The 111332-nt window shown below is 58.9% G+C and carries 117 protein-coding genes, 1 pseudogene and 2 riboswitches (1 of these 120 running past the window's edge); of the genes and pseudogenes, 34 read left to right on the plus strand and 84 right to left on the minus strand.

Annotation, left to right across the window (positions count from 1 at the left end; all coding sequences use genetic code 11):
* Positions 1-308: 308 nt before the first annotated feature.
* From FOI68_RS09400 to FOI68_RS09455, 17 genes are all read right to left on the minus strand, one after another.
* On the minus strand, positions 309-1268 hold the full coding sequence (locus tag FOI68_RS09400; RefSeq protein WP_255433420.1) for a helix-turn-helix domain-containing protein: 960 nt from the start codon (positions 1266-1268) through the stop codon (positions 309-311).
* Positions 1269-1287: 19 nt separating this feature from the next.
* Positions 1288-1722: a RusA family crossover junction endodeoxyribonuclease gene (locus tag FOI68_RS09405; RefSeq protein ID WP_143862953.1), complete on the minus strand. Its 435-nt coding sequence runs from the start codon at positions 1720-1722 to the stop codon at positions 1288-1290.
* A gap of 3 nt (positions 1723-1725) precedes the next feature.
* Entirely contained in the window at positions 1726-1884 is a 159-nt protein-coding gene (locus FOI68_RS23385; protein ID WP_162836755.1) for a DUF6906 family protein, read from the minus strand.
* A gap of 14 nt (positions 1885-1898) precedes the next feature.
* Complete coding sequence (locus FOI68_RS09410) at positions 1899-2603, minus strand: BRO family protein (protein WP_143862954.1); 705 nt, start codon at positions 2601-2603, stop codon at positions 1899-1901.
* A 57-nt stretch (positions 2604-2660) separates the two neighbouring features.
* Positions 2661-3551, minus strand: a complete 891-nt coding sequence (locus FOI68_RS09415) for a DnaD domain protein (protein ID WP_143862955.1) — start codon at positions 3549-3551, stop codon at positions 2661-2663.
* Between the two features lie 18 nt (positions 3552-3569).
* Positions 3570-4277 carry an MBL fold metallo-hydrolase gene (locus tag FOI68_RS09420; RefSeq protein WP_143862956.1) on the minus strand — a complete coding sequence of 236 codons (708 nt, stop codon included), beginning with the start codon at positions 4275-4277 and terminating at the stop codon, positions 3570-3572.
* Entirely contained in the window at positions 4277-5389 is a 1113-nt protein-coding gene (locus FOI68_RS09425) for a hypothetical protein (protein WP_143862957.1), read from the minus strand. The genes FOI68_RS09420 and FOI68_RS09425 overlap by 1 nt, the downstream gene beginning before the upstream one ends.
* Positions 5390-7378 carry an AAA family ATPase gene (locus FOI68_RS09430; RefSeq protein WP_143862958.1) on the minus strand — a complete coding sequence of 663 codons (1989 nt, stop codon included), beginning with the start codon at positions 7376-7378 and terminating at the stop codon, positions 5390-5392.
* A 480-nt stretch (positions 7379-7858) separates the two neighbouring features.
* The gene (locus FOI68_RS09435) at positions 7859-8083 is read right to left on the minus strand and encodes a hypothetical protein (protein ID WP_143862959.1); all 225 of its coding nucleotides are present in this window, start codon (positions 8081-8083) and stop codon (positions 7859-7861) included.
* Positions 8064-8300: a hypothetical protein gene (locus FOI68_RS09440; RefSeq protein WP_143862960.1), complete on the minus strand. Its 237-nt coding sequence runs from the start codon at positions 8298-8300 to the stop codon at positions 8064-8066. The genes FOI68_RS09435 and FOI68_RS09440 overlap by 20 nt, the downstream gene beginning before the upstream one ends.
* 67 nt (positions 8301-8367) lie before the next feature.
* Positions 8368-8502: a hypothetical protein gene (locus tag FOI68_RS23935; protein WP_255433421.1), complete on the minus strand. Its 135-nt coding sequence runs from the start codon at positions 8500-8502 to the stop codon at positions 8368-8370.
* Entirely contained in the window at positions 8499-8666 is a 168-nt protein-coding gene (locus FOI68_RS23390; protein ID WP_185973912.1) for a hypothetical protein, read from the minus strand. Before FOI68_RS23390 ends, FOI68_RS23935 begins: the two co-directional genes overlap by 4 nt.
* Entirely contained in the window at positions 8663-9295 is a 633-nt protein-coding gene (locus FOI68_RS09445; RefSeq protein WP_143862961.1) for a helix-turn-helix domain-containing protein, read from the minus strand. Before FOI68_RS09445 ends, FOI68_RS23390 begins: the two co-directional genes overlap by 4 nt.
* Before the next feature lie 54 nt (positions 9296-9349).
* Positions 9350-9661, minus strand: a complete 312-nt coding sequence (locus tag FOI68_RS09450) for a hypothetical protein (RefSeq protein WP_143862962.1) — start codon at positions 9659-9661, stop codon at positions 9350-9352.
* 14 nt (positions 9662-9675) lie between these two features.
* Complete coding sequence (locus tag FOI68_RS23395; RefSeq protein WP_185973913.1) at positions 9676-9816, minus strand: hypothetical protein; 141 nt, start codon at positions 9814-9816, stop codon at positions 9676-9678.
* Between the two features lie 53 nt (positions 9817-9869).
* A complete protein-coding gene (locus FOI68_RS23400; RefSeq protein WP_185973914.1) occupies positions 9870-10046 on the minus strand; it encodes a hypothetical protein in 177 nt (58 codons plus the stop codon).
* Positions 10047-10219: 173 nt separating this feature from the next.
* A complete protein-coding gene (locus FOI68_RS09455) occupies positions 10220-10435 on the minus strand; it encodes a helix-turn-helix transcriptional regulator (RefSeq protein WP_143862963.1) in 216 nt (71 codons plus the stop codon).
* A 160-nt stretch (positions 10436-10595) separates the two neighbouring features.
* Here FOI68_RS09455 and FOI68_RS09460 point away from each other — a divergent pair, with 160 nt between their 5' ends.
* The 5 genes from FOI68_RS09460 (at position 10596) to FOI68_RS09480 (ending at position 15644) form a co-directional block, all read left to right on the plus strand.
* Complete coding sequence (locus FOI68_RS09460) at positions 10596-11009, plus strand: helix-turn-helix domain-containing protein (RefSeq protein ID WP_143862964.1); 414 nt, start codon at positions 10596-10598, stop codon at positions 11007-11009.
* A gap of 17 nt (positions 11010-11026) precedes the next feature.
* Complete coding sequence (locus FOI68_RS09465; protein ID WP_143862965.1) at positions 11027-11578, plus strand: ImmA/IrrE family metallo-endopeptidase; 552 nt, start codon at positions 11027-11029, stop codon at positions 11576-11578.
* Between the two features lie 25 nt (positions 11579-11603).
* Entirely contained in the window at positions 11604-12830 is a 1227-nt protein-coding gene (locus FOI68_RS09470) for a hypothetical protein (RefSeq protein ID WP_143862966.1), read from the plus strand.
* A gap of 318 nt (positions 12831-13148) precedes the next feature.
* Positions 13149-13925 (plus strand): hypothetical protein, encoded by a 777-nt coding sequence (locus tag FOI68_RS09475; protein ID WP_143862967.1) that lies wholly within the window; start codon positions 13149-13151, stop codon positions 13923-13925.
* A gap of 252 nt (positions 13926-14177) precedes the next feature.
* A complete protein-coding gene (locus FOI68_RS09480; RefSeq protein ID WP_143862968.1) occupies positions 14178-15644 on the plus strand; it encodes a recombinase family protein in 1467 nt (488 codons plus the stop codon).
* Positions 15645-15655: 11 nt separating this feature from the next.
* Here the strand turns inward: FOI68_RS09480 and FOI68_RS09485 are convergent, their stop codons facing one another.
* The 7 genes from FOI68_RS09485 to FOI68_RS09515 form a co-directional block, all read right to left on the minus strand.
* Positions 15656-15997 (minus strand): hypothetical protein, encoded by a 342-nt coding sequence (locus FOI68_RS09485; RefSeq protein WP_255433422.1) that lies wholly within the window; start codon positions 15995-15997, stop codon positions 15656-15658.
* A gap of 172 nt (positions 15998-16169) precedes the next feature.
* On the minus strand, positions 16170-17444 hold the full coding sequence (locus FOI68_RS09490; protein ID WP_143862969.1) for a TRAP transporter large permease: 1275 nt from the start codon (positions 17442-17444) through the stop codon (positions 16170-16172).
* Positions 17444-17950, minus strand: a complete 507-nt coding sequence (locus FOI68_RS09495; RefSeq protein WP_143862970.1) for a TRAP transporter small permease — start codon at positions 17948-17950, stop codon at positions 17444-17446. The genes FOI68_RS09490 and FOI68_RS09495 overlap by 1 nt, the downstream gene beginning before the upstream one ends.
* 34 nt (positions 17951-17984) lie before the next feature.
* Positions 17985-19046: a TRAP transporter substrate-binding protein gene (locus FOI68_RS09500; RefSeq protein WP_143862971.1), complete on the minus strand. Its 1062-nt coding sequence runs from the start codon at positions 19044-19046 to the stop codon at positions 17985-17987.
* Between the two features lie 17 nt (positions 19047-19063).
* A complete protein-coding gene (locus FOI68_RS09505) occupies positions 19064-19975 on the minus strand; it encodes a hydroxymethylglutaryl-CoA lyase (RefSeq protein ID WP_143862972.1) in 912 nt (303 codons plus the stop codon).
* Positions 19972-21174, minus strand: a complete 1203-nt coding sequence (locus FOI68_RS09510; RefSeq protein ID WP_143862973.1) for a CaiB/BaiF CoA transferase family protein — start codon at positions 21172-21174, stop codon at positions 19972-19974. Before FOI68_RS09510 ends, FOI68_RS09505 begins: the two co-directional genes overlap by 4 nt.
* On the minus strand, positions 21171-21854 hold the full coding sequence (locus FOI68_RS09515) for a GntR family transcriptional regulator (protein ID WP_035299523.1): 684 nt from the start codon (positions 21852-21854) through the stop codon (positions 21171-21173). The genes FOI68_RS09510 and FOI68_RS09515 overlap by 4 nt, the downstream gene beginning before the upstream one ends.
* Before the next feature lie 217 nt (positions 21855-22071).
* Between FOI68_RS09515 and FOI68_RS09520 the strand changes: the two genes are divergently transcribed.
* Together FOI68_RS09520 and FOI68_RS09525 are read left to right on the plus strand one after the other, a co-directional pair.
* Positions 22072-22461 (plus strand): VOC family protein, encoded by a 390-nt coding sequence (locus FOI68_RS09520; RefSeq protein WP_035299521.1) that lies wholly within the window; start codon positions 22072-22074, stop codon positions 22459-22461.
* A 36-nt stretch (positions 22462-22497) separates the two neighbouring features.
* A complete protein-coding gene (locus tag FOI68_RS09525) occupies positions 22498-22995 on the plus strand; it encodes a Crp/Fnr family transcriptional regulator (RefSeq protein WP_044897137.1) in 498 nt (165 codons plus the stop codon).
* A gap of 52 nt (positions 22996-23047) precedes the next feature.
* On the opposite strand, the gene FOI68_RS09530 is transcribed toward FOI68_RS09525, so the two are convergent.
* Both FOI68_RS09530 and FOI68_RS09535 read right to left on the minus strand, forming a co-directional pair.
* Complete coding sequence (locus tag FOI68_RS09530; RefSeq protein ID WP_035299519.1) at positions 23048-24364, minus strand: globin-coupled sensor protein; 1317 nt, start codon at positions 24362-24364, stop codon at positions 23048-23050.
* 152 nt (positions 24365-24516) lie between these two features.
* Positions 24517-26454 (minus strand): AMP-binding protein, encoded by a 1938-nt coding sequence (locus FOI68_RS09535; RefSeq protein ID WP_185973915.1) that lies wholly within the window; start codon positions 26452-26454, stop codon positions 24517-24519.
* A gap of 244 nt (positions 26455-26698) precedes the next feature.
* Between FOI68_RS09535 and FOI68_RS09540 the strand changes: the two genes are divergently transcribed.
* A complete protein-coding gene (locus tag FOI68_RS09540) occupies positions 26699-26923 on the plus strand; it encodes a hypothetical protein (protein WP_141669675.1) in 225 nt (74 codons plus the stop codon).
* Entirely contained in the window at positions 26880-27815 is a 936-nt protein-coding gene (gene corA, locus FOI68_RS09545) for a magnesium/cobalt transporter CorA (protein WP_065067205.1), read from the plus strand. The genes FOI68_RS09540 and corA overlap by 44 nt, the downstream gene beginning before the upstream one ends.
* 19 nt (positions 27816-27834) lie before the next feature.
* On the opposite strand, the gene FOI68_RS09550 is transcribed toward corA, so the two are convergent.
* The 6 genes from FOI68_RS09550 to FOI68_RS09575 all read right to left on the minus strand — a co-directional run bounded on the left by FOI68_RS09550 (position 27835) and on the right by FOI68_RS09575 (position 33005).
* Complete coding sequence (locus FOI68_RS09550; protein ID WP_044897142.1) at positions 27835-28929, minus strand: HD-GYP domain-containing protein; 1095 nt, start codon at positions 28927-28929, stop codon at positions 27835-27837.
* A gap of 231 nt (positions 28930-29160) precedes the next feature.
* The gene (locus tag FOI68_RS09555; RefSeq protein ID WP_029098348.1) at positions 29161-29463 is read right to left on the minus strand and encodes a YunC family protein; all 303 of its coding nucleotides are present in this window, start codon (positions 29461-29463) and stop codon (positions 29161-29163) included.
* A gap of 82 nt (positions 29464-29545) precedes the next feature.
* Positions 29546-29785, minus strand: coding sequence for a DUF6154 family protein (locus tag FOI68_RS09560; RefSeq protein ID WP_029098347.1), 240 nt, complete (start codon positions 29783-29785; stop codon positions 29546-29548).
* A 62-nt stretch (positions 29786-29847) separates the two neighbouring features.
* Complete coding sequence (locus tag FOI68_RS09565; protein WP_143862975.1) at positions 29848-31284, minus strand: bifunctional metallophosphatase/5'-nucleotidase; 1437 nt, start codon at positions 31282-31284, stop codon at positions 29848-29850.
* A 22-nt stretch (positions 31285-31306) separates the two neighbouring features.
* A complete protein-coding gene (locus FOI68_RS09570) occupies positions 31307-32131 on the minus strand; it encodes a sulfite exporter TauE/SafE family protein (protein ID WP_044897143.1) in 825 nt (274 codons plus the stop codon).
* A 22-nt stretch (positions 32132-32153) separates the two neighbouring features.
* Positions 32154-33005 carry a DUF72 domain-containing protein gene (locus tag FOI68_RS09575; RefSeq protein WP_143862976.1) on the minus strand — a complete coding sequence of 284 codons (852 nt, stop codon included), beginning with the start codon at positions 33003-33005 and terminating at the stop codon, positions 32154-32156.
* 241 nt (positions 33006-33246) lie between these two features.
* Here FOI68_RS09575 and FOI68_RS09580 point away from each other — a divergent pair, with 241 nt between their 5' ends.
* On the plus strand, positions 33247-33741 hold the full coding sequence (locus FOI68_RS09580; protein WP_143862977.1) for a M67 family metallopeptidase: 495 nt from the start codon (positions 33247-33249) through the stop codon (positions 33739-33741).
* Positions 33742-33774: 33 nt separating this feature from the next.
* Here FOI68_RS09580 and FOI68_RS09585 read toward each other — a convergent pair whose 3' ends face one another.
* Genes FOI68_RS09585 through FOI68_RS09595 form a run of 3 tightly spaced genes read right to left on the minus strand, consistent with a single transcriptional unit; the run spans position 33775 to position 37748 of the window.
* Positions 33775-34974, minus strand: coding sequence for a Ger(x)C family spore germination protein (locus FOI68_RS09585; RefSeq protein WP_143862978.1), 1200 nt, complete (start codon positions 34972-34974; stop codon positions 33775-33777).
* On the minus strand, positions 34971-36101 hold the full coding sequence (locus tag FOI68_RS09590; protein ID WP_143862979.1) for a GerAB/ArcD/ProY family transporter: 1131 nt from the start codon (positions 36099-36101) through the stop codon (positions 34971-34973). The genes FOI68_RS09585 and FOI68_RS09590 overlap by 4 nt, the downstream gene beginning before the upstream one ends.
* A gap of 33 nt (positions 36102-36134) precedes the next feature.
* Complete coding sequence (locus FOI68_RS09595) at positions 36135-37748, minus strand: spore germination protein (RefSeq protein WP_143862980.1); 1614 nt, start codon at positions 37746-37748, stop codon at positions 36135-36137.
* A 180-nt stretch (positions 37749-37928) separates the two neighbouring features.
* Here FOI68_RS09595 and FOI68_RS09600 point away from each other — a divergent pair, with 180 nt between their 5' ends.
* From FOI68_RS09600 to FOI68_RS09610, 3 genes are all read left to right on the plus strand, one after another.
* The gene (locus FOI68_RS09600; RefSeq protein WP_044897147.1) at positions 37929-38156 is read left to right on the plus strand and encodes a hypothetical protein; all 228 of its coding nucleotides are present in this window, start codon (positions 37929-37931) and stop codon (positions 38154-38156) included.
* Positions 38157-38172: 16 nt separating this feature from the next.
* On the plus strand, positions 38173-38478 hold the full coding sequence (locus FOI68_RS09605) for a hypothetical protein (RefSeq protein ID WP_044897148.1): 306 nt from the start codon (positions 38173-38175) through the stop codon (positions 38476-38478).
* 163 nt (positions 38479-38641) lie between these two features.
* A complete protein-coding gene (locus FOI68_RS09610) occupies positions 38642-39076 on the plus strand; it encodes a ferritin-like domain-containing protein (protein WP_185973916.1) in 435 nt (144 codons plus the stop codon).
* Positions 39077-39258: 182 nt separating this feature from the next.
* On the opposite strand, the gene FOI68_RS09615 is transcribed toward FOI68_RS09610, so the two are convergent.
* From FOI68_RS09615 to FOI68_RS09625, 3 genes are all read right to left on the minus strand, one after another.
* A complete protein-coding gene (locus tag FOI68_RS09615) occupies positions 39259-40839 on the minus strand; it encodes a flotillin lipid rafts scaffold protein FloT (RefSeq protein WP_304488787.1) in 1581 nt (526 codons plus the stop codon).
* Positions 40836-41375: an NfeD family membrane protein gene (locus tag FOI68_RS09620; protein ID WP_044897151.1), complete on the minus strand. Its 540-nt coding sequence runs from the start codon at positions 41373-41375 to the stop codon at positions 40836-40838. The genes FOI68_RS09615 and FOI68_RS09620 overlap by 4 nt, the downstream gene beginning before the upstream one ends.
* A 187-nt stretch (positions 41376-41562) precedes the next feature.
* The gene (locus FOI68_RS09625; protein ID WP_044897152.1) at positions 41563-43047 is read right to left on the minus strand and encodes an aminotransferase-like domain-containing protein; all 1485 of its coding nucleotides are present in this window, start codon (positions 43045-43047) and stop codon (positions 41563-41565) included.
* A gap of 147 nt (positions 43048-43194) precedes the next feature.
* Here FOI68_RS09625 and FOI68_RS09630 point away from each other — a divergent pair, with 147 nt between their 5' ends.
* Positions 43195-44139 (plus strand): DMT family transporter, encoded by a 945-nt coding sequence (locus FOI68_RS09630; protein WP_143862982.1) that lies wholly within the window; start codon positions 43195-43197, stop codon positions 44137-44139.
* 204 nt (positions 44140-44343) lie between these two features.
* Here FOI68_RS09630 and FOI68_RS09635 read toward each other — a convergent pair whose 3' ends face one another.
* The 21 genes and pseudogenes from FOI68_RS09635 to FOI68_RS09735 all read right to left on the minus strand — a co-directional run bounded on the left by FOI68_RS09635 (position 44344) and on the right by FOI68_RS09735 (position 62702).
* A complete protein-coding gene (locus tag FOI68_RS09635; RefSeq protein WP_143862983.1) occupies positions 44344-45417 on the minus strand; it encodes a M42 family metallopeptidase in 1074 nt (357 codons plus the stop codon).
* Between the two features lie 186 nt (positions 45418-45603).
* Positions 45604-46311, minus strand: coding sequence for a nucleotidyltransferase domain-containing protein (locus FOI68_RS09640; protein ID WP_143862984.1), 708 nt, complete (start codon positions 46309-46311; stop codon positions 45604-45606).
* A 40-nt stretch (positions 46312-46351) separates the two neighbouring features.
* Positions 46352-46813 carry an NUDIX domain-containing protein gene (locus tag FOI68_RS09645; protein WP_029098338.1) on the minus strand — a complete coding sequence of 154 codons (462 nt, stop codon included), beginning with the start codon at positions 46811-46813 and terminating at the stop codon, positions 46352-46354.
* 16 nt (positions 46814-46829) lie between these two features.
* Entirely contained in the window at positions 46830-47366 is a 537-nt protein-coding gene (locus tag FOI68_RS09650; RefSeq protein WP_044897157.1) for a suppressor of fused domain protein, read from the minus strand.
* A gap of 232 nt (positions 47367-47598) precedes the next feature.
* Positions 47599-48240, minus strand: a pseudogene (locus FOI68_RS09655) (ABC transporter ATP-binding protein).
* A 5-nt stretch (positions 48241-48245) separates the two neighbouring features.
* Complete coding sequence (locus FOI68_RS09660) at positions 48246-48638, minus strand: DUF1430 domain-containing protein (RefSeq protein ID WP_035299500.1); 393 nt, start codon at positions 48636-48638, stop codon at positions 48246-48248.
* A gap of 262 nt (positions 48639-48900) precedes the next feature.
* The gene (gene sufB / locus FOI68_RS09665; protein ID WP_029098334.1) at positions 48901-50298 is read right to left on the minus strand and encodes a Fe-S cluster assembly protein SufB; all 1398 of its coding nucleotides are present in this window, start codon (positions 50296-50298) and stop codon (positions 48901-48903) included.
* 49 nt (positions 50299-50347) lie between these two features.
* A complete protein-coding gene (sufU, locus tag FOI68_RS09670) occupies positions 50348-50785 on the minus strand; it encodes a Fe-S cluster assembly sulfur transfer protein SufU (protein WP_065067220.1) in 438 nt (145 codons plus the stop codon).
* On the minus strand, positions 50772-51998 hold the full coding sequence (locus FOI68_RS09675; protein WP_029098332.1) for a cysteine desulfurase: 1227 nt from the start codon (positions 51996-51998) through the stop codon (positions 50772-50774). The genes sufU and FOI68_RS09675 overlap by 14 nt, the downstream gene beginning before the upstream one ends.
* A complete protein-coding gene (gene sufD / locus FOI68_RS09680) occupies positions 51998-53296 on the minus strand; it encodes a Fe-S cluster assembly protein SufD (RefSeq protein ID WP_029098331.1) in 1299 nt (432 codons plus the stop codon). Before sufD ends, FOI68_RS09675 begins: the two co-directional genes overlap by 1 nt.
* Before the next feature lie 21 nt (positions 53297-53317).
* The gene (gene sufC, locus FOI68_RS09685) at positions 53318-54106 is read right to left on the minus strand and encodes a Fe-S cluster assembly ATPase SufC (protein WP_029098330.1); all 789 of its coding nucleotides are present in this window, start codon (positions 54104-54106) and stop codon (positions 53318-53320) included.
* Between the two features lie 286 nt (positions 54107-54392).
* A complete protein-coding gene (gene pckA / locus FOI68_RS09690; RefSeq protein WP_143862985.1) occupies positions 54393-55973 on the minus strand; it encodes a phosphoenolpyruvate carboxykinase (ATP) in 1581 nt (526 codons plus the stop codon).
* 303 nt (positions 55974-56276) lie between these two features.
* Positions 56277-57437 (minus strand): M20 peptidase aminoacylase family protein, encoded by a 1161-nt coding sequence (locus tag FOI68_RS09695; protein WP_143862986.1) that lies wholly within the window; start codon positions 57435-57437, stop codon positions 56277-56279.
* A 197-nt stretch (positions 57438-57634) separates the two neighbouring features.
* Positions 57635-57970, minus strand: a complete 336-nt coding sequence (locus tag FOI68_RS09700) for an SCP-2 sterol transfer family protein (RefSeq protein WP_143862987.1) — start codon at positions 57968-57970, stop codon at positions 57635-57637.
* A gap of 216 nt (positions 57971-58186) precedes the next feature.
* Positions 58187-58579 carry a VOC family protein gene (locus tag FOI68_RS09705; RefSeq protein WP_029098326.1) on the minus strand — a complete coding sequence of 131 codons (393 nt, stop codon included), beginning with the start codon at positions 58577-58579 and terminating at the stop codon, positions 58187-58189.
* Positions 58580-58605: 26 nt separating this feature from the next.
* Entirely contained in the window at positions 58606-59040 is a 435-nt protein-coding gene (locus FOI68_RS09710; protein WP_029098325.1) for a hypothetical protein, read from the minus strand.
* A 369-nt stretch (positions 59041-59409) separates the two neighbouring features.
* Positions 59410-59790 (minus strand): glycine cleavage system protein GcvH, encoded by a 381-nt coding sequence (gene gcvH / locus FOI68_RS09715; RefSeq protein ID WP_029098324.1) that lies wholly within the window; start codon positions 59788-59790, stop codon positions 59410-59412.
* Between the two features lie 59 nt (positions 59791-59849).
* On the minus strand, positions 59850-60302 hold the full coding sequence (locus FOI68_RS09720; RefSeq protein ID WP_029098323.1) for a redoxin domain-containing protein: 453 nt from the start codon (positions 60300-60302) through the stop codon (positions 59850-59852).
* A 147-nt stretch (positions 60303-60449) separates the two neighbouring features.
* On the minus strand, positions 60450-60998 hold the full coding sequence (locus tag FOI68_RS09725) for a peroxiredoxin (RefSeq protein ID WP_029098322.1): 549 nt from the start codon (positions 60996-60998) through the stop codon (positions 60450-60452).
* Positions 60999-61146: 148 nt separating this feature from the next.
* On the minus strand, positions 61147-62337 hold the full coding sequence (locus FOI68_RS09730; protein WP_143862988.1) for an aminotransferase class I/II-fold pyridoxal phosphate-dependent enzyme: 1191 nt from the start codon (positions 62335-62337) through the stop codon (positions 61147-61149).
* A 2-nt stretch (positions 62338-62339) separates the two neighbouring features.
* Positions 62340-62702 (minus strand): arsenate reductase family protein, encoded by a 363-nt coding sequence (locus FOI68_RS09735; RefSeq protein WP_143862989.1) that lies wholly within the window; start codon positions 62700-62702, stop codon positions 62340-62342.
* Positions 62703-63051: 349 nt separating this feature from the next.
* Between FOI68_RS09735 and FOI68_RS09740 the strand changes: the two genes are divergently transcribed.
* Positions 63052-64290, plus strand: a complete 1239-nt coding sequence (locus tag FOI68_RS09740) for a hypothetical protein (protein WP_143862990.1) — start codon at positions 63052-63054, stop codon at positions 64288-64290.
* Positions 64291-64486: 196 nt separating this feature from the next.
* Here the strand turns inward: FOI68_RS09740 and FOI68_RS09745 are convergent, their stop codons facing one another.
* Both FOI68_RS09745 and FOI68_RS09750 read right to left on the minus strand, forming a co-directional pair.
* Positions 64487-64666 (minus strand): hypothetical protein, encoded by a 180-nt coding sequence (locus tag FOI68_RS09745; protein ID WP_029098318.1) that lies wholly within the window; start codon positions 64664-64666, stop codon positions 64487-64489.
* A 64-nt stretch (positions 64667-64730) separates the two neighbouring features.
* A complete protein-coding gene (locus FOI68_RS09750; RefSeq protein WP_035299932.1) occupies positions 64731-65537 on the minus strand; it encodes a DUF2797 domain-containing protein in 807 nt (268 codons plus the stop codon).
* Positions 65538-65679: 142 nt separating this feature from the next.
* Between FOI68_RS09750 and FOI68_RS09755 the strand changes: the two genes are divergently transcribed.
* Positions 65680-66381: a polysaccharide deacetylase family protein gene (locus tag FOI68_RS09755; RefSeq protein ID WP_143862991.1), complete on the plus strand. Its 702-nt coding sequence runs from the start codon at positions 65680-65682 to the stop codon at positions 66379-66381.
* A gap of 162 nt (positions 66382-66543) precedes the next feature.
* Here FOI68_RS09755 and FOI68_RS09760 read toward each other — a convergent pair whose 3' ends face one another.
* Positions 66544-67272 carry an amino acid ABC transporter ATP-binding protein gene (locus FOI68_RS09760; RefSeq protein ID WP_029098315.1) on the minus strand — a complete coding sequence of 243 codons (729 nt, stop codon included), beginning with the start codon at positions 67270-67272 and terminating at the stop codon, positions 66544-66546.
* Between the two features lie 237 nt (positions 67273-67509).
* Between FOI68_RS09760 and sppA the strand changes: the two genes are divergently transcribed.
* Together sppA and FOI68_RS09770 are read left to right on the plus strand one after the other, a co-directional pair.
* Positions 67510-68475, plus strand: coding sequence for a signal peptide peptidase SppA (gene sppA, locus FOI68_RS09765; protein WP_035299494.1), 966 nt, complete (start codon positions 67510-67512; stop codon positions 68473-68475).
* A 20-nt stretch (positions 68476-68495) separates the two neighbouring features.
* Positions 68496-69077: an RDD family protein gene (locus FOI68_RS09770; protein WP_143862992.1), complete on the plus strand. Its 582-nt coding sequence runs from the start codon at positions 68496-68498 to the stop codon at positions 69075-69077.
* Positions 69078-69373: 296 nt separating this feature from the next.
* Here FOI68_RS09770 and FOI68_RS23405 read toward each other — a convergent pair whose 3' ends face one another.
* From FOI68_RS23405 to FOI68_RS09810, 9 genes are all read right to left on the minus strand, one after another.
* The gene (locus FOI68_RS23405; protein ID WP_162836707.1) at positions 69374-69511 is read right to left on the minus strand and encodes a hypothetical protein; all 138 of its coding nucleotides are present in this window, start codon (positions 69509-69511) and stop codon (positions 69374-69376) included.
* A gap of 182 nt (positions 69512-69693) precedes the next feature.
* A complete protein-coding gene (locus FOI68_RS09775; protein ID WP_143862993.1) occupies positions 69694-70872 on the minus strand; it encodes an MFS transporter in 1179 nt (392 codons plus the stop codon).
* Between the two features lie 82 nt (positions 70873-70954).
* A complete protein-coding gene (locus FOI68_RS09780; RefSeq protein WP_143862994.1) occupies positions 70955-73045 on the minus strand; it encodes an ABC transporter ATP-binding protein in 2091 nt (696 codons plus the stop codon).
* A gap of 15 nt (positions 73046-73060) precedes the next feature.
* The gene (locus FOI68_RS09785; RefSeq protein WP_143862995.1) at positions 73061-74809 is read right to left on the minus strand and encodes an ABC transporter ATP-binding protein; all 1749 of its coding nucleotides are present in this window, start codon (positions 74807-74809) and stop codon (positions 73061-73063) included.
* A 120-nt stretch (positions 74810-74929) separates the two neighbouring features.
* Positions 74930-75526, minus strand: coding sequence for a GNAT family N-acetyltransferase (locus tag FOI68_RS09790; RefSeq protein WP_143862996.1), 597 nt, complete (start codon positions 75524-75526; stop codon positions 74930-74932).
* A gap of 114 nt (positions 75527-75640) precedes the next feature.
* Positions 75641-76684, minus strand: a complete 1044-nt coding sequence (gene mtnA / locus FOI68_RS09795; protein ID WP_143862997.1) for an S-methyl-5-thioribose-1-phosphate isomerase — start codon at positions 76682-76684, stop codon at positions 75641-75643.
* Entirely contained in the window at positions 76681-77907 is a 1227-nt protein-coding gene (gene mtnK / locus FOI68_RS09800) for an S-methyl-5-thioribose kinase (RefSeq protein ID WP_044897172.1), read from the minus strand. The genes mtnA and mtnK overlap by 4 nt, the downstream gene beginning before the upstream one ends.
* Positions 77908-78089: 182 nt before the next feature.
* A riboswitch (SAM riboswitch) is annotated at positions 78090-78232 on the minus strand.
* A 90-nt stretch (positions 78233-78322) separates the two neighbouring features.
* Positions 78323-79498: an anti-sigma factor gene (locus tag FOI68_RS09805; protein WP_143862998.1), complete on the minus strand. Its 1176-nt coding sequence runs from the start codon at positions 79496-79498 to the stop codon at positions 78323-78325.
* On the minus strand, positions 79476-79991 hold the full coding sequence (locus tag FOI68_RS09810) for an RNA polymerase sigma factor (protein ID WP_255433424.1): 516 nt from the start codon (positions 79989-79991) through the stop codon (positions 79476-79478). Before FOI68_RS09810 ends, FOI68_RS09805 begins: the two co-directional genes overlap by 23 nt.
* A gap of 133 nt (positions 79992-80124) precedes the next feature.
* Here FOI68_RS09810 and FOI68_RS09815 point away from each other — a divergent pair, with 133 nt between their 5' ends.
* The 5 genes from FOI68_RS09815 (at position 80125) to FOI68_RS09835 (ending at position 84472) form a co-directional block, all read left to right on the plus strand.
* Positions 80125-80931 (plus strand): hypothetical protein, encoded by an 807-nt coding sequence (locus FOI68_RS09815; RefSeq protein ID WP_143862999.1) that lies wholly within the window; start codon positions 80125-80127, stop codon positions 80929-80931.
* 168 nt (positions 80932-81099) lie between these two features.
* Positions 81100-81216: riboswitch (SAM riboswitch) on the plus strand.
* Positions 81217-81395: 179 nt separating this feature from the next.
* Positions 81396-82610, plus strand: coding sequence for a 2,3-diketo-5-methylthiopentyl-1-phosphate enolase (locus FOI68_RS09820; protein ID WP_143863000.1), 1215 nt, complete (start codon positions 81396-81398; stop codon positions 82608-82610).
* A complete protein-coding gene (locus FOI68_RS09825) occupies positions 82607-83284 on the plus strand; it encodes a 2-hydroxy-3-keto-5-methylthiopentenyl-1-phosphate phosphatase (protein ID WP_143863001.1) in 678 nt (225 codons plus the stop codon). Before FOI68_RS09820 ends, FOI68_RS09825 begins: the two co-directional genes overlap by 4 nt.
* Positions 83281-83937: a methylthioribulose 1-phosphate dehydratase gene (locus tag FOI68_RS09830; RefSeq protein ID WP_044897177.1), complete on the plus strand. Its 657-nt coding sequence runs from the start codon at positions 83281-83283 to the stop codon at positions 83935-83937. The genes FOI68_RS09825 and FOI68_RS09830 overlap by 4 nt, the downstream gene beginning before the upstream one ends.
* Before the next feature lie 22 nt (positions 83938-83959).
* Positions 83960-84472, plus strand: coding sequence for a 1,2-dihydroxy-3-keto-5-methylthiopentene dioxygenase (locus FOI68_RS09835; protein ID WP_029098302.1), 513 nt, complete (start codon positions 83960-83962; stop codon positions 84470-84472).
* A gap of 63 nt (positions 84473-84535) precedes the next feature.
* Here the strand turns inward: FOI68_RS09835 and FOI68_RS09840 are convergent, their stop codons facing one another.
* From FOI68_RS09840 to FOI68_RS09870, 7 genes are all read right to left on the minus strand, one after another.
* Entirely contained in the window at positions 84536-86314 is a 1779-nt protein-coding gene (locus FOI68_RS09840) for an acyl-CoA dehydrogenase family protein (RefSeq protein ID WP_044897178.1), read from the minus strand.
* Between the two features lie 43 nt (positions 86315-86357).
* Entirely contained in the window at positions 86358-87536 is a 1179-nt protein-coding gene (locus tag FOI68_RS09845; protein WP_143863003.1) for an acetyl-CoA C-acetyltransferase, read from the minus strand.
* Between the two features lie 13 nt (positions 87537-87549).
* Entirely contained in the window at positions 87550-89958 is a 2409-nt protein-coding gene (locus tag FOI68_RS09850; RefSeq protein ID WP_029098299.1) for a 3-hydroxyacyl-CoA dehydrogenase/enoyl-CoA hydratase family protein, read from the minus strand.
* A 391-nt stretch (positions 89959-90349) separates the two neighbouring features.
* On the minus strand, positions 90350-91462 hold the full coding sequence (locus FOI68_RS09855; protein WP_185973917.1) for an S-layer homology domain-containing protein: 1113 nt from the start codon (positions 91460-91462) through the stop codon (positions 90350-90352).
* A 346-nt stretch (positions 91463-91808) separates the two neighbouring features.
* Complete coding sequence (locus FOI68_RS09860) at positions 91809-93473, minus strand: putative ABC transporter permease subunit (RefSeq protein ID WP_143863006.1); 1665 nt, start codon at positions 93471-93473, stop codon at positions 91809-91811.
* Positions 93466-94191, minus strand: coding sequence for an ABC transporter ATP-binding protein (locus FOI68_RS09865; protein WP_029098296.1), 726 nt, complete (start codon positions 94189-94191; stop codon positions 93466-93468). The genes FOI68_RS09860 and FOI68_RS09865 overlap by 8 nt, the downstream gene beginning before the upstream one ends.
* A 138-nt stretch (positions 94192-94329) precedes the next feature.
* A complete protein-coding gene (locus FOI68_RS09870) occupies positions 94330-94746 on the minus strand; it encodes a hypothetical protein (protein ID WP_029098295.1) in 417 nt (138 codons plus the stop codon).
* 616 nt (positions 94747-95362) lie between these two features.
* On the opposite strand from FOI68_RS09870, the gene proB reads away from it, so the two are divergent.
* The 6 genes from proB to FOI68_RS09900 all read left to right on the plus strand — a co-directional run bounded on the left by proB (position 95363) and on the right by FOI68_RS09900 (position 100399).
* A complete protein-coding gene (gene proB / locus FOI68_RS09875; RefSeq protein WP_044897183.1) occupies positions 95363-96496 on the plus strand; it encodes a glutamate 5-kinase in 1134 nt (377 codons plus the stop codon).
* Between the two features lie 31 nt (positions 96497-96527).
* Positions 96528-97844 (plus strand): glutamate-5-semialdehyde dehydrogenase, encoded by a 1317-nt coding sequence (locus tag FOI68_RS09880; protein WP_082059438.1) that lies wholly within the window; start codon positions 96528-96530, stop codon positions 97842-97844.
* Positions 97845-97861: 17 nt separating this feature from the next.
* On the plus strand, positions 97862-98704 hold the full coding sequence (proC, locus tag FOI68_RS09885; protein ID WP_143863007.1) for a pyrroline-5-carboxylate reductase: 843 nt from the start codon (positions 97862-97864) through the stop codon (positions 98702-98704).
* A 62-nt stretch (positions 98705-98766) separates the two neighbouring features.
* Entirely contained in the window at positions 98767-99573 is an 807-nt protein-coding gene (locus FOI68_RS09890) for a hypothetical protein (RefSeq protein ID WP_044897185.1), read from the plus strand.
* A gap of 164 nt (positions 99574-99737) precedes the next feature.
* Positions 99738-100052, plus strand: a complete 315-nt coding sequence (locus FOI68_RS09895; protein WP_029098291.1) for a ferritin-like domain-containing protein — start codon at positions 99738-99740, stop codon at positions 100050-100052.
* Positions 100053-100069: 17 nt separating this feature from the next.
* Positions 100070-100399: a spore coat protein gene (locus FOI68_RS09900; RefSeq protein WP_044897186.1), complete on the plus strand. Its 330-nt coding sequence runs from the start codon at positions 100070-100072 to the stop codon at positions 100397-100399.
* A 57-nt stretch (positions 100400-100456) separates the two neighbouring features.
* Here the strand turns inward: FOI68_RS09900 and FOI68_RS09905 are convergent, their stop codons facing one another.
* Positions 100457-102181, minus strand: coding sequence for a methyl-accepting chemotaxis protein (locus FOI68_RS09905; RefSeq protein ID WP_143863008.1), 1725 nt, complete (start codon positions 102179-102181; stop codon positions 100457-100459).
* A gap of 120 nt (positions 102182-102301) precedes the next feature.
* Entirely contained in the window at positions 102302-103753 is a 1452-nt protein-coding gene (gene pdxR / locus FOI68_RS09910; protein WP_370512117.1) for a MocR-like pyridoxine biosynthesis transcription factor PdxR, read from the minus strand.
* Between the two features lie 141 nt (positions 103754-103894).
* Here pdxR and FOI68_RS09915 point away from each other — a divergent pair, with 141 nt between their 5' ends.
* Positions 103895-104518, plus strand: a complete 624-nt coding sequence (locus FOI68_RS09915; protein WP_143863009.1) for a LysE/ArgO family amino acid transporter — start codon at positions 103895-103897, stop codon at positions 104516-104518.
* Positions 104519-104733: 215 nt separating this feature from the next.
* Here FOI68_RS09915 and FOI68_RS09920 read toward each other — a convergent pair whose 3' ends face one another.
* Positions 104734-106032: a helix-turn-helix domain-containing protein gene (locus FOI68_RS09920; protein ID WP_143863011.1), complete on the minus strand. Its 1299-nt coding sequence runs from the start codon at positions 106030-106032 to the stop codon at positions 104734-104736.
* Between the two features lie 211 nt (positions 106033-106243).
* On the opposite strand from FOI68_RS09920, the gene FOI68_RS09925 reads away from it, so the two are divergent.
* The 3 genes from FOI68_RS09925 (at position 106244) to FOI68_RS09935 (ending at position 107597) form a co-directional block, all read left to right on the plus strand.
* Complete coding sequence (locus FOI68_RS09925) at positions 106244-106504, plus strand: aspartyl-phosphate phosphatase Spo0E family protein (protein WP_143863012.1); 261 nt, start codon at positions 106244-106246, stop codon at positions 106502-106504.
* Between the two features lie 6 nt (positions 106505-106510).
* The gene (locus FOI68_RS09930) at positions 106511-107029 is read left to right on the plus strand and encodes a hypothetical protein (RefSeq protein WP_143863014.1); all 519 of its coding nucleotides are present in this window, start codon (positions 106511-106513) and stop codon (positions 107027-107029) included.
* Between the two features lie 178 nt (positions 107030-107207).
* Positions 107208-107597: a cupredoxin domain-containing protein gene (locus FOI68_RS09935; protein ID WP_029098285.1), complete on the plus strand. Its 390-nt coding sequence runs from the start codon at positions 107208-107210 to the stop codon at positions 107595-107597.
* On the opposite strand, the gene FOI68_RS09940 is transcribed toward FOI68_RS09935, so the two are convergent.
* The 3 genes from FOI68_RS09940 to panE form a co-directional block, all read right to left on the minus strand.
* Complete coding sequence (locus FOI68_RS09940) at positions 107587-108825, minus strand: MFS transporter (protein ID WP_035299463.1); 1239 nt, start codon at positions 108823-108825, stop codon at positions 107587-107589. The genes FOI68_RS09935 and FOI68_RS09940 overlap by 11 nt on opposite strands.
* A gap of 137 nt (positions 108826-108962) precedes the next feature.
* Positions 108963-109901, minus strand: coding sequence for a 4-hydroxy-3-methylbut-2-enyl diphosphate reductase (locus tag FOI68_RS09945; protein WP_029098284.1), 939 nt, complete (start codon positions 109899-109901; stop codon positions 108963-108965).
* Positions 109902-109945: 44 nt separating this feature from the next.
* Positions 109946-110875, minus strand: coding sequence for a 2-dehydropantoate 2-reductase (gene panE / locus FOI68_RS09950; RefSeq protein ID WP_143863016.1), 930 nt, complete (start codon positions 110873-110875; stop codon positions 109946-109948).
* 223 nt (positions 110876-111098) lie between these two features.
* On the opposite strand from panE, the gene glnA reads away from it, so the two are divergent.
* Positions 111099-111332, plus strand: the 5' portion of a protein-coding gene (gene glnA, locus FOI68_RS09955) for a type I glutamate--ammonia ligase (protein WP_029098282.1). Its footprint extends 1185 nt past the window's final position; 234 of the gene's 1419 nt are visible here — the first part of the coding sequence; its start codon is at positions 111099-111101; its stop codon lies off the right edge, out of view.

The raw sequence follows: 111332 nt of genomic DNA on the forward strand, positions 1-111332 counted from the left end.
TCTGTTACTGCAGAGTAGAGTTTGTACTGCGGTCCTTCGTCTATCACTTTTCGGACCGAGTGCCCGCGCCCTTCTTTACCGTTGGAGTAATGACCACCGAGTACGATTTCCGATTTCTTCATGACTACTTCCTCCCGTTCCACGCCGGCAGCGCGCCGCCGACTTTCCAATTGTTCACTTTGGGGTTTGTCACTGATCGTTTGATATGCTCCGAAACATCACGCCTGATGATGCAGCTTCTTCTCCACGGATGATCCGGTTTGGGCTTTACTGTCATCATGCCCCCACCTTTCAGGAGAGGAGCAGCTTTACGCTGCCCCTTGCTCCTCATTTCCGTTGGTCTTCGTCAGATGCTCAGCGACGAGCTTTTTGTACTTGCTCCATGCTGTTTGCAATTTGGACGACGATGTGCTGAGGGAAGCAGCAATTTGTAACCACGATTCGCCATTCTTGCGGCGGGCCAACAAGGTCGGGAAGTCATAGGGGATGTCTTCAAACGTGGGGGCTTGTCCGCTCAGAATGAATGCCTCCAGTGCATCCTTGTCTACCGAAGCTGCAGTTTTTTCTGCATCCCCGGATTCTCCTTCTCCTTGGAAGTCATCTTCTTGGTCTTGGACTGAATCACGGTTTTCCTCGATGTCCTCGCCGGCCGCAATCGTGTTGTCGTTTTCGCCCTTGGCCGTTCCTTTTTCCGGTTCCGCCTTTTCCTTCCCTCGTCTCCACTCGTCCCACTTCTTTGCCAGTGGCGCAACGCGCTTCCGGTACTCATCGACCAAATCCACGATCTTGCCGCTAGAAATCCCCAGCTCGCTCGCCAGCTTCATGTAGGTTTCGCCCTCATGTTTACGCTTGATGATGGAGTAGAAGTCATAAGGCAAGTCTTCAAAACTGGGAGACAGTCCGCTGAGAATAAACTCATCGATCACTTGCAATTCAGCCTTTTCAGTTTGTTCCTTGGTTGGCACTTTCTCAGGCGGAAGTCCAAGGTCTGCCTCAAGTTGTTCGCCGGTGGGCTTCACTTCGGACACAACGCCTTTATCGTCAACCTTGTATGTGGTGAGGGGTTCATTCGTTTTTGCGTTGATCATGATGTTGTAGTTGACGATCAGGGATTCCATCGATACGTCTACTTTGCAATCGATCATCTCGGAAAGGATGTCCAACTTTCCGTTGAGGCCGTTGTCTGTCACTTCAAGCACGATTTCTTTCTTGCCGCCTGGCTTCAGATTCACTTTCTTGACAACAGATTGGAAATCAATGTAAGGCATACGAGAATTCCTCCCCGGTTTAAATTTCAAGAATCTGGACTTCTACCCGCGGCCGATCGCTATACCATTTGCTGACGGACACCTCAACGACCTGGGAATCGTCCTTCCAGACCACGTTTTTCAGCGCATCCTTGATGCCTTTGAGGTAGTTGTCCGCATCAGGCTTGGATGTTGGCCGCAGCTCTCCGGCCTCTGCCTGCGCTGCCTTTTTCTTGCTGAACGATTTGGGGATTGGACGGTACACATTGACCTTGAGCTGCAACGGCCCTTCAATCAGCTTGGACGGTGCGTGCTCGCTTGCGACCAATCTGACATAATCTTTGTAATCGCGCGACTTCTGTGGGTCGTACAATCGGACGAATCCCCCCGCCGTTGATGCCCGCGGTCTCCCCTGGGCGACAGGTTCGCCGTAGACGGTAAAGCTGATGCTCTGCTTTTCGACTATCGCGCCCATAGTCTACGCTCCTTTCCGAAACACTCGAACCGAGCCTGTTTGCCGGTGAACGATGACCATCTCGGCAGGAGTGTCCCTCTCAACAAACCAGTTGCTTGGATTCAGCTTGTGCTGCTCGATTACTTTCTTCTGGGCCCGTGTCGGGCGTTTTGGCTGCTTCATGATCGCTCCCCCTCCTACGCCGTCCGTCTTGGCATCCAGGCTTCTACGTAGCGAAGTACCTGCTGCAGCTCGGTCCGACGTACATCCCGATAGCTGGGAACTCCCCAACGATCTTTAATCTCCCGATACAGTTGGCGGAACAATTCGCGGCGCCGCTGCGGATCGCTCTCCACCTCGTAGACCCGGCGGGCAACTGCCTGCTGCAGAATGCGCTGCTCTCCGTGGTCGATGGTGATTTGTTCTTCGACCTTCTGCTCCAGCTCCATCAGCTTTTGGCTGTGGATTTGGGTGATAGATTTAACCTCCTCCATCTCCTCCGCCAATTCTGCCGTCAGCTTGAGAGATTGAATCAGAGCCTGGCGTTCGCTGAGGGGGACGACTTTGTTTTGATCGATAGCATATGCCCCGGTCTTCCGGATCGCCGGTATAACCTCGTGAGTAATCCAGCGCTTGAAGGCTTTTGCCTCTGGTTTGCGGCTGGTCAAGATGAGTGAGTACAGGCCCGGCTCGTTAACCAGCCATACCTCCCTGTTTTGACCTGATACAAACATTGTTTGGGTCAGCTTCTCATCGTCATCCAGCCGACGGATTGCCGTGCTGGTATCGCTGTGATCCAGTACCTCGCACACATCACGAGCCACGAACCAAGGTTCCCCATCCCGTAGAACAACTCGTACCTGCTTATCTTGAAAACTGAAAACGTTTTGAAGTGCTTGCATGCTCATTCCTCCTTGCTCGGTTCTCGATGTACACGTATCGCTCTGCACCGCGCCGGCCTAACTCCCTGCCTTTTTTGAACGATGTAAGTTACGGAGCATTTCCGCCAATTCCGGGTCATCTGCCACTGTGCGTGGTTCCTGTGGCTGCATGGCCGCCCCGGACCTTTCTTGCTCTTGTTGCCACTGAACGGACGCGGGCAGCTTGTCCATGAGCACAACGTTCCCGCGGTGACCACGCGACCGAGAACGCCTTTTCCCCTCATGTTCACGAAGTGCCTGGACGGTGTGAATCTTCTCGGCATTCCAATCCCGGAGAATTTCAAGCGCATATGCGACGCTTTTCTTCTCCGAACGCTTTAGGGCTTCCCGAATCAATTCCGGCTCCATAATGCCGAGAAAGGCTTCCAAAGCATCGATGTCCCACACGCCCCTACACTTGATATTCAACTCATTGATCATCGGGAGAAAATTTTCGCGCGCGGGCATTTCAAGAGAGAAATTTGTTTCGTTTTGTTTAGTTTTGTTTTGTTTATATAAAGCCTCATGGTTTACCTCACGGTTTACCGCAAGGTTTACCTCATGAAGTACCTCACGCTCTGCCGCAAAATTTGAGGTATGGTTATCGTTTACCTCATGATTTACCTCATTTTTTGCGGTAAGACTGGGGGCCGAGAACGGGATGATTCTGTACTTGCCGGCCTTCTGTTTCCCCTGTGAACGGTACTCAATCCTCCCCTTCTGAACGAGGGTGTTTCGGTGCTTCGCCAGGGTGTTTTCTGTAACGCTGAGTTTCGCCTGTAGGGTTAGATTGGATACCGCAAACCACTCTGGCCAACCACTCTTATTTGCGATCGCCATTAGGTGAAACCACAAAGTTTGTGCAGTTGCTTCCAATGGGTTTGTTTCGAGCCAATCTACAAAGGCGTTCAGCTCTCTTATGTAGTTCACACCATCACCTCGCCCTCGTTACGATTGCGCTATAAATACTTGCTTGCCGGTCAACTCTTGTATCTCTCGTTTAAATAGGGCTGCATCGCTGTTGTTGTCACTCAAGTGCAGCAACCAGATTTCCTGCACCTTGGACAGATCGTTTGCCTGCAGAAAGTCTTTGACGTGCTCCAGGCTGAAGTGTGACTTCAAGAGCCTTTTCTTCATAACTGCCGGTACTCGGCCGGCAGAGATGTTCTCATCCAGTATCCGTAGGCTGTAGTTGCACTCGACCATGATGTGTGTCAGTCCCGGGAATCGGTAGCGGATATAGTAGGTATCCGTCGCGAACACCAGCTTTTCGCCGGCTCGGTTCACCAGTAGAAATCCAAGGGGCTCCGCGACGTCGTGCTGCACGTCAAAAGGGAGTATCGTCCATGTGCCAATCTGAAACTGCTGTTTCGCTTTGATCGGCTTTGCCCGGTGGCCGGAGAGCCCCAGGGCATCAAGCGTGCCCTGGGAGGCATATACGTCAATCCCAGCCTTCATCACTTCGGCAGCAGCCTTACCATGGTCCCCGTGTTCGTGGCTGATCAGGCATCCTGCGATCGACGATACTTGGAAGTTCAGCGCCCGCTGTATGTCCTTGTACCGGATTCCCGCCTCCAGCAGCAGGGCTGTTTTGCCATCCGTCACGTGATAGCAGTTTCCCTTGCTGCTTGATGCGAGTGGCGTGATCGCGATCATCAGAACCCGGGCCCTTCGGAAGCCGCAGCAGCTTCACCAAAATCTAGTTCTTGTTGTGTGCCGGTCGGATCGCTCGGAGTCGGATCAGGTTCTTGCGACGGCAGAGTCGGCTCCGGTTCGGAGTTAACCACTTCCGCCTCGATATCGATGATTTCTCGATTGGCATTCTCATTGATTTCGCGGCGAACTTCCGCATAATCGGGATCGGTCGCTTCGTTGTGGATCATCTCGATAAAGGCATTTCCGAAGTCTTTTGGGATCTTCTTGACGATGTTGTTCCGCATCTTGCGGATGATCATCTGCTCACGGCTTTGATATTCCGTCCATGCCGGGCTAATCCATTGCTGCAGCTCCGGATCGTCCAGGGCATCCAGGCCGAGTTCTTTTGCCTTTTTCAACACTTCCGCTTTCTTGGCCGCGATTTGCTTTTTCTGCTCTGGTGTTGCTTTGAAACGGTCTTCGCAGATGCCGAACGTTTCATTCATGAGGTTGTTGCTGATGTGGGCGATGAGGTTTTTCGCTACATCCGCACGTTCAGCAATATAGAATTCTTGGGTTCCGTCTTTTTTCAGGATGGGGTAGACGACCCGAACTACCTCTCCTTGTCCGGTTGGGGACCACTTAGGTGGTTCAACTTCGAATCCGTTATATCTCGGGTACTCAAAATGATCTCCTTCGCGCACGAGCCAGTATTGTCCCACCTTCTGAATGTCTCGGCCAAACCGGGCCAGGATCGCGTCATTGCCGTCTCCTTCGATGCCCATTTCGATCTGCTTTTTCCACTCTGTAACTTCCCTTCCGTCAACCTTCTTTTTGACCTGGACATTACGCACTTGGAAGAATACTTCCCGCGGACTGGCTGCAGCATTGAGCTTCAGTGAAGCGACAGACAGAAGGATTTGCGTGACATTGTTTTTGTCTAGTTGGGGATCATTCCAAGTGATCCCTTTAGCATCCAAAGCGGCATTGATGGCTGAGATAGCATTGACGACACACTGTTTTGAATATCCATCCATCGAAATTCCATTGCCTGTGAGTTGGCGTTCGATCATGGGGGCAAATACTTCGGTTACTTTCGCTAGTCCCGTGGTAAAAGATTGTTGTTGGCTCATTTATACCGCCTCCCTCATAGTTTGTTTGGCCGTTTCTACCCGCAGTTGCTTGTCCTTCTCGCTGACGATCAGGCGAATCTGCTGGCCGGTGGTCTCGATCATTCGGGTCACGGCCTCAGCGTTGTCGATGAAGATTGGCGCCGTGATGCCGTAGTATTCGGACAGCGTGTTGATGATATCCAACCCGACGTTAATGCGCGCGGCGTTGTTCAGGCCACCGGAGTAGGGTACGCCGTTGAACGTGGTCTCGCAGACTTCCACCAGGCCACCGTTGATCTGTTGCTCGAACAGTTTGAACCGTGCGTACCGGAATTTGCTGTTGATCTTCTCTTCGAGCAGGTTGACCTTGGTCCGAATGAACTCCTCGGTCAGGAAAAGCTCTTGCTCCAAGCGCTCGAATTCGGCGGCCAGTTCCTTTTCCCGTGCCGACAGTTCTGCGATCCGCTTCTCAGCGGCCCGAACCTGGGCAAACTTCGCTTTCTCTTGCTCCAGGGTTTCGACTTGGGCTTTTAAACCTGCGATTTCTTCCCGGACCTTTGCCGCGGCTTCCTGAACAGATGCGCGGAGCTGGTCAATCTCCTGTTGAACCACCGCGGCTTCCTGCTTCTTGGCAATGTATTGCGGATCGCTGTCCACGTCTTTGATACCAACCTGCAGGGCGTTCAATTCGGCTTCGGCGGCGCGAATTTCGTTCTCCTTTGCTACCAACTGCAGTTCCAAAGACTCGATCTCTCGCGCAAGGTCAGCAGTTTCCTGCTCCAACCGTTTGGCTTCCGCCGCCGCAGCTTTCCCTTTTGCCGTGATCTGCTCCAAACGCTCCGCTTTTCGCCGATTGAAGTCGGCCCGCGCCTTTTGATGGGCAGCTTGGATTTGTTCCTCCGGCAGCGCCTGGCCGCACGTTGGGCAGTTCGTATCGTGGTGATGCTCAAACGTTTCGTCGTTGACTTGGTGCCACTGTTGGCGGAGGCGGTCTGCTTCCGCTTGTCGCTCAGCAATCCACTGCTTGTTCCGCTCGATGGTGCGGGACTTGTCCTTTACCTGCCGCACCAGTTCGTCATAGTCGCCTTTGAGAGCCGATACTTCCTGGCGCTTGGCTACCACTTTCTCCAGCGTCCCGGCCTGCAGCCGGTTTTTGATCTCCAGCAGTTCGCCCTCGATCTCACGCAGCCGCTTTTCCTTTACCACGATCTCGCCGCCGGATCGGACGCGGAACAGTTCGGCCTCTTTGCTGTCGATCTGCTCTTTCAGGGCGTCAATCTCCCGTTGCAACGCTGCTTCATCCAGTCCGTTTGTATCCGGCATCGACCGTTGTACCTCATCGATTCGCACCGGGATCTTGTCCAGCTCCTTGTTGATCTCCGCCCGTCGCGCGGCGATTACTTTCCTGTGGTCCTCGAGGCTGCGGCCGTTCAGGATGGCCGGTAACTTTGTCAACGCTTGGTTTGCGGCGATCACTTCGTCGTCGGACACGTCACCGCAGACCTCCAGGAGGATTCTGCGCCGCTCCTGCCAATGAAGATGTTCGTTGAAGAACGTTGGACTGGTCAGGAGTTTGAACACGTCCTCCTTCACGATCTCGTCAACCTTGTCTTTGTATTCCCTTTGCTTCACCGGCACTCCATCAATGAAGTAATCCGTCGTGTGACCAGTGAACTCAGCAGTCGCTGAACCGCGCTTTTTCGTCCACTTTTCTGCAAAGACCTTGCGAAGCGTGATTCGCCTATCACCGACCAACAGTACACCTTCAACTTCATGCTCCAGACCGTGAAGGACTTTCCCGGACGCATCCAGCGTCTTGATCTGGAAGTCCTTTTTGTTCTGGCTGTCCTTGTCAAACAGCAACCATGTGAAGGCGTCAAACAATGTGGTCTTCCCGACAGCATTGTCGCCGTATACGTCCGCGTTGCCCCCTTCCGTGTCCAAGATGAACTCACGAATCCCTTTAAAGTTCCTCAAGGTGAGCCGCAGCAGATTGATTTGTTTGAGCATCGAATTACCTCCCACTTGTTTTTTGGAGGCCGATAAGCTACGATTGAAGTGATTCCCAATCGTGCATTATCGACCGAGACTCAGCGTGGCCGCGCTGGGTCTTTTGCTTTTATTGCTGCCTGAATGTCATCCAAGCACCAGCCGGTTAGTTTCTTTTCGTATTCCTGCCCTGCTTTGCATGTCGCGATGATTGTTGTAGTCCCGTATGCTTTCAGTGCTTCCTTTGGCGTTTCCAACGGAAGGTATACAAAGCAGCGTTGCCCGCAAAACTTGCAATATGGCCCCATGATTTCCCCCCTTTCCTTGTGATCCACGAGGCCGCCGGCAGCCCTTCCCTCACTGCCAGCAGTTGCAACCCTCTGTTGCCCACTCTTGACCTCGCTATGTAGTGGAGGTCTCGACCTCCGTGGAAGCATCGACCGATGGGATAACTGCTGCACATATTTTTTGTCGATGCCCCCACGCAGGCCGAAGCCCGCGTTATTTCAAAAGGCGTCTGTCCTGTTCTCTTACCCCGTCAACGAACTCCTCTGGCGCCATGGTGGCTTTCATGTCCACCAGGTACTCCAGTTCCTCGATCACGTCCCGGACCGTCCATTCCAGGTCGTCGCGGTCATCGTCGAACGCGATTGGATGCAGCAGCCGTTGCCTGGTCGGTTCGGTTCGCTCGACGTATTGCGGGAAATCAAGCAGTTGCTCGAGCATTCCGTATCTCCTCCTGCAACGCGGCAAGTTCTTGGGCCCGCCATTCAATTTCGTAAGCGAGATCGCGCTTGTGAGCGTACAGCTCCTCGCGCAGACGTTTCAGTTTGACGTACTCCACATCCACCGCGCGCCATTTGTCGTCTGCTTCGCGGCGCATTTCTTCGAGGTTTTCCAACTCCCGCTGAAGGTCAGCGATTTGAGAAGAAAGAGGTTTCATGGGCTTGTCCTCCTTTATGAAGCTGTGGTACGCTACCAGTGACCAATATTTTTGAAGCGTCTATCTCTTAGGCGCTTTTTTCTTTTTCTGCCTTCAGATGAAGCTCGACCATTTCCCCGATCGTGATCACATTTCGACCAAGGGGTCGGTCCGCGTCGCAAACCAGTTCGATCACTCCTGCTGCTGTCGTCAGGTCTTTCATGCTTCTTTCTCCTCCTTTGCGTCCAGATATAGACGATTCAGAATCAACCGATCGCGGTACTCTTTCAATGCCCTGCGCCCGCCCGGATACTTGGACGCTTCTGCTGCATCGTGGACAAAGTGCTTTTCGTGCGCTTCCTGCGCCAGTCGGTTCCAATCTTTCATCGGCTTGTCCCTCCCATCATCAATGCTTCCTGCCTTTCCCGGCGCATCAACTCGCGCGGATCACTGACGACGATTTCCATGGCCCGAGCTTCTGCAAGCCAGTTATGCTGATGTATCACCGGGTCGATGCCATATCTCTCGTCCATCAAGATATGAACGTCGTCTCCAGCTTGGAAAAGGTCCTCGATCTGCTTACCGAGGTGCGTCAGTATCCGTTCGTCGTCTTGCGTTAACGGCTGCCACGGGCGCCGGGTTCGTTCCCACTCAATCACGGCTTCCGCTTCTTTGATCACGTCCCGACACTGTTTGATCAGATTATTGAGCGAGACCGTCAGGCTGCCCATCAGACGCGGATCGGTTGGCGGTGGAGCGTCGCCATACAAGTGCTTGAGCATTCGGATCGCATAGTGATTGCCGCATGCTTGAACGAAGTCCTCGGCGTCCTCCCGCATCGGAGTGGTTCGGCCGTTGATCACATCAGACACCCACCTGGCCGACCGGCCGATCTTCTTTCCGAGCGTTTCGTACGTCAACTGTTCGCCTGTTCTTTGGTGGCGGAACGCGTACTCGCAGATGTCATGTATCCGCGACCGCGAATACAGCGAGATTGGTTCGTTACTGTTCCCCATCTGTTCCCCTCTTTTCTACATGGTTTTCAAGGTACGATGAGATTGTGCTCATCTTCAGGAATCTCCCTCGGCTTGCTGAGGGAATCTCTTTTTATCAAGGTAGTCCACGAACAGCCGAGCCGCGCGGGCAGTGATACTTCCCTTGGTCACCATACCTAACGGTCCGTAGTCCTCAATCCAAAGTTCAGTAAAACTTGTTAACTCAGGACCGTTCACAACCAACACCGTTCGGGAGCAAACGCCATAAGTCGGCTCGGTTGTTTCGTCAAGCAGGATGACCGGATCGGCTCCCTTTGCTCTCAAGTCATTGATGTGCGCCGTCAGAACACTTTCCAGTTCCGGGAAAGCGATAACCTGTTCCGACACCTGGTTCACCTCCTTTACTGGGTTTTCACCAACAGGAAGGTATAACGACTGCCGTTTTTCTCGATGTCATACAGCGTCCATCCTTCACTGAGTAACTTGCTTGCTTCAGTATCGCTGGTGGTGACGCGCACCTGCTTGATGTCGGCGAAGTCCATGTTGACCTCCTTTGGGGCTTGTCTGATCTACCGGGTTACCCCCGGCGTCCAGGTTACCCATTCTGGACCTTTTTCAGTGGCTCTTGCTTGGGGGCGTTCAAAAGGGCTTCAAGACGCCCCGCCACTCTTTCACCTTCGATAATTCGGGGCAGAATGTTTGTAATGATAAAGCTGTATGCACGCTCCCATGCTTCAGGACTCGGACCGTTCGACTGCGCTGTTTGATTCACGCTCATCGCCTCCTGTACAAGACTATGAGCGACTGCTTGTACGATATCCGTCCCCTCCTTTCACTCCGGACCATCAAGATCAAGCAACGCAAACGTGCAATCAATGTCGAGCGTCCGGAATTATTTGCTGACGGTGTTGCCGTATGGCGAAACCATCAGCGCGGTTCACCTTTTCAGGCCGATTGTTCCTCTAAGGAACATTTTTCTTTAAAAAAATTTGTCCAGTCGAATCGAAGAACCTCAGCCATTGTTTTTGCCACCTTGACTGTAGGTGTTTTGGTGCCGTTCTCGATGTGTGTATAGTAGCTGCGGGAGATTCCGCATAATTCTGCGACTTGCTCGTGGGTCAGTCCCATTGCCTCTCGCAGCTCCTTTAGCCAGATTCGCATTTTTTCACCTCCAAATGTTCCTTTAAGTAACCTTTATGTTTTCATCATATGTTCCTTTTAGTAACTTGTCAATAGGTTATTTATACTTTTAGTAACATTTGTTTCGAGTTTCCCTCAGTAACTTTATAATTAGTTTAGACTCTAGGGGTTGGTGAGGAATGTGGTGTTTGCGAAAAGGCTTAAAGCTGAACGGGAAAAAAGAAAAGCCAAGGATCCCAAGTGGACACAGGGCTATGTAGCTGACCGCGTCGGGGTTGCTCGATCCACCTACACTGCATATGAAGCAGGTACAAAACAGCCACCGATGGAAACACTCAGCAAATTGGCCGATCTTTTTAATGTCTCCACAGACTATCTGCACGGAAAAACTAACGACCCCTCTCCTACCGACAAAAAGGACAACGCCACGAACCTAACAGATGAGGAACGGCGTGTCCTTAACGAAATGAAAAAATACCCCGTCTTTTTCAACGACCTGGCTTCCGATCCGTCCAAGATCAAGAAGGTCATTAAAATGTGGGAGTTCATAAAAGAAGACTTGGAAAACGACGATGATGAGGAACCGCAAGATTAGCAGCTGGAGGATGCAGCATGAAATTCGCCGAAGTTCTCCCTCCCCACTATAAGACAAGCATGACGGAGGAACGTGCGAATCACGTCCTGAACAAGTTCAACTACAAGTATCCCGATCAAATCGACATTGAAGAAATATGCGCATACTACAAGATCAAAATCAAACCCTCTCCGCAACCAGACCTGACTTACTCAGTTTGTACAGGGTTTCGGAGAGGGTTTATTTATATTCCCAAGGGATTAGACTATATCAGGTTTAAGGAGTTGGCCGGCGAGGAATTCGCTCATCTGTTTTTACACACCATCAGCCAGATGCAGACGACCAAGGAGATCCACGCGCATCAAGAGAGGCAAGCAAAGAACTTCTCGGCCTACCTGTACATGCCAATGAAAATGTTGCAAGAAGTGGTGATCTCATACGACCAACCGGTTGACATTTCGCTGCTGGCTGATGAGTTCCTCGTTTCCGAAGAATTTGTGTATTACCGCTTGTCCTTGATCTTCCCGGAAAAGGCCGATGCAATCGCCAAGTCTAAGGGTGGGTTTGGGTATATAAAGTGGTTGGATTAGGAAAACCTAATTGGAGGAATAAATTATGAGTTTTGCTGATCTCGATCAGAATCAACAAGCAAATTTGCTTTACTTCCTGGATAAATCTGATCACCATGAGCTAAATAAACTAAAACATAAATACGGAGTGAGGCAAGGAAGAAACGCAAAAGAATTTAGACAGAACGCACTAAACAACTTAATGACTGGATGTATTCCCTTTGATGATTTCATGTCCTGGCTTTCTCATATTTATCTGGAAGGGAACAATATGCTTTTTGTTTACGAACCAAGAAATATAGACCTATTTGAAACTAATCCGATCAATAAAGTTTTCAATGATACAAAGGACAAAATTGAACATTTATATAATATCAACGTCAAAACTTTAAAAGAAGTAACATTAGTGAACGTACAAATGGACCTTGCAAAAAGCCAACTTATCTTCACCTTTGTGTCCCCATCACAAGTTCTTGTAAAGAACGATGAAACGAACAGTTGGGAAAGTCAAGATGACATATATATGTCTTATGTCATTATGGATTACAAACTAAAACACTTTGTACTCGTTATGCATCCTACCGAGCATTTAGTTTCAGTTTGCGGAATAAAGAAAAAAGAGTGGGACGAACTAACATGGATTCTTATGAAACGTTTTCGGGAAACTGTTATAAAATTTGATTTTTCTAATCCAGAATGGATTATCGACACTTTGTTTAAACTTACTGAAGAATATTTTTATCACAATAACCCAGTTGTTGATGAGAAACTTCGTAATTTTGAACACACCGTCATGCCTAAACTTATTAAAAGTATGGTGGATAGTGATATTGCATTTAAAAGGAAGGGCTACCCGGCTCGTTTTAAGAAAGCGTTATTGAAAACGTACGAAAACGAGCTTATCATCGCTTATGGCCGTATTGAAAAACCTCAGCCATTTGAAATATTCCTCCATAAGTCTGATAAAGGTTCAACAGAATTTAAAGCGAATTCACGTGGAAATGCCTTCAGTTATGCAGAATGTGCTGAAATTATACGCTTAATGTGGGAAAACGGAGAAATTGCTGCACTTGGCATTATTCATAAATTAGATGATAATGGTGTCATTAGAAAGTATCCGTATGTGATCTCTAAAAAAGACAAGTATTATTCACTCAAGAGGACCACAACAGCAACTACGGTAAAGGAGGTTATGGACAATGTTTTACGAAAGCTTAATAGCTATAAACAAGAAGTTCAACCTTCCTTTACCGGCGTTGCAGAAAGTGAATGAGGAGCTCACAGCTATAAAACCTAACGATATAGTCTCTCCTAGGTTAATTTCAAGGAGAACGCATCTTCCAAAAAGCTTAGTCGAAGAAATTCTAATGAGTTTATCTTATAACTCATATCTAGGTGTTAAATATATCATTTTCTGTACTAATGTAGATCCAGACATGGTACATGCTCATGAATTTACAAGCAAGAAAAGTTTGACACAGTTTATTATCCATAATGGTTACAAATGTCCTGACTGCGGATCCTCTTTAAATGTTGAAGATATCAGGGTTGTTTTCGTTATGAAAGAGGAATTATGTCGGTAGAGGTAATTATGAATAAAGAAGACAGCATTTCCTTTAATCGTTATATCAATAATGGCCCTGACGACGTAGTGTGGAAACCAATTCGAACTGATGAGGAAAAGAAGTTATTCTTAAGCCTGATAGCAAATGTCGAAGAATCCCTTAAATCCAATAGTAAAAAGCAAAAGGGAGACGCACTTGAGGCGCTTATGACATTCGTATATGACAGGTTCGAATGTGCGGTCGTTTATCCTAATGTATTACAGGGTGACAACCAAATCGATCACCTAATTGTATTTGCAGACGGTACAACACCGACATTCATACACAATCACATCGGCCTTCGAATAATCGGTGAATCAAAAAATCATCAAAAGTCGATTGATGTCCGAGAGGTAGCTGATCTAGCGGAACTTCTAAGATCCAAACGAGCAAGGTTGGGTATCTTTTCTTCGGTAAAAACATTTAGCCGAGGTAAACAAAATAACTTTTGGCAGTTTGCTGAAGGGAAACGTAGGAAACTTGCCTTAGCACGAAATGAATACATAATTGGCTTTACACTAGAAGAAATAAAAAGTCTTGTCCACAACAATTTTTATACACTATTACGTCAGAAGTATTTTAACCTAGTGGACGAAATTAACGATGATTATATTGAATATATGGATGACTCAAACAAATATCCATACCATGTACGTCTATACAATGCACTCGAACAGTTATGGAAAAACGGAATTATTAATGAACAGACCTTTGAAGAAGGTAGAACGGCAATAATTAAAAAGTATGGTCCAGTTGATGAATAGTCTACATCACACTGGACTTTTTTTGATTGCAAAAGTCATATCACGATGCCACCATCGAAAAAACAACTTTATCCAAAACAGTGACAAGACCGATCGGGAACGGACTCTTGTCCCCCATCCTGAATAGGTTCCGATTGTGCTGATGATCGTTGACTGGTACACTGATCAATATTCAAGGAGACGCATGGGCAGCAACAAAAGTAACTATTTTGTATAATCAACTATATAATCCCAAAAATTGGAGCGTTAAATATGAGAGTATCGATTTACGGACGTGTATCGACTGAAGAACAGGCGCAAGAGGGTTTTTCAATTGCAGCTCAGAAGGAAAAACTGACTGCATTCGTACAGTCCCAGGACTGGGATATTTACGACTATTACATTGACGAGGGCGTTAGCGCCAAGGATACGGATCGGCCAGAACTGCAGCGTATGCTCCGCGACATCCGGGATCGCAAGATCGACGTGGTGCTTGTGTATCGTTTGGACCGTTTGACACGATCCGTCCTTGATCTGTACCAGCTCCTCCAAGAATTCGAGCGCTACGATGTGAAATTCAAAAGCGCCACAGAAGTGTATGACACCACAACAGCGATCGGCAGGCTGTTTATCACCCTGGTAGCTGCCCTCGCCCAGTGGGAACGTGAAAACCTGGCTGAACGCGTTAAATTTGGGCAAGAGCAAATGGTTAATGAGTTGAAGAGACCCGGGGGCCGACCTCCATATGGATTCGATCTCGTCGATGGGACGCTGGTCATTAACGAACATGAAGCGCCGATCGTAAGGGAAATATTTGACCGTTACATCCACGGGACCGGTTTGGACTCTATTGCCGCCGACTTGAATTTACGAGGAATCCCAACGAAATTTGGCAAAGAGTGGTCAAAAGTTACGGTCCAGAACCTTTTGCAAAACCAAACCTACTATGGAGCACTGCGCTGGAACTATCGAAAGGGCGGGCGTAAGGTCAATTCTCCCGAGGACTGGGTAATCATCGAAGGTGTATACGACCCCATTATCGACAAAGCAACCTTTGAAACAGCGCAAAAGGTGATGCAGTCCCGGCGCTTAAAGCACCCAAGAGAGTTAGCATCAGACTTCATTTTCTCTGGAGTTTTACATTGTGCTCGCTGCGGGGGAAGCATGTATGGGAAAACTACACGTTCCAAACATGGAGAAAAAGTGTATGAGCAACGTCATTATATATGCAAGAACGTAAAAGAGAAAAAATGCAACGCTCCAATGATCCGAGAAGAATTTTTGGAGCGGTACTTTCTCGATGAACTGGACACGCGTCAGAACGAACTAAGTGCTCGAAAGGCAGTCAAACGACAGAAGTCGGCACCAAAGAGGGAAACGGATAGTATTGAAAAACAGATCGCCAAACTGAACGAACGCCGGAAGCGCTGGCAATTGGCATTTGCCGAAGGTCTTATAGAAATCGAGGAGTTCCGAGAAAGGGTTGCCGAAGAGCGCCAGAAGGAGCAGGAACTGCGTCGGCAGCTGGAGCAACACGCCAACGAAACTTCGTTAACCGACGAACAGATCCTCTCGGTCATCAGAAATATTAAACTCGCATGGGACTATGCCACCCCTGCAGAAAAAAAGCAACTGGTCAGTATCTTGGTCAAGAGCATGGCGGTTGAAATCGATGAGTCCGAGCGCCACAAGTGGGCTAAGAACAAGCCAATCAAAGTAGAAAGCCTCAGCTTCCACTGAGGCTCATTTTATTACTCTATTGTAAATGTAGAATCTCCCACAATCCGCGAATACTCCTTGAAGTTGAACTGGTACGCCTGAATCCGCCCCTCGTTGTCCTTTTCAATCTTGACGATCTGGTTGAAGTCCACGCCCTGCTGCGTTATCCGTTTCGTCACCGCGTCGGTGATGGCCTGCTTGGCCAACTGCTCCGCCTTTTGCGACGCCAGGATCAGAAGCGTCGGCTTCAGGCGATTCTCGACAAAGACCAGAAACTGGATCAGCATCACGAAGAATATGACCAGCGCGATAAAAAACGCTTTCGTGCGCGAAAGCGGATTTTTCCATCGCCGACGGGGTCGAAACATCGCCACGCCCGTCACCTCCCAGTTGGTACATCCTATGCGGGAGTCAGCGAAAAGAGAAGCCGAACCTGCCTCGGGCGGTTCGGCTCCGCTTCTCGCCGTTGCGCTTCTCGCCGCTGCCGTTTGCACGTGACAGCCGCCCCCCTCCGCCTAAAGGACGGGGCAGAGGGGGGAAAAGCCGTTACTGCACGTCGCCGATCAGTCCTGTCACAAGCCCCGGGAACAACGCCAGCAGCGCGATGAACAGCAGCATGATTACGGCGTACGGGGCCGCGCCGCGCACGATCAGGGCAATCGGCGCGGACGGGTCGATGCCCTTGAGTACAAACAGGTTGAGTCCCACAGGCGGTGTGATCAGGGCCAACTCCATGTTGATCACCATGACGATGGCGAACCAGATGGGGTCAAAGCCCAGCGTCGTGATGATCGGATACAAAATGGGCAGCGTGATGACCAGAATGGAGACCGTCTCCAGGAAGCACCCGAGCACGAGCAGGAGCAGGTTGATCAGGATGAACACGACCCATTTGGAGACCGGCAGGCCGGTGGCCATCTCCGTCATCGCCTGCGGGATCTGCAGGGAGGTGAGGATGAAGCCGAACAGCATCGCCCCGACGAGGATGAACAGGATCATCGCGTTGGTGGCGACGGTCGACAGCAGGATGTTTTTGATGTTGGCCCAGGTGAGGCTGCGGTAGACGATCCCCGCCACCAGCAGGCTGAACACCACGCCGGCGGCGGCCGCCTCGGTGGGGGTGAACACCCCGGAGTAGATGCCGCCGATGATCAAAACGGGCATCAAGAGGCCCCAGACCGCTTTGCGCGTCCCCTGCCAGCGCTCCTGCCAACTGGCCGGCTCGCCTTTGATGTGGCGCATGCTCCACGACGCGTACGCCATAAAAATCGCCAGCAGCAAAATCCCCGGCACCACTCCGGCGATAAACAGCTTGCCGACCGATTCGCCGGTGACCGAGCCGTAGATGATCATCGGCACGCTGGGCGGGATCAGGATGCCCAAGGTACCGCCCGCCGCCAACAGGCCCAGCACCGATTTTTTGTCATAGCCCCGGGCGGTCATCTCGGGAATCGCCACTGTGCCGATCGTCACCGCCGTCGCCACGCTGGAACCGGAGATGGCGGCAAAAATGCCGCAGCACACCAACGTGGCCAGCCCGAGGCCGCCCGGCAGATGACGCAGCCAGCGGCTGGCCATTTCGTACAGCTCCCTGCCTACGCCGCTGTAGAGCAGAATCTGGCTCATCAGCACGTACATCGGCAGGGAGCTGATGGTAAAGTCATCCAGCGCCTTGTACGCGATGATGGGAATCTGGTGCAGCCCCAGCACACCGCCGTTGAACCAGTACAGGCCGATCGCGGCCAACAGCGAGAGGGCAAAGGCAACCGGCACGCCGATCAAGAGCAGCGCGGCCATGCCGCCCGCAAAGAACAGGCCCATTACGCCTCGCCCCCTTTCCCGCCGCGTATGCAGTCCACCACCTGCAGCAGAAAGGCGAGACTCAGCAGCGTGCCGCCGATCGGCAGCAGCATCTCCGGCATGTACATGGGAATCTGCAAGAGCGAGGTGGAGGTAAAGCCGAGCTCCATCGACCGCTTGACGTGTTCCCAGCCGAAGACGGCAAACAGCAGGCTGAACGCGAGCCCCAGCAGGGCGGAGACGATCAGCAGCCAGCGGCGCGCGGCGGCCGGCACGTTGTGCAGGAGCAGATCCACCTTGATGTGGGCGTCAGTCCGTACCGCGTAAGCCGCCCCGATGAAACAACTGCCGATGATCGCGTAAACGGACAGCTCGGTGGCCCAGGTCGTCGGGGCGTCAAAAAGCGAACGGGAGACGATCTCGTAAAAAATCATGCCCGTCGTCACCACGATCAGGATCCCCGCCGCCATTCCCCCCCACAGGATCAAGCGGTCCATCCAGCGGTACAGGTATGAAAACCATTTCATTCAGCGTCCTCCCTTCCTCGCTTCTGCCGCACGGTTACCGGATGTTCTGCACGTCGTCCAGCAGCTCTCGGCCCAAGTCCCCGGCGGTTTTCAGGTACTCGTCCCAGGCCGGCCTGGCCGCTTCCTTCCACTGCGGGAGGTCGCTCTCCGGCACCACGTACACGTCCATGCCTTTTTGTTTCAACTGCTCGGCCGTCTGTTTGTCCTCTTCTTCCGCCTGCTTGCGGATCCACTCTTCCGTCTCCCTGGCCGTCGCGGTCAACAGCTCCTGCGTTTTGGGCGGCAGCGCGTCCCAGTACTGCTTGTTGACGGCGAGCAGGAATTCCAGGTAGGCGTAGTTGACGACCGTCAAATAGCGGGACACCTCGTCGTACTTGCGCTGCACCATCGCCGTCGTGCCGGAGGTGGCGCCGTCGATCGTCTTGCGCTGCAGCGCCATGTACACCTCTCCCGCGCCCATGAAGACGGGGGCCGCGCCGTACGCCTGGATCATCACCGACGGGATGTGACCGATGCTGCGGATTTTCAGCCCGTGAAAATCGTCCGGCCTGGTCAGCGGGCGGACGCTGTTGGCGAATTGGGCGTAACCGTAGTCGGCGTACATCAGCACTTTGGCCCCCTTTTTCTCCATCTCCGCATTCAGCTTCTGGCCAACAGGGCCGGACAGGGCCTTGCCCGCCAGCTCGTAGGTGGGAAACGCGAACGGTACGTCAAAAATCCCCATCGCCGGCACCACCGACGACCACAGCGTGGACGAGTTGACCCCCATCTCGACGCCTCCCGTCAGAATCGCCTGGTTCATTTCCTTGTCGCTCAGCAGTTGGCCGGCCGGATACACCTGGATTTTCACCTTGCCGCCGGAGCGCTCCGTCACGTTTTTCGCAAATGCTTCCACCCCGCGAGCGATGTGGTGGTCCTGCGGCAGGTTGTAGGCGAGGCGGATGGTCGCCTCCTGGTAGCCGTCAGCGGATGCCGCCTGCCCGCCGGACGCGCCGACCGCCGCCGTTCCGCCCGGTGCCGCCGCTCCGCCGCAGCCGGCCAGCAGGCCGCCCAGCAGTCCGATCGTCGTCCACGCGGTGATCCATCTCGTTTTCATCGTGGTTACCCCCTTGGTCATCTGTGAATCGTTGGCTGTTCTTTCGATTCCACCAGCCGGATGCGGCCCAGCGGCATGCGCATGGAGAAGCTGACGGCGTATTCGGCAGCGTCCAGCATCTTGGAAAAATCCACTCCGGTGCGCACCTTCATCCGTTCAAACATGTACACGACATCCTCCGTCGCCGCGTTGCCGGCGGCGCCTGGCGCAAACGGACAGCCGCCCAGCCCGCCGACCGCGGTCTCAAAGCTGCGGATCCCCGCCGTGTAAGCGGCGTACGTGTTCGCCAGCGCCAAGCCGCGGGTGTCGTGCAGATGCAGCGCGATTCGCTCCGTCCCCACGGCGTCGATCAGCCGTCTGGACAGCGCGTACACTTCGTCCGGAACGGCGATGCCGATCGTGTCGGCGACGCCGATCTCATCCGCACCGGCGGCAATCGCCTGCTCGGCCAGCCGGAGCACGACGTCCGGGTCTACCCTGCCGGAGAACGGACAGCCGAAACTGGCGGCGATGGAAAAGCGGATCCGCTGCCCCGCCTGCCGGACCAGCGGAACAAGCTCGCGGAAGGCCTCCAGATTTTCCTCGATCGTCTGGTTGATGTTGCGCCGGTTGAACGCCGGACTGGCGGAGGTAACCCAGTTGATTTCGTCCAGCCGGTACGCGGCCGCCCGCTCCAATCCCCTCCGGTTGGGAATGAGCGCGGCAAACGAGACCCCGGACACCCGGGGCAGTCCGCCCATCACCGCTTCGGCATCGGCCATCTGGGGCACGCGCTGCGGATGGACGAACGACGCCGCCTCGATCCGGCGCAGGCCCGCATCGGCGAGCATGCCGATCAGGCGCAGCTTTTTCTCCGTCGGGATGAAGCCCGGTTCGTTTTGCAGGCCGTCGCGCGGCCCCACTTCGATGATCGTCACGTCTGTCGTCATATGGCTTTCTTCTCCTTCAACCGGGCCAGCGCGGCGTCATCCAGCCTGAGCAGACCCTTGAGGATTTCCTCGTTGTGCTCCCCCAACCACGGCCCCACCCACTCGTGGCCGCCGGGCGTCTCCGACAGCTTGGGGACCACGCCGGGAAACAACACCGTCTCGCCGTCCGGCAGACGGATTTCCTCCAGCATGTTACGCGCCCGGTAGTGTTCGTCCCCGACAATCTCCTCAATGCTGTAGATCGGCCCCACGGGAACGGCCGCCTCGTCCAGGCGGCGCTGCACCTCCTGGAGCGGATGCCGCTTCGTCCACTCCTCGATCACCTGATCGATGAACGCCGCGTCTTCCGCCCGTCCCTGGTTGGTGGCGTAACGGGGGTCTTTCGCGAGGTCACTGCGGCCGATGGCGTGCATCAGCCGCTTGAAGATGCTGTCCCCGTTGGCGCCGATCACGACGTACTTGCCGTCGGCGCACAGGTAGGTGTTGGACGGCGCGATGCCCGGCAGCGCACTGCCCGTCCGCTCCCGCACCACCCCCTTCAAGTCGTATTCCGGCAGCACGCCTTCCAGCAGGCTGAACACGGCTTCGTACAAGGCCACGTCCACCAGTTGTCCCTTTCCTTCCGGCGAGCGGCTGCGGGCGTGGAGCGCCATCAGCGCCCCGATCACCGCGTACAGGCCCGCCGTCAGGTCGCCGATGGCGATGCCCACCCGCACCGGCGGCCGATCGGGGAACCCGGTCAAGTAGCGCAGGCCGCCGATCGCTTCCGCCACGCTGCCGAATCCCGGCTTGCCGCGGTAGGGACCGGTCTGCCCGTAGCCGGAGATGCGGACCATGATCAGGCCGGGGTTGATCCCGCTCAGCACCTCGTAGCCGAGCCCCCATTTCTCCAGCGTCCCGGGCCGGAAATTTTCGATGACGATGTCCACTTCACGGGCCAGCGAGCGGATGATCTCCTGCCCCTCTTCCATGCGCATGTCAACGGTAATCGATTTTTTGTTGCGGGCCTGGACGTACCACCAGACGGACGTGTCGTGATGCATGGCCCGCCAGTTGCGCAGCGGATCGCCCGTTTCCGGGGGCTCCACCTTGATCACCTCCGCTCCGAACTCGGCAAAAATCTTGCCGGCGAACGGCGCGGCCACCAGCGTGCCCAGTTCCAGCACGCGCACGCCCTGCAGCGGTTTTCGTGCGTTCATCGGTCCCCTCCTTGTCGTGTTGGTGTGCGGTTGGCTTCCATGCACAGGCGGAAATCGCGGGTAATGTGCTCGGCCATGCTCGCTGCGGCCGCGTCTCCGTCGCGCCTGCGGATGGCGTCGAGGATCGCCGCGTGTTCGGCAATGACGGTTTCCGGCCGCTGCGGATGCACCTGCAGGATGGCGTTGCGGTAGAACGAAATCAGCACCTTCAGATCGTTCATGATCTTGGCCATATACGGGTTTTTGCTCGCTTCCGCGACGCGCTGGTGAAAGGCGAAATGGAGCTCGTGGGTTCGGCGGGCATCGCTCTCGCGGGCAATGTCCGCCATCCGGGCCAACAGTTCCTGCAGGTCGGCCAATTCCTCCTCCGTCCGGCGCTCGGCGGCAAAACGGGCCGCCGCCGGTTCCAGATGGAGACGGCACTCGAACAGCGAGGTAAAATCATCGAGCGTCGGCTGGTAGACCGTGACTCCTCCCTGTGCCTGCACCACCACCAGGCCGTCCTTTTCCAGCCGGCGGATCGCTTCGCGGATCGGGCTGCGGCTCACGCCCGTCTCTTCGCACAGGCGCTCCTCGATCAGCCGCTGCCCCGGGGCGAGCCCGCCGAACAGAATCTGTTCCCGCAAATATTCGTACACTTGTTCCTGGAGCGTCTCGCTTCGCTTGATCATCCTGGGCATGACCCTCAAACCCTTCCCCTGTCATGAATACGGTATGCTGTATACGAAAGAGTTTTCTAAATAGTAATTCAATTCTAAAAATAGTGTCAATTATTCTCGTTTGAAATATGGCCGGCAAGAAGAAAGAGAGCCCGCGTCCTCCACCGGAATCCGCGTACAGACTTTTTGGGAAAAATCGTCTACAATGAGGGAAACGCCTGGAAAAGGAGAGATGAAGATGGCAGTGAAAAAGATCGAACACGTCGGCCTGATGGTCAAGGATCTGGAGCGGTCGATCGCCTTTTACCGGGATGTCGTGGGGCTGGAATGCCGCGGCACGCTGGTCCACACCAATCCGGCGATCACGCTGGCGTTTCTGGGGTTCCCCGGCACCACGGAAACGGAACTGGAACTGATCCACGGCTACAACGACGATCTGCCGGTGGAAGGCAAGGTGCACCACCTCGCGTTTACGGTGGACAACCTGGTCGAGGAAATCGAGCGGCTGAAGCGGCTGGGCGTCACCTTTGTGGACGATGCGGCGACGACGCTGCCCAACGGTTCACGCTACATCTTTTTCGAGGGGCCGGACGGGGAACGGCTGGAGTTCTTTGAGACCACCCGCTGACGGCATGCGCCTGTTACGCGAGACGGAGGGATGCCGATGAAGCTGCACAAAGGGGACGTCCTGTTTCGCCAGGGAGAGCGGGGACCGCTTTTTCGCATCCAATCGGGCCTGCTGAAGGTGGTCAGGCTGCAGCAGGACGGCTCGCCGTTTCTGTTCAACATCCTGCTGCCCGGGGAGATCGTTCCCCACCATTCGCTCCTGTCGGTCAAGGAATACCACGGAACGGCGATCGCCCTGATGACCAGCGACGTGGACGTCATCCCTCCGGACGAGTGGTACCGCTCGCTGGAGGAAAACCCGCTGATGTACCGGGACATCGCGCTGCAGCTCCAGATGAAGCTGCGCCTCACGCAGCAGCGCATGGACCAGTTGACCGCTTCCTCCCCGGCGGACAAGCTGGCGCTTTTGAACGAATGGTTTCGCACGTACGTGGGCGATTACGCCTTGACCGAGCTGCTCACCCAGGAAGAGATCGGCCAGTTGGTCGGGCTGCGGCGGGAGACGGTGAACCGGCTGCTGCGCAAAAACACGTAGGCACACCATGGAACAGTTCCGTGGTGTGCCTGTTTGCCGTTACAGGCTTTCGTTACATGTCTTCAGTGATCGCGGACAGCTCGTCGGCGGAGACGGCCACCTGCGAAACCGCCTGATTGATGTCTTCCATCACCTTGAAGAAGCGTTCCAGCTCCCGCTGGATGTGCGTGCTCTGCTCCTTGCTCTCGGTCACCGCCTGCAAGATTTCCGCGAAAAAGGCGGTGGTCTCGGCGGTCATCGCGGTGCTGGACGCCACCATCCGCTCCACTTCCCTGACCACGGCGGACAGGCTGGCCGTCTGGGCGCTGGTCTTTTCGATCAGTTCGGTCACGCCGGAGACGGACTGTTTCGTCTGCTCCGCCAATTTGCGCACTTCGTCGGCCACGACGGCAAAACCGCGCCCTTGTTCTCCCGCGCGGGCCGCTTCGATCGCGGCGTTGAGGGCCAGCAGGTTGGTCTGCTCGGCGATGGCCGTCACCACGTCGACGATGCCGCGAATTTTCGCCGCAATCTCCTCCAGCGTCCCCATTTCCGCGGCGATCTGCTGCGCGCTCCGCTGGATCAGCCCCATCTGCTCCTGCTGCGTCTCCAGCTTTTCCCTGCCTTCCTGGGACAACTGCTGGGCGCGCAGGGAGTGGCCCGTACCGCTCTCCGCAAAACGGAGCACGTCCCGCGATTGTTCCGTCAACTGCTGCACCGACGCGCTGGTCTGCTGCGAGACGGCCGCCAGCTCGTGGGCGGACTGGGCCAGAACCTGACGAAGCTGCTCGTTTTTCCGCCGCGCTTCCTGCCGGATCCGCTCGTGCTCGTTCTCGTACTCTTCCAGCACGAGCTGCTGCTCGATGTTGAGGAGTTTCGTCACCACCGTCACGGCCCGGACAAATTCCCGCTTGTCCGCAATCGCGTCGTCCATAATCTTGATCAGCGAGACCAGCAGGTTCTGAAACGAGCTCATGTACCATTTCGGCTCCAGCCCGATTTTCACGTGGACGATGGCGATCCGTCTGCGCTGCTCGATGAAGGCGGCGTCGATCCGGCCGCTGAACATCTCTTGAATGTGCCGTTTCAGCGTCTGTTTGAGCCGTTCGATCGAGCTGTTTTTCTCGATGATGGACATCAATAGCGGCTCTCGTTCTATCTTTTCATAAAAGAAATGGACGATGTTGTCGATGTGTTGGACAATCAAGGGCTGCAGCGCTTTAACCACTGCCAGATCCTCTTCGTTCAAGTGAATCATCGACAATTGTCTGGCCAGCTCGGACTGCGGCTCAATGCGCACTTCTCCCTTTTCCCGCATGTCCCGGAAAAAAGACTCGCCGCTTCGGCCGCCCTTCCGGCCAAAGAAATTCGAAAATGGGCTCTTGCTCATTGCTTGCTCTCCTTTTGTTCCATCGATTTTCACCATGGCTACCCATTCGGTATCACCCTATTCTTATACCCCCATTGTTCCGCTTCCCAAACCCGACGCCTGGCCCCACGACCAAAAAAAGGCGCGGCCTTGATTCAGCCGCGCCCTTCGCGTCAGACGGTCCGCACCGGCAGCATCTCCAGCGCCCCCGGATTCATCAGGCTGGACGTGTCGCCGAGCGTTTCGCCGAGAAATTTCTGCTTGATCAGCCGGCGCATGATCTTGTGCGTCCGGGTTTTCGGCAGGTCGTGGACGAGATGCACTTCGCCCGGTTCGTACGGCCTGCCGAGCGCCGCGGCCACGTGCCGCTTCAGCGCCGCCGGGTCGGGCGCTGCTCCCGGTTTGGCGACGATGAACAGGATCAGCTCTTCCCCCTTGAGCGGGTGGGGCACGCCGATCGCGGCCGATTCCAGCACAGACGGATGCCGGTTGACCACGTCCTCGATTTCGCCCGGTCCGGTGCGGCGTCCCGACACCTTGATCACGTCGTCGGCCCGCCCCAGGTGAAACCAGTACCCCTCTTCGTCCACCATGACGATGTCTCCCTGCCACCACATGTCCGTCCCCAGGGAAAAATAGGTGTCCAGATACCGCTGCGGATTTTTCCAAAACCCTCGGGTTTGCGCGGGCTGCGGCAGGGTAAACACGAGATAGCCCGGTTTTCCGGCCGGCACCGGCGCTCCCGACTCGTCCACCACGCGCGGGCCGACTGCCGGCGTCACGCCCAGGCAGGTGGCTTTGTGCGGCTCGACGCAGGTGGAGGAGATGATCTCGGCAAACACCTCCGTCCCGCCGCTGCCGTTGATGATCGGGGCCCTGCCGTTCGTCCACGACGCGTACCAGGTCCAGGTCTCTTCGTCGATCGGCTCGCCCGTGTGGCCGAGGATTCGCAAGGAGGAGAGGTCCGCCTTGGCGCGAAACGGTTCGGCGTACGTTTTCAGCAGGCGGAGCGCGGTCGCCGGCGCGCCGAACACGGTGACGCGGTGTTTTTCCACCAGGTCGTACAGCCTGCCGGGATGGGGATGCATCGGACTGCCTTCGTACATCAGATAGGGAGCGGCCACCGCATGGGCGGAAAACAGCGGGAGCTGCCCCATCATCCAGCCGAAGTCGGTCACCATGAAAAAGCGGTCGTCCGGGCGGGTGTCGTAGACGAACATGCCCACTTCCGCCGTTTTCACCGCGATTCCGCCGTGCACGTGGACGATTCCTTTGGGACTGCCGGTCGTGCCGGACGAATAGCTGACCATGCAGACCTCTTCCGCGTCCGTTTCCACGGTCGCAAAGACGTCCGGCGCATCCCGCAGCGCCTCGCTCCAGCGCCAGTCGCGGCCGGGCGTGTACAGCGCCTTTTCGCCGAGCCGTTCCGCCACCACCACCGCCTGCACCGCAGGAGCCGAGTCCAGCGCCCTGTCCAGCACGTGCTTCAGCAGGACCGGCTGCCCGCCGCGGTAAAACCCGTCGGCCGTCACCACCGCTTTGGCCTCCACGTCCCGCAGGCGAACCGCCACCGCCTCGGGGCCAAACCCGGAAAAGAGCGGCACGGCCACGCCCCCTGCCTTGTAAATGCCGTACAGGGCGATCACCGTTTCGGGAATCATCGGCATGTAAATGGCGACGCGGTCTCCCCTGCCCACACCCAGGCGGTTCAGCGCGTGGGCGAAGCGGTTGGCTTCCCGGTACAGCGCGTCAAACGTGAAACGCCGCTCCTCGCCGTCCTCCCCTTCCCAGAGCAGGGCCAGCCGCTCCGCCGTCTCCGCCTGAAGCGCCCATTTGTCCAAAAAGTTGTGAACGAGGTTGATTTTCCCGCCGACGAACCACTTCGGCCACGGCAGGCCGCGGGACAGGTCGACGACGGTATGGTACGGGCGGGTGAACCGGATGTCGGCAAAGCGGAGAAACGCCTCCCAAAACCAGCCCACGTCCTCCTCCGAACGCCTCAGCAGTTCCCGGTAGTCGGCGATGTTCTCCTGCTCCATGAAACGCCACAGGTTGCTGCTCCTGAGCTGTTCTTCCGACGGCACCCACGCGACGGGACGGCTCCTGGTCATGTGCTCCCCTCCAAATTTAGTCCGAATAGTTTGAAAACAATTTCTTTTCATCATTTTCGTATGGGGGACCAGCCCCTGTCAATACGCGGCGGAAATACGACCCAGCGAGGAAACAAATGGCGGAAAGTGAGGCACACTACGGGAAGGAATCCGGGCTGTCCGTCAAAACGAAAACGGCAAGCGGACGGGCGTGCCGTCATACCCTTGATGGTGAGACCGATTGGGAAAGAGGAGGCGGTATCCCATGAAGACGTCCGACCCGGACGAGGTCGTCCGCGGCGCTCCCAGCAGACAGGCGCTGCGGACGGCGTACGAGCTGATCCTGACGCGCATCTGGCCGCGCATGGCGGCCCGGCAGACTCCGAGCGGCGGCGCGTCCCCGAACGCGCCCCCTCCCCCATCATCCACCGGCAGGAGCATGGTTCATGAAGATTCGACTGATACAGAACGGACTGATCACCCAGATTGACGACCTCGACGAGACGCGCACGCCGCCCGACAACGGCTTTTACTGGATCGACGCCACCCTGTTTGACCTCGATGTGCTGCAGCCGCTGTTCGGCCTGCACGACCTGGCGATCGACGACTGCCTGGACGAGGAGGAGCAGCGGCCCAAGCTGGAGGTGTACCACGATCACTACTTCATCGTCATCAACCACGCGGAATTCCGCGACCAGGACATCTTTTTGCGAGAGGTCAACATTTTTTTGGGCGGCCACTACATCATCACCGTCACCAAGCATCCCCATGGAATCTACCCCCGCTTGCTGCAAATCGTCAGGGAGGAAGAACTGAACCGGCCGGACGCGTTTCTTTACCATCTGGTGGACCAGATCGTGGACCAGTATTTTCAGGTGATGGAACACATCGAGGAACTGATCGAAAAACTGGAGGAAGACATCCTGCTCAACGTGCGCAAAACGCAGTTGAACCAGATCATCGGCCTTCGCAGCGAAGTGCTGTACGCGCGCAAGATGCTCCTGCCGCAGCGCGATCTGATCGATGCGCTGCACACAAAAGAACTTCCGCTGATCGAGCCCCGTCTGCGGAAGTACTTCGGCGACATATTGGAAAACGCGGTCAAGATCGTGGAAAGCTTCGAGACGTTTCGCGACCTGATCGGCAACCTGCGCGAAGCGTACCACTCCGCCGTGGCCGGGCGGACGAACGACATCATGCGCATCTTTACCGCCCTGACCACGATTTTCATGCCGCTGACCATCGTGACCGGCATCTACGGGATGAACTTCGAATACATGCCGGAGCTGAAATCCCGGTACGGCTACTACATCGTCCTCGCGTTCATGGCCGCGCTCGGCTTGACGATGTTCTGGATTTTCAAGCGGAAAAAGTGGCTCTGAGGAGACTCGCCGCGTGATTTCATACCAGTCCGTCGCAGGCGACGATCATCAGTTGAAGCCGCTTCGACAGGTCGTACTCGTACGGCGACGCCACCGGCTCCCCGTTCTCGTCGTAGAGAATGCGAACGATGGGCCTGCTGGGCATGCCCTTGTTGGAATCGACGACCACGCCCGACTCGCCCGTGTTGAGCGTCACCGACAAGCCCAGCGGATAGAGGGAGATGGTGTCCCGCATGCTCTCCACGAATGTCTTGGCAAACAGTGTATCCGTCCCGGCAAACAGCTTCTCCATCGCTTCGTGAGGCAGAAGCGGCGGGCGGTAGATGCGGTGCGTGGTCAGCGCGTCAAACACGTCGCAAACGGTCACCAACTGGGCGTACGGATGGATTTCCCCGCCCTTCAACCCGCGCGGGTAGCCTGTCCCGTCCAGCCGTTCGTGGTGCTGATACGCGCAGTGGGCGGCCAACAGCGGTATGTCTTCCTGCCGGCGCAGCAGTTCAAACCCGTACTCGGCGTGCTTTTTCATCACTTCATACTCTTCCGGGGTGAGGCGGTCCGGCTTTTTCAGGATGTCGTCGGGAATGGCCATCTTGCCGATGTCGTGCATCATGGCGCCGATGCCGATCTCCAGCACCTCTCGTTCCGAAAAACCGGATTTGATCGCCAGCGCGGTGCCGTACAGCGTCACGTTGAAGGAGTGGGAGAAAATGTAGTGATCGGAGGCGCAGGCATCGGCCAGCAGGTTCATCGCCGAGCGGCAGCCTCTCAACTCGTCCGCCATCCGGGACAACACCTGCCGCAGTTGGCGGCCCAACTGCCTGTCCGTAAACACCTGCTGCCATTTGTGCGGAAACTCGTGCACCGAGCGGAACGCGGTTTGAATGACGCTCATCGCTTCCCGCCGGGTTTGCTCCGACACGGGCGTTTCCAGCACGATGTCTTCCGTGCGCTTGTCCTGTATGTAAAGCGTGGCAATGTTCATCTGTTTCAGCCTGTCCAGCATGCGCTGCGTCAATTCGACGCCGGCGCCCACGAGGACGGTTCCGTTCTCCGCGTAAATGGCCCGGGCCAGCGTGTCGCCAGGCCGGCACTTGTGGATCGAGGTCAATCTCATGTCCATTCTTCGCCTTTCGTCATAGTACCCCTATTATAACGCGATTCGATCGGCTTCTACATTCTTTTTCTCGACAAGGCCGCCCATGTCGAAACGAGGAACCCGTTCGACACGCGTTGGACTGCAGGGCGCAGCAGCCGAGCCCCGCGATTCCATGAAAAAAATCGCCTCCGTCTCTGCCGACCAAGGCGATTTTTTCACGCAATCCGTATTGCTTCGCGTCCGGACAGGCTAAAACATTTTGCGGACGGCGTCGCGGCCGATCGTGCCGGGGGTGATCCCCAGGCGCTCCGCCGTGACCGTCACCGATTCCAACGGAGCGTCCAGCAGCTCCTCGATCGTTTTGACCCCCACCGCGCGGCCGGCGATAATCTCCCGGCTGGCCAGGCGTTCGTTCAACAGGCCGACGTCCAGCGCGCCGCACATGATGTACCCTTTGTCCGTGGTGACGGCCAGCAGTGTGGTCTTGGGCAGGCGCACGGTCACGGCGATGGCGGTTCCCTCTTCAAAATGGACGGGTGCGATCTCGATCATCGCGGATTCCTCCTTTGTCTCCAAATATCCGTGGCGCTACCATCCTATGACATCCGGCCAGAAAGGGTGTAATCGCGGAAGGTCAATGCACCAGCGGGGAGGGGGACTGCTCGTCTTCCATCGCCACCTTGCGCTTCATCACCTCGATCATGTAGGTGGCCAGCATCTGAAACAGCTCTTCCTCCTCCATGTCCGACACCAGGCGGAGCAAATCCTCCCGGGACTGTTCCGCCAGGATGCCGACGACGATGGCAACGATGTCCTCCTCGCTGCCGTTGAAGTGGCCTTTGTACATGTTGTACACTTCGTCGATAAACCGCATGATTCGCTCCTCCTTTCCCCTGTAGCATGCCCCATTCGCCGGGCGGGTGTGCAGGATCGCCGTCAGATGGACACGGGCAGCCAGCGCGGTTGAAAGCCGGCGCGAACCAGTTCGTCATCCCCCAGCGTCACGGCGAGGATTTCCCGCAGCAGTTCCGGGAGGTAAAACCGAATCTCGCCGCCGTCCGCCAGTTCCGGGAACAGGCGGCTGAACATGAACATATCCACGGTGCCGACCCGATACGTCCGCCCGGGCTCAAGCGGCTGGCCGTTCACTTCGACCCGCTCGATGTCCGGCCGCTCGCCCGGGCGGTACCACACCCGCAGGCCGTCGATGCCCATCCAGCCGATCTGGATGCCCCGGAAGCCGAAACCGCGCAGTTCCCGCTGCACCATCTCCGGCTGGACGGCCCGCTTCAGCACCCCCAGCAGTTGTTCCCCCGTCAGCGTGACGGCGCAGGGATTGATGGGATGCGGCACGCAGGTCAGCAGGTCTTTGTACGACACAGTGCCCCGCTTCAGCGGCGCAAGCAGCAGCCCGCCGTTGGCCAGCCCCACCTCCGCCCCGGTCCATTTGCGTAGGCTGGCGGCCAGCACCGAACCAAACGGCGTTTCGTTCGACCATCCGATGTCCAGATCCGCCGAGAGAGAAACCGCCGGACGCGCCAGCAGGGTTTCGGCCGCCTGCTTTTCCCGCCGCAAAAAGTCGTCCAGCTCCGGTTCGGGCAGATAATCCTTCGTGCGAAACAGCTCGGCGCACAGACCGCTCACCTGTTTCGCCGCCGCATCCCAGGTCAGACGCACGTGTCCGACATGCTCGCCATAACGGCCCGCCTGGGCGATCAGCGTGCGGCCGATGCGCTCGCCGTGCTCCAGCAGATGATGGGTGTGGCCGCCGAGGATCACGTCCAGGCCGTCCACCTCCCGGGCCAGCCGGCAGTCCGCCTGATAGCCCAAATGGGACAGGAGCACGATCACGTCCACCTGCGGACGAAGCATGGCCACCTGTTCGCGGATCAGCGGCAGCGGCTCGCGCAGATCCCACCCCATCATCCGGTAAAACGGGACAAACGGGATCGTCACCCCCAGGATCGCCACCCGCAGATCGGGCCATTGATGCACCGCGTACGGCACCGCCCACTGCGGCGTCCGCCCGCTCGCCGGCTCGATCAGGTTGCCGGCCACCACCGTAAAGTCGGCGTGTTCGTACAAAGCGTCCAGTTTCTCTTTGGGAAAGGTAATCCCCTCGTTGTTGCCGATCGTCACGTACTGGTACCCGCTCCGGTTCATCACCCCGACGTTGGCCCGCCCCCAGGTCGCTTCCGTTTTGAGGCTCATGCGGTCCACGTGGTCGCCGATGTCGACGGTCAGCACCCGCTCGCCCCGCGCTTCCCACCCCTGCCGGTTCTGGCGCAGGCAGGAGGCGATCTGCGGCATGTTGGCAAAGTTGCTGTGCACGTCGTTGGTGTGCAGAATGTGCAAGGTACAAGTGTCCGCCACAGCTCTCCCCTCCCTCTCGCAACTACTTCCAGATCGCTTCGCCGATCATCTGGATCCCCACTCCCAGGATCAGAACCCGCAGCAGCAGCACAATCGTTTTGCCTTTCAAGCGGGCGGCCAGGGCCGCCCCCAGATTGCCGCCGATCCAGGCGCCCGGCGCCAGCATGGCGGCGAACAGCCAGTGCACGTGATCATGCAGGATGTTGGTCGCGGAACCGACAGCGGCGGAGAACAGGATGACCAGCATCGACGTAGCGGTCGCGATGTGCGGCGGGAAGCGGAACAACACGATCAGTGCCGGCACCATCAGCAGGCCCCCGCCCACGCCAAACAGCGACGAGACGACGCCCACCAAAAAGGCGACCGCCACGGCTGCCCACCGCTGGTACCCGTACTCGTACTCGACGCCGTCGGGATCGACGAAGCGGCGCTTCACATCCCAAGACAGGTTTCGCGGCTTGATTTTGTCCTTGACCATCATCAGGGCAAACATGCCCAACTGAAACAGCCCGAACAACAGCGAAAACGTCTTCACTGGCAGTAGTGTATTCAGGTAGACGCCCGCGACAGCACCGGGGGCGGTGCCCAAAAAAAAGAGCAGGGCGGTCTGCACGTCCGCCTTTTTCTGCCTGATGTAGGAAATCGACGACGAGAGCGCCGTCACCCCGATGACCAACAGGGACGTGCCGGCCGCCACCTGCGGGCTGACGGAGCCCGGCTCGTAGGCGTTGGCAAAGTAAAGCAGCGCCGGCACAAAAAACATCCCGCCGCCCAGGCCGGCGATGCTGCCGATCATGCCGGCCACCAGTCCCACGACGAGAAACAAAGCCGCCATAGCGTAAACCATCTGCAAACCTTCTTTCGTACTGTTAGAACAGCTCCAGTTGACGCGGATTCAGACCCGTCGGCCGGACGTCCAGCATGTCCATGAACTGCTTGGCGTTGCCGGCGGCGTGCCCGCCCGAGTTGTTGTTGAACAGGATGCACACTTCCGCCGCCTCTCGGGCCACTTCCCGAACGCGCGGCACCCACTCCGCCAGTTCCGCTTCGCTGTACTGGTAGAGATAGCGGACATCCCGCCAGTTTTGCCCTTCGCCCGGATCGCGCCAGCCGGAGACGTTCCGCCCGTGAAAGCGGATCAGGGCCAGCTTGGGGTCGGTCACGGCGACGACGACAGGGACGCAGCCGCTGCCTGCCTGCGGCTCGTCGCAGAGGACGTGTGCCGCCCCGATGGTTCTGAGAAACTCCAGGGTCTTCTCACGGTAGCGCGGCTCAAACCAACTGCGGTGGCGAAATTCCACGGCAAACGGATACGCGGCCAGCGCCTGCCGGCAGGCCTGGACGTACTGCACGTGCTCCCGCGTGCAGTCAAACCAGGGGGGATATTGAAACAGCAGCGCTTTCAGCTTGCCCGCCTCCACCAGCGGCTGGATGCTCTCCTCAAACTGGCGGAACAGTTCCCGCCGATCCAGGGGCGCTTCACTGCGCTGGTGGCCGGTCATCGCCTGATGCGGCTTGACGATGAAGCCAAAGCAGTCCGGTGTTTCACGCGCCCACGTCTCGTAATGGCGCTGCGGCAAAATGGCGTAAAAGGAACTGTCCAGTTCCACGATGGGGAAGTGGCCGGCATAGACGGACAGCTTGTCCCGGCTGTGCGTCCCCGGGGGATACAGGTCGTAGTGATCTCCCCAGCCGCACACTCCCACATGGATCGTATTCATCTCAGCGCATACCTCCAACACCAACGGGGGAAGAAATGACCAATCGTTCAGGAACCGGCCCCTGCCCGTTCGTTCATGGCGGGACCCCTTTGCGATTAAGCATACCAAACTATGCCGGGAGGGAAAAGTGGCGAATGCCTCCCGGTTGCGCACCGGACGGCCCATGGTACAATCGACTGTAACAAGTCATGTTTGCTTGTGCCGTTGATGCACGCCACATTCCTGACGGAGGAGAAGCCGCATGTACGACGATCTGATGGGCCATCCCTTTGCCAGTCGAAACGCTGTTTTGTCTCTGGCCCGGCACACGGCCAAACGCCTCCTGGCCGAAGCGCAGGAGGCGTTACCGTACGAGTATTCCGCGCTGCTGACAGGGCGCGGCTCCATGGTGACCGGCTATCTGACGATGCGCTCGGCCGGCCACGGCAGGCACGCGTTTTCGTGGGACGCCCCCTCCTTTTTTCAGGCGCTTGCCACCGTGAGGAAGACTGGCGTCCAGTGGGTCGGCGTCCTGCACAGCCATCCGACGACCCCGCCCGTTCCCTCCGAAGCAGACCAAAGCGGCTGGCACTATCCCCAGCTCGCCTACTGGATTCTCGGCCTCGCAGGCAGGCGCCCCGACCTGCGGCTGTACCAGTGGTCGGACGGCCGCTTTGTCGAGCGCCCCTACGCGCTTGCGGACATCACCGGAAGCGTCGTCTCCACGGGAGACGACACGCTGCCGCGCAGCGTTTGAACAACCATCCTCGCCTGACGGGAGGAAGGGGGATCACGGCTTCGCGTCTCGATCCGGGGTTTTGAGAGAACTGCCGATCGTCCGGATCTTCAGCTCGACGTTTACGTCGACAACCATCTGTTCCATAAAGGTTTTGGGGTCTCGCTTCAACGCATGGTACAGGTCCGGGTGGTTTTTCAACCGGGTGGTCAGCCGGAACACATCCGCTTTGAACTCGTCTTTCAGCTTGTTCGCCGTCGCGGTCAGCCGTTTTTTCAGCATGGCCCCGTACCACCGCTCAGCCTTTCGGATCTGTTCCGGTTCGGAAAAGGAGGCGCCCATGCATTGGTATTCGATCAGCTCCGTCTCGAGGAAGACTTTAAACGTGAGATGCGGCCGGCCATTTTGCATGGCAGGCTCGATTCTGCTTCTCCCCGCCAAGAGCTGAAGCCCCGTTTTTTTGCCTCCGGAACACGAGAAGGACAGAAGCCCCCGTTCAATTTCATTATGCAAAAGGGACAGGTCCTGCATTTGATCCGTTGAAAGGGTACCCACCATTTTTTGGCGGTCAAATACGGCCGCTTGTTTCATGTGTATCTTTTTGTTTTTGTCCAACGACGCTTTTACCAGGATGAACGGTATGTGTCCCCGAACGCTTTTGGAGACCACCCCCAGGTTGGACTCGGGCATCACCAGCGTCCGCTGTACATTTGCCGCCATCTCCGCCATGTGCAGTGCCGGGGTGGGTTGGGAGATGCTCGGCGTGGTAAAGAACCGGGAAACCGTTCCATCCAGCACGATGATTTCCGTGTGGCGTCGCATCTGGGGCAGACGGGTCAAAAAGTCGTACAGCTCGTTGATGCCGTTTTTCGCTAATTTTTCCCCCACCCCGATGAGCTGCAGGTGAGCCAAATTGGGAATGCGATCGCTAAGGGATACGATCCGCTCGATTCCTTCCGCGAACGACGGCGTCGTGATGACGATGTTCGTGTAGGCTTTACGACTGTTTGCCTGCGTACTGCCCCCCGCTCCCATATTCCCTCCTGCGCCTGCCGGTTCGACCACCTGTACGAGAACCTGGTACATCCGCATCTTTTTGCCTTTTTCAGTGGCCGGAGGCAGCTCGTCAACTCCGATGCCGACAATGACCGCGCGCTTCTCCAGCTCCCGGTAATCCCAGCATCCGGCAAGCAGGACGCCGATAAAAAGGATAACCGTGACGGCCGCGAGCCAGTTCCGCCGCCGTTTTGTCATGTCACATCACCGTCCTTGCGGGGAGAAGAGAGATGTCCCAGCTTGCGCCGCACAACAATGCACACCAGCATGATCAAGGGGTACGGAACGGTAAAAAACAATCCAACAAGCCCGACCTTGTCGGACCACTTCTGCATGGCGATCAAATTGTCGGGAATCAGCGACAAGACGAAGACCAGCGGCAGCAGCAGCACCATCCACCACCGCAACGCCAGGCGCGGAAACGTGCGATGGAACGAAAACGCACTGCTGAAAAAGAAGCCGAGGTGGGTGGTGTACGCGAGCGGAAGCCACAGGATGATCAGCAGCAGTTCGGCCCGCTCCACAAACTGGCGCACCAGCTCGATCGTCTTTGCCATGGTCACGACGGGAAAGGTCTGGGTGATGGTCACATCCGGACCAAGGGTCACCAGCGTGCCCAACACGAGAAAGGCGTAAAACATTCCCCCCGCGGCAATCGCGATCGACGTGCTGGCGAAAGCCTTCTCCTTGCGGGTGACGAACGGATAGTACAGAAACAGCACTTCAAAGCCGAGGAACGAATAAATCGTTTGGGGAAGGGCAGAAATGACGGGACGGATGCCGTCCTGAAACGGAATTCGCAGTTCGGTCCAGTCAGCGCGCAGATAGGCCAGCAGAAAAAACATGACCATCAACAACAGCGTGACGGGCAGCCCCGATTCGAACATGCGGATGATCGGCATCAGCCCGTTCCATGCGGGGTACACGAGCACCAGCAGCATCGCGGCGATAATGACTTCCACAGGCGTAAACGGCAGCATTTCCTCCCTCACCACTTCGGCCATGACGCGAATGCCGGTAACGGTGAAGAACAAGTAGTACAAGCCCCATGCGACGTTCAGCAGGCTGCCGATGATGGTTCCAAACAGCTTGGGATTGTAGTCAAACACGGTCTCATGCGGAAACGTGCGGGCCACCCGGTTGATCACCCACAGCGACGCGATCGCGCACAATCCCGCCAGGATGACGGTCAGCCACGCATCTTCCCGGGCTTTCTCCATCGCACCTCTGGGCATGATGAGGAACCCTACTCCCACAAAAACGCCGAATTCAAACATGACAAGCTGGGTCGGACTAATCGCGGGACGCTGTTCCAGTCCTTGCACGAGTGATCATTCCTTTCGCGGAAAATGCAGCCTTTACTTGTTCCGCCGGTCGCGGTGCATCATCGGGGAGTCCCCCGCTTTCTTTGGCTTGCGCGTTTTCAGAAACGCGGGGCGCGTTTGCAGCTTTTTCACCGGAATTCGAACCAGCATATCCGTCCAATCCCGCAAACGCAGCGGAGAAAGCGGAGCCAGATAGGGAACGCCGAATGAAACAAGCCGGGCTACATGGGCGTGGATGAGGAACAGGCCCAGGATGAATCCGTAGGTCCCCAATAAACTGCTGCATAACAGCAGAAAGAAACGAAGAATCCGGTACGTGATGCCGAGATAATACACAGGCGCCGTGAAGGAGGAGATCGCGGTCAACGCGACGATGACGACCGTCACGGGACTGACCAGATTGGCATTTACGGCCGCTTCCCCAATCACAAGCCCTCCGATGATGCTTACCGCCTGCCCGACCGGCTTGGGCAGCTTGACGCCGGCTTCGCGCAAAATCTCGATCATCAGTTCCATGATGAAAATTTCCACCAGAAAGGGAAACGCCACCTTGACCCGAGCGGCGTCCATGGAGATGAGGAGCCGAGTGGGAATCAGCTCCGGGTTGTACGCGACCAGCGACAGGTACAGTCCGGGCGTCGTGATGCTGAAAAACAGGGCGATCATCCGCACAAAGCGGATTAGCGTGGCGTACTGCCAACTGGTGTAGTAATCGTCGACGGTTTCCAGCAGTTGAAAGAACGTGATCGGCAGAAGCAGCGCGTGCGACGCCCCCTCGACCATGACCGCCACGTTTCCCTCGATCAGATAGGAGCAGGTGACGTCGGGCCGTTCGGTGGGGCGCAGTTGGGGAAACAGGGAGAACGAATTGTTCTCCAGGTATTCCTGAAGCTGCATCTGGCCGATCAGGCTGTCTGTTTCGATGCAGGAAAGACGCCGCCTCACTTCTTCCACGATGCGCGGATTGGCCACGTCCGCGAGGTACAATACGGCTGTTTCCTGCTTCGTCCGTCTTCCCACCACGACGGATTCCACCCGCAGATACGGGTCGCGCAGGCGCTGGCGAACCAGTCCGATATTGGTGTTGAGGGTTTCCACAAAACTTTCTTTCGGTCCAATGACGCTTTGTTCCGTTTCCGGCGGCTCGATGCTCCGGCCGTTTTCCTTCTTTACTCCGACAGCCAAACCGACTGGCTCGCCGTCCACCAAGAGCAGCGCTTTGCCGTACAGGATCTGCTCGATCGCGGTCTGCCAGTCCTCCACCCGCTGTGTGTCACTTGCGGACACGATGCCCTCCTGGATGAACGGGAGCAGGCTTCTCTCCTCCTTGTCCCCGGCCGGGGACGTCTCCTGAGCGGTCGGGAACAAGCCCGCTCTCTGCTGCAGGGACACGATCACCTGCCGGTTCAGGCGGTCGGGATCTGCCAGACTGCGCAGGAAGAACAGGCTGACATTCCTGTCCAGACACGTGAGGTGGCAGGCGGCAAAATCGCTGCTGCCGCCCAGCCGCTCCGTCAGCTCCTCCGCGTTTTTGACCAGCGACGCGTGAAGGGGCGTTTTCCCGATCGTGTTCACCGCTTGTTTTTCGCGTAACAGAAACCGCTTTGATTTATCCACCGATTTGCGCCAAAACAGGTTGAACTGCATAGGGGGTTCAAACCTTTCCTTCCATTCATTCCCTTCAAGCCTCTATAGTGTTGGCGAATCGCGGTCCAATTATGAATGGATCGACCTCCAGATTCCTCCCTCCACTTATCGCCTGAAAACGGAATAGAAAAATCCGGTTCGATCATACTACAGGTAAAACAGAAACCAGGGAGGAAACACGTGATACCGTATAAAGGCGTTATGTATGGTCTTTTTGCCGTCATTTTCATCGCGGGGTTCATTGCAAGCATCTGGTATATAAAAAAACAGGAAACCAAAGAACTGGACAGCAGCATCCGTGAAACGACCGTAAAACACCCGGTCGCAGCCAATGTGGGAATGATCGTCTATCTCATCGGGTTTGCCGTGCTGTTGGCAGTTGTTATCGTCACGTTTCTCTATTACTAACGGGAGGAAGAGCGGCATGGAGAAAAAGCGATATTACGTCTCGGTTCAAGCAGGAACCATTCTCGAAAATCAAGGTGACGCCTCATACGAATTGGAAATCGAGGCGAGTGAAGTGGAGGTGGAAGAGCTTCGCAGCCTGTTCGATCAAAGGTGGACCAACGATTTTGATTCTTACCTCCGTGCTCACATCGTGGCGATTCCGTATCACGAGGATAAGGAAAACGATCTTCATGACGAGCACTTGCGGGACATATACGCCACTCTTTATCGACTCGGCACGGAGGAAACACGGCGCCATATTCAATCGATGGGACTTGTTTGAGCCCGTTTTTTCCGTTCACTTCGCCGTCCAATCGCCCTGCCGGCTCGAATGTTGTTCAGGTACATCATTTCAGCAGGAATAGGCGAACGTCTATTCAACAGATACTCCTTGGTGAATAGCCTAGTATGGAATGGAAACCAAGCGCAAACCAAGGAGTGAAATCATGCATCCTTCGCACGACTACAACCAGCTTGTCCAAGATTTGCAGAAAGCGACTCAAGGGGAGTATGAGGCAATTGAATTTTACAAGGCATTGTCCCGATTGGCACCACCCGACCACATACGGTACATTGAACAAATCGGCAGGGATGAGAGAAGCGAACATATTGTTAATTTCACCAAATACTATCGCCAACTGACCCATAGGGAACCCGTTTTACGGCCCGTGACAACACTTCCCACTGACTATGTGGCAGGAGTAAAAAAAGCAATAGACGACGAACAGGAAGCCGCCGACTTTTATCAGAAAGTGTACCTGCGTTCCCGGGATCCTTATGTGCGGGGACTATTTTTCGAAGCGATGACAGACGAAATGAGACATGCGACCAGACTCGCCTTTTTGTACAGCAACTACTTTCTGGAGCAGGGGAAGATTTGACACGGTTGTCCATCGCTGGACATGGATCTCTGAATGTTTCACCATCTTTCTTTTTCCATATCAGATTGGTTTGTCGTGAAGGAATCGGCACATAACAAAAAAGCAGGCTTCCCGTCGGCGAGGGAAACCTGCTTGTGATGAACATGGAATGGCCCTAGCGGCCCCATTTCACAAGGGGGTCGTTAGGTCTGCTGTTCCGCTGAAGACATTGCCGGACGATGGGCAGGGTCCGCAGCCGGGAGCGGCTCGGCCGCGGCCGCCGCCTGCTGCGCCGCGGGCTGCGGCACGGCCGGGGCCTCCGGTTTGGTCGGCTGCATGAAGTCGGCGATCATTTTGTTCATGTCCAGACCGGAGACGTCCTTCAGCATTTCCGGAAGCTGGGCCATCAGCCTGGTCACGCTGCCGCTCAGCCGGTTGACGCCGTCGCCCTGCCCGCCGCCGGTGTCGATGATGGTCACCTTGTCGATCGCTTTCATCGGCTCGGCCACCTTCTCGGCCAGCTCAGGCAGCATCTTGGCGATGATGTCCAGCACGGCCGCCTGCCCGAACTTTTCGAACGCTTCGGCCAGCTTCTCCTTCCCCTCCGCCTCCGCTTCCAGCTTCAGGCGGGTCACCTCAGCCTCGGCGCTGCCTCGCGCCTTTTCCGCCTCGGCGATGGCCAGGCCTTCCAGCCGCTTCTGTTCGGCCAGCGCTTTCGCTTCCGCCTCGATGCGGTACTTCAGCGCGTCGGCTTCGCGGATTTTCTTCGCCTTTTCCGCTTCCGCCGCCTGTTCCACGGCATAGCGGTCGGCGTCCGCCTTTTTCTTCACTTCGGCGTCGTACTGCCGCTCGCGGCGCAGGATTTCCTTTTCCTCCAGCTCGATTTCCTTCTGCTTACGGACGAGGTCGATTTTCATCTCCTCTTCCGTCACCTTTTGCTTCGCGACGGCTTCCTGCAGCTTGTAGGCCTGGTCGGCGACGGCTTTCGCCTTGTCCTGCTCCTGCTTGAAGGAGGCGATTTTCAGTTCCTTGTCCTTCTCCGCCTCGGCGATGTTGGTCTCTTTCAGCAGTTCCGCCTTGCGCGCCTCTTCTTCCGCCTGAGCCTGGCGGATGCGCGCTTCCTTGTCCGCTTCCGCCTGGGAAATCGTGGCGTCCCGCTTGACGGCCGCAATCTGCGGAATCCCCAGCGCCGCCAGGTAGCCGTTTTTGTCGCGTACGTCCTTGATCGTGAAGCTGACCACGGAGAGACCCATCTTTTTCAGGTCCTTGGCGGCGACGGCCTGCACCTCCTGGGCAAAGCGCTCCCGGTTTTTGTAGATCTCCTCCACGGTCATGCTGCCGAGGATGGCGCGCAGGTAGCCTTCCAGCACTTCCTGGGCCTCCGCTTTCAGCGCGTCGTCCGACTTGCCCATGAACTGCTCCGCGGCTGTGGCGATGTCCTCGATCGACCCGCCCACCTTGATGATGGCGACACCGTCCGCCATCACCGGAACGCCCTGCTCCGTGTACACTTCCGGCGTGGAGACGTCCAGCTTGTGGGACAGCAGGCTGAGGAAGTTGGCCTGTTGGAAAATCGGCAGGATGAAGGCGCCGCCGCCCCGGACGATTTTCATCTTGCGGCCGGACTCGTCGCTGAGCACGTTTTTGGTGCCCAAAAAGCTGCCGGTCACGATCATCGCCTCATCGGCGCCCACCGTCTTGTACCGGGCCCAAAAAGCGATGCCCAGCACCACGAAGACGCTGACGACGACGGCGACGGTGACGAGAATGGTCGGTTCGTTCATAGCATGCTCTCCTTTTCTTCATAATGGGGGAACGGTGTGACATGCAGAACGTGGTCGCGCACCTCTACCACCACGACCCGCGTCCCTTCCCGGATCGGTTCGCCATCGACGCTGGCGGCCATGTGGTGGGTGGTGCCGGCCACCATGGCAATCAGCACTTCTCCCAGACCGCCCGATGGGATCGACGTCCACACTTCGCCGATCTGGCCGACGAGCTGCTGCATCGAGTACCCGGTCGAGTTTTCCGCCTTCGCCATCGGCTCCACCCAGACAAAGTACGCCAGAACCGCCAGCGCCGCTCCGCCCGCAGCGGCCAAGCCCAGCACCGTCCACGCGGAAAAGGAGGTCAGACGGGACAGGAGCAAACCCGCGGCGCCAAAAGCGGTGATCCCGCTGACCAGGAGGACGGGCTGCAGCACCGGCAGATGGACCTGTTCCAGCCAGTCGGAGACGGCCCCGCCCCACAAAAGCGTCATCAACGTATAGACAAGGCCAAACGCCATGCAGATGAGGTAGACGGTATCCATCACGCCCATGTTTGTCACCCCTTTCCATTCCTGTCATCCTTTTCATACGTATGGGTAGGCCAAATGTTTCGATTTTTCGGCAATATTTTCATCGAAAGTGGGACTTGCGTTTCATGCTGTTCAGACAAAAAAAGCAGACGTCCCCGCCGCTTCGGACGGCAGGAACGTCTGTCAGGTTCCGGTCTCGGCGCTTTGATCACCCATCACGGACAGGGGACCGCCATACGGACCCCGTCCTCTTCCGGCCGGGCTCCGCCTTTTTGATCGCCTCCGCCAGCCTGCGAATCCCCTCCTCCAGCGCCTCGCTGCTCTCCCATGAATACGTCAGCCGCATCCAGCCCGGCTCCGCTCCAAACACCTCTCCCGGCGTCATCACCACCCCCGCCCGGATCGCCGCCTCCAGCAGGTCCCGCCCGTCAACGGGCGTGTTCAGCCTGCACCAGATGTGGCAGCTTCCCGCCGGCACGTTCCACGATGCCTCCTTCCGCAGGTGCGTGTCCAGTGCCGCCAGCATCCGGTCCCGCTGGGCGGTGAGAAACGGGCGCAGCCGCTCCATCTGTCTCTCCCACAGCCCTCCTTCCAGGGCCAGCCGGGCCAACTGCTGCGAAACCGAGCTGGTGCCGTAGTCCATCTGCTGTTTGGCGTCGGCTAGCCGTTCGATGACCGCACGCGGCCCTGCCAGCCAGCCGATCCGCAGACCGGACGCGATCGTCTTGGACAAACTGCCGACGTACAGGACGGAGTCGCCGGTGTCCAGCGCCTTCAGCGGCAGCGGCGGACGCTTGGCCCCGTCCAGGGCGAGCGCTCCGTACGCGTCGTCCTCCACCACCGGAATCCGCAGTTCCCGGCAGACGGCCAGAAGCTGACGGCGGCGCGATTCGCTCAGCACGGTGCCGGTGGGATTGTGAAACGTCGGGTTGAGAAACACCATGCGAATCCGGTGTTTTTTGTACAGCGTCCGCATCTCGTCTGGGATCACTCCATCCGCGTCCATCGGGAGCCGGTAGAGGCGCAGCCCCGCCGACGCGAACAAGGGCAGCGAGTACGTGTACGAGGGTCCCTCCATGGCGACGGCATCGCCCGGGGCGAGCAGGCAGAGCGAAATGAGATGGAGCGCCTGCTGCGCGCCCGAGGTGATCAGGATCTCTTCGGGCGAGACGGCAATCCCGTAATGGGTGCGCAGGTGGGCGGACACGGCTTCGCGCAGATGCGGTTCCCCTTTGGGATGGACGTACCCCAACTCGATGGCATCCAGCTTTCCGCCGGGCAAACGCTCGAACCCCAGTGTTGGGAGCATCGCCGTCGCCAGGTCCGCCTTGGCCAAATTGATGATGGCCGGATTCCACCCGGCTTCGCGGATTCGCCTGACGATCGGCAGCGCCGGCAAAAACGCCCCGCCGGTGGTGTACTGGTGCCAGTTGGGCACTTTTTGCACGCCCCACAGGTGTCTGCTGACCCATGTGCCGCTCCCCTGCAGGGACTGGATCAGTCCGGCGGCGCGCAGCTCCTCGTAGGCAGCCGAAACGGTGCCCCGGTTGACGCCGTACTGGCGGGCCAGCGTCCGCTCCGGCGGCAGCGGGGCCCCCGGCGGCAGCGCACCGCTGACAATCTCATGTTCCAGATGCGCAGCGATCTGTTTGTAGACCGGCTGCTCCGCATGCTTGTCCGGCTTCCATTCCACGTCGCTTTCCCTCCCGATCCATCGTTTCCTCCCTTGTTCGACAAATTGGCTGATCCCCCCTGCTGCCAATTGGCTCAAGACTTTTCGCACAGCCTGCCCTACCATGGAGGATGCAACCACATGCTGTGAAAAAAGGATGGGATCATCATGGGAGTTCAAGCCCGAAGCCGGATCAGCCAGCCATCGGGAGCGTCGCATAAAACCGCGGACCGGCGGGAGGAACGGGTCGGCCTCGTCTGGGGTCTGCTCGGCGTCTTCAGCTTCAGCCTGACGCTTCCGGCCACCAAGGCGGCCCTGACCGCCCTGTCTCCGCTCACGGTCGGGCTGGGGCGGGCGCTGGTCGCCGCCGTGCTGGCCGGTTTGGTGCTGCTGCTGAAACGAGAGCGGGTGCCAACCTGGCGGCAAACCAGGCAGCTCTTGATCGTCGCCGCGGGAGTGGTCGGCGGCTTTCCGTTTTTAACCGCCTGGGCGATGGAACGAGTGCCGGCCACCCACGGCGCGATCGTGCTGGCCCTGCTGCCGCTGGCGACAGCGGGAGCGGCCGCGTTTTTCGCCGGGGAGCGTCCTTCCCGGCGGTACTGGATCTCCAGCGCCGCCGCCTGTCTGGCGATCCTGGCGTACGCAGCCGGCACCGGACTGGGCGGCCTGCAGCAGGCCGATCTGGCGCTGCTCGGCGCCGTGCTGGCCGCCGCCGTTGGATACGCCGTGGGCGGACAGCTGGCCCGCACGATGGGCGGCTGGCAGGTGATCAGTTGGGCGCTGGTCTTTTCCTTTCCACTCCTCGTCGTCCCCATGGCCGGCCCGCTCGTCTCCGAACTGCGGAACGCTTCCTGGAGCGCGTGGCTGGGTTTTGGCTACGTCAGCGTGGTCAGCCAGTATCTCGGCTTCTTCGCCTGGTATCACGGCCTGGCCGTAGGGGGCGTGGCCCGTGTCGGCCAGACGCAGTACCTGCAGCCGTTTTTCACTCTCGCCGCTTCTGCCCTGCTTTTAGGCGAATCCATCACGCTGGGGGCGGTCGCCGCTGCCGTCATCGTCGTGGCCGCCGTAGCCCAAGGACGCCGTGCCGCCGTCATTCGCATCGAGCGGTCATGACGGAAACAATCCGGCTGTGCCCTGTCCCTGGCTAAACGGAGCCGGACTGCTTTCCCGAGTGATGTCATAAGCGGCAACACACAACGCTGACAGCGGATACCAACGCGCTGATCAGAAGCAGTTGACAACCCCGGTTCTGGCAGTGCATCTTTCCAAAGCAAAAAATCCGGATCTGCCCGCTTCCTTCGGCAGATCCGGATTGCGTTACCGGCTGTCTGAACTTTTTTGTCCCAATCCCTTTATGGACTGGACCGCCGCTGAATCCAGCTTCTTTAGAAGGGCGACGAGGAGCTTTACCGCATGGTCCAAATCATCCCGGTGGACGACGGAGACATGGCTGTGAATGTAGCGGGCCGGCACGCCGATCACCATGGAGGGGATGCCGTTGTAAGCGGTGTGGATCTTTCCGGCGTCGGTGCCGCCGCCCGGCATCACGTCGATCTGAAAGGGGATGCCGTGTTCCCGTGCCGTCTCGATGACGAAGTTTCTGAGCTTGATGTGGGGAATCATCGTTCGATCCAAAAATCCCAAAAGCGGCCCTTTACCCAATCGGGTCTGCCCATCCTTTTGGGTCATGCCCGGCGTGTCCCCGGCCACTCCGACATCCAGCGCAAACGCGATGTCCGGCGAAATCTTGTGCGCCAGCGTCTCGGCACCGCGAAGTCCCACTTCCTCCTGAACGGTGGCGCCGGCGTATACGGTATTGGACAGGTCTTCCCGTTGAATCCGCTCCATCACTTTCAGCGCGAGGTAACAGCCTGCCCGGTTGTCCCACGCTTTCGCCAGCAAAAACTTGGGGTTGGGGAGGACTTCAAACGGACACACGGGAACCGCCGGGTCGCCCACCTGGACGCCGAACCGCTCCGCTTCCTCCCGGCTGGACGCTCCGATGTCGATGAACATATTGTCGATCTCCAGCACGTTCTTTCGCTCTTCCAGGGAAAGGACATGAGGCGCTTTGGAGCCAACCACCCCGGTCAGGTCTCCTGCACCGGTCAGCACTTTCACCCGTTGGGCCAGCATCACGTGTCCCCACCAGCCGCCGAGCGGCAGAAACCGCAAAAATCCGTCTTCGGTGATGTGGGTAATCAGAAACGCCACTTCGTCAAGATGCGCCGCCAACAGGATTTTCGGTCCCGATTCCCCTTTTTTCCCGACGATGCTGCCCAGGTTGTCGGCGATCAGCTCCGTTTGCAGATCGGCCAGGTGTTTTCGCATCACCTCGTGGATGCGCACCTCAAATCCGGGCGGCCCGGCCGTCTCCGTCAGTTCCTTCATCAGCAGCAAATCCTTCTCCAGAACCCATCCCTCCTTTTGGTAACCCGATCGTTAGCCTTCCCCAATTGGTCAGCCGCCATGATCCCCGGCACGTGGTTCCCCCCTATTTTCACCCGGTCGTGCGGAGGTTCATTCGGGTCCAGCCGCTTTTTCCGACAAAAAAACCCTTCCCGGTTCCGGAAGGGCTCAGGCCAAGCGGCAGTAATAGGATTGGTTCAGGCGGATCGCAAGCGCCTGGACGGCATCGCGATCCACCTCGTCCGGCAGGGGAGAACGCTCGTAAGCAGCGGTCATTTCCACAAACAGCGTTTCGGCGCAGGCGAGCACGTCCGCAAGCGGCCACTCGCCCCGCTTGATCGCCGCCAGCTCGCTGGCCCGGGGGCGGTGCACCTGCAGCGCTCCCGTTTCCAACAGCTCCCGTCCCATCTGCAAGAGCCGGATCAGATGGTGAGCGTCTTTGGCGTCGTAGGGCTCTCCTTTTCTCGCCAGCTTGCGGATGCTGCCGATGGCGTACCCGCCGTAGGAGCGGTAGAGGCGTTTGGACAAAAACAGGTCCCGGTGGGCCCGCAGCTCTTCGCCCCGCTCATCGGCGTACAGGACGTGGGCAGGCTCCACATGGAGCATTTCCAGGATCGTGGGGTTTCCCTTCACCGCCAGTTTGAGGTACTTGTTCAGGGCGTACACGACCGTGTCCGGTACGTCCAGGATCGTCTGCTCGTACGTCTCCAGGCCGAATACGGCTTCCACCGGGGCGAAGGCGATCCCACGCAGGTCCACGTCGCTCTCGTTCGTCTCCGTTCCGTAGCTGCGGCTGCCCCCGTACGCCAGGTAGCAGAGACGGTCCCGCAGGTCGGGCGCCTGCCGCAAAACGGCCTCCAGCATCGATTCGTTCATTGTCTGTCACCGCTCCTCTGCCGCCATGTTCGCCACCGGTTCATTCCTGTTGGGAACGGCTGCCGATGTAGCCGGGGATGTACCCCGTTTCCGTCAGCGCTTGGATCACCTGCTCGCGCCGCAGCGGGTTGTACAGCGGACACGTGCAAAACTCCTCCACCGGCACCCACCCGGCCCAGTCAATCTCTTCGTCGTCCAGTCCGCCGGGGATGGGCGCCGTCTCCTCCCCGACCAACCGGGCCAGGACGCCGATGCCGATCGTGTGCTTGCCGTCACCGGCGGTGTCGATCCGTTCATCCACCCAGAGCATCCGCTCAAACTCCACCAAAAGGCCGGTCTCTTCCCATACCTCGCGCCGCACCGCCTCTGGAATGGTTTCCAGAAACTCCACGCTGCCGCCGGGCAGGCTGTAACAGGGCTGTCCGCCGCTTTTTTCCCTGATCAACAAAATCGCGCCCTGGTGTTCCACCACTACGGTGACCCTCATACGAATCGCTTTCATTCCGCTCGCTCCCTTTTCATATGACAGGGGGACGCGTCACATCCAGAGAATTGACTCCGGTCTCCGCAAAGCGTTTCTCCAGTGCGTCGAGTCCTTCGTTCTTTACAAAAGCGGCCTCCGATTCGGAGATGGCGTGCAGCATCATCATCCGAACCACGTCGCTTCCGTCGGTAAAGAGGTCGAAGCCGTCCGCTTCAAAATAGGGGGAAGTGGCCAGCGCCCAACGCAGGCAGGAGCCCTCGGCAATGGGTTCCCGGAGCAAAAAGACATCCCCGTCCCCAAGCCGCCTTCCCAGTTCGCGCCACAGCCGGGCCACCTGTCCGGCCACGTGCCCGAGGTGGGTGACCATCGCAGGGTTGAACCGGTACGAATAGAACACGCACTCCGTTCCTCCCGTTTGATGCAGCTCCAGCGTCGCGTAGGTCCACCAGCCCCGTTTGCGCGTGGCCGGATAGACGGCGATCAGCACGTCCGCCTCTTCGGATTGATACAGTTCTCCCCGGCTGCCAAACGCATGGTTGAAATGGTGAAGCAGTTGGGTTACTACATTCATATGTATGTCTCCATTCACAGTTATGTCTGCATCCCCGCGGTCCGGGTTTTTTCCCTATCTGTAGTATATAGAAAGAAAAGCGGCTTTTGCCATGCCGTGCGGGGAGAAAATCGCCCAATCGCCCCTCCCATTGTCGATTTCAACCATCAGGCGGCAACCCTCCATCAAACAAGAAACCCCATACCAGCAGTCTATCTGCTCGTTTGGGGCAATCTGCCTGTATCGGATGGATTCAGTTGGCATCCAGGCGGATGATCCGGCTGCATGCTTCCGCCACCACATCATCATGCGTCACGATGATGATGGTCTTCCCTTCCTGGTGGAGTCCCTGCAGGATGGCCAGGATTTCGTTTCGGTTGTCCGCATCCAGCGAGCCGGTCGGTTCATCTGCCAGGATGAGCTCGCAAGGTTTCAAGAGGATTCTCGCAATGGCAACCCGCTGCTGCTCTCCCCCGGAGAGCTCATGGATGTTCTGCTTGAGCGAAATACCCGACCCGTTCCAAGGCAGATTGTTTCATCTCCTGCTTTTCTTTTCGATTGAGTTTCGCATAGATCAGCGGAATCTCTAGATTGTCGTCCACCGTGGCGTGATCGATGAGCGCAAAGTTTTGGAACAGATAGGAAATGGCATTCCGGCGAAGCCGGTTGGCTCTGCCTGATCCGACCGGCGGGTTTTTCTCGCTGTACACCTGGACGATGCCGCTGTCCGGCTTTTCCAGCAGTCCCAGCATGTTGAGGATCGTCGATTTGCCCGAACCGCTTTTCCCTGTAATGGCCACCATCTCCCCCTTTGGATCGCCAGGCTTAGATTGTCGATCACGAGGCGGCGGCCATAGCTTTTGCTGACATTGATCAATTCGCAGATATTCGGCATCCGATTCAACTCCCTCCTTTGAGAACCCGCACCTTGTTCTTCTGCTCCACCATCATCAAGGCGATTACAGAAAGAACCCCCTCCACGACAAACAGGATGGCAGCCGTGATCATCAGCTTGGGATCCATGCCTCGATTCGCAATCACACTCGCCCCGAACTGAACGAGCCATGTCAGTATGAACAACAGCGCATAACCCTGATAGGTCTTGAAAAACCCGGTGCCGAACAACCTTCGCACAATCAACAACTTCTGGTTTTGGTGAAAGAACAGGAGTAAATTTTGAACGACCAGCAGAACCAACCCCGCCGCCAATCCCAGCATGGCAAGCACGTTCTCCTTGATGCTGCTCTCATGCTGGTAAATCTCTTGCAGGATGTATTCGTCGACCGTAATCAAGAGGCTGTCCCTGCCGACAGCCTCATTTCCTGTTTGCGAATAAAAAAACAGACAACCGTTGCATCATGGTTGTCCGTGCACAAATCATTCCCCCATGATCACTTGCCCAGCATTCGGCTGGAAACCGGTTCCCATCTGCATGCTCCCAAACAGATGGAAAACGATGCTTTCTCCCTGCAGGAGAGGTACGTTCACATGGAAGGGGACAAAAAAAGGGGGCAAAGCCCACTGTCTGGGCTCCACCCCCTTGCTACATCTAGGATTATCCGATGGAACCTTCCATCTCGAACTTGATCAGGCGGTTCATTTCTACCGCGTACTCCATCGGCAGTTCCTTGGTAAACGGCTCGATGAAGCCCATGACGATCATCTCGGTCGCTTCCGCTTCGGACAGACCGCGGCTCATCAGGTAGAAGAGCTGGTCTTCGGACACCTTGGAGACCGTCGCCTCGTGCTCCAGCGTGATGTTGTCGTTCATGATCTCGTTGTACGGGATCGTGTCGGACGTGGACAGTTTATCCAGAATCAGCGTGTCGCACTTGATGTTGGACTTGGAGCCTTCCGACTTGCGGCCAAACTGGGCCAGACCGCGGTAGGTCACTTTGCCGCCGTCGCGGGAGATGGACTTGGAAATGATCGTGGACGTGCAGTCCGGCGCCAGGTGAACCATTTTCGCCCCCGCGTCCTGATGCTGTCCTTTGCCCGCCACCGCGATGGAGAGAACAGTCCCTTTGGCGCGCGGTCCTTTCATGATCACGGCCGGGTATTTCATCGTCAGCTTGGAGCCGATGTTGCCGTCGATCCACTCCATCGTCGCGTCCGCGTAAGCGACGGCGCGCTTGGTCACGAGGTTGTAGACGTTGTTGGACCAGTTCTGGATGGTTGTGTAACGGCAGCGGCCGCGCTCCTTCACGATGATTTCCACCACGGCGGAGTGCAGCGAGTCGGTGCTGTAAATCGGGGCGGTACAGCCTTCGACGTAGTGCACGAAGGCGTCCTCATCCACGATGATCAGCGTGCGCTCAAACTGCCCCATGTTCTCCGAGTTGATGCGGAAGTACGCCTGCAGCGGGGTTTCCACCTTCACGCCCTTCGGCACGTAGATGAAGGAGCCGCCGGACCATACCGCCGAGTTGAGCGCCGCGAACTTGTTGTCCGCCGGCGGAATGACGGTGGCAAAGTACTCCTTCACGATGTCCGGGTAGAGCTTCACCGCGGAGTCCATGTCGCAGAAGAGCACGCCCAGCTTTTCCAGGTCTTCCTGCATGTTGTGGTAGACGACCTCGGATTCGTACTGGGCGGAGACGCCGGCGAGGAACTTCTGCTCCGCTTCCGGAATGCCCAGCTTGTCAAAGGTCGCCTTGATTTCCTCCGGCACTTCGTCCCAGCTGCGTCCGGTCTTTTCGGACGGCTTGACGTAGTACGTGATGTCGTCGAAGTTGAGGTCGTCCAGGTTGCCGCCCCACTTCGGCATCGGCATTTTCAAAAAGATGTCCAGCGCTTTCAGACGGAATTCGAGCATCCACTCCGGTTCGCCCTTGATGCGGGAGATTTCCTCCACGATCTCGCGGGTCAAGCCCTTTTTCGTACGGAAGACGGAGACGTCCTTGTCGTGAAAGCCGTACTGGTATTCCTGCAATTCAGGGGCTTTCTTAGCCATCCTTACTCACTCCTTTTTGTTGACATGGCGGCTTGACAGCCTGACGAACTTACGACTCCCCGGCCTGTCTGATCCCCTGCTCCAGCGCCTTCCAGGCCAGCGTAGCGCACTTGATTCGCGCCGGAAACTTGGCTACGCCGGACAGCGCCTCGATGTCGCCCAGGTCGATCGAATCGTCGATCTCCTTGCCCTGCATCATGTCGGAGAAGATCTGCGCCAGCTTGAGCGCTTCTTCCGCCGACTTGCCCTTGACCGCCTCCGTCATCATCGAGGCGGACGACATGCTGATCGAGCAGCCTTCGCCGAGAAACCTGGCATCGACCACCTTGCCCTCCTCCACCTTCAGGGAGAGCGAGATGCTGTCGCCACAGGTCGGGTTGTTCAGGTTGACAACAAGTCCTTCCGATTCATCCAGCTTGCCGCGGTTGCGCGGCTTCTGGTAGTGGTCCATGATCACGCGGCGGTACAGATCATCAAGAGAAGACATTGCCAAAGTACTCCTTCGCCTTTTTCAACCCCGCCACCAGCGCATCCACTTCTTCTTCCGTGTTGTACAGGTAGAAGCTCGCCCGGGCGGTAGCCGTGACGTTCAGCCAGCGCATCAGCGGCTGGGCGCAGTGATGGCCCGCGCGAATGGCGATGCCGTGGCTGTCCAGCACCGTCGCCAGATCGTGTGGATGGACCTCGGCCAGGTTGAATGTGATTAAGCTGCTGCGGTTTTCCGCCGGGCCGTAAATGGTCAGCCCTTCGATTTCCCGCATCTGCTCCATAGCATATGCCACCAGTTTTTTCTCATGCCGTTCAATGTTGTCGAGTCCGATTTCCTGCAAAAAGTCGATGGCCGCTCCCAATCCGATGGCGCCGGCAATGATCGGCGTTCCGCCCTCGAACTTCCAGGGAAGCTCTTTCCAGGTGGAATCGAAGTGCTCCACGAAGTCGATCATCTCGCCGCCGAATTCGACCGGCTCCATCCGCTCCAGGACCTCGCGCTTGCCGTACAGCACGCCGACGCCGGTCGGACCGCACATCTTGTGGCTGGAAAACGCGTAGAAGTCGCAGTCCAGCTCCTGCACGTCGATCTTTTTGTGGGGAGCCCCCTGGGCGCCGTCGACGAACAGCAGCGCGCCGTGGCGGTGGGCAATCTCGGCGATCTCCTTCACCGGCGTGGTGTCGCCGAGCACGTTGGAGACGTGGTGGATGGCGACCAGTTTGGTGTTGGCCGTAATCGCCTGCTTCACCGCCTCCAGCGTCACCGTGCCGTCTTCCGCCAGCGGAATGAACTTGAAGGTGGCGCCGGTCGCCTTGGCCGCCTGCTGCCAGGGGATGAAGTTGCTGTGGTGCTCCACCAGGGTGGTCACGATCTCGTCGCCCGGCTTGAGAAACGCACGGGCGAATCCGTAGGCCACCATGTTGACGGCCGTGGTCGTGCCCCGGGTAAAGACGACTTCCGCCGCCTCGCGGGCGTTGATGAAGGCGCGGACCTTCTCACGCGCGCCTTCGTATCCGTCTGTCGCCCTGCTGCCCAGGGTGTGCACGCCGCGGTGCACGTTGGAGTTGTACTCCTTGTAGTACTTGTCGACCGCTTCGATCACCTGGATCGGCTTTTGCGAGGTAGCCGCGTTGTCCAGGTAGACGAGCGGGTGGCCGTTTACCTCTTGGTGCAGGATGGGAAAGTATTGACGAAGCTCTTTGGCGTTCATCAGCCCAACTTCCTTTCGAGCGCCTGGCGCAGCCGGTTCTTCACTTCATCGATCGGAATCTCAGCGACAACCGGTTCCAGGAAGCCGAGGATAATCAAACGCTCCGCTTCCTGGCGGTCGATCCCGCGGGACATCAGGTAATAGATGCTTTCCTCGCTCACCCGACCCACCGACGCGGCGTGACCCGCTTTCACGTCGTCCTCGTCGATCAGGAGAATCGGGTTGGCGTCGCCGCGCGCTTTTTCGCTGAGCATGAGGATGTTTTCCGCCTGCTCGCCGTTTGCCTTTTCGGCGCCTTTTTCAATTTTGGTGATGCCGTTCAAAATGGTCGTCGCTTCACCCGTCATTACCGCCTTGCTGACCATGTCGGACTCGGAATGCGTGCCGATGTGCTGCACCTGGGAGGTCAGGTTTTGGCGCTGATCGCCGGTTCCCACGGAGACGGTCTTGGTCTCGGCGGAGGAAGCGGTGCCCTTGAGGATCGTCGTGTTGTTGGCCACGGTGTTGCCGTCGTTCATCTCGCCCAGGATCCACTCCATCTTGCCGTCGCGGTCAACGGTGGCGCGGCGGAACGTGTAGTCGTGGACGTCCTTGGAGAGGGAACGAACGGATGCCACCTGCACGGACGCGCCCGGGCCGACGTACACTTCCACGATGCTGTTGGCCACCATGTTGCGGCCTTCGCCGGAGACGTAGGTATCCACGTAGGTCACCTTGCTGTTCGCTTCCGCCACGATCAGCACGTGCGGGCAGAGCAGCGCGTTGTCGCCCGCCACTTCAAATACGGCCTGCAGCGGCACGTCCAGCTCCACGTTTTTCGGGACGTAGAGGAAGACCCCGCCGTTGACCACGGCCGTGTGTAGCGCGGTCAGCTTGTGCTCGTCGTACGCCACGACGTTCAGCAGGTATTTTTGCACCAGATCGCCGTGCTCGCGCAGCGCGGTCGCCAGGTCGGTAAAGATGACACCCTTGCTCTTCAGCTCGTCCGCTGCCGCGTGAAACACCGCGGAGGCGTTTTTCTGCACGATCAGGCTTTTTACCGCATTCGCGTCGATCTGCGCTTTCACCACGTCGTCCAGTTCGGTTGCGGCGGATACGCTGGCGCTGGTCTGAAACGGCTCAAACTGATCGATGTTCCATTTGTCGATTTTGGTTTTCTCCAAAGCGGGCAGTGGCAGTTCGCCCGCCGCCTTCAAGCCGGCCAGACGCTTTTCCAGGAACCAGGCAGGCTCCCGGTTGGCCTTGGAGAACTCGGTGATCGCTTCACGGTCGAAGCGGAGCTGTACATCCACACTCATCTCACTGCTGCCTCCTTCTTCCTACACGTTCGCGTTTACGGTTTCATCCACGATGCCGAGCTCTTCTTTGATCCAATCGTAGCCTTCCGCCTCGAGGCGCTCCGCCAGCTCCGGACCGCCGGATTTCACGATGCGGCCCTGCATCATCACGTGTACGAAGTCAGGCTTGATGTAGTTCAGCAGGCGCTGGTAGTGGGTGATGATCAAAAAGCCGCGTTCGGGGGAACGCATTTCGTTGACGCCGTTCGCCACCACTTTCAGCGCGTCGATGTCGAGACCGGAGTCGATCTCGTCGAGAATACAGATCTTCGGTTCCAGCATCATCATCTGCAGGATTTCGTTGCGCTTCTTCTCACCGCCGGAGAAGCCTTCGTTCAGGTAGCGGTGAGCAAAGGATTCGTCCATTTCCAGGGTTTTCATCTTCTTGTCGAGCTCGCGGATGAACTTCATCAGCGAAATTTCGTTGCCTTCGCCGCGGCGCGCGTTGATCGCGGAGCGCAGGAAGTCGGAGTTGGTCACCCCGCTGATTTCGGACGGATACTGCATCGCCAGGAACAGACCGGCGCGGGCGCGCTCGTCCACTTCCATCTCGAGCAGGTTTTCTCCGTTGAGGATCACTTCGCCTTCGGTCACTTCGTATTTCGGGTGACCCATCAGCGTGGACGCCAGCGTGGATTTCCCAGTACCGTTCGGCCCCATGATCGCGTGCACTTCGCCGCCTTTGATTTCCAGGGTGAGACCCTTGAGGATTTCCTTGTCCTCAATTTTGGCGCGAAGGTTTTTTATTTGCAAATGCGGTACTGCTGTCATGTGCTTTCCCTCCATCAGTATCGTGAAATGAATGGGTTATTCTCAATTCATTCTCAATGACTATCTTATAATAAGAATAATTTTAAATCAAGGAATGGAACATATCTGTAATTTTTAAATAATTATGTTTAGTATATTTAGCAAGTTGTTTCTGAGTGCTGGGTACATGCCTTATTGTAACCGATTTCGAGTGATTCAGGCAGTCGATTTTCCCTTTTTCACCGTCCGGACGAAAAAAAGGGCGCCCTGCGGCCATTCCGGCCAGGGCGCCTTTCGCGTATCCTGGTTATTGAACGCTCGGACCCGCCTTGGCGATGTCTGTCGCGTTGGGGAATTTCTTTTGGAAGTTCTCGACGAAGCGGGCCGCCAGCTCGCGCGCCTGTCTGTCGTACGCTTCCTTGTCCGCCCAGGTGTTGCGCGGCTGCAGCACGTCCGCCGGCACGTTCGGGCACGACGTCGGCACCTGCACGCCAAAGACGGGATCGGTCACGTAGTCCACGTGTTCCAGCTCGCCGTTCAGCGCGGCGGTTACCATCGCGCGGGTGTAGGCCAGCTTCATGCGCGAGCCCACGCCGACCGGGCCGCCGGTCCAACCGGTGTTGACCAGGTAGACCCGCACGTCGCGCTCGTCGATCTTTTTGCCCAGCATCTCGGCGTAGACGACCGGATGCAGCGGCAGGAACGGAGAGCCGAAGCAGGTGGAGAACTCCGTCTGCGGGGTGGTCACGCCGCGCTCGGTGCCGGCCATTTTGCTGGTGTAGCCGGACAGGAAATGGTACATCGCCTGTTCCTTCGACAGTTTGGAGATCGGCGGAAGCACTCCGAAGGAATCGGCGGTCAGGAAGATGATCACGTTCGGATGGCCGCCGACGCCCGGAATGACGGCGCCCGGAATCGCTTCAACCGGATAGGCGGCGCGGGTGTTTTCCGTGTATGCTTCGCTGTCGTAATCGGCGACGCGGCTCACCGGGTCAACCACCACGTTTTCCAGCACGGTGCCGAACTGGATCGCCTTCCAGATTTGCGGCTCGCCTTCTTCGGACAAGCGGATGCACTTGGCGTAGCAGCCGCCCTCGATGTTGAAGACGCCGTCGTCCGACCAGCCGTGCTCGTCGTCGCCGATCAGGAAGCGGTTCGGGTCGGCGGACAGCGTCGTCTTGCCCGTGCCGGAGAGGCCGAAGAACAGCGCCACATCGCCGTCTTTGCCCACGTTGGCGGAGCAGTGCATGGACAGCACGTTGCGCTCGGGCAGCAGCAGATTCATCACGCTGAAAATCGATTTTTTCATTTCGCCGGCGTATTCGGTCCCGCCGATCAGCACGGTTTTCTGTTCAAAGCTGATGATGATGAACGTCTCCGAGTTGGTGCCGTGCACAGCCGGGTCGGCCTTGAACGTCGGCGCGTAAATGACGGTGAACTCCGGCTTGTGCTCGGCCAGTTCTTCCGCGGTCGGGCGGATGAAGAGCTGGCGGGCAAACAGGTTGTGCCACGCGTATTCGTTTACCACGCGGATCGGCAGACGGTAGGTTTTGTCCGCGCCGGCAAAGCCGTCAAAGACGAACAGCTCTTTCGTCTGCAGGTACTCCAACACGTCCTGATAGAGGGCCTGAAACTTCTCCGGAGAGATCGGCTGGTTGACCGGTCCCCAGTTGACTTTATCATGCACGGAGGCTTCGTCCACCACAAATTTGTCTTTGGGCGAGCGGCCGGTAAACTTACCCGTTAACGCGTTGAGCGCTCCCTTGTCGGTCAGAATGCCTTCGCCGCGTTTTACCGCCATCTCAACGAGTTGGGCGACAGGCAGGTTTGCGTGAACGGTTGCCGTCGCCAGTACGTCAGCAAGCTTGTAAACCGTCTTGGTTTCCATGTGTGAACGATCTCCTTCCCATGTAAATCCGAGTAATGCCTTTCTCAATGTCACCTGATTTGTAATTAGTATATCACATTTCGTTAAATAAGCTACAAGATTTTAATTTTTGGGTGTGAACAAAATGTGAATGACTGTCTGCCAACACATATGGCCGGGGTTCCCTGTTTCTAGCGTTCCCCGGCGCGTCCGCTTCCTCCGCCTCCGCTTCGCTTTTGTCCGTTCCAGATCATGGCGGCACCGCCTGCATGGCGCCGAACGACAAAAGCCTCCGCCGGATGGCGGAGGCACCGTTCCCCGTATTTACGCTGATTGCTCCCCGTGGAGGTGGGCAAACGTCCGGACCACAACGCGCGCGAGGATTTCCGCGCCGGCAAGCAGGGCGGTGCGATCGAAGCGCATGTGCGGATGGTGCAGCCCTGGCGTCAGATCGCAGCCGAGCGCGAGCATCGTCGCCTTGATGTGCGGCCGCTCCACGGTGTAGAAATGAAAGTCTTCCGCGCCGGGACTTACCGGAGCGGGCCGCAGGTGTTCCGCTCCCAAGACGTCCACGATCGCCCGTTCCATCAGCCGCCTGGCCTCTTCGTCCACTTCCGCCGCCACCATCCGCGAACCGGTCGTCACGCTGATGTCGGCCCCAAACATCGCGGCCGCGCCGTCGATCACCTGCCGGACGCGGGCGGCCAGCTCCTCCATCGCCTGGTTGGTCTGCGCCCGCAGGTCAAGCGCGAAGCGGGCCTTGTCGGGGATGATGTTGTAGCTGTCCCCGCCCGCCTGCAGCATGGTCATTTTCACGGTCGCCGGCACCATCGGATTGGTGCGCACCTGCCCCAACCCGTTGAGGATGGCCCCCGCCACCTCGATGGCGTTGACGCCCAGGTGCGGACGGGCCCCGTGCGCCGACACGCCGGTGATCTCTCCCGTCATGAACATCGCCGCGCCGTTGTAGATCGCCGGCCCCGCGTCGCCCGCCGCCATTTCCTGAATCGGCCGCAGATGGACGCCGTAGAGGAAGTCGATGTCGTCCACCACCCCTTTTTCCACCAGCTTGAGTGCGCCCTCTCCCTTTTCCTCGGCGGGCTGGAACAGGATTTTCACGGTCCCTTTCGGCCGGTACCCGGAAGCGATCAGCGCCTCCACCGCCTCCAGCACGATCGTCATGTGTGCGTCGTGACCGCACGAGTGATTGGCCCGCCACACGCCGTCCACTTCCTGCCAAAGCGCGTCGATGTCGGTCCTGAGGCCCACGACCGGCTTGCCTTCCCCCCACTCCGCCACCAGCCCGGTGCAGTCGTCAAACGCCGTCACGCGCAGCCCCAGGGCGCGCATCCGGTCTGCCAGATAGCGGGTCGTCTCCACTTCTTTCCAACTGATCTCCGGATGGGCGTGCAGATGGTCAAACGTGCGGTATACGTGGGCTTCCCGCGCGGCCAGCGTCTCTTTCAACGGCAGCGCTGTCGTCATGTTCCCCTCTCCTTTTTTCACCGTATTGCGAATGTTCCGTCATCATCGGGCATGGCTGCTCCCTGTTGTCTCGTCTTCCGACCGGAACGTTCTCCCGGGACCATTATAGCACAGGACCGGCTCAGCACCGCAGGGGACAGTCACGGCGCCGCGACGGCGCACCTGGCCCCTTCCGGCCGCCATCCGCGCCTAGCCGTTCAGCCCGACAAGCGGAGCAGCGCCTCCAGCTTCAGCCGGTCGCCGATCCGTCCCCTTGTGGACACCTGCTGCTTGGCGTACTGGTAGGCCAGTTCATCGCCGCCGAACAGCATCGCCAGATCACGCGCGCGCCCCCGCACTTCCAGATGGACCGGTTCCTGCCATGCCGTACACGCCACGCCGCCGCCGGAAAACGTCAGGCAGTAGCGCGCCGGCACATCTTCCGCGACAATCCCCACGACCCGGTCCCATCCGGCCGTCAAGGGTTTCAAATGGGCTTTCCGCCCCACCCGTTCCGCCTTCTCCGCCAACAGCCGCTCCAGACACACCGCCACCGCCATCTCCTCCTTTTCTTCTCCCTTACGTTCGGGGAGGGGCGGGTCGAATCCTTTGACGAGCAGTCGGAGCCGATGTCGGCTGGTGTCATCCGCCACCCTTTTTCTCGACACACACCCGCAGGGCGGGACGCCGGCAGATGGCCCTCGGGACAGCAAAACGGCACCTGCCGTCTGCAGATGCCGTTCTCCATCTATCTCAAAGCCGCTGCTTGGTTACTCGTCAAACTCGTCCTTGTCCAGGCGGACCTCCAGATGGTGGCCGTCCGGCGTTTCAAAATAGAGGTTGTAGCTGGTCGGCCGGGCAATGGGGCCGCGGTAGCAGATGTTGCATGCCTCCAGCTTGTCGACCAGGTAATCCAGCTCCGCCCGGCTGGTCACGGAAAAGGCGATGTGATCCACCTGTCCGATGCCGCCTTTGCCTTCGTCACCGGTGCAGGGATGGAGACCAATCCGTGTGTAAGTGCCGATTTGAAAGTAGATAGGTGCTCCTTCTGTCATGTGTTCATCCGGGATGGGAACTTCCAATATGTCTTTGAAAAAACGAGCTACCTTCACGACATCGCGGCAATTCAGGGCGATGTGGTGTACACCTTTCAAATGAAACATTTACACTGCCTCCCACGTCAACTCGATCACACGCTGCGCTTTGACATTTCCTTCCGCTTGTTGTACTGCTTCAGCCGCTCGCTCAACCGCTTGAGGCGAAGCATCAGCGCTTCCCGCCAGTCGTCGTCGTTCAGCTCTTTCGCCACGCCCAGCAAGTCGAGGGAAATGTCAATCTGCTGTTTCAGCACGTCGGCGAAGCTGGCTGCTTCGTCCGTCATGCTACAATTCTCAAACAACTCGGATGTATTGTCAACACTCACAAAGTCGGCAAAGTCGACTTCCGGTGCATTATCGCCCTGCGCATACTCTACCAAGATCTCGTACTCTCCCTCAATGGCCGGATGGACTTCGATCCGGTCGCAAACCGGGCAAAACAGGATGGGCACGTTGTGCACAAGCGTCTTGTAATGACGCACGGTTCCGATCGAACCGACCATTCCGGCTCCGCAGCAAAAGCTCATACCTCTCCCTCCTTTTCGCCAAACGCTTGCACGTTTGCACGAATTCTGTCTGTATAGGCATTGTAGCCTACAAACGGACGTCAACTCCAGACGCAAATGATACCAGTACCCTGCGCGGAAGGGGTGAAATCGTACTCCTATTGTATCGGAAAACAACAGCACTGACCACTTTTTTCTGACTAGTTCGAACATTTCCGGCGCATTTTCCGCTCCTGTCTGGACGCCGCCGCCCGCAGCCCGGCGCGTTTTCTCCCCCTCATCGGGCAGCAGTTTCGTGGTGTCCCGCCGCTTGGCCCGTCCCGGAGCCCCGGCCGCCCCATGCACAAAAGGCCGGAGCATACCGCTTCCCCGGCCTTTTCGTCCACGTGCCTATTCTTTTACCATCGCTTCGTATTTGTCCGCGTCCAGCAGCTTATCCAGCTCGCTCGGATCGGACATTTCCACGACGATCATCCACGCCTGTTCGTACGGCGACGTGTTGACCAGCTCCGGCGCGTTTTCCAGCTCGCCGTTTACCTCCACCACTTTTCCGCTGACAGGAGCATACAGCTCGGATACGGTCTTGACCGACTCCACGCTGCCAAACGGTTCATCCTGCTTGATCTCGGCCCCTACTTCCGGCAGTTCGACGAACACGATGTCGCCCAGCTCAGATTGGGCAAAAGCCGTAATGCCGATATACGCCTTGTTTCCTTCTACGCGCACCCACTCGTGCTCTTCACTGTAACGAAGGTGTTTCGGGAATTCCATCGCTCACGTATCCTCCTATCGGGTACAGTCAATTACCCCTTACTTATTGGACAAACGCTCTAGGATTCCTCTTCAATCCCCAAAATTCGATGAAGGCGTTTCTTCACCAGGTTGAGCCCCTTCTCGCCCGCCTGGAAGTGGCGGAGCTGCAGGTTTTCGTCAAACAGGTAGAAAGCCGGGACGTATTCGTTTTGGAACGCGTCGGTGGTCTTCATCTGGTTGTCGATGGCAATCGGGTGCGTCAGCTTGTACTCGGCGATGGTTTCCTTGATCGCCTCCACGTTGGTATCCGCTTCGGAGCGCGGCATGTGGATGCCCACCACCTGCAGGCCGTTGGCGGCGTATTTGTCGCGCCACTCGTTGACCTGCGGCAGCGACTCCTTGCACATGTAACAGCTAATCGACCAGAAGTGAACCAGGACCGGTTTGCCGGCCAGTTCAGACTTGCTCGCCTGTCCGTTGACCCATTCCGTCACACCGGGGAAATCAGGCAGTTCTTCGCGCAAACGCATGGAAAGCACATCTCCTTTCGGGTTCCTACAGAAAAGCATATGCCGAAAGCGGCCCTTCTATTGATAGGAGTCGCCGCACTTCGATCCTGCAAAAAAAGGGTCTAACAGCAGGTTGTTAGACCCTTTTTCATCCTGTTGTCGCGATTCTTACTTCGCAGTCAGGTGAGCTTCACCCGGACGCCAGTTGGCCGGGCACAGACCGCCGGATTGCAGTGCTTGCAGCACGCGCAGCGTTTCGTCTACGGAGCGGCCGATGTTCAGATCGGTTACCACTTGGTAGCGCAGAATGCCTTCCGGGTCGATGATGAACAGACCGCGGAATGCTACGCCGGCTTCTTCATCCAGAACGCCGTAAGCGCGAGCGGTGGTTTTGTTGAAGTCGGAAGCGAGCGGGTAGTTCAGGCCGCCCAGACCGTTTTGGTCGCGCGGAGTGTTGATCCATGCGCGGTGGGAGTGCTTGGAGTCAACGGATACGCCGAGCACTTCCGCATCCAGATCCTTGAAGTCTTCGATCGCATCGCTCAGCGCGATGATTTCCGTCGGGCACACGAAAGTAAAGTCGAGCGGATAGAAGAACAGCACCAGCCATTTGCCGCGGTAGTCGGAGAGGGAAACCTTACCGAAATCCTTGCCGTTGCCGAGAGCGGTTTCCAGAGTAAAGTCAGGGGCCGGAAGACCAACAAGACGTTGTGCCATATGTAACAACCTCCTTGGAATTGTTGTATTGCCTACAGTTCTCATCATATCAACGGAACTCTTTATAGTCAATATAATATAGGAATCATTTCAACCTGTAATTCCATCTCAATGGCCCAACAGCTAGGTTTTCCACTCGCGGGGGAGTCTATACGCCGGTCGGCCTTCTTTGCAAAATGCCGGATGCCGCGATTCTGTCGGCCGCTTCCCGCAGCACGTCCGGCGGCTGCACCAGAGCAATGCGCACGTAGCCTTCTCCTTCCGCGCCGAATGCGCTGCCGGGGACGACCACCACGCCCGCTTCTTCCAGCAGGGCAAAGGCAAACGCCCGGGAACTCCACCCGGCCGGCACCGGCGCCCAGACAAACATGGTCGCCTTGGGCGGCTCGATCGACCAGCCCGCTTCCCTCAGCGCAGCGAGCAATACGTCCCGCCGTTCCTGGTAGAGGGGGCCCACCGCGTTTGGCGAACCCGACTCCCTGTCCAGCCGCAGCGCCGCCACCGCCATCTGCTGCACAGGGAGAAAGACGCCGTAATCCACGTTGGATTTGACCGCGGCCAGCGGCTTGATGATCTCTTCATTGCCTACCACGTAGGCGATCCGGCAGCCGGCCATGTTGAAGCTTTTGGAAAACGAGTTGAACTCGATGCCCACGTCTTTGGCTCCGGGCGCCTGCAGAAAACTGGGCGGCCGATAACCGTCAAACGCCATTTCCGAGTAGGCCAGGTCGTGCACCACGATGATGTCGTGCCGTTTGGCAAAGGACACCACCTGTTCAAAAAAGGAGAGCGGGGCCACGGCAGACACCGGGTTGTTCGGATAGTTGAGAATCATGAAGCGGGCGCGCCGGGCCACCTCTTCCGGAATTTTCGCCAGATCGGGCAGGAAGTCGTTTTCCGCCCGCAGCGGCATCGGGTACAGGTCGGCCCCCGCCAAACGGACGCTGCCGGCGTAGATGGGATACCCCGGGTCCGGCACCAGCACCACGTCGCCGGGGTCGGCCCAGGCCAGGGCAAAGTGGGCCAGACCGTCCTGGGAGCCCATCAGCGAGTGTACCTCCCTGTCGGGATCGAGCGCGACGCCGAACCGGTACCGGTACCAGCGGGCCACTTCGGCGCGAAATTCGTCCGTCCCGTCGGTCATCGGATAGCCGAACGCTCCCGGCTGCCGCACGGCTTCGATCAGCACGTCCACCAGCTCAGGCGCGGGCGGCTGGTCCGGACTGCCGATGCTCAGGTCGATGACGGGACGGCGCTGCGCCGCGCTCCGCTTGCGCCTCGCGAGTTCGGAAAATATCGCCGACGACAGGTGCTCCAAACGCCGCGACGGGGTCCGCATCGTCAGCGCGCCCCCCACGCTTTTTCGTACTCGTCTTCCTTGAAGCCAACTGTTACCGTCCTGCCGTCCGTCACCAGCGGACGCTTGATCAGCTTGCCGTTGGACGAAAGCAGCTCCAGCATCTCGTCCTCGCTCATCGCGGGCAGCTTGTCCTTCAGCCCCAGTTCGCGGTAGTGCTGGCCGCTGGTGTTGAAAAACTTGCGCAGGTCAAGCCCGCTCGCCTGCCACATCCGGCGCAGCTCCTCCTTGGACGGCGGCGCCTCGACGATGGGAATCTCCTCAACAGCGACACCGTGCTGGTTGAGCCACTGCTTCGCTTTGCGGCAGGTGCCGCATTTGTCGTAGAGGTATGCTTTGATCGTCATACTGGTTCACCTCGAACACTCGTGATAAAAAGCAGGTGGAAAGAATGGTTCCTGCTTCTAGCATACCATGATGGCCCTGGCAGCAAAAAAGGTATCTGTCTGAAGGCAGCAAGAAAACGTTCATGACAAGTGACGCTTCCATTGGACCATCTCTTGTTCAGCCGGGGGCGGCCGTGAGCAGGTTAGAAAACTTGGCTTTGCCAAGCCTTGGCGCCGGCAAAGCCTTAGTTCGACTGTTTCCGATGGACGACGTGTACAGGTTTCTGGTGAAATGTAACGAAATTGGTAATAAAAACGTCAGACTATCGATGACTTGATTTACTGGATAAACATGCTTGGAGGGACATTGATGAAGTTCAAAAAATCGATCATGCTTTTTGCATCGCTCAGCCTGTTTACCACCATCTCAGCATCAGCTGCGTCGCCGATTGTCGAAAAAATGAAAAAAGCAGACCAGCAGCGGTTGGAAGCGGAAAAAAATAAGGAATGCGGCATGGGCTGTCGTGCAGGAAGAGATCTCTACATGGGGATTGGCCCGGTTTTTTATGAAATGCAGTTGAAAAACGATACGTTGACCCCGGAGCAGGTATACATCTTAGATAAGGTTAAGGACATTCTTCAGAAAGAATCGGAGATCATCGATCTGTACAAGGCAAACGAGCGAGCGCCGTACAACAAAGTTCGTGAAGACGTACAAGCGACGATACTGGATATGCTGACCTATACGTCCAAGATGAAAGAAGTCTCCGCGAACGATGTGAAAGTTTTAACCTACGCTGTATCCAAAGCGCGCGAACTCTATGTGGATGCATCTTGGCAGGAGAGCTGGGTAGCCGATCGCGACACCGAGTATCTTTATGCATACATGAATGGTGTCGTCGCCGTGCTTGATCGTTTTCAGCACGATTTGGCCCAATTCGCCGACTATATCCCAGGTGGCAGCTTCTCCGAATACAGCTGGGCGCATTCGGTTGCCATGAGATCGATTGCGGAATTCACCAAGTCGCTGGAGTCGAACTACCATGATACTGTGCAAGAGCTGTACGATACGTACACCAGAAATTATCTGAATCTGGTTCAGGCCGATCAAAGTTTGAATCTCGAGTACAAAATTAGAAACGCGACGGACATTTACAGCGCATACAAAACCCAACTTGGAACTGCGTTCAAAAACAATATGATTGCCACTACACAGGAAGTGATCATCAATGTCCTCAAGCAAAACAATGCTGAGATCAAAGAGAATGAACGATACTACCAGGATTACTCCCAGGCGATCGAAATGATCGATGCATTTGTCGGGCAGAAGGAAATAGCAGTGGCAACCAAAAAACAGCTCCGCCTGCAATGGTACCAATCGTTCATGGCAGGACTGGATAAGCTGGACGTCAGTATATATAATGGAGAATTTTATTGGTATGTCGACTATCTGGTCAACAATAAGCTCAAGCAATTTGCGCAAGCTCATCCTGCGGAAATGAAGAAGCTGGCAGCAAAGCTGCTGACAAAAGTGAAAGCCGAAAAAAATCCGAAAGATGCAGCGGCGTATAAAAAAGCAATCGCGACATTGACCAAGCTGAGCCGTTAACAGGCGCAGCATGCTTGGCAGAGTCACTCGGTTTTGCTAAGGGATAAAGCGCGATTACACCACCTTGCCAAGCAGCGGTAAACATGAGGGACGTATCTTCAACTGCGAAAAACCCCAAAAATTTTATACTTTCCGATATTACAAAAGAACGGCAGCCGCGCGTACCGCCGGCTGCCGCTCCCTGTCGTGCAGTCGCTTATTCCGTTGTCCGTGCCGGTTCACCGGGCGCGCCGCCCGGCTCGGCCGCTTCCGCCCCCGGATTGACCTGCCACGTCTGCGCCAGCGGCGAAAAGGGCACCCCCAGCGGGTCCGCCTCCGCCGCTTCCGCGAGCGTGCCGGTCAACGGTTCCGTGTATTGAATCCGTTCTTGGGTCACGTGCGTTCGCCTCCTCCACTCCGATGTCTTACAGTGTGGAGATCAGGCGGCCGCTTTATGCACGTCAGGCGGAGACAGTCACCTGCACCTGATAACCGGCGTGTTTTTTCGCCTGGAAGACGCCGTTTTCAAAAATCAGGTACTGGGCCTTGACGCCGATCAGCTTGCCGCCGACGCTCTCCTGCTTGTCCAGCGTCAGCGAATTAATCTTGTCCAGCGACTCCAGAATCGGATAGGTGATGTCCACCCATTCGTCCTCCCGGTACTGAAACGGCTTGAACTCCTCGGGGAAGTGGGCGTACACCTCTTCGCGCAGGGCCAGGAGATCCACTTCCTTGACATCCCCTTTCAGCATTTTTCGCCAGTTGGTCTTGTCCGGCAAAAACTGGCTCAGGTGCACCTCCAGTTCTCCCGCCATGCGCCGGGTCGGCACCTCCGCGATCGGAATGGCGCGGATGGCCCCCTGGTCCACCCAGCGCTTGAGCTCGTTGTTTTTTCGCGTCAGCCCCACCTTCACGTCGCTGGATACGGCCAGGTAGACGTAGTGCGGAATCATGCAATGCGCCTCCCCGAAGCTGGCGTCCCGACAGGTCCCCTGATCGTAGTGGCATTCGTGCGGCTTGACGATGCACAGGTCGTTTTCCGGCAGCTTGGTAAAACAGGGGTAGCAGTACCCGTTGTTAAAGGTCTTGTTGGTCTTGCGTCCGCAGGCGATGCAGTTTTTCTCGCCGAGAAAGGCGATGGTCAGTTCCCGGCCCAGCCATTCGTTCAACGGCAGCCGGTCTTCTCCCACCTGCAGATAGTAGTCGACAGGCTGATCCTTGCCGTGGTACTGGTGGGCCAGCCCATGTAGAACACCGCGGAGTTCCACCATACTCTCTCCTCCCCTATGTACGGTCCCTTCATTCTACCACATCCCGTTTCCCCGCTGGCCGCTGTTTTCTTTTGGCAGCATGTTTTCCCGGGGCCCGGTGAAGCTAGGAGATGACAACAAAGCAAAGGAGGCGGTAGTCATGCGCCGCAGGATGCTGTTGGCCTGTCTGCTCCTCTGCCTCTTGGGGTGGACGCCCCGCACCGCCGCGTCTGTTCCGCCTGTCCCCGCCTACGAGCCCATCCATCGCATCGACACCCCGAAAAAGGTGGTGGCGCTCACCTTTGACGACGGACCGGACGCCGTCTACACGCCGAAGATCCTGGAAGTGCTGCACCGCAACAACGTGTCGGCCACCTTTTTCGTGCTCGGCTCCAAAGCGGACCAATATCCCAAGGTGATGCAGTGGATCAAGAAAGCCGGGCACGAGATCGGCAATCACGGGTACCATCACTACGACCTGCACAAGCTGACCGAACAGGAGATTTACGACGAGATCAAGCGCGCGGAGCAGTCCATCCTGCGCACGACCGGCGTGCTGGCCCAGTACTACCGGCCGCCCGGCGGCGTGATGACCCATGACGTGATGAACGCCGTCCAGTCATGCGGGTACGACATCATCCACTGGTCGGTCGATCCGCGCGACTGGTCGTTGGCCCGCACCGCCTCGGTGATCGCCAAAAGCGTCAAAAGCAACGTCTCGGCCGGAGACATCATCCTGTTTCACGACGGCGGGCTGAACCAGCGGCAGACCGTAGCGGCACTGCAGGAGCTGATTGCCGATCTCCGCTCCCAGGGCTACCGCTTTGTCACCGTGAGCCAGCTTCTGGACGCCGCCAAATAAGTGCTGCGTTTGTCAGCATCCTTCGCTTCGGCGAGCCAACCGCGCCCCGTTTGCGTCCAGCGGATGGACATGGCCCCGCCGGCCCCCGCGATCCGAATCTGGGGGTGGACAAACAGCAAAACGCCCTCACGCGGAGGGCGTTTTTCGCATATGGCCGCACGCTTACGCCGACGTCCTGCCCAAAAAGGCGCGCAGCCGGTCGTTTCGCGGACTGGAAAAAATCTGTTCGGGCGCTCCTTCTTCGACGATGACGCCCTGGTCCATGAAAATCACCCGGTCGCTCACCTCGCGGGCAAAGCCCATCTCGTGCGTGACGACGATCATGGTCATGCCTTCCCTGGCCAGGTTTTTCATCACGCCCAGCACTTCGCCGACCAGCTCCGGGTCGAGTGCGGAGGTCGGCTCGTCAAACAGCATCACTTTGGGGTTCATGGCCAGCGCGCGGGCAATCGCCACCCGCTGCATCTGTCCGCCCGAGAGGCGGTCCGGGTAGACGTCCGCCTTGTCTTCCAGCCCCACCTTTTTCAGCAGGGCCAGGCCGTGCTTTCGCGCTTCCTCCGGCGGCATCTTCTTCACCTTGATCGGGGCGAGGGTGACGTTTTCCAGCACGGTCTTGTGCGGGAACAGGTTGAACCGCTGGAACACCATGCCCACTTCCTCCCGCACCTTGTTGATGTCCACCTTGGGATCGCTCAGGTCGCGGCCGGCGATGACGATCCGTCCGCCCGACATCTCCTCCAACTGGTTGAGACAGCGCAAAAAGGTGCTTTTTCCCGAGCCGGACGGCCCGATCACGCACACCACTTCCCGTTCCGCCACCTGGGTGGTGATGCCTTTCAGCACCTCCAGCTTTCCGTAACTCTTTCTCAGGTCCGTCACTTGGATGATCACGCAATGTACCCCCTGGTTCCGTATGTCTGTATCCCTGTCTCCCTATTGTAGCGCAATGTTTCGAAAATTACAGCAGTTTGTGCAAGCTTAGCCGTACGGACCCGGCCGATTCTTCGCGCCGACTCCCGGGATACCGGTCTGCGCGTCGCCGGGAGCGCCCGTCCCATTTTTTCCAGCGACGCGCCGATGCGTAGCCGTCAGCGGTGCGGCACATGCTATGTCGTGAGGTGGTTTGTCATGAATCGCAGAAAATGGACGGCGCTGGTCATCGTGCTGGCCGTGTTCGCCCTCGGCCTGACGGTGGAAAGCCTGTTCGGCGGCTATGCGCAGATGGCGAACCATCCGGCGTACGCCATCGACGAAACGGTCGTCTCTGGTGCGGGGACGAGCAAAATCGTGCAGTTGTTTGTCAGCGGGGTCATCTCCAGCGAGCGGACCAACGCCTCCCTCGCCCCGATGACCGAACGGCTCGCCGAACAATTGCGCCGCGTGGAGGAAGACGAGCTGGTGAAAGCGGTCGTCTTGCGGATCGACAGCCCCGGCGGCGAGGTCGTTGCCACCGACGAAATTCACCGGCGGCTGCTGCGCCTCAAACAGACGCGCCGCATTCCGATTGTCGTCAGCATGGGCTCCACCGCGGCGTCGGGAGGGTATTACCTGGCCACGGCCGGCGACACGATCTTCGCCAACCCCAACACGCTGACAGGCAGCTTGGGGGTGATTTTTTCGCTGACCAACTACAGCGAAGCCATCGACAAACTGGGCATTCGGACGTACGCCATCAAAAGCGGCCGCTTCAAGGACATCGGCAGTCCCGCCCGCCCGCTGACCGAACCGGAACGACACATCTTTCAAACACTGGTGAACGAGAGCTATCAGCGCTTTGTCAACGTGATCGTCCAGGGGCGCAAACTGCCCCGCACACGCGTTTTGCAGATCGCGGACGGACGGATTTACTCGGGCGAACAGGCGAAGCGGTTGGGGCTGGTCGACCGGTTTGGCGACCTGGACGACGCCACCGGATACGCCCTCTCCCTGTCCGGGGAACGGGAGGCGCTGGTCGTGCGCTACACGGACAGCCTCTCCCTGGGCAGCCTGCTGTTCAGCCTGCAGAGCCGCTGGGCCAATCCCGATCCGCTCGGACTGGATCGGATCGTCACCCGCCACGGCTCCCCCCGTCTGCTGTATCAATACATGCCGTAACGGCAAGGAGGTTTTGATCCATGGACGACAAGATCACCCGCCCGTCTGCAGCCGATGACGGGCCGGACAGGCCCCTCCGGCGCACCGGCGACGAGCCCCCCGAATCGCTGCTTGACGCCGATGCAGCGGCGGCAACCGGCACAGTCTCGGGCTTTGCCGGCCCCGACCAGCACGTCGGCAGTCCCTCTTACGCCTTCGCCGGTTTCTGGATTCGCGCGCTGGCCACGCTGCTCGACGGCCTGCTTCTCACCGGCCTCACCCTGCTCGTGTTCAATCCGCTCCGCAGGGCGCTGGGCGTGGAAGCTGCGCTCTTTTCCCTCGTCGACGGGCTGGAAATGCTGGTTGACTTCTTGTACATGATCCTCTTGACCTGGTGGAGCGGCCAAACCCTGGGGAAGGTGATCACCGGCATCCGCGTGATCAGCGCCCGGCAGCCCCGGGGCAACCTGACGATCGGCCAGGTGCTCCTGCGGGAGATAGTCGGCAAGCTGCTGTCCGGCCTGCCGCTCGGGCTGGGCTACATGTGGGCCGGCTGGCATCCCAAGAAACAGGCCTGGCACGATCTGATCGCCAAGACCTACGTGGTGCGCGAGCGCAGATAGCGCCGGATGCGCCGCGGCAGCGGTTTTGCCGCGCTTCGCGTCTCGCGGTGCCGTGTTTTCGGTTCGGACGGGCTGCCGGTCTGCATGGGAAACGCGCGTTTCCGCGGGTTCGCGGAGGACATCCGCCCGGACACCGGCGCTGTACGGCAGCCGGCGCGCGGCAGACAGCCCCTCCAGGACAGCCCCCCAAACGTAAACATCCCGTACCACGTGGATCGTGATACGGGATGCCGGGTGCAAGCCATGCAATCTCGTCGGCCTGACCGGCCGCGAGCGCGGGTATGTGTGCCGTCGCCCTATCGGACGGTCGCCTGAGGAGCGGCGGGAGCGGGCGCCGGTTTGCTGTCATCCGTAAAGAACGGAACGACGACCAGGCTCAGCAGAAAAAACAGAATCCAGATAATCCCCCGTTTGAACACGGATGGCGTAAGCATCGGGTCGACCCCTTTCGGCAAAAAGTGGGACTATCCTTACGTTTCCCCTGCTGTTCTCTTTTTATGCCGGGAGCGCCGCTCATTCTCTGGGTCCACGCCCAATTTGGGGGACTTTCAGCAAAAACGGCCCTTGAGTCCGGCCGCATGACAGCCGCCCCTCCGGCCGCAGAAGGACGCTGCGCCTAGCTTTTTTGGGTATGAAGCCGCATCTTTTCCGGCTGGGGCCGCTGCAGCAGGCAGGCGGCGGCAAAGGCGAGAAGCTGCCCTCCCATCAGCCAGAAGATGGTCCACGGCTCCCACAACTGCATCATGAGACCGTTCACGTTGGGTGCGAGAATGCTGGCCACGCCGAAGTTCACGCCGGCGATGATGCCTGCCGTCGGCACCATGGAAGCCGGCAGGATGTCGGCCGCAAAGGCGAGGCCCAGCGAGTAAAACGACCCGACCGCCGCTCCCGCCAGGGCCAACAGCAGCATCATCCCCCAGACGCTGCTGCCGCTCAGCGGGAACAGCAGAAAGGCAGCCGCCCCCACCAATGCGCAGGCACCCATCACCTGCCTGCGGCCGATCCGGTCGCTCAGCGCTCCCAGCGGCATTTGCAGAATGATGCTGCCTACGACAAACGACGGCAGGATCAGCGACACCCACTCCACCGAGATGCCCGTCCGCAGCGCGTAGACGGGGAAACTGCCGTTGAGCGACGTCTCCATGTATCCGTACAAAAACGACGGAATAAGCGCCAGCCACCCCAGCCGGAAGACGGCAGCGTAGCGGTTTTCCCGCCCTCCATCCGCAGCCGGCGGAACCGGATCCGGAAATGCGTTGCGGATGCGGGCCAGCAGGCAAAACGCCAGCACGTACAGGACCGTGACCGCCGCAAACGGCGCCCAGATCCCGAACGGCAGCAGATTGATCCCCAGCGGTCCGATGCTGAAGCCGATCCCGTACGCCAGCCCGTACAGCGACAAATCCCGTCCCCGCCGCTCTGGCGGCGCGATTTTCGTCACCCACATCTGGCTGGCGTAGTGCAGCGAAGAATCGCCCACGCCCATCAGCAGCCGCAGGCCAAACCAGACGGCCAGATGGGAAAAGAACGGGAGCAGCACAGTGGCGGCGGTAACCAGCAGCAGCCCCCACAAAATGGTGGAACGGTAGCCGATCCGTCTGAGCGGCATCTCCAGCCACGGGGAAACCAGTACCATCCCGATGTACAGGGCGGCCGCGTTCAGCCCGTTGGCCAGGGACGACACCCCCTGCTTTTCCAACAGCACGGCCAGAAGCGGGATGGTCAGGCCCTGGCTGACGCCGGCGATCACCACCACCAGGATCAGTACCCAAAAGGTATAACGCGTTGACGACATGATGTCTGGTAACTCCTCTCGAACTCTCTTCCTTTTCGCATACGCGCATACGCAGCCTTCCCGCCGCGTCAGGGTCACCCCCCTACTGCTCCATCGTCGCAGAGAGACGCCCCTGCTGCAACTGGTACATTTTTTGATACAGCCCGTTTAGGGCCATCAGTTCGTCGTGCGTTCCGCGCTCCACCACTTCGCCGCGCGACAGGACCAGAATCAGATCGGCATGCTGGATGGTGGACAGCCGATGCGCGATGACAAAGGTCGTCCGGCCGCGCGACAGCACATGCAGCGCTTCCTGGATGGCCGACTCCGTTTCGCTGTCGATGCTGGCCGTCGCTTCGTCCAGAATCAGAATGGCCGGATCGGCGGCCAGCGCCCGGGCAAACGAAATCAACTGGCGCTGCCCCGCGGACAGCGTCATGCCCCGCTCCACGACCGGCTCGTCGTACCCCTCCGGCAGGCGGCGGATAAATTCGTCCGCCCTCACCGCTTCGGCCGCCCGCTTCACGTCCTCGTCGGAAATGGCCTCGTTGTACAGCCGGACATTGAAGGCGACGCTGCCCGCAAACAGGAACGGGTCCTGCAGCACCAGACCCACATGGCGTCGCAGCGCCCGGGTGTCCAGTTCGTTCATGTCGATCCCGTCGATGGTGATCCGTCCCCGCGTGACCGGATAAAAGCCGAGCAGCAGGTTCATCAGCGAGCTTTTCCCCGAACCGGTGTGGCCGACCAGGGCCACGGTCTGCCCGGGGCGGGCGGTGAACGAGACGTTTTTCAGCACGTACTCGTCTCCCTGATAGGCAAACGAGACGTTGTCAAACACCACTTCGCCGCGCGGCCGGCCGATCTGGCGGCCGCCCCGCTCCGCCTCGGACGGCGTATCCAGCACGTCAAACACCCGCTGCGCCGATATGGCCGCCTGCTGAAGCTGCGACAGGCGGTTCATGATCATGTTGACCGGTTCGAAAAACCGTCCCATGTAATCGACGAACGCAAACAGCGCACCAAACGAGATGGCGCCGTGAAACGAACGCGACCCGAAGTACCAGACGATGACCGTCAGCGCAATTTTCCAGATCAGGTCAACGGCCGGCCTAAGCAGCAGCGCCTCCAGGTTGTTCTCTTTCAGGCGGACGCGGAAATACTCGTCGTTTACCCGGGCGAACTCCTGCTGCACGCCCGTCTCCCGGCGAAACGCCTGCACCACCGGCATGTTGTGGATCATCTCGTTGATCGTCGTGTTCATGTCGCTCAGCCGGCTGCGGATCGCCGCGTAGTAACGGGAACTGTAGCGCTGGTAGACGACGATCAGAACGACCAGGAGCGGCACCGTCAGACAGCAGAACAGGGCCAGCTCTGGCTGCAGCAGAAACAGCGCGATCAGGATGCCGAGGAGGTAGATTCCGTTTTGCACAAACGTGGCCAGCACGCTGACGTACAGCTCGCGAATCGCCTCCGTGTCGTTCGTCACCCGGGAGACGAGCTGCCCCACCGGCGTCCGGTCAAAAAAGGAGACCGGCAGCTTTTGCAGATGGGCGAAGAGCTGCATCCGCATCCGCTGGATGATGCGCTGCGCCGTCGTCTGCAGCGACAAAATCTGAATGTAATTGAACAGGGCGCTGACCAGAATCAGCACCGCATACCCGCCGGCCAGGAGCAGAATGGGGAAGATGTCCCGGCTGTACAGGTCCCGGACCTCCGCCGCGAGCAGGCGGACGCCTTCCGTCCGGTCCAGCGTGCGCCCCGCCTGACGAAGCGTCGCTTCCACCCGTTCCCGTCCGTCTGCGCCGGCGATCGGCCGAATCTGCGTGTCGCCTTCTCCCCTGAGCGGACGGTCCAACAAGTAGTAGGTCGTCCCCTCGGTGACCACCTGCGCCAACGTCCCTTGGGCGGCCGCATCCGGCGGCAGGTCGTCCAGCCAGTCTTCCCGGACGTAATAGCGTCCCGCGATGGGAATGCCGACGCGGTTGCCCTCCCGATCGACCGGCTCGCGTTCGAACCGGTACCAGGTTTTCTGAATGGCCAGGATGTGGTTGTCGATCATCACTTTGGCCACAAAGGGACCGGCCAGCTCCGCACCGGTGCCGAGCAACAGCAGCAGCAGGGCTCCCGCAATCTGTTTGCGAAACGGCATGGCGAATTCCGCCAGCCGCCGCCATACGCTTGTCTCGTTCATCGAAAGCCCCCCTCCCTATCCCTGTCCGGCGACGTACCGTTCCATCTGCTGCCGGCGGTACTGCTCCGCGTACCAGCCGTCCAGCGCCATCAGTTCGTCGTGCGTTCCCCGCTCCACGACCCTTCCTTCGTCCAGCACCAGAATCAGGTGGGCGTGCTGCACGGCGGAGAGGCGGTGGGCGGCGATAATCGTCGTCTTGCCGGCCCGCTCCTCCCGCAAATGGCGCAGGATGCTCTCCTCCGTCCGCGCGTCGACGGCCGACAGGCAATCGTCCAGCACCAGAATATCGGCATTCATCAACAGCGCGCGGGCGATGGAGATCCGCTGTTTCTGTCCGCCGGAAAGGGTGACGCCCTTTTCGCCCACCATCGTTTCCAGGCCTGCCGGGAATTGCGACAGATCGCGCCCCATTTCCGCCAGTTCCAGCGCGTGCGCCACCTCGTCCCGGGTCGCGTCCGGCCGGCCAAACGCCGCATTGGCCGCGATCGTGCGGGAGAAGAGCAGATGCTCCTGCGGCACGTAGGCGATTTTTTCCCGCAAGGCGGACAAGGAAATCCGTTCAACCGGCACGCCGCCGACAAACAGCGACTCCCTCTCCACCGGGTACTGGTGCAGCAGCGCGCGGCAGAGCGTCGACTTGCCGCTGCCGGTGCGGCCGACGATGCCGAGCGTCTCCCCTTCCTTCAAAACAAAGCTGACGTCGCGCAGCGCCGGCGTCTCCGCTCCGGGATAGCGGAAGGTAAACGAGCGGGCCTCCACCGTGCTGGACGTCAGACGGGTGACGGGCTGCGGCGGATCGGCGACGTCCGGCTGTTCGTCAAACAGCTCCAGCAAACGCTTGTGGGAAGCGCTCCCCCGCTGCAGGATGTTCATCAGCCAGCCAAACGCAAACATCGGCCAAATCAGCAGACCGAGGTACAGATTGAACGCGACCAGGTCTCCGAGCGAGATCGCGCTGGTAAAGACGAGATAGGTGCCGTAGCCGAGCCCGATCAAAAAGCTGAAGCCGATGATGACGGCAATCGTCGGCTCAAACAGGGCGTCGATGCGGGAGACGCTGACGTTTCGCTCCAGCGTCTTTTCGCTTACCCGGCGAAACGCCTCCACGTCCTCCTCTTCCTGGACAAAGGCGCGCAGCACCCGCACGCCGGAGACGGACTGCTGCACGTGGTCGTTCAGCTCCCCGAACGCCTCCTGGGCGAGGTAAAACCGCTCGTGCAGCAATCGTCCGTAGTAGGCGGTCGCCCAGGCCAACAGCGGCATCGGCACCAGCGCCGCCAGCGTCAGCTTCCAGTCGATCGCCACGATCATCACGCTCAGCGTCAGCAGCGTGGCAAACAGCGAGTCGACCAGCGTGAGCACGCCATCGCCCGCCGTCATCTGAATGGCGGGAATGTCGTTGGTGGCCACCGCCATCAGGTCGCCGCTGCGGCGCCGCTGGTAAAACGACGGCGTCATCCGGGTCAGATGGGCAAACAGCCGGTCCCTGAGCGTCCGCTCCAGGATCAGCGCACCCCCATACAGCAGGTAGCGCCAGAGGAAGCGAATGGCGTACATCACCAGCCCGAGGCCGAGCAGGATCGCCACGGTCCGGGCCAGGCCGGACGGCGTCAGCGAACCGTTGCGGATCTGATCCACCGTCTGCCCGATCAGGTGGGGCGGCCACAGCATCAGCAAATCAATGACAAACAGAAAGAAAATGCCAACTGCGTACCTTTTCCAATATTTCCGAAAAAACCAGGACAACTGAAGCAAGGTGCGCACGCTGCTCCCCCCTTTCGCCGGCTCTCATTTCAACAAAGAACTCGTTTCAACAAAGAAAGGGATGCGCGTCACGCAACCCTTTTTTCGCTGTTATGATCGTATTTTACCCAAAATTTCTTGTCAATCCAACTTTTTCTTTCGCATCCCGCTCTCGCTCTCGTCCGCGGACGTCCGGCTTCGCCACTCCGCAGCGAGCATGCCGTAGACGGCGTGGTCGACGTAATGGTCGTACAAAAATTCGTTGCTGCGCAGCACGCCCTCCAGCCGGAAGCCGAGTCTCTCGGGAATGGCCCGGCTTTTGTGATTGCCCGTCGCCGCCTGGATGGCGACGCGCTCCAGGTCCCACTCGCCAAACACGAGATGGTCCAGGTAAGCGGCCACCGCCTGGGTCATCAGCCCTTTTCCCTGAAACTGCGCCCCCAGCCAATACCCGATGGACGTCTTCCGGTTGGCCCAGTCGATGCTGTGGACGCCCAGCGTCCCGGCCAGCCTGCCGTTGTACCAGATTCCGTAATGGGTGCCCTGGCGGCGGTGATGCTGGTCAATCGTCAAGGCGATGAACCGGGCCGTGTCTTTCACCTCGCGCACCATGTCGAGCCACGGCAGCCACTGGCGCAAATAGGGCCGGTTGACATCCGTCAGCCAGAACATCTCCTCCGCGTCGGCCGGCTCCAGCCGCTTCAGGCAGGCCTCCGCCGTCATGGGAATGATTTTCATGCCGCTCCTCCTCCAGGAAACGCAAACAGCGCCCGGGGGCGCTTTACCAACGTGGAAAACGGGACCGCCGGGAAAGACGCACCTTCCCAGGGGCGGCCCGGGGGCTGTTTGCCGTTATCGTTTGCAATTGCGGATCTCGTCCGGTTTGTAGATGCCGTTTTCGGTGACGATGGCCGTGATGTAGCGGGCCGGAGTGACGTCAAACGCGGGATTGTACACCTTGATGCCGTCCGGGGCCACCTGTTTGCCCAATCCGTGCGTAATCTCCTCCGCCGGCCGCTCCTCGATCGGAATGTCCGCACCCGTCGGCGTGTCGAGATCGACCGAAGACAGCGGGGCCGCCACGTAAAACGGAATGCCGTGCGCGTGTGCCAGAACCGCCACGCCGTAGGTCCCGATCTTGTTGGCGACGTCGCCGTTGGCCGCCACGCGGTCCGTGCCGACGATGACCGCCTGCACCTTGCCCTGGGCCATCACCATCGCCGCCATGTTGTCGCAGATCAGCGTGACGTCGATGCCCGCCTGCTGCAGCTCGTAGGCGGTGAGGCGCGCCCCCTGCAGCACCGGCCGGGTCTCGTCGGCGTACACTTTCAGGTTCCAGCCGCGCTCCTTGGCGAGGTAGAGCGGGGCCGTCGCCGTACCGTAGGCCGCGGTCGCGAGCGCACCCGGATTGCAGTGCGTCAGGATGCCCATGCCGTCTTTCAGCAGGGTGAGCAGGTGCTCTCCGATTCGGCGGCACACTTCCGCGTCTTCCCGCTGGATGGACAGGGCTTCGTCCAGAACCGCCGCCTTCAGCTCTGCCACCGGTTTGCCGGCTTCGCGCTGCACGCGGGCCTTGATCCTGTCCAGGGCCCAGAACAGGTTGACCGCCGTCGGGCGGGAAGTGCCGAGGTAGTCGGCCTGCTCGCTCAAATGATGCCAAAACGCCTCAAAATCGTTGGCGTCGCTGCCGCGGACGCCGAGATACAAGCCGTACGCGGCCGCCATGCCGATGGCGGGCGCCCCGCGCACCTGCAGATGGCGGATGGCCGCCCACACTTCCTCCGAAGTGGTCAGCGTCAGGTAGATCGTTTCTACGGGCAGCCGGGTCTGGTCCAGCAGGACGAGCGCGTCATCCTGCCACTTGACCGGCGCAAATGGCGTGCTGGTCGTTGTCATACTGCAGCCTCCTGGTAGTATCGTGCGGTAACCGTCCGAACGATGTCTGTGATGTCTGTCGATACCTCCACGCCGTTCCGCTCCAGAATCAGCGCCTGGCCGATCGCCAGCGCCAGCCGCTCCGCTTCCGCGCGGGTCTGATCGTCGGCGATGCTGTTCAGGTCGGCGACGCCCGCCAGCCCGATGACGCGGCGCAGGATTTTGCAGCCGGCGAAGCCCGCCGCGTCCCGGATCAGCCGCTGCACGTAGCTCTGCCAGAAGCCTTCGGTGTGGGCGCTGCGCTCTTTCGCCTGTTTGTGCCAGAGCTGGACGAACTGGGAGACAAACTCGTTCCAGACGTCTTCCACCGTCGCCAACAGATATTCGCGATAGTCCTCCCGCTTTCCTGTATCCGGCTGCAGGCCGTGCTGGCCCGCGTAGTTCAGCAGCAGGTTGGCGATCACCGCGCCGATGTCGAAGCCGATCGGGCCGTAGTAGGCGAATTCGGGGTCGATCACCTTGATCGACGTCGGCGAAATGAAGATGCTGCCGGTATGCAGGTCGCCGTGCACCAGCGCCTCCGCCCGGGTGAGGAAATCGTACTTGAGCTTGGCGATTTCCAGCTTCAGCGGCTTGTTGTTCCAGATCGCCTCCACCTCCCGCCGGATCAGCGGGTTGAAGCTGTTGGTCGGCGCGTCTTCGTAGGGATCGGTGAAGACGAGGTCTTCAGTAATTTTGCATAATTCCGGATTTATGAATCTTCCGACGAGCGCTTTTTTGTCGTAGGGATGCGCCCCCAAATCGGACGTGTAAAACAGCGTATGGGCGAGAAAGCGGCCGATCTGTTTGGCGAACAGCGGGTAGCGGTTGCCCGCGATCAAGCCTTTTCGCATGATCACGTGGTCGCTGACGTCTTCCATCACCGTCAGGGCCAGCTCCTCGTCAAAGTGATACACCTCCGGCACGAGATCCGGCACGTATTTGTGCTGGATGCGCAGCGCCTCGCTTTCGATCCGGGCGCGGTCCAGCGTGAGCGGCCAGGATTCGCCCACCACACGGGCGTAGGGCAGCGCCTGCTTGACGACGACGCTTTTGCCCGTCGCTTCCTCCCGGATGTGGAACACCAGGTTGAGATTGCCGTCGCCGATCTCCCGGCTGGTCAGTTCCGCTTCCGCCGCAAACAGGTCCGGCAGTTGTTTTACGTACTGCACTGCTTCTTGTTCGCTCAATGCGCGATACGCCATGGTTCAATTCCCCTCTCCTTCGGCAGATGCCGCTTGTCTTCACATTTCCGGTGTGTCTATTCGGTGGCCGCCGGGCGGCGCGTGAACCGCTGCCGCCTCCAGCCAGAGCATTCCGCACATGCAAAAAGACCTCTTTTCCCGAAGAAAAGAGGTCTGTCCGTACGCGTCTGCGTGTCGTCTCCCCCTTATCTTCCAGAATACTTTTGTTTCTGCAGGAATTAGCACCGTGCACGCGCTGCACGTCCGTCGCCGGAAGCGCTCGGACAGCGTCATGTCGGTTGCCGGGTTTCATCGGGCCAGTCCCTCCACCTTCTCTGGATAAGGTATCCAACGTATGCGGTTTTGACGTTTGTTTGAATCATACAACCCCGGTTTCGCGCTGTCAACACCCTTTTTTGGGTGAAATGTCCAGTCTTCACGGACTGGTCCGCTGGCCCGAGGCACTCGGCTGGTCCCAGTTCCACCAGTCGATCCGGCCCACGAAGGCAGCCGTGATCGACGGCTCCTGCCGCAGCTTGAGCAGTTCCTTGACAGGGCCCGTCACGACCGCCCCGTAGAGGCGCACACCGTTCTGCTGCAGGTAGCGGCAGCGTTCCTCGATGCGCAGCCGGTTTCCGGCGGTCACAAGCCGCTCGCCAATGGCGTTCGTCAGCCGTTCCTGTCCCGCGAGATACTCCATTTCCGCCAGGTAAGCCCGGGCGCGCCGCTCACCTTCGCCATGTGCCTGAATCGGCGCTTCGCCGTAATCGAGTTCTCTTTCCGCGTATCCCCACACGTCACCGGCCGACAGCAGCAGACTGCCTTCCGCCGCGTCCGGATGGTTTCGCTCCTGCCCCGTATCCACGGCGAACCAGGTGGTATCCAAGTCGTAGCCGGAAAGCAGGGCGTAGTACTCATCATGGGTCAGCAGCCGGTCAAACGAGACGGCGAGCTGCGCCACCGTTCCCTCTGGCAGCTTTTCCAGCGTGTTCCAGGCGGGATTTCTGCGGAAGGCGCTTTCTTCCCGATCGGCCGCTGACGACGGAAAGAGAAAAAAGAGCCGCTCTTTCCGCAAACCGTCGGTCCATGCCGGCTTCGCGGAAATGATCGAGAAGACGTTGCTGATCGAAAAGGTTCCGGCGTTCTGATCGTCTCCCCCCACCTGTTCACGCAGTTCCATGTTTATCTCCCCGTACAGAAATCCGATTTGCGAACCGCTGCTGCCCACCGTGAGCCCCGGCTGGGTAAAGTGCACCATGTCCCGGGCCACCCGGTAGGCGTCCTCGTGCAAATACCAGCCGATCCACCCGTTGGCGAACATCAGGACCGCCCCGACGAGAAGCGAGATGCCCACCGTGTAAGCCGCGTTGCCCAGCCTGTGGCGCCATTTGCTGCGGCGGAGGATGGCGCGCTGCGTCTCTTCGGACAGCACGTCCGCTTCTCTCTCCTCCTGTCCGCCGCTGCCCAGCAGCAGCTCCTCCAAGCGTTCCGCATACAGCTCGTCCGCTGCAATCCTCGCACGGAAAGAGGCGGCTTCTTCCTCCGTCATTTCACCGCGCAGATATGCCAGCAGTTCCCGCTCCCGCTCTTCATTTGCCTTGTCCGTCGTCATGTTCATCCCTCCACATTCTGCGTAGTTTTTGCCGCCCCCGAAACAATGAGCGCTTTACGTCCCCCGCGTCGATGCCCAGCACCTCGGCGATTTCCGCGTAGCTGAGCTGTCCGCAATGCAGCAGGATCACCTGTTTTTGCTTCTCCGGCAGCCGGTCCAGGCACGTCCGCAGCGATGACCACGCCTCTTGGCTCAGCAGCGCCCGCACCGGGTCCGCCGCCGCCCCGTCCGGCTGTTCCGGGATCGTCTCCACCAATCGCCACGGACGCTTCTTCCGCCTCCGATGCCAGTCCACAAACGTGTGGTAGGCCGCCTTGAACAGCCAGGGGCGCACCTTTTCCCCCCGGTAGGCATCCAGGTATTGATACGCCCGGAAAAAGGTCTCCTGCGTCAGGTCTTCCGCCTGCACCCGGTCACCGGTCAATCGGCAGAGGTAGCGGTATATGTCGTTGACGTACAAGCGGTACACGTCTTCCAGTCCGACCTTTTCCACGGATTCACACCCTTTCACTCCTATCCACGCACATTGCGGGAAAAAGTTCCACCGCGCCGCAGCATTTTTTCAAAAGATTGAGGTTTATAGTAAAATAAGGGGTATTATAACACGGTGTCTAAGGAGCGATTTGATGGGTTATGGCATTGACCTGCTGGAGAACGTGCGGGTATTGGAGCAGGAACTGACCCGGGAAGGATTGGACAGACCGCTGGAGCATATCCATTTCCGTTTTGCGGACAATGACTTTCGCTACTGGATTACGCCGCCCGACCTGCACGTCTTTGCCGACACCGGCTGCGACGGCATTCATTACGGCTTTCTGACCGATTTCGGCCGCATCACAGACCTGACAGAGGCGCCCATTGTCTGCGTCAGCCCGACGGACGATCCGCCCCTGCGCATCATCGCGCGCAGCCTGGAAGACTTTTTCCGCCTGGTGGTGACGATCGGATCCGCCGGCGAGCTAGGCAATCTTGTTTCCGTCCGTACTCCCCGCCAATGGGAGCGGTATTGGGCCAGCCTGGCACGAGAGCGGCATGACGAGGAAACGGACCCGAAGCATCGAACCTTCTTTCAGCATCGCCGCACCGTTCTGCATCGGCTGCGGACCGCCCTGGGCCTCGAACCGATTCCGGATGTCATGCGGTATCTGAGCGACCTGGAGAGCGGGCGCCAGGCAGCCGGCTGCATCCCGACCATCGACGGGTTGGGGGTCGTGCCGATTGAGGGAAAAGACGAGAGGCCCGCGTTCGACTACGTGTTTCCCTTTGCCGGCAGCAGCAGGGATCACGCACCGCTGGACGACATTCGCGCCTATCTGGCCGCCGCTCCGCCTGCACACCGATGCGCGTTTGTACGCGATGCCATCTTCTGGTGGGTGGTGGACGAAACGTCCGAACTGTGGCCGCTTCTCCAAAACGTGCACGTACAGCGCTGAACCGGCGTCAAAGCCGCGTTCACAACCGGCCGGACGAACCCAGGCCGCCCACCCTGCCGCCTTTTCAACAGCACCGCACATTTCCCCCAATCAAGGGTTGACTCCCTGAGAGGAACGTCATATCATGGGGGTATCTACCAAGCAAAACCGCATAGCGAACGATTCACACTCTTATCGCGAGCTGGCTGAGGGACTGGCCCTATGATGCCCGGCAACCGGCGCTTTCCCGGCAGGGAGGCGTAACGGTGCTAAATCCTGCGGAAATGTTTTTCCGAGAGATGAGAGGAGACGCTGACGTATGAACGACAACCGCCTCCCCTCCTCCATGGGGAGGTTTTTTGTTGGAACACAGCGGCCCCGTCGGCTCGTCCGCGGCACCTCCCCGGCGCAGCGCGGGCAATCGCCGGGACAGCGTGAAGGACCCGGCGGCCGGGAGGGCACAGCAAAGGAGGATCATCCCATCCATGAACGAACAACGCATCCTCGTCACCTATCTGACACAAGCGAAAGACCTGCGAAAAAAAGCAGAGGGGATCGCCGTCGGGATGACCGTCGGCACCTGGACCGACCTGCCTGCCGCCAAACAGGCGGAACTGAAACCGTACCTGGGCGAAGCGGTGGACACCCAACCGCTGGAGACGCTGGAAAACGGGGAAACGCGCGGCCTGATCACCGTAAGCTATCCGGTGCGCAACTTTACCGCCGACATCCCGTCGCTGTTGACCGGCATCTTCGGCAAGCTCTCCATGGACGGCAAGATCAAGCTGATCGACGTGCAGTTCCCGGAAGCGTTCCTCAACGGCTTTCCCGGCCCCCGCTTCGGCATCGACGGCCTGCGCGAACGGCTCGGCGTGCATGACCGCCCGCTCCTGATGAGCATTTTCAAGTCCTGCCTGGGAATGCCGTTTGACGATCTGAAAGCCCAGTTCCGCGCCCAGGCGCTGGGCGGCGTGGACCTGGTCAAGGACGACGAAATCTTCTTCGCCGATGACCGCGCCCCGTTCCTGGAGCGGATCAAGGCGTTCAAGCAGATTGCCGCGGAAACGGAAGCACAGACCGGCAAACCCGTCCTCTATGCGGCCAATCTGACCGGTCCGGTGCACGAGCTGAACGAGCGGGCCAAGCGGGCGGTGGAGGCCGGCGCCGACTGCCTGCTGTTCAACGTGCTGGCGTTCGGCTTTGACGCTCTGCACCGCCTGGCAGCCGATCCGGACGTCAGCGTGCCGATCATGGCCCATCCGGCGCTGGCGGGCGCGTTCTACCCGTCGCCCGACTACGGCATCGCCACGCCGCTGCTCTTGGGCAAGCTAATGCGGATCGCCGGCGCCGACCTGGTGCTCTTCCCGTCGCCGTACGGCAGCGTGGCCCTGGACAAAGCGGAAGCCCTGCGCCTGGCGGAGCATCTGACCGCTCCCCTGCACGGCATGCGCCGCTCGTTCCCGGTCCCGTCCGCGGGCATTCACCCCGGCCTGGTGCCGCAACTGTACGAAGATTTTGGACAGGATCAGGTGGTCAACGCCGGCGGCGGCATTCACGGCCATCCTGGCGGGGCGACGGCGGGCGGACGCGCGTTTGTCGCCGCCATTGAAGCGGTCGTCGCCGGACGCTCGCTCGCCGACGCGGCGGCCGAGTCGCCGGAACTGGCGGCAGCCCTGGAGAAATGGGGGGGCGGACGATGAGCAAACCGCTCGTGCTGTTCTGCGACTTTGACGGGACCATTACGGAAAAGGACAACATCGTCGCCATCATGCGCCGCTTTGCTCCCCCGGAATGGGAGGCGCTGACGGAAAAGATCCTCTCCCAGCAGGTGAGCGTCCGCGAAGGCGTGGGCAGGCTGTTTCAGCTCCTCCCCTCCTCGCTCAGGCAGGAGATTGTCGACTTCATCGTGGGCGAAGCGGCGATCCGCCCCGGCTTTGCCGAATTCGTCCGCTTTTGCCGGGACGAAGGCATCGAGCTTTTGATCACCAGCGGCGGCATCGACTTTTTCGTGGAGCCGATCCTCGCCCCGTTTGAGCTGAACGTGCCAATCTACTGCAACGGCAGCGATTTCAGCGGCGAGCGCATCACCATCACCTGGCCGCACCGCTGCGACGAACACTGCGACAACGACTGCGGCATGTGCAAAACGACGATCATCCGGCGATACGATCCGGACCGCCACTTCCGCGTGGTCATCGGCGATTCCGTCACCGATCTGGCGGGCGCCAAGATTGCCGATTTCGTCATCGCCCGTTCGCTGCTCGCGCAAAAATGCGCCGAACTGGGCCTGCCGCATCGGACGTTTGCCACCTTCCACGACGTCATCGCCATTTTGCAGGATTTACGAACCCAACAGGAGGTCGGCTCACCATGACAGTCACTCTGGAACAACGCGCAGACGCGTTTCGCCGGCTGGACGAAGCGAAGCTGGCGTTTGCCCGCCGCGACTGGTTTCCCGGTACCAGCGGCAATCTCTCGATCAAGCTCTCCGACGACCCGCTGCAGTTTGCCGTGACGGCCAGCGGAAAAGACAAGACCAAGCTCTCCCCGGAAGACTACCTGGTGGTCGACGGGGAGTCCCGCCCGGTCGAACCGACAGCGCTCAAGCCCTCGGCGGAAACGCTGATCCACGCCGTGGTCTACAAGCGCATTCCGCAGGCGGGCGCCTGCTTCCACGTGCATACGGTGTGGAACAACCTCGTGTCCGAACTCTACTTCGGGCAGCGCGCCTTTTCCATTCAGGGGCAGGAACTGATCAAGGGACTGGGCATCTGGGAGGAAAACGCCCGCATCACCATTCCGATTGTCGAGAATTTTGCCCACATTCCGACACTGGCGGCCGCGATCGACAAAGTGATCACGCCCGATGTCCCCGGCGTGCTGATCCGCAACCACGGCATCTACGCCTGGGGCGCCAACGACTTCGAGGCGAAGCGCCACCTGGAGTCGTTCGAATTCCTGTTTGAGTACCACGTGCGCTGGCTGCAGCTTCGCCAGACCGCCGTGTCCCTCACACATACCCATTAATCATTGAAGGAGGTTTCGTATCATGGCAAAAGTTCGTTTTCACGACAACAACGAGTACATTACGGCACCGGAGGAGGTTTCTGCTTTCCTGCAAACCCAAGAAATCATCTATGAACACTGGGGAGTGGATCGCCTGGATGCCAACCTGCGCGACAACTACAACCTGACCGACGAGGAAAAGCAGCAGATTCTCGACGCGTTCCGCCCGGAAATCGACGACATCAGCAAGCGGCGCGGCTATCTCACTGCCGACATCATCGTCCTGTCCGACCAGACGCCCAACCTGGATGAGCTGCTGGTCAAATTTAAAGCGGAGCACCACCACACCGACGACGAGTGCCGCTTCTGCGTGGACGGCCACGGCATCTTCGCGATCAAAGGCAAGGACGGCCGCTACTTTGACGTGGAAATGGAGCCGGGCGACCTGATCTCCGTTCCGTCCTACTACCGCCATTACTTCACGCTGATGGACGACCGCAAGATCAAGGCGATCCGCCTGTTCGTCACACCGGCCGGCTGGGAAGCGATCTACTAAACCGGAAACGATGAAACGATGAAGCCGAGGGGCGCACCCCTCGGCTTCTTTCCATTTCGCGAGTTACAGCACGTACCCGTCCGCTTCGATGACGCGGTCGGCGATGACCCGTTTCAGGTGGACGGTGTTGATCGGCGTCCGGCGGGTCAGCTTTTTCAGGATGGACAGGCGCATGCGGAGATCGTCGCCTTCCTCCATCGCCGCCAGCGCCTCTTTTGCCCAGGCCTCGACCCTGTCAAACGCTTCGTGCACGTACACGGTGGCGAGGTCCAGCTTTTGCTGCTCTTTCTCCACGCCGTTTTTCTCGATCGCTTTTTCCGTCCGCTTCACGACGCTGTCCATCGCGTACAGCTCGATCAGCATGTCGGCGGCCAGCGCCAAGAGCTCCTGCTCCTTGGCAATCGCCTGCTGGTACTTCATCAGCGCGGAACCGGCCACCATCAGGATGATTTTGCGGGTCATCCCGATCAGGTGTTTTTCCACCGCCAGCGGCGCTTCCTCTATTTCTTCCGGATAGTAGCTCATCAGCTCTTCCTGCAGGCCGGCGGCCGCTTGCAGCAGAGGCAGTTCCCCTTTCATCGCCTTTTTCACCAGCATGTCGGGGATCAGCAGGCGGTTGATTTCGTTCGTTCCTTCGAAAATGCGGTTGATGCGGGAATCGCGGTACATGCCCTCGATCTCGTATTCCTGGATAAAGCCGTATCCGCCGTGGATCTGTACGCCCTCGTCCACGCAGTAGTCCAGCACTTCCGAAGCAAATACCTTGTTGATGGAGCATTCGATCGCATACTCGGCAATGGCCTTGGCCACTTCACGGCCGTCCTCCGCCTTCTCGCCAAGAGCGGAGAGGGCGGCATCAAACAGTCCGACCGTGCGGTACACCGAGGATTCCGCAGCGTAGATCTTTGCCGCCATGGTGCCCAATTTGTTCTTGATGATGGTGAAGTTGGCGATTGGCGTTTTGAACTGCCTGCGTTCCTTGGCGTAGGTGGTCGCCAGATGGAGGGCGTGTTTCGCGGAGCCAACCGTTCCGACGGCCAGTTTGTACCGCCCGACGTTCAGGATGTTGAACGCGATCACGTGCCCTTTCCCCGGCTCTCCCAGCAGGTTCTCCACCGGTACGCGAGCGTCTTCGAGAATGAGCGGACGGGTCGAGGAGCACTTGATGCCCATTTTCTTCTCTTCCGCGCCGACCGATACCCCCGGGAAGTCGCGCTCCACGATGAACGCGGAGAAATGTTCCCCGTCAATTTTCGCATAGACGATGAAGACATCGGCAAAACCGGCGTTTGTGATGAACTGCTTGGTTCCGTTCAAAATGTAATGCGTGCCGTCTTCGGACAATTTTGCCGTGGTTTTGGCGCCGAGCGCGTCGGAACCGGAGCCCGGCTCCGTCAGGCAGTACGCGGCGATCCGCTTTCCGGTGGCGAGATCGGGCAAATAGCGCTGCTTTTGATCTTCGTTGCCGAAGTACACGATGGGCAGGGAACCAATGCCGACGTGCGCCCCAAACGTAATCGCAAACCCGCGCCCCAGCGCAAATTTTTCTCCCAGCAGAGCGGAACTGATCTTATCCAGGCTGAGACCTCCGTACTTCTCCGGCACGTCCGCTGCCAGAAGGCCCAGTTCCCCCGCTTTCTTCAACAGCGATACGGACAGCTCGAAGTTTTGGTGCTCCAGCTCTTCCATGTGCGGGCGCACTTCGTTACGGATGAAGTCCTCCGTCGTCTGCGCGATCAGTTTCTGCTCGTCGGTGATTTCCTCCAGCGCGAACACGTCGTCCGGCGAACCGGCATTGATCAGGAAGCTGCCGCCGCGGATCAGATCTTTCGTTTCAGCCATCGTATCCCTCTCCCTTTTTCAAAATTGGGGTGTTCCACCATGCTTACAGCAATTCGAACACGCCGGCGGCCCCCATGCCGCCGCCGATGCACATCGTCACGACGCCGTACCTGCCGCCGCGCCGCTTCAGCTCGTTCAACAGGGAAACGGTCAGCTTCGCCCCGGTGCAGCCCAGCGGATGGCCCAGGGCAATGGCGCCGCCGTTGACGTTTACCTTTGCCGGGTCGAGGCCCAGTTCGCGGATCACGGCGAGGGACTGGGAGGCAAACGCCTCGTTCAGCTCGAACAGATCCACGTCGGCCAGGCTCAATCCGGCCATTTTCAGCGCTTTCGGAACGGCGACGACAGGACCGATCCCCATCACGTCGGGATCGACGCCGCCAACCGTGAACGAGCGGAACCTGGCGATCGGACGAACGCCCAGACGGTCCGCCTTTTCCGCCGACATCACCAGCACGGCGGCCGCGCCGTCGCTCGTCTGCGAAGAGTTTCCGGCCGTGACCGTGCCCTGCACATGAAACACCGGCTTCAGCTTGGCCAGCGCTTCCAGCGAGGTGTCGGCCCGCACGCCCTCGTCCGTGTCAAAGACGCGCTCCGTGACGTGCAGCCTGCCGTCCTCATCCACGCGGTGCTGCTTTACCGTCAGCGGCACGATCTCGTCCTGGAACTTGCCGGCGGCGATGGCGGCCGCGGCCCGCTGATGGCTTTGCAGCGCGAACGCGTCCTGGTCCTCGCGGCTGACGCCGTAGCGCTTTGCCACTTCCTCCGCCGTGTGGCCCATGCCCATGTACGCTTCCGGCATCGTCTCCATCAGCGTCGGATTGAGCGCCACCTTGTGGCCGGCCATCGGCAGCAGGCTCATGCTCTCCACCCCGCCGGCCACGATCACGTCGGCCCCGCCGGCGATAATCTGATGGGCGGCGTAGGCGATGGTCTGCAGGCCGGACGAGCAGAAACGGTTGACGGTAATGCCGGCGACGTTGGTCGGCAGCCCGGCGCGCAGGCCGATCAGGCGGGCCATGTTCATCCCCTGCTCCGCTTCCGGCACGGCCGTCCCGATGATCACGTCCTCGATCTCGGCCGGGTCGAGCTCGGGGACGCGGCGCAACAGATCGCTCACGACCGCGGCGCCCATGTCGACGGGATGCACGTCCTTCAGGCTGCCCCGCTTCGCTTTTCCGACCGCGGTGCGGGCGCCGGCGACGATCACTGCTTCTCTCATGTCTTTCCCCTCCCTAGTTACGCAATGGCTTGTTCTTCGTCAGCATGTGCTGCATGCGCTGCTGCGTCTTGGGCGTCTTGATCAGCTCGAGGAACGCCTGGCGCTCCAGCTCCAGGATGTACTGCTCCGTCACCTCGGTGCCGGCCGGCACGCTGCCGCCGGACATGACGTAGGCGATCTTGCTGGCGATCAGTTCGTCGTGATCGCTGATGTAGCCGCTCTTTTTCATCGTGTAGATGCTTTGCCGAAGGGTGGCGTACCCCGACTCGCCGATGACGCGGATCTTGCGCGGGCGCTGCGGCGTGTACCCCTCTTTGACCATCGCCAAAACGAGCTGCTTGGCGTCGTAGAGGAGGTGATCCGGATTGATGCTGATCCGGTCGCTCGGGCGCAGGTAGCCCAGGTTGATCGCTTCCCTGCCGCTGGTGGAGACTTTGGCCATGGCGATCGTCTCGAACGCGCGGGCCACGAACGGGAACGGGTCAACCGGCACGGTGCCGCCTTCCGGCACATTTTCCATCGCCCGAAACAGCATCTCCTTGGTGCCGCCGCCGCCGGGCAAAAGGCCCACGCCCACTTCCACCAGCCCCATGTAGGTCTCGGCGGACGCCTGCACGCGGTCGGCCAGGAAGCAGATTTCCACACCGCCGCCGAGCGTCATGCCGAACGGCGCCGCCACGACCGGACGGTGCATGGTGCGCAGCGCGTGCCCCACCTTGTGAAACTGTTTGACCAACATGTCCAGCTCGAACCAGTTTTCGTCCTGCGCCTCCATCAAGGCCAGGCCCAGGTTCATGCCGACGCAGAAGTTTTTGCCCTGGTTGCCGATCACGAGTCCGAGGAAGTTGCGCTGCACCTCTTCCGCCGCGAAGGCTGCCATCTGCAGCACGTCCATGCCCAGCGCGTTGTGCGGAGAGGTAAACTCCAGGCAGGCTACACCGTCGCCCAGGTCCACCAGCGCGGCGCCCGCGTTTTTCCTGATCAGCCGGCCCTGCTCCTTGAGCGCCGCCAGGTTGATCCGCTCTTTGTTCTCCTCGACGTCCTTGTATCGGCCGCCGACGGCAAACGCAGCCACGCGCCCGTCCTGTTTCTGATAGAACGAGGTCTTGCCGCTCGCCAGCAGTTCCTCCACCAGCGGCGGGATCGTCTCGCCCTCTTCGCGCATGCGGGCCACCGACTTCTCCACGCCGATCGCGTCCCAGGTCTCAAACGGTCCCAGCTCCCAGCCGAAGCCCCATTTCATCGCCCGGTCGACGGACACGATGTCGTCGGCGATTTCGTACGCCTTGGCCGCGGAGTAGAGCAGCACTTTCTTGAAGACGCTCCAGAGGAACTCGCTTCCCTTGTCCTTTCCGTACACAAGCGCTTTCAGTTTTTCCGGCAGCGTCTTCGCCGTCTTGGCCGCCTCCAGCGACGGAAACTTCGCCTTGACGCGCGGACGGTATTCCATCGTGTGGTAGTCGAGCGCGAGGATGTCCTTGCCTTCCGCCGTTTTTACCTGCTTGAAGAAGCCCTGCCCCGCCTTTTGGCCGATCCAGCGCTTTTCCACCATCTCCAGCACGAAGGACGGCACTTCGAAGACCGCTTTTTCCGCGTCATCCGCGCTCTTGTTTTTCACGTTGTTGGCCACGTGCACGTACGTGTCCAGCCCGACCACGTCCAGCGTGCGGAAGGTGGCGCTCTTCGGACGGCCGATGACCGGACCCGTCAGCGCATCCACCTCGTCGACGCCCAGTCCGAGCCGCACCATCTCCTGGATCGAGATCTGCAGGCCGTACGTCCCGATGCGGTTGGCGATGAAGTTGGGCGTGTCCTTGCAGAGCACCGTTCCTTTGCCCAGCACGAACTCGCCGAAGCGCATCATGTAGTCCACGATCGCCGGGTCCGTGTCGTTCCCGGGAATAATCTCAAGAAGTTTCAGATAACGGGGCGGATTAAAAAAGTGCGTGCCCAGAAAATGCTTGCGGAACTCGTCGGAACGTCCCTCGCTCATCTCGTTGATGGAGACGCCCGACGTATTGGAGGAGACGATGGTGCCCGGCCTGCGGTGCGCCTCGACCAGTTCGAACACCTTTTTCTTCACGTCGAGGTTTTCCACGACCGCCTCGATGATCCAGTCAGCGTCGCCGAGGTACGACAGGTGGTCTTCCATGTTGCCGACGGTGATCAGGTCGAGGTTCGCCTTGTCGTAGAGCGGAGCCGGCTTTTCCTTCAGCAGCCGGTCCTTGCCGGCCTGCGCGATGCGGTTGCGGACGACGGGATCAGCCAGCGTCAGCCCTTTTTTGCTCTCTTCCTCTGTCAGCTCACGCGGCACGATGTCCAGCAGGTAGACGGGGATGCCGACGTTGGCCAGATGCGCGGCGATGCCTGCTCCCATCACGCCGGAACCGAGCACGGCCGCTTTGCGAATGTTGCGTTCCATCCATTACCCTCCTCACTAAGAAATGGGGTCCCTGCGAAAAAAGGCGAAACAGTCCGAACTCGCAGAGTTTTTTGTGAATGAATTCTACTTGTTCAAAAGGTATTCCTGTTTTTCGCCGCACATGTCACCCCTTGAATGAATACTCATTCATTTTGCTGGTGTAAAAAAACACCCCACCTTAAAAGCCCTCGGTCAACGTGAGATGTTTGGCGATTCAGACGAAACTGAATGATCGCTCAGTTTCATTGTAATCGAAAAGGAGAGCGGTTGCAATCTTCATTTGCCGATTTTTCCCGCTCTCCTCTTCCCGGACGCTTCTCAACCCGCCGCAGCGGACAAAGACAGGGCAGGCGGCGAAAGAAGCGGACGCCCCTGCCTTTCTGCCGCGCCGCTACTTCTGGATGAATTTGATCGACGTCACCTTGCGGCCAAACGGGTTTCCTTCATCCGGTTCCAGCAGGTACTCCAGCTCGTAGTTGCCCACTTTGGGATCTGCGTAGGCAGCCGCGACCCACAGCTTGTTCTTGTCGGTGTCATCCTTCCTGAGGGTGAGCGCCACGCGATAGTCATGCAGCGGCAGCGCGATTTTGGCGATGCTCTCCTGCGCCGGCTTGCTCAGATACGCGTCCAGCCATTTCCCATTCTTCGTGCGGTACGCATGGTTGGCGGCGGTCAGCAGCAGGTTGACCGCCTTTTGCTGCCGCTGCTGCGATTCCCGGAACTGTTTGGCGGCGTCGTCCGCGTAAAAATCGTACAGGCGCTTCAGCACGGCGGCGAACTCTGCGCGCGTCATGTTTTTGTAGGGATTAAACAGCCGCGTCTCGCTGAACAGGTGGAATTCACGAATCGCTCCCGCATAAGGCGAGGCGGTGTCGGGATAACCGCTCGGCTGTTTCCATCCGTGGTACCCGGCAAAGAAGCGGGCTACATCCTGCGGCTTCACATTCATGCTTCTCATCTTGTACGGGGCGAGCACGTGAAACAAGATCATGCTGGCTTCTTCCCGCGAGAGCGGATACTGCAGGTACTGGGCCGGCACCCACCAGTCGACCAGTTCTTTCTGCGGCGTTTTCATCAACTGGCCCTGCGAAGCCAGATGGAGATAGTAGAGAATTTTGTCACCCGGCCGGTATTCGTTGACAAAGCCTGTCTGGACGTCCAGCAGCACCTGCAGGTTGGCCGTCAGCGCTTCGATTTCCTTTCGGAGCGGATACCTGTGATCGAGGTAGGCCTTCTCCTCGGGAGCAGCCAACGGGCCGTAGACGGCTTCAAAGACGCGGTTCACCAGCGCCAGCGCCTCGCCGCGGGTAATCGGCTTGTCCGGGTAAAAATGGCGCGTGCCGTTCCCCTTGTATACGCCCCGTTCGGTCAGGAACTGAATCTGCTCGCTGGCCCAGTGCCCCTTGACGTCGTCGTACGCGGTTTCGGCGTTCGCGCGCGGAACGAAGACGCCCTGGATCAACAAGCAAACCATGAGAACCCACAACAGACTTCTCTTGAACATGATGGTCTCCTTTCCTCTCCATTTGAAATTGCGTCGAATGGAATGATCGCACACATGATTTCCGGGACAAAACAGCATGTTTTACCGCCCAACCGCTGCGCAGTATGAGACAAAAATACCAACTGTTCCCACCTTTGTAAAGATAGCTTGAAAAATTTAGGATGGGACGCACAAGGTCCCCGCCCGAACGAATAGTCCTTTCCTCCTGTCAATAGGAAACAGCATCCATTTTTCAGGCTCCGCGTCGTGCGTCTTTCCGCTCCCTTTGCCGCGCTGGCCGTTCGCCCCATGCAAAAAAACCGGAGGAATGGCTCCTCCGGTTGGACTGCGGCACAAGCAGATTCGGTTACGACTGGATCTTATCCATCCATTCGGGTCCTTTGGTCACCAGCACCCGGCAGAGCACCAGGTCCAGGACGGCGAACAAGACAAACAGCGTCAGGCTGATGCCGTACAGCGACGGCTCCCCCTGGAACGCCAGGAACAACGTCGGCGCTGCGGTGACCACCACGGCCGCCATCGAGAACAGCGTGTTCCAGTTCTGCTTGACCGCCTTCTGCTCCGAATCCCAATCCAGTTTGGGCATCCGCAGGTCAATGATGATCCCGATCAGATTGATGAACACGATGCCCGGCAGGCTGGCGACCAACGCGAGCAGGAGAAATTGCACCGGCGGATGCAGCACCAGCCCGGCGGCGGCGCACATCAGCAGCATGCTGAGGATGCCCAGCACCGTTCCCGGCACCACTTTGGCTGCGATGATCTGCGCATAGGGAACAGGCAGGTACTTGTTGACGAAAAAGGCCTGCCCGTCCCGCGAAATGGCCGTTGTGGAAACGCTGTTCGTGGACGTCATGAACAGAGCGAGCGCAAACGCGACCGCCACGCCGATTCCGGCTGCGGCGTCCTCCTGAAGAAACTGTCCCCACTCCCGTACGGTCGCCCACCCGTCCGGGCGGCTGAGCACGGGAATGAACGTGAGCAAGGGCCACAAGAAGCAGGACAGGACGCAGTTCAGAAAGTAGGCGGGCGTGCGCAGCAGCACCTTCCATTCCTTGGCGGCGAACGCCAGCACGGGCGACCGGCGGCCGGTCAGCTTGTCAAACTCTTCCCCGCTGACGCGCCTGCGCTTGGCCGCCGTCTCGGAGATCCCCATGACGCCCTTCAGGTACAAGCGGTCTCCCAGCATGACAAAGGCCGCAGCAAACGCCGCCGACACCAGCAGAAAGGCGAGCAGATAGCCGAGACCGGCGAGAACTCCCGACTCGGCAAGCGCCATCGCCCCCAGCTTGGTGCTGGGGAACAGTCGGCTGACGAGCGAAAGCAGGGCGTTGTCGTCCGAGAGAATCATCTGTGTCAACTGCTCGACGCTGTCCCTCCCTGCGCTGTTCCGATGGATGACAATTTGAAAGCCCAGCACGGCCGCGATCCCGATCACGCCGCCGATCAGGCGGAACCGGTCCCTGCTTTTTCCCACGCTGGTCACACGCATGAACAGCATGGCCAAGAGCGAGGCGATTACCAGCGGGATGACCGGCAGCGCCAAAAAGACGACGGCCGCGTACAGGTAGTAGAGCGGCCCGGCTCCACTTTTCACCCCGTACGTAATCAGCAGCGGCAGCAGCAGAAACGCGGTCGGCACGTACTCGTACGCCAGCGTGACGAGGAACTTCGCCCCGAGAATGTCGGACGGCTTGAGCGGCAGGGGCAGCAGGTGCTCCACGTCCTGCGAGTAGTAGTACACGGTCAAGACGTAAAAAAGCCCGAAAAACAGGATGCCCAGACAGGCAATCGCCATGCCCATCCCCAAAAGCGCGCTCTCCTGCCCGCTTGCCGCCAGCCCGTCGTACAGGCCGATGACTCCCATCACGTAACCGGACATCAGCGGAAAAAAGGCGACGGCCATCAGCAGGATCATCAGCACCTTTTTCCACCCGCTCCCCCGTTTCCCGCTCCAGAGGCCGCTGCCGTTTTTCATCAGCATCTTGGTCAAGAGCCAGGTCCTATTCATGCTTCGTCAGCTCCAGGAACAGCCGCTCCAGCGATTCGCTCGAGCGGAAGTGCTCTTGCATCTCCTTGAACGTGCCGCAAAACAGGATGACGCCCTTGTTGATGATGGCGACGCGGTCACACAGCTTTTCCGCCACTTCCAGCACGTGCGTGGAGAAAAACACGGTCCGGCCGCTGTCAGCGTGTTCCCGCATCATTTCCTTCAGCGTGAACGCCGATTTCGGGTCCAGCCCGGTCAGCGGTTCGTCGAGAATCCAGACTTCCGGATGGTGGACCAGCACCCCCATGATCACGATTTTTTGCCTCATGCCGTGCGAATAGCTCTGAATCGGATCGGAGAGGGCGTCCGTCATGTCAAACCGTTCCGCCAGCCGGGCGATCCGCTCCTTGCGCACGTCCTGCGGCACCCCGTACATGTCGGCCATGAAGGTGACGTACTCCAGCCCCTTCAGCCGCAAAAACAGGTCGGGACTGTCCGGCACATAGCCAAACTGCCGCTTGGCCTCCAGCGGTTCGGTCCCGATGTCCTTGCCGTTCACCCGGATGGTTCCCTGGTCCGGCCGGACAATGCCGGTGATCATCTTGATCGTCGTTGTCTTGCCCGCCCCGTTTGGCCCGAGAAAACCGAAGATTTCCCCGCGGGGAACGGTCAGGGTGAGGCGGTCAACCGCCTTGACGGTACCGTTGTAGCTTTTGGTTACGTCCACGAGTTCGATCATGGTCGTCCTCCTTTTGCCCGGGAAGTGCGTCGTACTATCACGTATTACGAAACAGCCGGAAATCGGTTGCGGCCTCCCCTGCCGCCAACGGTTCACCTGAGCCTGACAAAAGAGCCGGCTCGCATGCCGGCTCACGTGTTAGTTTTGCGGTATAAAACTGCCGTCGCGGAGCATGGTCAGCTCGCCCATGAAGAACGCCACGTCTTCCGAATCGGGCAGCTCGCCGTTCGCCTCCAGCGTCTCCAGACGGCGCAGCAGAATGTTGGCGAAGTCGCTGATTTGCAGCGGATGCGCCTCCATGTCCGCATCGTCCAGCACCGAAAAACCGGTCATGGCTTCCAGGTGGATCATGATGCGGAATCCGCCCAGTTCACCCAGGTATTCCCGCTTGTTCAGCGGCGACTTTTCCAGCTTTTGCAGCATGCTGACAATGTCATCGGCATACATGCTGCGAAACGCGACCATGTAAATGTCGCGAAGTTGCGATTCTTCCGTCTTGATCAGCAATACGTCGATGCCGTCCATCTTTTTTGCCTTTTTTCCAAAACCGAACATGCCTATTCCACCTCAACTGTTTTTCAACCTCATTCCATGATAGCCATAATCGCGTCCGGGAAACAACCCCTATCTCTCAACCTGCTCACTTCGTTCCTGCCGCACCCGTTTTTGGGGCGCTGTTTTTCGTGCGGAACACGGCGGCGGAAACGAGGCGGGGGTGCCGGGGCCCGCAGCGGCGATCCGGACAAGCGGCAAAAATAAGTGCGGAACCCCCTTGACATTTACACTGGCCGGCGCGAATAATTATGAATTAACAAACGTGAATGAACAAACGTGCATAGCCAATGGCGATGACGGGGATCAGTAAAACCGCCCTTCAGGTACAGAGAGCGAAATTCAGCGGCTGAGAGATTTCGCCCGTGAACCGGTTTGAACCCACCCCCGAGCGGCCAGGGATGACCTGGACAGGTTTCTTTCACCTGTTATCAAAGAAAGAGAGCCGGACGGTTTGGCGGCTGAACACGGGAGCGGAACGCCTCGTTCTCCCCCTGGTTTGGGACGCCTGAATACCGTCAAATAAGGTGGTACCGCGGAAGAGAGATACCCTTTCGTCCTTATGTGTGGGATGAAAGGGTTTTTTGCTTGTTCTTGCTGGAAAGAGGAGGGTTACACGATGAAGAAGGGAAAAATGCGGCTGGTCGTAAAGGTGGGCAGCAGTTCGCTGGCGGCGCCGGGCGGCGGGTGCGACCCGGCGAAGATGTCCCTGCTCGTATCCGCTGTCAGCCGTCTGCGGGACGCCGGCCATCAGGTCGTGCTCGTCTCCTCGGGAGCGGTGGCGAGCGGCTTTCGGAGGCTGGGGTACCAGCAGCGTCCCCGGACGCTTGCGGCCAAACAGGCGGCGGCGGCCATCGGGCAAAGCCTCCTGATGCAAACCTACACCGAGCTGTTCGCCGCGTACGGCTGCACCGTGGCGCAAATCCTTCTGACCCGGGGCGACTTTTCCGACCGTGAACGCTATCACCACGCCTTTCAGACCCTGTCTCTCCTGCTGGAGAAAAACGTCCTGCCGATCATCAACGAAAACGACACCGTCTCCGTGGCGGAGCTGACCTTTGGCGACAACGACATGCTGGGCGCGCTGGTCGCCGGTCTGGTACACGCCGACCTGTACCTGATCCTGACGGACACCAACGGACTGTACGACAAGGACCCGCGGACCCACGCGGACGCGGTCCGCATCCCCTATCTGCCCGCCGTCACGGACGAGGTGGAGGCGCTGGCCGGCGGGGCCTCCCGATTGGGCACGGGCGGGATGCGCTCCAAGCTGATTGCCGCCAAAACGGCCCAGCAGTTGGGCGTTCCCAGCTTTATCGGCCACCTGGCGCAGCCGTCCGACCTGCTCGACGTGCTGGACGGCAGCGGCAGCGGCACCTACGTCGGCTTCCGGCCTGAATCGCCCGCGGGCCACGCGCTGCCGACCCGCAAGCAGTGGATCGCGCTTCACTCCCCCGTCCGCGGGCGGATCAGCGTGGACCGCGGCGCCGCCGAAGCCGTGCTGCGGCACCGGCGCAGCCTGCTCCTGGCCGGCGTGCGTGACGTGGATGGCGCGTTTGCCCCCGGCGAGGTGATCGAGGTGTACTGCGACGGCCAATTGATCGGCCGCGGCGTCAGCCGCTGCAGCGCCGCCGACCTGCGGGCGAAGCTCTCCCCCGCCGGTCCGGCCCGGCCGAAAGGCATCGTCATCCACCGCGACCAATGGACGGAAGCGGCTTGTTTTGCGGCAATCGGCGGCAGCGACAGAACGTGAAGCAGGGGATGATTCCCTCGCGATAAAGGAGATGAGGAATGTGGAGAAGAGCCAAACTACGGAGAAAAGACAGAACATGGAGAAGAGCCTGAAAGATCGCGTGTACGAACAGATCCGCCTGGCCAAACAGGCGGCGCGGAGCCTGGCCTTGCTGTCCCGCCCGGAAAAGGACCGCGCCCTGCATGCGGTCGGCGAACGTCTGCTGGCTGACGAAGCGGCCATCCTCGCCGCCAACGGGCGGGATGTGGCCCGCGCGGAGGCGGACGGTCAACCGGCCGCCTATCTGGACCGGCTGCGCCTGACGCCGGAACGGCTGCGCGATCTGGTCGAGGGGCTGCGCCAACTGGTCGAACTGAACGATCCGGTGGGCGAAGTGACAGCCCGCTGGACCCGGCCAAACGGTCTGGTGATCGAGCAGGTGCGGGTTCCGCTGGGCGTGATCGGCATGGTCTACGAGGCCCGGCCGAACGTCACCGTGGATGCGGCTGCGATTGCGCTCAAGACCGGCAATGCGATCGTCCTGCGCGGCAGCCGCAGCGCACGGGAAAGCAACCTCGCCCTGACCCACAGCATCCGCGCCGCTCTGGCGGACGCCGGGCTGCCGGCGGAGGCGGTGCAGTACCTGCCCTATGCCGAACACGAATCCGTCGATCTGCTGTGCACGGCCAACGGCTTGATCGACGTCGTCATCCCGCGCGGCGGCGCCTCGCTGATCAGCCGCGTGCTGCGCACCTCCACCGTCCCGGTGCTGGAGACGGGCGTGGGCAACTGTCACATCTACATCGATCAATCGGCCGAGTACGCCATGGCCGAAGCCATCACCCTCAACGCCAAAACGAGCCGTCCCGCCGTCTGCAACGCGGCCGAAACCCTGCTCCTGCACCGCGGCTGGCCTGAACGGCACCGGCGCGACCTGTTGGCCCGTCTGCTGGCCGCCGGCATCGAACTGCGCGCCTGCGAGGAGACGCGGCGGCTCCATCCGGAGCTGGCCGACCGGCTCGTTCCCGCCACGCCGGAGGACTGGGACGCGGAATACCTCGGCTTGATCCTGGCCGTGCGAACGGTAGACAGCCTGGATGACGCGCTGGACCATATCGCCCGCCACGGCACCGGCCACTCCGAAGCGATCGTGACGCAGGACGCCGCGCGAGCGGAACGGTTCCTCGCCGCCGTCGATGCAGCCGCCGTCTACCACAACGCGTCCACCCGCTTTACGGACGGCGGGGAATTCGGCTTCGGCGCGGAGATCGGCATCAGCACGCAGAAGCTGCACGCCCGCGGTCCGATGGGCCTGCCCGCGCTCACGTCCAGCAAGTACGTCGTACGCGGAACCGGACAGATACGCTAACGGAAGGAGGATGCAGCATGAGTGACCATTCGACGCTCTCTTTCGACACGCGGATCGGCTTTCTTGGAGCCGGTTCGATCGTCGAGGCCATGCTGGCCGGCATTTTGAAAAACGAACTCATTGCGCCGGAGCGGATTTTTGTCGCCAACCGCAGCGACCGGGCGCGGCTCAGGCGGCTGGCGGAAACGTTCGGGGTGAACGCCTGCGAGGACAAAGCCGCTCTGGTGGAGCAATCCGACATTCTCATCCTGGCGATGAAGCCCAAGGACGCCCCGGATGCGTGCCGCAGCCTGCGCGGACTGGTCCGTCCGGAACAACTTGTGATTTCCGTCGTCGCCGGCGTTTCCACGGCCTGCATCAGCGACTGGCTGGGCACGAATGGCCCGATCGTCAGAACCATGCCGAACACGTCGTCCGCCGTCGGGCTGTCCGTCACGGGCCTCTCCGCCAACCGCTTCGTGACCGAGGAGCAGCTTCGCGCGGCCACTGCTCTTTTCGAAGCGATCGGTTCCGTCCACATCGTGCCCGAGGACGAGCTGGACATCATCACCGGCCTCTCCGGCAGCGGCCCGGCCTACATTTACTACCTGGCGGAAGCGATGGAAGGCGCGGGCGCGGAAGCCGGGCTGTCCCGCGAGATGGCCCGGCAGCTCACCGTCCAGACCCTGCTGGGGGCGGCGCAGATGCTGCTTCATTCCAGCGATGAGCCCGCCCTCCTGCGGAAAAAAGTAACCAGTCCGGGCGGAACCACCCAGGCCGGTCTGGAAGTGTTGGATTCGTACCGGTTTCAACAGGCCGTCGCCTCCGCGGTGCTGCGCGCCGCCGAACGGGCTCGCGAGCTTGGCGCGCAGTACCGGTGATCCGTTTTGCCTCTCCGCCCGATCGTGTATACTAAAGAAAAACGACGGACAAGGAGGAGCCGATGGAGATTTACGCCCTCTACGGAACGAGCGGGACGGGAAAAAGCACGAGCGCGCTGCAGTTGGCTCACCAGATGGACATTGACGCCATCATCGACGACGGCATCCTGATTTACCAGGGCCGCAAGGTGGCCGGCACCTCCGCCAAGTACGAAAAAACGAAAATCCAGGCGGTCAAGCGGGCGATTTTCCACTACCGCGACCACGCGGAGGAAGTGCGCCGCGCCCTCGCCGCCATCCGCCCCCGGCGCCTGTTGGTGATCGGCACCTCGAAGCGGATGATCGAGCGGATTCGGGAAGCGCTGGACCTGCCCGCCCCCGTCCGCCACATTCCGATCGAATCGATCAAACCGGCGCATGAAATCGAAGCGGCCCGGTACATTCGGGAGACCCAGGGAAAGCACGTGATTCCGATCCCCCGCGTCGAAGTGGAAAAAGACTTTTGGCAGCGGATGATCGCCTCCGCCCAACAGATCTTTTCCGCCAAAAAGGAAGTCATCGGGGAAACGACCGTGGTTCACCCGCCGTTTACCGGCGGCCGCATCCTGATTCACCCGCAGGTGCTGCGCAAGATCGTCCAGGTGACGTGCAGCCGCTTTCCGTTCGTCAGCCAGGTGAAGAACATGACGTACACCTTTGAAGACGTGCCCCGCCTGCAGGTCTCCCTGGATGTCCGGCTCCCGTTTGGCGCGTCCATTCCCCCGCTGGCCCGGGAGATTCAAGAGGCGCTTCAACGGGAAACGAGCCACTGTCTCAATTTTGCCCCGGCCAGCATTGACATACGGATTATGACCTTGCAGTTGGTGTGAATCATTCCCAACCAGATACGCAACTGGTTCTCCGGTTTGCCGTGCCGTCATCCGACACGAGGCAAACCGGCTTTCGTTTTGCCTGCAAATACAAGTCATGACCCGCCTTCCCGCTGCCCATGCTAAGAGGTGTATCCCATTCCACCGTGAAAGGAGATCGCCTCATGCCAACGACGATGTTCTCTCCTCAGCAAACGCAGGCGCCGATTCCCCAACCGCCCCGGGTGATTTCGACCAAAGACGCCAGCTATCTGAAGGACGCCCTTTCCTGGGAGCTGCTGGCGTTTAAAAAGCTGCACTTCTTCGCCCAGCAGGCGACGGACCCGCAGGTGAAACAGGCGCTGGAAAAAGCCGGCCAGATGCATCAGCGCCACTACCAGAAGCTGCTTACCCACCTGCAGGTAAACAACGCACAGGCGATGGCCGCCATTCCCCAGACTCAGGCACAGCAGCAGCAACAGCAAACGCAGATGCAGTAACAAGGGAGGGAAACCAGATGCCGAACCAAAACCAGATTGCCAATCCGCAGACGGGTGTCCCGCAGGTAAAAGGACCGCAGATGAATGACCGGGACTTTTTGAACGACGGCCTGGCGACATGCAAGTACCTGACGGACAGCCTGAACGTGGCCGTACGGGAAGCCAGCCACCAGCAGCTTTACGCCGACATGCTGCAAATCCTGACGGAGACGCACCAGAGCGCCCGCGACATGTTCAACCTGATGTTCCAAAAGGGATGGTACAAGCTGGAGGCGGAAGACCAGCAAAAGCTGCAGCAGGCGTATCAGCAGTACAGCGGGTATTCCACCCAGTTTCCGTACCACTGATGGAGGACCGCCGCAGGCAGGGAAAAAGGGACATCCGACAGGGGATGTCCCTTTTGTCTACACCGTAAAGGCGTCGGTCTTTCCGCGCAGTTCCCTGATCTGTCCGGCCACGTCCCGTACTTCCTCGGCGACGGCGTGGATGTACTCCCTGACATCGTGAATCGTCGCGGTCACTTCCTCCGCCGAGGCGGCCGTCTGCTCCGAGATGGCGGTCACCGACAGGACGTCCTGCTGAATCGTCTGCTGGAAGCGGGCCATGTCCGCCATCGTCTCCACGATTTGCTCCAGCGACCGGTTCAGTTCGCCGGTGATCACGGACAGACGGGAAACCCCTTTCGACACCTCGTCGATTTTGTGTGCCTCCTCTTCGTACTGCCGTTTCGTCACGCCCACTTCATGTTTGGTCTGTTCCACTTCCTGCTGCACGTCGCGAATGCTGGCCTGAATCTCTTTGGTCGCTTCCGCCGTCTGCTCAGCCAGCTTGCGCACCTCCGCGGCCACCACCGCAAAGCCTTTGCCCGCCTCCCCGGCGCGGGAACTTTCGATCGCGGCGTTCAAGGCCAGCAGGTTGGTCTGGGCGGCAATCGACTGAATCGCCGACACCACCTGATCGATGGCGACGGATTTTTCCACCAGCCGTTCCATGCTCGCTTCCACCCGCTTGAAGTGCTGCGCCGTTTCCGCGCTGTGGGTCACAAAAGACTGCAGCGATTCCCGGCTTTCCCGCTCCGTTTGCGACACGTCCTGTCCCAGCCGGTTCATTCCCTCCACCAGCCGGTTGACGTGGTCGATCTTGCCGGTCAGGTCGCCGTTCAGCCTGGAAATGGCTTCGACCGAAGCGGCCGTCTGCTCGTTTCCCTGGGCGATTTCCGTGCTGGCCGTGACAATCGCGTCCGCCTGCTCCCGCATCTCGCCGACACGGCGGGCCATCCCTTCCGCCATGCGGTCGATCCGGTGCGCCGCCGTCTTCATGTCGGTGATCAGCCCGCGCAGATAGTCCACCATTTGCGAAAACGAATCCATGATCTGGCCGATTTCGTCGCGGCGCTTGTAGCTGAACGAACATTCCGTCAACACACCCGCCGATACTTCCAGCGCCTTGTCGCTGATCATGCGCAGCGGCTGCAGCCGCCTGCGGATCAGCCAGGCGAGAACGACGGCTGCCGCGAGGGCAATCAGCAGATTGAGCGTAAGCGCCACGGGCAGGCTCTCCCACTGGACGCGTGTGGTGACCGAACCGACCGTGGACGCGTCAATGTCCACCCCGAGAATGCCGATCACCGTGCCGTCCGGCTTGGCAACGGGGGCAAATGCGGACAGGTAGTCTCCGTATCGGGGGTCGTGCACGATCGGCGTGCTGCTCGTCTCCCCGCGCAGGACGGGAGCCACATCCCGAAACGCCGTGGCACTCGCCGGATCGCCGATATCCGAGGCGTTTTCTGCATCCCGGGGCTGACCGTCGATCATCACCCGCAGCTGCTCTCCATCCGCCTGGAGAATGTAGACGTACAGCGCCCCCGTCTTTTCCCGAAAGTCGTTGAGCTGCTGGCGCAGGTTCCAGTAGTCTTCCCCCTTTTGCGGCTGCTGCAAAAAGCGCTCGTACGCCTGCACATCCACCTGTCTGGCTATCGTGGCGGCCCATTCCGTGCCGAACGTGCCGACCGTCCTCTCCACCGTGTTGGCGTTGTTGACATACAGGCTGACCGCGTTGACGGCCGTCAGCGCCGCCATCCCCAGCACGATCAGCAGCAGGACATGAGTGACAATGCTTTTGGTTTTCATCACGTTCCCTCCTGTGGCCGAGTCGTGGTTGTTACCCTATACATACCCGTTGGCGCACAGGCGTAAACGTCGGCCGGCCTCCCCGGATCGGCACTGGCGCAGCCCCCGCTCCACCGTCGGTCACGCCATCTCTCTGATCAATCGGGACAGGCGGTGAAGCGCCCGCTCCATCTGCTGCTCATCGGCGTACGCGTAAGAGAGGCGCAGATGGCAGTGGTCCGTGCCGTCGTAAATGTAGCCGGGATTGAGCAGAATCCCCTCAGCCAGCGCCCGCGAAAAGAGCGTCCGCATCGACACCGACCGGCGCAGCCGCAGCCAGATGTAAAAGCCGCCCTGCGGCTCCCGCCACTCCGCCAGATCGGCAAACCAGCGCCTGAGCGACTCGCACGCGCACGCCCTGCGCGCTCTGAGCGCTTCCCTCACCGCTTGCAGATGGCGTTGGTACAGGCCGCTGCTCAGCCATTCCGCCGCCACCTGCTGGGAAAGGGCGCTGGCCCCGTAATCGGTCTGCATTTTCACGTCGGCCAGCCGCTCGACAACCGGTTCCGGCCCGACGATCCAGCCGATCCGCAGACCGGGGCTGAGCGATTTGGACAGGCTGCCCACGTACAGGACCAGCCCGTTGGGGTCGAGCGCCTTCAAGGGAGGCGGCCCCGGCTCGTCCAGCCACAGCTCGCCGTAGACGTCATCCTCCAGGACGGGCAGCCGCTCCCGTTCGCAGACGGCCATCACCTGCTGCCGCCGTTTCTCCGACATCAGGGTGCCGGTCGGATTGTGAAAGGACGGAATGGTGTAGAGCAGAGCCGCCTGGTGGGCCTGTTTCAGCCGCGCCAGCGCATCCGGACGGATCCCTTCGCCGTCCAGCGGGACGCCGGTCAGCCGCATGCGCGACGACTGAAAAACCGGCAGCGAGTACAGGTATGAAGGGCGCTCCAGCAAAATGGCCGAGCCTTGGCGCAAAATGCCCAGCGAGATGAGCTGCAGCGCCTGCAGCGCGCCGGACACGACGAGGATGGACGCCGGCGGCGCGTCGATGCCGCGCGTCCGCAGATGGGCGCTGATCGCCTGCCGCAGCGACTTTAGCCCCTTGGGTTCCGAATAGCCGAGCTGGGCAACCTGTCCGCCCAATCGTCCCATGATCTCCGCCATGCCGGCGGACGGCAGCAGTTCGGGCGACAGCTCCCCCGTGCCCAGCCGAATGATCTGCGGATCGTGTTCATGGCGGTTGATGGCCTGGATGGTCGGCTGATTGGGCGGATGGTCGCCCGCCTGGACGTAGCTCAGCCAATCGGGAGGCGGGGCGGAAGCCAGCAGCGACCAGGTGTTGTTGCTGACCACGGTGCCGCTGCCCACGACGGCTTCGATCAGCCCTTCGGCCTTCAGTTCGTCCAGCGCCGTCACCACCGTGCTCCGGTTGACGCCAAACGCCTCGGCCAAGGCCCGCTGCGTCGGCAGCCTGCTTTTGACCGGCCAGTCGCCGGTGGCGATTTTTTCCCGGATGTAGGCGACAATCTGGACGTAGACGGGCACATCCGACGCCTTGTCCGGCTTCCAGTCAATGGTCGGCACCATCGATTCCTCCTCCAGCTTCATGCTCCCCTTATTGTAGCCAATTGGTCGGGTCACTGCCAAACCAATTGGCTGGAGACAGACGGCCCGATTTGTCTTACTGTGGAAGCCATGGGATACACCGCAAAAGGAGGAGCTTTACGCATGTGGGAAGCCGCCCTGCACGGATTTGTGCTCGCATTCGGATTAATCCTGCCGCTCGGCGTGCAAAACGTCTTCGTCTTCAATCAGGGAGCCGCCCAGCCTACGCTGTGGCGCGCGCTGCCGGTCGTCCTGACTGCGGCCGTCTGCGACACGCTCCTGATCCTGTTGGCCGTCCTGGGCGTGTCGCTGGCGGTGCTCACCTTTGCCTGGCTGAAAACCATCCTCTACGCCGGCGGAGTTTTCTTTCTGGTCTACATGGGCATCCTCACCTGGCGCAGCCGCCCTTCCGCCGAGGCGCAGGAGGCGGAACGGTTCCCGCCGAAACGCCAGGTGATGTTCGCCGCGTCGGTATCGCTGTTGAACCCGCACGCGATCCTGGACACCATCGGCGTCATCGGCACCAGCTCGCTGGGGTACGCCGGGGCGGCGAAGTGGGGGTTCGCCGCCGCCTGCATCCTCGTCTCCTGGCTGTGGTTTTTCGGGCTGGCGCTGGCCGGACGGACGGCGGGCAGGCTGGACCGCTCCGGACGGCTGCTGCGCGCCCTCAACCTCGCCTCCGCCTTTCTCATCTGGGGCGTCGCCGCGTACATGGCGGTTTCGCTGGTGCGGGAGCTTGCCGCGTAGGAATCGCTAGAGAAGAAAGATAGGGGAGCAAGTCGCTCCCCTCTTACAATAAGATTCTATTTTTTGTTAATATCCTGGATCATAATCATAAATCTGGATATTTCTCGGATACAATAAATTAGTGCTGGACCTCTCTACTTTTTTTATGGGCTGATCATTCAATAATAAAACAAAAAATAGTGCTAATACGGTCAATCTCTTCAATTTCATCACTCTTACTCACCTCTCCTTTGTTTATTATTAATAATTCTACTATAAATCCCCCCTAACTTTTCCACATATTGTATATCAATCGGTTTTCTCAACTTAGAGAACTGTGACAGAATGTCAGTCATACATTCGGTTATTTCTTGGTAGGCGCTCACTTCTCCGTAGGCGCACAAACCGTTAATATAGCTGTCAATCCCTTCATCGAGGGAGCCTGTCTGTATTTGAAACGCCCCCTTGTAGCGATAGTACTTTCCAATCGACAGATGTTTATAGGGTGTCTGTGGATTTTCCGGCAGGATTTCCTTTTCCTTTCTCAACAACTCAGCAATTTCATGATGATTGTTCGTCTTCAGATAAATATCCAGCAGTTCATTCACAACATGAATGCGCGAATGCGGGCTAATCTCGCGTAAACACTCTTTCAACATGGGAACAGCCACATCATATTCTTTTTTCCGTGCTTTTACGATCGCACGGGTAAGCTTGGCCGCTTCTGCAACAAATTCATAATCAAACGTTTCAAACACACGTAAGTGTAATTCAACAGCGTCATACTCCCCCAAACGAGAATATGAGTTGATCATGGCCAAATACGCTCTGGCTGTCAGTTCAGTGTCAGCCGTTTTCAACGCAAGGCCCGCTTCACAACATTCAATACACCGTTTGTATTTTTGAATGGTGTAGGCTTGTAGCGCCATCCTAAAATAATAAATCGTCTGTTCGTCTCGGGTTAAAAAATCAATATAATGCATAATTTCTTCGCCAACTCTGAACGAATTTTCCAACCGCTTAAAATCATACCTTTCAATCAGATATTTTTTGAGCAGCCCTTTGGCAATATACAGTGGGATTCCGTGTTCTCTCGCGTATTTGACAATGGTGTTGAAAAGCGGCAGGCTGAGCTCGGTATTGGTGGTGGTGTCAGCGAGGTGATACAGCCGTTGCAATGCTGTGTAGGTGTCTACCTGGGGAGATTGCAGGAACTTGACGGCCACTTTTTCCAACAGCGAAATGTTGTCGCCTCGTTGAATGACATCCTGCAGGATTTCATATAACGTCTCTGGCCGTTGTTCGTCTTCCACATAACATTCAATGATTTCCTCATAGGGCTGAGGCAAGACAGCCGCTAACGCCTTAACTGTTTTATATTCCGGCCGCTTCGTTTCCCCGCTTTCAATTTTATAAAGTGCCCCTTTGGTCACACCAGTTTGTGCTTCCACTTCCGAAAAAGAAACCCCGCTTTGTTTACGGTAAAGAGATAATAGATCTCCGAGGGTTTTCCTTCGTGGTCGGTTTCTTTCCAACTATAACACTCCATTTCCAAACATTACTATTTTAAAGATATTATAAACAGAAAATAAAAACAGATCAATAAAAATCATTTTTTTGGCTCTGTATGATGTATAAAAATGTCGAACGTTTTCTAAAAAGTGATGTTGGCTGCATTTGGTAAATAGTGGGTACAGTAAGGGAAGGAAATGGAATCGCACTATCAATACTTGGAGGCATTCAGAAATGGAGGGCTGGCGAGCAATAAACCATGAAGACCTTTCGCAAATCATTGAGAACCTCCAAAAACAACTAAAAGAGCTTGTCAAACAAAAAGGATCATTGACGGATTGTGCTGTATTGAATGTTAGCCAGGAACTGGACAGGTACATCGTGGAAAGCCAGCGCAGGATACTGGAAAGCAGGAAAGAAAGCATTCCTTTCAGCTCAACATTCCACCAAAATCCCGGCAAGGTTGGGACATCTGATACGATGAAAAGGAGTTGATGATTCATGAAGAAACCTTTCGGATTTTTAGCAAGTGCAGTAATTGTCGCTGCAATTGGAATGACATCGGTTGCCGCAGAACAGTTGAACACTTCTTCCCCCGATCCGGGACAGGGGAAATCGGCTGTGTATGCCGCCGAGGTTCAAAGACTGGCAGAAAGCCGCACGTTTGTTGACAACGGATTGGAAGTCCAGGTATTGGATGAAGCGGTGAACGTGGATGAAAACACAGCGCTTGAAGCTGCAAAACATTTCATTGGTTCCTCACGAGGGGATACCGCCAAGAAAGTGACGATGACCTTGGCAAGATTCACGGATACGCAAGTTGAACAGGGAATCTTGTCCGATTCCAACCTGTCCGTACAAGACGTTCCCGTATGGATTGTTACCTTCCACGGCGTGGATATGCCGAGAAACGGGAAGGCTGGCAGCGGGAAACAATATGTGAACGCTGATGTTCATGTGATAATCGATGCCAATACCGGCGAAGAAATCGAAATGATCGCCGGCAAGCACGGAAAATAAAAGGGTAATCACGGAAAATAAAAGCAAAAGCTCTGATCGCCGACATCTTCCGGGATCAGGGCTTTTTTCATATCGGATCGGCCACCCCTCCCGCGCTTTCGTTGTTTATCCCCGACCAGGCCAGGACAGGATAATAGTAACAGCACAGATCATGCACACGCGAAGGAGCTGAAGTGTAATGACTCGTCACCGTTTCAGGCAGCTTCGCTATCCGTTCATCGCGCTGGCGCTGATATCGGGTCTGTTGGCCTTGCATGACCACTACCGTTTGAACGCCTCCCCGGTCGCGGCCCAACGCGTTCAAACCGTCACCATTGCCAGCGCCGGCTTTTTGCCCAACCGGCTCGTCTTTCACCAAGGAGAGACGGTCTCCCTGACGATCGTCAACGCGGACACCCGTCCCCACAACCTGGTGATTCGCGAGCTGAACGTCTCTTCCGCCGATCTGAAACCGAGTCAGTCGGCGACGCTCCAGTTTGCGGCCAGCAAAAAAGGGCGCTATCCGTTTGTCTCGGATACGCCCGGTTATCCGGAAACAGGGTATCAGGGGCTGCTGATTATCGACTAGGCTGTCCTGACGCGAGCTGTTCCTGCTGCTTCTCTTCCGGAGCGGAGTGTTTCCACGGCCCGAAGCGGATGATCAGCAGCGGAATCAGTCCAGCCGCGGTGGCCAGGCCGAAAAACAGGTACGTGTCCAGGATGGAAAACGCGTCCTTGATCCAGCCGCCCACCAGGTTGCAGGTCATCGAGCCCAGCCCGTTGCCGACGGAAGCGTAGAGGGCCAGCGCGGTCACCTGCAGGGAAGCGGGTGTATTTTCCCGCACGAACTGCGCCGCCGTGGCCAGGTAACACCCGACGGAGAGGCCCTGGATGAAAAAGAGGGCGATCACCGCGGTCGTGCCGGGAGCCGTGCTGTACCAGAGCCAGCGCAGGGCGGAGACCGTGCCCGCCAGCAGAATGGTCAGCTCCAGCCCCCAGCGGCGCACAAAGAAACCGGCGATTTTCATAAACGGCGCCTCGCTGCCGGCGAAGAGCAGAAAGGCCAGACCCACGCCGGCCACCGTTCCCCCGATGTGCTGGTAGTACAGGGAAAACCAGATGTTATGGGCGTTGATCGCCCCAAAGATAAAGAAGGACGCCGCGAGAAACAGGACAAACCGGGGCAGGCGGATCAGTTCGGTCAGTCCCTTGAAGACGCTCACGGTAAACGGCGCCGCTTCCGCGTGTTCCGGAATCCGGCGCAGACACAGGCCGGCGATCAGGTAAGCGCCGCAGTACGAGTAAAAAATGGCGGCAGGCCCCCACTGTTCCACCGCCAGCCCGGTCAGAAACGCGGCGAGGGCAAAACCGACCGCGCCCCACATGCGAATGTCGCCGAACTGGATGTTGTGCCGTTTGGCGTACCCCAGCGCCAGACTGTCCGACACGGGCACGACCGCGCTTTGAAACACGGACATGGCGATGTAGAGCAAAAACACCCAGGCAAACGTGGAAACGGCGGGAAACAGCAGCCCGACCGCCCCCGCCGCGGCCAGGGTCAGCATCAGGACCTGCTTGCGGATGTGAAAGCGGTCGCAGATCATGCCCCACAGCGGCTGCGTCACAATGGAGATCACCGGCGTCACGGCGCTGATCACGCCGATCTGCGTTCCGGTCAGGCGGATCGATTCGTAGTACTGGGTAATCAGCGGAAAAAACGAGCCGAACCCGTAGTAGGCAAACAGGTAGAATGCGTTCAGGCTGACGCGCTGTGCCGCGCGTTCTTCGCTCGCTTGGCTGGACAGTGCTTCGGACATACGCTCTCCTTTGGGTCAGGCTGAAGAGACGAGCAGGCACCGCTCGTCTCCTCGGCCGAATGCGCTGGCTTTCAGATGTCGGGAACGCGGGAGTTCCCGGTGGTGACGGTGTCCCGCCTTGGTCGGCAGCGGACCCCTTACTGCTTCACTGCCGGCAGGATTTTCTCCATGTTGACCGTCCGCTTTTTCTCCCACGTCTCCGGCTTTGTCTCATCGTACTGCTCCAGGAACTGGATGACCTCTTTGGTCAGCGGCGTCGGCGTGGACGCGCCGGACGTGACCGCCACCTTTTTCTTTCCTTTCAGCCATTCCAGTTTCAGTTCGGACAAATCGGCGATGCGGTAGGCCGGCACGCCGGCGATCTCCTCCGCCACCTGCGCCAACCGGTTGGAGTTGTTGCTGCGCGGGTCGCCGACGACAATGCAGAGATCGGCCTCTCCGGCCTGCTCCGCGACCGCCTCCTGGCGCACCTGGGTGGCCAGGCAGATTTCGTTGTGCACCTCCACCTGCGGAAAGCGTTTGACGATCGCGTCCATCAGGTGTTTGACGTCCCACTGGCTCATCGTCGTCTGGTTGGTAACGATCAGCTTGTCGGCGGGCAGATTCAGCGCCTCGATCTCGTCCACGGTCTGCACCAGATGCACCTTGTCGGGGGCGATGCCGACCGCTCCCTCCGGCTCCGGATGCCCTTTTTTGCCGATGTAGATGACGTGATACCCGTCCGCCACTTTTTCGCGGATCAGGTCATGGGTCTTGGTGACGTCCGGGCAGGTGGCATCCACCACGGTCAATCCCTTTTCGCGCGCTTTTTTCCGCACTTCGGGGGAAACGCCGTGCGCGGTGAAAATCACCGTTCCCTTGTCGATCTTGTCGAGCAGCGCCAGCCGGTCTTCGCCGTCCAGCGTCTTCACGCCCAGTTTTTCAAACGCCTCGACGACGTGGGCGTTGTGTACAATCATCCCCAAAATGTGAATGGGGCGGGGCAGGTCAAAATTTTGCGCCGTTTTCAGCGCCAGCACCATGGCGTCCACGACGCCGTAACAGTAACCGCGGGGGGAAATCTTGATCACTTCCATGTATACCCCTCCTCTCGAGATCAGCAAATCGTTACTATTATACCTTATTTGCCTGCTTCCCGCTTCCGTTCGTAAACCTTCAGATTATTGTAGACAACTTTGAGCAGCGGCGCGGCAACACCCAGCTCCTCCGCCCGCTTCAGCAGGTAGCCCTGCAGGTGATCCGCTTCCACCGGCAGCCCTTTTTCCATGTCGCGCAGCATCGACGACTTCATCCCGTAGCCCAGGTTCAGAAACGTCTTCATCTGCTTCTCGACAATATCTTCGTCGATCGGGGCATGTAGAGCGCGCATCACGGAGGCCACCTCTTCGGCCAGTTGGCGCGTCAGCTCCACCCCGTAGGCAGCGTCACGGATCGGCCCCACCGCCGCGTTCATCAGCGTGGTCATGCCCGACAGGGTGGTGATGAACAGGTACTTGTGCCACATGTCGCGCTGGATGTTGGCGCTCGCCCTGAACGAGGCCGCCGTCCCGGCAAAGGCCCGTTCCATCGCGTCCACCCGCTCGCTTCGCCCGCCGTCCCACTCGCCGAACACCGCTTCGTGCGTCGGGCTGGTCTGCACCACATCGCCATCCTCGTTCAGCGTCGTCTCGATAAAACAGAGACCGCCCAAGACCCGCTCACGTCCAAAACGCTCCCATAACAGCTCCATGTGGGCGATCCCGTTCAACAGCGGCACCACCGCCGTCTGTTCGCCCACGTACGGAGCGATCGCCTCCAGGCTGTCGTGCAGGTGATACGCCTTGTTGGACAGGATCACAACGTCAAACGGCCCTGCCGCTTCGCCTGCGACGATCAACTGCGGCTGTTCGAGATGGATGTCGCCGTGCACGCTCTGCACGCGCAGGCCCCGTTCCAGAAGCTGGCGCCGCCGGCGTTCCCGCACAAGGAAGGTAACATCTCCCCCGTTTTCCGCCAATCGGGCACCAAAATAGCCGCCAACCGCACCTGCCCCCAACACCAACACTTTCATCCGCTTTCCTCCCACTCTTGTTCGAAATAGTCTGTCTCCATTCTACAAAAACAGACCCTTTTGCAACACCCCGCAATATTACGTCAGAAAATCTGACATAAAACGTGATAAAACCTCTTGACAGTCCCAAAATTCAACCACTATAATCGCTAGTATAGAAACGGACGAAAATCGAACGTTAACACGAAAACCTCGATGAATATTCGTAAATGGAGTGATCGCAATGGATATGAAAGCAGTTCTTTCCCTGATCGAATCAGAAAACATCGAATATGTCGACTTCCGCATCGTCGACCTGCCCGGCCGCCAGCATCATGTCACCATCCCCGCCTACGCGGTTGACGAAGGGACCTTCCTCAACGGCGTCGCCTTTGACGGCTCCAGCCTGACCGGGTACAAAGGTATCGAGGAAAGCGACATGGTGGCGATGCCCGACCCGGCCAGCGCGTTTATCGAC

The sequence above is a fragment of the Brevibacillus sp. LEMMJ03 genome, assembly GCF_007197875.1.
Lineage (GTDB): Bacteria > Bacillota > Bacilli > Brevibacillales > Brevibacillaceae > Brevibacillus > Brevibacillus thermoruber.

Excerpts from the sequence above, each read along its gene's own strand:
- mtnK (WP_044897172.1), bottom strand. The coding sequence starts at position 77,907 with ATGGCGTATCGCGCATTGAGCGAACAAGAAGCAGTGCAGTACGTAAAA.
- FOI68_RS09470 (WP_143862966.1), top strand. The coding sequence starts at position 11,604 with ATGAGTTTTGCTGATCTCGATCAGAATCAACAAGCAAATTTGCTTTAC.
- FOI68_RS09525 (WP_044897137.1), top strand. The coding sequence starts at position 22,498 with ATGAAGCTGCACAAAGGGGACGTCCTGTTTCGCCAGGGAGAGCGGGGA.
- FOI68_RS23385 (WP_162836755.1), bottom strand. The coding sequence starts at position 1,884 with ATGAAGCAGCCAAAACGCCCGACACGGGCCCAGAAGAAAGTAATCGAG.
- FOI68_RS23935 (WP_255433421.1), bottom strand. The coding sequence starts at position 8,502 with ATGAAAGACCTGACGACAGCAGCAGGAGTGATCGAACTGGTTTGCGAC.
- FOI68_RS09925 (WP_143863012.1), top strand. The coding sequence starts at position 106,244 with ATGGAGGGCTGGCGAGCAATAAACCATGAAGACCTTTCGCAAATCATT.
- FOI68_RS09555 (WP_029098348.1), bottom strand. The coding sequence starts at position 29,463 with ATGATCGAGATCGCACCCGTCCATTTTGAAGAGGGAACCGCCATCGCC.
- FOI68_RS09585 (WP_143862978.1), bottom strand. The coding sequence starts at position 34,974 with ATGACAAAACGGCGGCGGAACTGGCTCGCGGCCGTCACGGTTATCCTT.
- FOI68_RS09705 (WP_029098326.1), bottom strand. The coding sequence starts at position 58,579 with ATGTTTCATTTGAAAGGTGTACACCACATCGCCCTGAATTGCCGCGAT.
- FOI68_RS09805 (WP_143862998.1), bottom strand. The coding sequence starts at position 79,498 with ATGACGACGGACAAGGCAAATGAAGAGCGGGAGCGGGAACTGCTGGCA.
- FOI68_RS09830 (WP_044897177.1), top strand. The coding sequence starts at position 83,281 with ATGACAGTCACTCTGGAACAACGCGCAGACGCGTTTCGCCGGCTGGAC.
- FOI68_RS09845 (WP_143863003.1), bottom strand. The coding sequence starts at position 87,536 with ATGAGAGAAGCAGTGATCGTCGCCGGCGCCCGCACCGCGGTCGGAAAA.
- FOI68_RS09720 (WP_029098323.1), bottom strand. The coding sequence starts at position 60,302 with ATGCGTTTGCGCGAAGAACTGCCTGATTTCCCCGGTGTGACGGAATGG.
- FOI68_RS09735 (WP_143862989.1), bottom strand. The coding sequence starts at position 62,702 with ATGACGATCAAAGCATACCTCTACGACAAATGCGGCACCTGCCGCAAA.
- FOI68_RS09880 (WP_082059438.1), top strand. The coding sequence starts at position 96,528 with ATGAGGAATGTGGAGAAGAGCCAAACTACGGAGAAAAGACAGAACATG.
- FOI68_RS09405 (WP_143862953.1), bottom strand. The coding sequence starts at position 1,722 with ATGGGCGCGATAGTCGAAAAGCAGAGCATCAGCTTTACCGTCTACGGC.
- FOI68_RS09430 (WP_143862958.1), bottom strand. The coding sequence starts at position 7,378 with ATGCTCAAACAAATCAATCTGCTGCGGCTCACCTTGAGGAACTTTAAA.
- FOI68_RS09420 (WP_143862956.1), bottom strand. The coding sequence starts at position 4,277 with ATGATCGCGATCACGCCACTCGCATCAAGCAGCAAGGGAAACTGCTAT.
- FOI68_RS09850 (WP_029098299.1), bottom strand. The coding sequence starts at position 89,958 with ATGGAACGCAACATTCGCAAAGCGGCCGTGCTCGGTTCCGGCGTGATG.
- FOI68_RS09630 (WP_143862982.1), top strand. The coding sequence starts at position 43,195 with ATGGGAGTTCAAGCCCGAAGCCGGATCAGCCAGCCATCGGGAGCGTCG.
- FOI68_RS09605 (WP_044897148.1), top strand. The coding sequence starts at position 38,173 with ATGGAGAAAAAGCGATATTACGTCTCGGTTCAAGCAGGAACCATTCTC.
- FOI68_RS09535 (WP_185973915.1), bottom strand. The coding sequence starts at position 26,454 with ATGACCAGGAGCCGTCCCGTCGCGTGGGTGCCGTCGGAAGAACAGCTC.
- FOI68_RS09835 (WP_029098302.1), top strand. The coding sequence starts at position 83,960 with ATGGCAAAAGTTCGTTTTCACGACAACAACGAGTACATTACGGCACCG.
- FOI68_RS09620 (WP_044897151.1), bottom strand. The coding sequence starts at position 41,375 with ATGGGCGTGATGGATACCGTCTACCTCATCTGCATGGCGTTTGGCCTT.
- FOI68_RS09825 (WP_143863001.1), top strand. The coding sequence starts at position 82,607 with ATGAGCAAACCGCTCGTGCTGTTCTGCGACTTTGACGGGACCATTACG.
- FOI68_RS09815 (WP_143862999.1), top strand. The coding sequence starts at position 80,125 with ATGGGTTATGGCATTGACCTGCTGGAGAACGTGCGGGTATTGGAGCAG.
- FOI68_RS09440 (WP_143862960.1), bottom strand. The coding sequence starts at position 8,300 with ATGAAACCTCTTTCTTCTCAAATCGCTGACCTTCAGCGGGAGTTGGAA.
- FOI68_RS09935 (WP_029098285.1), top strand. The coding sequence starts at position 107,208 with ATGACTCGTCACCGTTTCAGGCAGCTTCGCTATCCGTTCATCGCGCTG.
- FOI68_RS09455 (WP_143862963.1), bottom strand. The coding sequence starts at position 10,435 with ATGCGAATCTGGCTAAAGGAGCTGCGAGAGGCAATGGGACTGACCCAC.
- FOI68_RS09575 (WP_143862976.1), bottom strand. The coding sequence starts at position 33,005 with ATGAATACGATCCATGTGGGAGTGTGCGGCTGGGGAGATCACTACGAC.
- FOI68_RS09730 (WP_143862988.1), bottom strand. The coding sequence starts at position 62,337 with ATGCGGACCCCGTCGCGGCGTTTGGAGCACCTGTCGTCGGCGATATTT.
- FOI68_RS09650 (WP_044897157.1), bottom strand. The coding sequence starts at position 47,366 with ATGAATGTAGTAACCCAACTGCTTCACCATTTCAACCATGCGTTTGGC.
- FOI68_RS09465 (WP_143862965.1), top strand. The coding sequence starts at position 11,027 with ATGAAATTCGCCGAAGTTCTCCCTCCCCACTATAAGACAAGCATGACG.
- FOI68_RS23405 (WP_162836707.1), bottom strand. The coding sequence starts at position 69,511 with ATGCTTACGCCATCCGTGTTCAAACGGGGGATTATCTGGATTCTGTTT.
- FOI68_RS09570 (WP_044897143.1), bottom strand. The coding sequence starts at position 32,131 with ATGGTTTACGCTATGGCGGCTTTGTTTCTCGTCGTGGGACTGGTGGCC.
- FOI68_RS09855 (WP_185973917.1), bottom strand. The coding sequence starts at position 91,462 with ATGTTCAAGAGAAGTCTGTTGTGGGTTCTCATGGTTTGCTTGTTGATC.
- FOI68_RS09790 (WP_143862996.1), bottom strand. The coding sequence starts at position 75,526 with ATGAAAATCATTCCCATGACGGCGGAGGCCTGCCTGAAGCGGCTGGAG.
- FOI68_RS09610 (WP_185973916.1), top strand. The coding sequence starts at position 38,642 with ATGCATCCTTCGCACGACTACAACCAGCTTGTCCAAGATTTGCAGAAA.
- FOI68_RS09940 (WP_035299463.1), bottom strand. The coding sequence starts at position 108,825 with ATGTCCGAAGCACTGTCCAGCCAAGCGAGCGAAGAACGCGCGGCACAG.
- FOI68_RS23390 (WP_185973912.1), bottom strand. The coding sequence starts at position 8,666 with ATGAAAGATTGGAACCGACTGGCGCAGGAAGCGCACGAAAAGCACTTT.
- FOI68_RS09400 (WP_255433420.1), bottom strand. The coding sequence starts at position 1,268 with ATGCCTTACATTGATTTCCAATCTGTTGTCAAGAAAGTGAATCTGAAG.
- FOI68_RS09425 (WP_143862957.1), bottom strand. The coding sequence starts at position 5,389 with ATGAGCCAACAACAATCTTTTACCACGGGACTAGCGAAAGTAACCGAA.
- FOI68_RS09510 (WP_143862973.1), bottom strand. The coding sequence starts at position 21,174 with ATGAACGCACGAAAACCGCTGCAGGGCGTGCGCGTGCTGGAACTGGGC.
- gcvH (WP_029098324.1), bottom strand. The coding sequence starts at position 59,790 with ATGGAATTCCCGAAACACCTTCGTTACAGTGAAGAGCACGAGTGGGTG.
- FOI68_RS09860 (WP_143863006.1), bottom strand. The coding sequence starts at position 93,473 with ATGAATAGGACCTGGCTCTTGACCAAGATGCTGATGAAAAACGGCAGC.
- FOI68_RS09900 (WP_044897186.1), top strand. The coding sequence starts at position 100,070 with ATGCCGAACCAAAACCAGATTGCCAATCCGCAGACGGGTGTCCCGCAG.
- FOI68_RS09595 (WP_143862980.1), bottom strand. The coding sequence starts at position 37,748 with ATGCAGTTCAACCTGTTTTGGCGCAAATCGGTGGATAAATCAAAGCGG.
- FOI68_RS09740 (WP_143862990.1), top strand. The coding sequence starts at position 63,052 with ATGAAGTTCAAAAAATCGATCATGCTTTTTGCATCGCTCAGCCTGTTT.
- FOI68_RS09820 (WP_143863000.1), top strand. The coding sequence starts at position 81,396 with ATGAACGAACAACGCATCCTCGTCACCTATCTGACACAAGCGAAAGAC.
- FOI68_RS09945 (WP_029098284.1), bottom strand. The coding sequence starts at position 109,901 with ATGGAAGTGATCAAGATTTCCCCCCGCGGTTACTGTTACGGCGTCGTG.
- FOI68_RS23395 (WP_185973913.1), bottom strand. The coding sequence starts at position 9,816 with ATGGACTTCGCCGACATCAAGCAGGTGCGCGTCACCACCAGCGATACT.
- FOI68_RS09695 (WP_143862986.1), bottom strand. The coding sequence starts at position 57,437 with ATGACGACAGCGCTGCCGTTGAAAGAGACGCTGGCCGCGCGGGAAGCC.
- FOI68_RS09905 (WP_143863008.1), bottom strand. The coding sequence starts at position 102,181 with ATGAAAACCAAAAGCATTGTCACTCATGTCCTGCTGCTGATCGTGCTG.
- FOI68_RS09505 (WP_143862972.1), bottom strand. The coding sequence starts at position 19,975 with ATGACGACAGACGTGACGATCATCGAAGTGGGGCCGCGCGACGGCCTG.
- FOI68_RS09500 (WP_143862971.1), bottom strand. The coding sequence starts at position 19,046 with ATGAAAACGAGATGGATCACCGCGTGGACGACGATCGGACTGCTGGGC.
- FOI68_RS09675 (WP_029098332.1), bottom strand. The coding sequence starts at position 51,998 with ATGAACGCCAAAGAGCTTCGTCAATACTTTCCCATCCTGCACCAAGAG.
- corA (WP_065067205.1), top strand. The coding sequence starts at position 26,880 with ATGAAGATTCGACTGATACAGAACGGACTGATCACCCAGATTGACGAC.
- FOI68_RS09770 (WP_143862992.1), top strand. The coding sequence starts at position 68,496 with ATGGACGACAAGATCACCCGCCCGTCTGCAGCCGATGACGGGCCGGAC.
- sufD (WP_029098331.1), bottom strand. The coding sequence starts at position 53,296 with ATGAGTGTGGATGTACAGCTCCGCTTCGACCGTGAAGCGATCACCGAG.
- sppA (WP_035299494.1), top strand. The coding sequence starts at position 67,510 with ATGAATCGCAGAAAATGGACGGCGCTGGTCATCGTGCTGGCCGTGTTC.
- FOI68_RS09895 (WP_029098291.1), top strand. The coding sequence starts at position 99,738 with ATGCCAACGACGATGTTCTCTCCTCAGCAAACGCAGGCGCCGATTCCC.
- FOI68_RS09560 (WP_029098347.1), bottom strand. The coding sequence starts at position 29,785 with ATGCGGTTTATCGACGAAGTGTACAACATGTACAAAGGCCACTTCAAC.
- FOI68_RS09445 (WP_143862961.1), bottom strand. The coding sequence starts at position 9,295 with ATGGGGAACAGTAACGAACCAATCTCGCTGTATTCGCGGTCGCGGATA.
- proB (WP_044897183.1), top strand. The coding sequence starts at position 95,363 with ATGAAGAAGGGAAAAATGCGGCTGGTCGTAAAGGTGGGCAGCAGTTCG.
- FOI68_RS09915 (WP_143863009.1), top strand. The coding sequence starts at position 103,895 with ATGTGGGAAGCCGCCCTGCACGGATTTGTGCTCGCATTCGGATTAATC.
- FOI68_RS09840 (WP_044897178.1), bottom strand. The coding sequence starts at position 86,314 with ATGGCTGAAACGAAAGATCTGATCCGCGGCGGCAGCTTCCTGATCAAT.
- FOI68_RS09475 (WP_143862967.1), top strand. The coding sequence starts at position 13,149 with ATGAATAAAGAAGACAGCATTTCCTTTAATCGTTATATCAATAATGGC.
- sufC (WP_029098330.1), bottom strand. The coding sequence starts at position 54,106 with ATGACAGCAGTACCGCATTTGCAAATAAAAAACCTTCGCGCCAAAATT.
- FOI68_RS09865 (WP_029098296.1), bottom strand. The coding sequence starts at position 94,191 with ATGATCGAACTCGTGGACGTAACCAAAAGCTACAACGGTACCGTCAAG.
- pckA (WP_143862985.1), bottom strand. The coding sequence starts at position 55,973 with ATGGAAACCAAGACGGTTTACAAGCTTGCTGACGTACTGGCGACGGCA.
- FOI68_RS09490 (WP_143862969.1), bottom strand. The coding sequence starts at position 17,444 with ATGGGCCTGTTCTTTGCGGGCGGCATGGCCGCGCTGCTCTTGATCGGC.
- sufU (WP_065067220.1), bottom strand. The coding sequence starts at position 50,785 with ATGTCTTCTCTTGATGATCTGTACCGCCGCGTGATCATGGACCACTAC.
- FOI68_RS09615 (WP_304488787.1), bottom strand. The coding sequence starts at position 40,839 with ATGAACGAACCGACCATTCTCGTCACCGTCGCCGTCGTCGTCAGCGTC.
- FOI68_RS09410 (WP_143862954.1), bottom strand. The coding sequence starts at position 2,603 with ATGCAAGCACTTCAAAACGTTTTCAGTTTTCAAGATAAGCAGGTACGA.
- pdxR (WP_370512117.1), bottom strand. The coding sequence starts at position 103,753 with ATGGTGCCGACCATTGACTGGAAGCCGGACAAGGCGTCGGATGTGCCC.
- proC (WP_143863007.1), top strand. The coding sequence starts at position 97,862 with ATGAGTGACCATTCGACGCTCTCTTTCGACACGCGGATCGGCTTTCTT.
- FOI68_RS09725 (WP_029098322.1), bottom strand. The coding sequence starts at position 60,998 with ATGGCACAACGTCTTGTTGGTCTTCCGGCCCCTGACTTTACTCTGGAA.
- FOI68_RS09495 (WP_143862970.1), bottom strand. The coding sequence starts at position 17,950 with ATGAAATGGTTTTCATACCTGTACCGCTGGATGGACCGCTTGATCCTG.
- FOI68_RS09550 (WP_044897142.1), bottom strand. The coding sequence starts at position 28,929 with ATGAGATTGACCTCGATCCACAAGTGCCGGCCTGGCGACACGCTGGCC.
- FOI68_RS09435 (WP_143862959.1), bottom strand. The coding sequence starts at position 8,083 with ATGCTCGAGCAACTGCTTGATTTCCCGCAATACGTCGAGCGAACCGAA.
- mtnA (WP_143862997.1), bottom strand. The coding sequence starts at position 76,684 with ATGACAACGACCAGCACGCCATTTGCGCCGGTCAAGTGGCAGGATGAC.
- FOI68_RS09645 (WP_029098338.1), bottom strand. The coding sequence starts at position 46,813 with ATGAAAGCGATTCGTATGAGGGTCACCGTAGTGGTGGAACACCAGGGC.
- panE (WP_143863016.1), bottom strand. The coding sequence starts at position 110,875 with ATGAAAGTGTTGGTGTTGGGGGCAGGTGCGGTTGGCGGCTATTTTGGT.
- FOI68_RS09520 (WP_035299521.1), top strand. The coding sequence starts at position 22,072 with ATGGCAGTGAAAAAGATCGAACACGTCGGCCTGATGGTCAAGGATCTG.
- FOI68_RS09890 (WP_044897185.1), top strand. The coding sequence starts at position 98,767 with ATGGAGATTTACGCCCTCTACGGAACGAGCGGGACGGGAAAAAGCACG.
- FOI68_RS09870 (WP_029098295.1), bottom strand. The coding sequence starts at position 94,746 with ATGTTCGGTTTTGGAAAAAAGGCAAAAAAGATGGACGGCATCGACGTA.
- FOI68_RS09540 (WP_141669675.1), top strand. The coding sequence starts at position 26,699 with ATGAAGACGTCCGACCCGGACGAGGTCGTCCGCGGCGCTCCCAGCAGA.
- FOI68_RS09780 (WP_143862994.1), bottom strand. The coding sequence starts at position 73,045 with ATGAACGAGACAAGCGTATGGCGGCGGCTGGCGGAATTCGCCATGCCG.
- FOI68_RS09515 (WP_035299523.1), bottom strand. The coding sequence starts at position 21,854 with ATGCCCAGGATGATCAAGCGAAGCGAGACGCTCCAGGAACAAGTGTAC.
- FOI68_RS09635 (WP_143862983.1), bottom strand. The coding sequence starts at position 45,417 with ATGAAGGAACTGACGGAGACGGCCGGGCCGCCCGGATTTGAGGTGCGC.
- FOI68_RS09580 (WP_143862977.1), top strand. The coding sequence starts at position 33,247 with ATGTACGACGATCTGATGGGCCATCCCTTTGCCAGTCGAAACGCTGTT.
- FOI68_RS09480 (WP_143862968.1), top strand. The coding sequence starts at position 14,178 with ATGAGAGTATCGATTTACGGACGTGTATCGACTGAAGAACAGGCGCAA.
- FOI68_RS09930 (WP_143863014.1), top strand. The coding sequence starts at position 106,511 with ATGAAGAAACCTTTCGGATTTTTAGCAAGTGCAGTAATTGTCGCTGCA.
- FOI68_RS09755 (WP_143862991.1), top strand. The coding sequence starts at position 65,680 with ATGCGCCGCAGGATGCTGTTGGCCTGTCTGCTCCTCTGCCTCTTGGGG.
- FOI68_RS09640 (WP_143862984.1), bottom strand. The coding sequence starts at position 46,311 with ATGAACGAATCGATGCTGGAGGCCGTTTTGCGGCAGGCGCCCGACCTG.
- sufB (WP_029098334.1), bottom strand. The coding sequence starts at position 50,298 with ATGGCTAAGAAAGCCCCTGAATTGCAGGAATACCAGTACGGCTTTCAC.
- FOI68_RS09710 (WP_029098325.1), bottom strand. The coding sequence starts at position 59,040 with ATGAGCTTTTGCTGCGGAGCCGGAATGGTCGGTTCGATCGGAACCGTG.
- FOI68_RS09775 (WP_143862993.1), bottom strand. The coding sequence starts at position 70,872 with ATGTCGTCAACGCGTTATACCTTTTGGGTACTGATCCTGGTGGTGGTG.
- FOI68_RS09530 (WP_035299519.1), bottom strand. The coding sequence starts at position 24,364 with ATGAGCAAGAGCCCATTTTCGAATTTCTTTGGCCGGAAGGGCGGCCGA.